The sequence below is a fragment of the Lentibacter sp. genome, from assembly GCF_965658795.1.
Classification (GTDB): Bacteria; Pseudomonadota; Alphaproteobacteria; order Rhodobacterales; family Rhodobacteraceae; genus Lentibacter.
Genome location: NZ_CBFHTG010000001.1, coordinates 55,206 through 143,982 on the forward strand (window position 1 = coordinate 55,206; position 88,777 = coordinate 143,982).

Annotated in this window: 90 protein-coding genes, 1 tRNA gene, 1 pseudogene and 1 riboswitch (1 of these 93 running past the window's edge); of the genes and pseudogenes, 35 read left to right on the forward strand and 57 right to left on the reverse strand. The window is 60.4% G+C overall.

Going from position 1 to position 88,777, the window contains the following annotated elements:
• Positions 1 to 1,687: the 3' portion of an RNA polymerase sigma factor RpoD gene (gene rpoD / locus ACTG3X_RS00295; protein ID WP_439109221.1), read on the forward strand. It extends 302 nt beyond the left edge of the window; the window shows 1,687 of its 1,989 coding nt (coding positions 303-1,989); the start codon falls outside the window, past its left edge; the stop codon is at positions 1,685 to 1,687.
• A gap of 42 nt (positions 1,688 to 1,729) precedes the next feature.
• Entirely contained in the window at positions 1,730 to 2,167 is a 438-nt protein-coding gene (locus ACTG3X_RS00300; RefSeq protein ID WP_439109222.1) for a hypothetical protein, read from the forward strand.
• Here ACTG3X_RS00300 and ribD read toward each other — a convergent pair.
• From ribD to ACTG3X_RS00335, 7 genes are all read right to left on the reverse strand, one after another.
• Positions 2,157 to 3,257, reverse strand: coding sequence for a bifunctional diaminohydroxyphosphoribosylaminopyrimidine deaminase/5-amino-6-(5-phosphoribosylamino)uracil reductase RibD (ribD, locus tag ACTG3X_RS00305; RefSeq protein WP_439109223.1), 1,101 nt, complete (start codon positions 3,255 to 3,257; stop codon positions 2,157 to 2,159). The two genes, ACTG3X_RS00300 and ribD, sit on opposite strands and share 11 nt — an antisense overlap.
• Positions 3,254 to 3,724, reverse strand: a complete 471-nt coding sequence (gene nrdR, locus ACTG3X_RS00310; RefSeq protein WP_439109224.1) for a transcriptional regulator NrdR — start codon at positions 3,722 to 3,724, stop codon at positions 3,254 to 3,256. The genes ribD and nrdR overlap by 4 nt, the downstream gene beginning before the upstream one ends.
• 161 nt (positions 3,725 to 3,885) lie before the next feature.
• The gene (locus ACTG3X_RS00315) at positions 3,886 to 4,308 is read right to left on the reverse strand and encodes a secondary thiamine-phosphate synthase enzyme YjbQ (protein WP_439109225.1); all 423 of its coding nucleotides are present in this window, start codon (positions 4,306 to 4,308) and stop codon (positions 3,886 to 3,888) included.
• A gap of 3 nt (positions 4,309 to 4,311) precedes the next feature.
• A complete protein-coding gene (locus tag ACTG3X_RS00320) occupies positions 4,312 to 4,731 on the reverse strand; it encodes a hypothetical protein (RefSeq protein WP_439109226.1) in 420 nt (139 codons plus the stop codon).
• A gap of 49 nt (positions 4,732 to 4,780) precedes the next feature.
• Positions 4,781 to 6,808 carry a capsular polysaccharide biosynthesis protein gene (locus tag ACTG3X_RS00325; protein WP_439109227.1) on the reverse strand — a complete coding sequence of 676 codons (2,028 nt, stop codon included), beginning with the start codon at positions 6,806 to 6,808 and terminating at the stop codon, positions 4,781 to 4,783.
• 6 nt (positions 6,809 to 6,814) lie between these two features.
• Positions 6,815 to 7,960 carry a polysaccharide biosynthesis/export family protein gene (locus ACTG3X_RS00330; protein WP_439109228.1) on the reverse strand — a complete coding sequence of 382 codons (1,146 nt, stop codon included), beginning with the start codon at positions 7,958 to 7,960 and terminating at the stop codon, positions 6,815 to 6,817.
• Positions 7,961 to 8,076: 116 nt separating this feature from the next.
• Entirely contained in the window at positions 8,077 to 9,369 is a 1,293-nt protein-coding gene (locus ACTG3X_RS00335; RefSeq protein ID WP_439109229.1) for a capsule biosynthesis protein, read from the reverse strand.
• Between the two features lie 148 nt (positions 9,370 to 9,517).
• On the opposite strand from ACTG3X_RS00335, the gene ACTG3X_RS00340 reads away from it, so the two are divergent.
• Positions 9,518 to 10,105: a riboflavin synthase gene (locus ACTG3X_RS00340; RefSeq protein ID WP_439109230.1), complete on the forward strand. Its 588-nt coding sequence runs from the start codon at positions 9,518 to 9,520 to the stop codon at positions 10,103 to 10,105.
• A 72-nt stretch (positions 10,106 to 10,177) separates the two neighbouring features.
• Positions 10,178 to 11,155, forward strand: coding sequence for an MBL fold metallo-hydrolase (locus ACTG3X_RS00345; protein ID WP_439109231.1), 978 nt, complete (start codon positions 10,178 to 10,180; stop codon positions 11,153 to 11,155).
• 5 nt (positions 11,156 to 11,160) lie between these two features.
• Here ACTG3X_RS00345 and ACTG3X_RS00350 read toward each other — a convergent pair whose 3' ends face one another.
• Complete coding sequence (locus tag ACTG3X_RS00350) at positions 11,161 to 12,573, reverse strand: diguanylate cyclase domain-containing protein (RefSeq protein ID WP_439109232.1); 1,413 nt, start codon at positions 12,571 to 12,573, stop codon at positions 11,161 to 11,163.
• A gap of 180 nt (positions 12,574 to 12,753) precedes the next feature.
• Here ACTG3X_RS00350 and ribB point away from each other — a divergent pair, with 180 nt between their 5' ends.
• The 3 genes from ribB to nusB are packed head-to-tail and all read left to right on the forward strand — an operon-like array spanning position 12,754 to position 14,901.
• Positions 12,754 to 13,881, forward strand: a complete 1,128-nt coding sequence (gene ribB / locus ACTG3X_RS00355) for a 3,4-dihydroxy-2-butanone-4-phosphate synthase (RefSeq protein ID WP_439109233.1) — start codon at positions 12,754 to 12,756, stop codon at positions 13,879 to 13,881.
• A gap of 4 nt (positions 13,882 to 13,885) precedes the next feature.
• The gene (locus ACTG3X_RS00360) at positions 13,886 to 14,437 is read left to right on the forward strand and encodes a 6,7-dimethyl-8-ribityllumazine synthase (protein WP_439109234.1); all 552 of its coding nucleotides are present in this window, start codon (positions 13,886 to 13,888) and stop codon (positions 14,435 to 14,437) included.
• The gene (nusB, locus tag ACTG3X_RS00365) at positions 14,434 to 14,901 is read left to right on the forward strand and encodes a transcription antitermination factor NusB (protein ID WP_439109235.1); all 468 of its coding nucleotides are present in this window, start codon (positions 14,434 to 14,436) and stop codon (positions 14,899 to 14,901) included. Before ACTG3X_RS00360 ends, nusB begins: the two co-directional genes overlap by 4 nt.
• 234 nt (positions 14,902 to 15,135) lie before the next feature.
• Here the strand turns inward: nusB and ACTG3X_RS00370 are convergent, their stop codons facing one another.
• Positions 15,136 to 16,074, reverse strand: a complete 939-nt coding sequence (locus ACTG3X_RS00370; RefSeq protein WP_439109441.1) for a polyprenyl synthetase family protein — start codon at positions 16,072 to 16,074, stop codon at positions 15,136 to 15,138.
• 116 nt (positions 16,075 to 16,190) lie between these two features.
• Here ACTG3X_RS00370 and ACTG3X_RS00375 point away from each other — a divergent pair, with 116 nt between their 5' ends.
• The 3 genes from ACTG3X_RS00375 to ACTG3X_RS00385 all read left to right on the forward strand — a co-directional run bounded on the left by ACTG3X_RS00375 (position 16,191) and on the right by ACTG3X_RS00385 (position 17,431).
• Positions 16,191 to 16,412 (forward strand): putative signal transducing protein, encoded by a 222-nt coding sequence (locus ACTG3X_RS00375; RefSeq protein WP_439109236.1) that lies wholly within the window; start codon positions 16,191 to 16,193, stop codon positions 16,410 to 16,412.
• A complete protein-coding gene (locus ACTG3X_RS00380; protein ID WP_439109237.1) occupies positions 16,399 to 17,157 on the forward strand; it encodes a tRNA1(Val) (adenine(37)-N6)-methyltransferase in 759 nt (252 codons plus the stop codon). Before ACTG3X_RS00375 ends, ACTG3X_RS00380 begins: the two co-directional genes overlap by 14 nt.
• A gap of 94 nt (positions 17,158 to 17,251) precedes the next feature.
• Positions 17,252 to 17,431 carry a YdcH family protein gene (locus ACTG3X_RS00385; RefSeq protein WP_439109238.1) on the forward strand — a complete coding sequence of 60 codons (180 nt, stop codon included), beginning with the start codon at positions 17,252 to 17,254 and terminating at the stop codon, positions 17,429 to 17,431.
• Between the two features lie 144 nt (positions 17,432 to 17,575).
• Here the strand turns inward: ACTG3X_RS00385 and phbB are convergent, their stop codons facing one another.
• The 3 genes from phbB to ACTG3X_RS00400 form a co-directional block, all read right to left on the reverse strand.
• Entirely contained in the window at positions 17,576 to 18,298 is a 723-nt protein-coding gene (gene phbB, locus ACTG3X_RS00390) for an acetoacetyl-CoA reductase (RefSeq protein ID WP_439109239.1), read from the reverse strand.
• 147 nt (positions 18,299 to 18,445) lie between these two features.
• A complete protein-coding gene (locus ACTG3X_RS00395; RefSeq protein ID WP_439109240.1) occupies positions 18,446 to 19,621 on the reverse strand; it encodes an acetyl-CoA C-acetyltransferase in 1,176 nt (391 codons plus the stop codon).
• A 117-nt stretch (positions 19,622 to 19,738) separates the two neighbouring features.
• Entirely contained in the window at positions 19,739 to 20,578 is an 840-nt protein-coding gene (locus tag ACTG3X_RS00400; protein WP_439109241.1) for an EAL domain-containing protein, read from the reverse strand.
• Between the two features lie 67 nt (positions 20,579 to 20,645).
• Here ACTG3X_RS00400 and ACTG3X_RS00405 point away from each other — a divergent pair, with 67 nt between their 5' ends.
• Positions 20,646 to 21,260, forward strand: a complete 615-nt coding sequence (locus tag ACTG3X_RS00405) for a DNA-3-methyladenine glycosylase I (protein ID WP_439109242.1) — start codon at positions 20,646 to 20,648, stop codon at positions 21,258 to 21,260.
• 251 nt (positions 21,261 to 21,511) lie between these two features.
• Here the strand turns inward: ACTG3X_RS00405 and ACTG3X_RS00410 are convergent, their stop codons facing one another.
• From ACTG3X_RS00410 to ACTG3X_RS00450, 9 genes are all read right to left on the reverse strand, one after another.
• A complete protein-coding gene (locus ACTG3X_RS00410; protein ID WP_439109243.1) occupies positions 21,512 to 22,558 on the reverse strand; it encodes a threonine aldolase family protein in 1,047 nt (348 codons plus the stop codon).
• Complete coding sequence (locus tag ACTG3X_RS00415; RefSeq protein ID WP_439109244.1) at positions 22,558 to 23,037, reverse strand: YcgN family cysteine cluster protein; 480 nt, start codon at positions 23,035 to 23,037, stop codon at positions 22,558 to 22,560. The genes ACTG3X_RS00410 and ACTG3X_RS00415 overlap by 1 nt, the downstream gene beginning before the upstream one ends.
• The gene (locus ACTG3X_RS00420) at positions 23,034 to 23,972 is read right to left on the reverse strand and encodes a bifunctional riboflavin kinase/FAD synthetase (protein WP_439109245.1); all 939 of its coding nucleotides are present in this window, start codon (positions 23,970 to 23,972) and stop codon (positions 23,034 to 23,036) included. Before ACTG3X_RS00420 ends, ACTG3X_RS00415 begins: the two co-directional genes overlap by 4 nt.
• 52 nt (positions 23,973 to 24,024) lie before the next feature.
• Entirely contained in the window at positions 24,025 to 25,701 is a 1,677-nt protein-coding gene (locus tag ACTG3X_RS00425; RefSeq protein ID WP_439109246.1) for a sulfotransferase, read from the reverse strand.
• An 81-nt stretch (positions 25,702 to 25,782) separates the two neighbouring features.
• The gene (locus tag ACTG3X_RS00430; protein ID WP_439109247.1) at positions 25,783 to 26,226 is read right to left on the reverse strand and encodes a MaoC family dehydratase; all 444 of its coding nucleotides are present in this window, start codon (positions 26,224 to 26,226) and stop codon (positions 25,783 to 25,785) included.
• A gap of 177 nt (positions 26,227 to 26,403) precedes the next feature.
• A complete protein-coding gene (locus ACTG3X_RS00435) occupies positions 26,404 to 27,279 on the reverse strand; it encodes an HAD family hydrolase (RefSeq protein WP_439109248.1) in 876 nt (291 codons plus the stop codon).
• Positions 27,280 to 27,478: 199 nt separating this feature from the next.
• Positions 27,479 to 28,180, reverse strand: a complete 702-nt coding sequence (locus ACTG3X_RS00440) for an SGNH/GDSL hydrolase family protein (protein ID WP_439109249.1) — start codon at positions 28,178 to 28,180, stop codon at positions 27,479 to 27,481.
• Positions 28,181 to 28,185: 5 nt separating this feature from the next.
• On the reverse strand, positions 28,186 to 28,473 hold the full coding sequence (locus ACTG3X_RS00445; protein ID WP_439109442.1) for a DUF1294 domain-containing protein: 288 nt from the start codon (positions 28,471 to 28,473) through the stop codon (positions 28,186 to 28,188).
• A gap of 42 nt (positions 28,474 to 28,515) precedes the next feature.
• Positions 28,516 to 29,436, reverse strand: a complete 921-nt coding sequence (locus ACTG3X_RS00450; RefSeq protein ID WP_439109250.1) for a manganese-dependent inorganic pyrophosphatase — start codon at positions 29,434 to 29,436, stop codon at positions 28,516 to 28,518.
• A 94-nt stretch (positions 29,437 to 29,530) separates the two neighbouring features.
• On the opposite strand from ACTG3X_RS00450, the gene ACTG3X_RS00455 reads away from it, so the two are divergent.
• Positions 29,531 to 30,193 carry a DUF2161 domain-containing phosphodiesterase gene (locus ACTG3X_RS00455; protein ID WP_439109251.1) on the forward strand — a complete coding sequence of 221 codons (663 nt, stop codon included), beginning with the start codon at positions 29,531 to 29,533 and terminating at the stop codon, positions 30,191 to 30,193.
• Positions 30,194 to 30,258: 65 nt separating this feature from the next.
• Entirely contained in the window at positions 30,259 to 30,444 is a 186-nt protein-coding gene (locus ACTG3X_RS00460) for a hypothetical protein (protein WP_439109252.1), read from the forward strand.
• 14 nt (positions 30,445 to 30,458) lie between these two features.
• Here ACTG3X_RS00460 and ACTG3X_RS00465 read toward each other — a convergent pair whose 3' ends face one another.
• Both ACTG3X_RS00465 and ACTG3X_RS00470 read right to left on the reverse strand, forming a co-directional pair.
• Positions 30,459 to 31,346 (reverse strand): alpha/beta fold hydrolase, encoded by an 888-nt coding sequence (locus ACTG3X_RS00465; protein WP_439109253.1) that lies wholly within the window; start codon positions 31,344 to 31,346, stop codon positions 30,459 to 30,461.
• A 9-nt stretch (positions 31,347 to 31,355) separates the two neighbouring features.
• Positions 31,356 to 32,417 (reverse strand): TraB/GumN family protein, encoded by a 1,062-nt coding sequence (locus ACTG3X_RS00470; protein ID WP_439109254.1) that lies wholly within the window; start codon positions 32,415 to 32,417, stop codon positions 31,356 to 31,358.
• A gap of 126 nt (positions 32,418 to 32,543) precedes the next feature.
• Between ACTG3X_RS00470 and ACTG3X_RS00475 the strand changes: the two genes are divergently transcribed.
• The 4 genes from ACTG3X_RS00475 (at position 32,544) to ACTG3X_RS00490 (ending at position 36,000) form a co-directional block, all read left to right on the forward strand.
• Positions 32,544 to 32,831, forward strand: a complete 288-nt coding sequence (locus ACTG3X_RS00475; protein WP_089889399.1) for a co-chaperone GroES — start codon at positions 32,544 to 32,546, stop codon at positions 32,829 to 32,831.
• Positions 32,832 to 32,868: 37 nt separating this feature from the next.
• A complete protein-coding gene (gene groL / locus ACTG3X_RS00480; RefSeq protein WP_439109255.1) occupies positions 32,869 to 34,512 on the forward strand; it encodes a chaperonin GroEL in 1,644 nt (547 codons plus the stop codon).
• A gap of 145 nt (positions 34,513 to 34,657) precedes the next feature.
• Positions 34,658 to 35,158 (forward strand): GNAT family N-acetyltransferase, encoded by a 501-nt coding sequence (locus tag ACTG3X_RS00485; RefSeq protein ID WP_439109256.1) that lies wholly within the window; start codon positions 34,658 to 34,660, stop codon positions 35,156 to 35,158.
• Positions 35,159 to 35,160: 2 nt separating this feature from the next.
• Positions 35,161 to 36,000 carry a DMT family transporter gene (locus ACTG3X_RS00490; RefSeq protein WP_439109257.1) on the forward strand — a complete coding sequence of 280 codons (840 nt, stop codon included), beginning with the start codon at positions 35,161 to 35,163 and terminating at the stop codon, positions 35,998 to 36,000.
• On the opposite strand, the gene ACTG3X_RS00495 is transcribed toward ACTG3X_RS00490, so the two are convergent.
• Complete coding sequence (locus ACTG3X_RS00495; RefSeq protein WP_439109258.1) at positions 35,970 to 36,416, reverse strand: NUDIX domain-containing protein; 447 nt, start codon at positions 36,414 to 36,416, stop codon at positions 35,970 to 35,972. The genes ACTG3X_RS00490 and ACTG3X_RS00495 overlap by 31 nt on opposite strands.
• A gap of 53 nt (positions 36,417 to 36,469) precedes the next feature.
• Here ACTG3X_RS00495 and ACTG3X_RS00500 point away from each other — a divergent pair, with 53 nt between their 5' ends.
• A complete protein-coding gene (locus ACTG3X_RS00500; protein WP_439109259.1) occupies positions 36,470 to 37,204 on the forward strand; it encodes an esterase/lipase family protein in 735 nt (244 codons plus the stop codon).
• Complete coding sequence (locus ACTG3X_RS00505) at positions 37,197 to 38,351, forward strand: alpha-D-ribose 1-methylphosphonate 5-triphosphate diphosphatase (protein WP_439109260.1); 1,155 nt, start codon at positions 37,197 to 37,199, stop codon at positions 38,349 to 38,351. Before ACTG3X_RS00500 ends, ACTG3X_RS00505 begins: the two co-directional genes overlap by 8 nt.
• 224 nt (positions 38,352 to 38,575) lie before the next feature.
• On the opposite strand, the gene metG is transcribed toward ACTG3X_RS00505, so the two are convergent.
• The 3 genes from metG to ACTG3X_RS00520 form a co-directional block, all read right to left on the reverse strand.
• Complete coding sequence (metG, locus tag ACTG3X_RS00510; RefSeq protein ID WP_439109261.1) at positions 38,576 to 40,288, reverse strand: methionine--tRNA ligase; 1,713 nt, start codon at positions 40,286 to 40,288, stop codon at positions 38,576 to 38,578.
• 182 nt (positions 40,289 to 40,470) lie between these two features.
• Positions 40,471 to 41,694 (reverse strand): MFS transporter, encoded by a 1,224-nt coding sequence (locus ACTG3X_RS00515; RefSeq protein ID WP_439109262.1) that lies wholly within the window; start codon positions 41,692 to 41,694, stop codon positions 40,471 to 40,473.
• Between the two features lie 86 nt (positions 41,695 to 41,780).
• The gene (locus ACTG3X_RS00520; protein ID WP_439109263.1) at positions 41,781 to 42,386 is read right to left on the reverse strand and encodes a flavin reductase family protein; all 606 of its coding nucleotides are present in this window, start codon (positions 42,384 to 42,386) and stop codon (positions 41,781 to 41,783) included.
• Positions 42,387 to 42,465: 79 nt separating this feature from the next.
• Between ACTG3X_RS00520 and ACTG3X_RS00525 the strand changes: the two genes are divergently transcribed.
• Positions 42,466 to 42,951: a GNAT family N-acetyltransferase gene (locus tag ACTG3X_RS00525; protein WP_439109264.1), complete on the forward strand. Its 486-nt coding sequence runs from the start codon at positions 42,466 to 42,468 to the stop codon at positions 42,949 to 42,951.
• A 31-nt stretch (positions 42,952 to 42,982) separates the two neighbouring features.
• On the forward strand, positions 42,983 to 43,768 hold the full coding sequence (locus tag ACTG3X_RS00530; protein ID WP_439109265.1) for an EcsC family protein: 786 nt from the start codon (positions 42,983 to 42,985) through the stop codon (positions 43,766 to 43,768).
• Positions 43,769 to 43,932: 164 nt separating this feature from the next.
• On the opposite strand, the gene ptsP is transcribed toward ACTG3X_RS00530, so the two are convergent.
• The 12 genes from ptsP to ACTG3X_RS00590 all read right to left on the reverse strand — a co-directional run bounded on the left by ptsP (position 43,933) and on the right by ACTG3X_RS00590 (position 54,946).
• Positions 43,933 to 46,191, reverse strand: a complete 2,259-nt coding sequence (ptsP, locus tag ACTG3X_RS00535) for a phosphoenolpyruvate--protein phosphotransferase (protein WP_439109266.1) — start codon at positions 46,189 to 46,191, stop codon at positions 43,933 to 43,935.
• A gap of 40 nt (positions 46,192 to 46,231) precedes the next feature.
• Positions 46,232 to 47,470, reverse strand: a complete 1,239-nt coding sequence (locus ACTG3X_RS00540) for an aspartate kinase (RefSeq protein WP_439109267.1) — start codon at positions 47,468 to 47,470, stop codon at positions 46,232 to 46,234.
• Between the two features lie 80 nt (positions 47,471 to 47,550).
• The gene (locus ACTG3X_RS00545; protein ID WP_439109268.1) at positions 47,551 to 48,198 is read right to left on the reverse strand and encodes an SDR family NAD(P)-dependent oxidoreductase; all 648 of its coding nucleotides are present in this window, start codon (positions 48,196 to 48,198) and stop codon (positions 47,551 to 47,553) included.
• A complete protein-coding gene (locus tag ACTG3X_RS00550) occupies positions 48,195 to 48,629 on the reverse strand; it encodes a DUF1178 family protein (protein WP_439109269.1) in 435 nt (144 codons plus the stop codon). Before ACTG3X_RS00550 ends, ACTG3X_RS00545 begins: the two co-directional genes overlap by 4 nt.
• A 57-nt stretch (positions 48,630 to 48,686) precedes the next feature.
• Complete coding sequence (locus ACTG3X_RS00555; RefSeq protein ID WP_439109270.1) at positions 48,687 to 49,184, reverse strand: NUDIX hydrolase; 498 nt, start codon at positions 49,182 to 49,184, stop codon at positions 48,687 to 48,689.
• A 109-nt stretch (positions 49,185 to 49,293) separates the two neighbouring features.
• Complete coding sequence (locus ACTG3X_RS00560) at positions 49,294 to 50,091, reverse strand: phytanoyl-CoA dioxygenase family protein (protein WP_439109271.1); 798 nt, start codon at positions 50,089 to 50,091, stop codon at positions 49,294 to 49,296.
• 136 nt (positions 50,092 to 50,227) lie between these two features.
• Positions 50,228 to 50,737, reverse strand: coding sequence for a peptide-methionine (S)-S-oxide reductase MsrA (gene msrA, locus ACTG3X_RS00565; RefSeq protein ID WP_439109272.1), 510 nt, complete (start codon positions 50,735 to 50,737; stop codon positions 50,228 to 50,230).
• The gene (gene msrB, locus ACTG3X_RS00570) at positions 50,734 to 51,180 is read right to left on the reverse strand and encodes a peptide-methionine (R)-S-oxide reductase MsrB (protein ID WP_439109273.1); all 447 of its coding nucleotides are present in this window, start codon (positions 51,178 to 51,180) and stop codon (positions 50,734 to 50,736) included. Before msrB ends, msrA begins: the two co-directional genes overlap by 4 nt.
• Before the next feature lie 108 nt (positions 51,181 to 51,288).
• Positions 51,289 to 51,363: transfer RNA gene (locus tag ACTG3X_RS00575), tRNA-Glu, on the reverse strand.
• A 101-nt stretch (positions 51,364 to 51,464) separates the two neighbouring features.
• Positions 51,465 to 53,207 (reverse strand): single-stranded-DNA-specific exonuclease RecJ, encoded by a 1,743-nt coding sequence (recJ, locus tag ACTG3X_RS00580; RefSeq protein WP_439109274.1) that lies wholly within the window; start codon positions 53,205 to 53,207, stop codon positions 51,465 to 51,467.
• 58 nt (positions 53,208 to 53,265) lie between these two features.
• Positions 53,266 to 54,552, reverse strand: a complete 1,287-nt coding sequence (locus tag ACTG3X_RS00585) for a homoserine dehydrogenase (protein ID WP_439109275.1) — start codon at positions 54,550 to 54,552, stop codon at positions 53,266 to 53,268.
• 94 nt (positions 54,553 to 54,646) lie between these two features.
• Positions 54,647 to 54,946, reverse strand: a complete 300-nt coding sequence (locus ACTG3X_RS00590) for a hypothetical protein (protein WP_439109276.1) — start codon at positions 54,944 to 54,946, stop codon at positions 54,647 to 54,649.
• Between the two features lie 101 nt (positions 54,947 to 55,047).
• Here ACTG3X_RS00590 and ACTG3X_RS00595 point away from each other — a divergent pair, with 101 nt between their 5' ends.
• Positions 55,048 to 55,638, forward strand: a complete 591-nt coding sequence (locus ACTG3X_RS00595) for a TetR/AcrR family transcriptional regulator (protein ID WP_439109277.1) — start codon at positions 55,048 to 55,050, stop codon at positions 55,636 to 55,638.
• A 3-nt stretch (positions 55,639 to 55,641) separates the two neighbouring features.
• Here ACTG3X_RS00595 and ACTG3X_RS00600 read toward each other — a convergent pair whose 3' ends face one another.
• Genes ACTG3X_RS00600 through ACTG3X_RS00625 form a run of 6 tightly spaced genes read right to left on the reverse strand, consistent with a single transcriptional unit; the run spans position 55,642 to position 62,186 of the window.
• Positions 55,642 to 56,574 (reverse strand): 2-hydroxyacid dehydrogenase, encoded by a 933-nt coding sequence (locus ACTG3X_RS00600; RefSeq protein ID WP_439109278.1) that lies wholly within the window; start codon positions 56,572 to 56,574, stop codon positions 55,642 to 55,644.
• Between the two features lie 18 nt (positions 56,575 to 56,592).
• The gene (rodA, locus tag ACTG3X_RS00605) at positions 56,593 to 57,732 is read right to left on the reverse strand and encodes a rod shape-determining protein RodA (protein ID WP_439109279.1); all 1,140 of its coding nucleotides are present in this window, start codon (positions 57,730 to 57,732) and stop codon (positions 56,593 to 56,595) included.
• Positions 57,729 to 59,648: a penicillin-binding protein 2 gene (mrdA, locus tag ACTG3X_RS00610; protein ID WP_439109280.1), complete on the reverse strand. Its 1,920-nt coding sequence runs from the start codon at positions 59,646 to 59,648 to the stop codon at positions 57,729 to 57,731. Before mrdA ends, rodA begins: the two co-directional genes overlap by 4 nt.
• A 9-nt stretch (positions 59,649 to 59,657) precedes the next feature.
• On the reverse strand, positions 59,658 to 60,197 hold the full coding sequence (locus tag ACTG3X_RS00615; RefSeq protein ID WP_439109281.1) for a rod shape-determining protein MreD: 540 nt from the start codon (positions 60,195 to 60,197) through the stop codon (positions 59,658 to 59,660).
• Positions 60,190 to 61,095 carry a rod shape-determining protein MreC gene (mreC, locus tag ACTG3X_RS00620; RefSeq protein WP_439109282.1) on the reverse strand — a complete coding sequence of 302 codons (906 nt, stop codon included), beginning with the start codon at positions 61,093 to 61,095 and terminating at the stop codon, positions 60,190 to 60,192. Before mreC ends, ACTG3X_RS00615 begins: the two co-directional genes overlap by 8 nt.
• Positions 61,096 to 61,139: 44 nt before the next feature.
• Complete coding sequence (locus ACTG3X_RS00625) at positions 61,140 to 62,186, reverse strand: rod shape-determining protein (protein ID WP_439109283.1); 1,047 nt, start codon at positions 62,184 to 62,186, stop codon at positions 61,140 to 61,142.
• Positions 62,187 to 62,474: 288 nt separating this feature from the next.
• On the opposite strand from ACTG3X_RS00625, the gene ACTG3X_RS00630 reads away from it, so the two are divergent.
• Positions 62,475 to 62,744, forward strand: a complete 270-nt coding sequence (locus ACTG3X_RS00630; protein ID WP_439109284.1) for a hypothetical protein — start codon at positions 62,475 to 62,477, stop codon at positions 62,742 to 62,744.
• Between the two features lie 38 nt (positions 62,745 to 62,782).
• On the opposite strand, the gene ACTG3X_RS00635 is transcribed toward ACTG3X_RS00630, so the two are convergent.
• A complete protein-coding gene (locus ACTG3X_RS00635) occupies positions 62,783 to 63,451 on the reverse strand; it encodes a L,D-transpeptidase (RefSeq protein ID WP_439109285.1) in 669 nt (222 codons plus the stop codon).
• Positions 63,452 to 63,607: 156 nt separating this feature from the next.
• Positions 63,608 to 65,176 (reverse strand): 2-isopropylmalate synthase, encoded by a 1,569-nt coding sequence (locus ACTG3X_RS00640; protein WP_439109286.1) that lies wholly within the window; start codon positions 65,174 to 65,176, stop codon positions 63,608 to 63,610.
• A 315-nt stretch (positions 65,177 to 65,491) separates the two neighbouring features.
• On the opposite strand from ACTG3X_RS00640, the gene ACTG3X_RS00645 reads away from it, so the two are divergent.
• Positions 65,492 to 67,888, forward strand: a complete 2,397-nt coding sequence (locus ACTG3X_RS00645) for a heavy metal translocating P-type ATPase (protein ID WP_439109287.1) — start codon at positions 65,492 to 65,494, stop codon at positions 67,886 to 67,888.
• A 15-nt stretch (positions 67,889 to 67,903) separates the two neighbouring features.
• On the opposite strand, the gene ACTG3X_RS00650 is transcribed toward ACTG3X_RS00645, so the two are convergent.
• On the reverse strand, positions 67,904 to 69,373 hold the full coding sequence (locus ACTG3X_RS00650) for an MORN repeat-containing protein (RefSeq protein WP_439109288.1): 1,470 nt from the start codon (positions 69,371 to 69,373) through the stop codon (positions 67,904 to 67,906).
• Positions 69,374 to 69,515: 142 nt separating this feature from the next.
• Between ACTG3X_RS00650 and ACTG3X_RS00655 the strand changes: the two genes are divergently transcribed.
• Complete coding sequence (locus ACTG3X_RS00655; protein ID WP_439109289.1) at positions 69,516 to 71,174, forward strand: NAD+ synthase; 1,659 nt, start codon at positions 69,516 to 69,518, stop codon at positions 71,172 to 71,174.
• A gap of 3 nt (positions 71,175 to 71,177) precedes the next feature.
• On the opposite strand, the gene ACTG3X_RS00660 is transcribed toward ACTG3X_RS00655, so the two are convergent.
• Positions 71,178 to 71,567, reverse strand: coding sequence for a thiol-disulfide oxidoreductase DCC family protein (locus ACTG3X_RS00660; RefSeq protein ID WP_439109290.1), 390 nt, complete (start codon positions 71,565 to 71,567; stop codon positions 71,178 to 71,180).
• Between the two features lie 71 nt (positions 71,568 to 71,638).
• A complete protein-coding gene (locus tag ACTG3X_RS00665; RefSeq protein WP_439109291.1) occupies positions 71,639 to 72,568 on the reverse strand; it encodes an MBL fold metallo-hydrolase in 930 nt (309 codons plus the stop codon).
• 159 nt (positions 72,569 to 72,727) lie between these two features.
• On the opposite strand from ACTG3X_RS00665, the gene gltX reads away from it, so the two are divergent.
• Entirely contained in the window at positions 72,728 to 74,050 is a 1,323-nt protein-coding gene (gene gltX / locus ACTG3X_RS00670; RefSeq protein ID WP_439109292.1) for a glutamate--tRNA ligase, read from the forward strand.
• Here gltX and ACTG3X_RS00675 read toward each other — a convergent pair.
• Positions 74,034 to 74,609 carry a gamma-glutamylcyclotransferase family protein gene (locus ACTG3X_RS00675; RefSeq protein WP_439109293.1) on the reverse strand — a complete coding sequence of 192 codons (576 nt, stop codon included), beginning with the start codon at positions 74,607 to 74,609 and terminating at the stop codon, positions 74,034 to 74,036. The genes gltX and ACTG3X_RS00675 overlap by 17 nt on opposite strands.
• Positions 74,610 to 74,702: 93 nt before the next feature.
• Between ACTG3X_RS00675 and ACTG3X_RS00680 the strand changes: the two genes are divergently transcribed.
• The 4 genes from ACTG3X_RS00680 (at position 74,703) to gcvP (ending at position 79,861) form a co-directional block, all read left to right on the forward strand.
• Positions 74,703 to 75,155 (forward strand): RrF2 family transcriptional regulator, encoded by a 453-nt coding sequence (locus ACTG3X_RS00680; protein WP_439109294.1) that lies wholly within the window; start codon positions 74,703 to 74,705, stop codon positions 75,153 to 75,155.
• A gap of 43 nt (positions 75,156 to 75,198) precedes the next feature.
• Positions 75,199 to 75,285: riboswitch (glycine riboswitch) on the forward strand.
• A 148-nt stretch (positions 75,286 to 75,433) separates the two neighbouring features.
• Positions 75,434 to 76,549 carry a glycine cleavage system aminomethyltransferase GcvT gene (gcvT, locus tag ACTG3X_RS00685; RefSeq protein WP_439109295.1) on the forward strand — a complete coding sequence of 372 codons (1,116 nt, stop codon included), beginning with the start codon at positions 75,434 to 75,436 and terminating at the stop codon, positions 76,547 to 76,549.
• Positions 76,550 to 76,569: 20 nt separating this feature from the next.
• A complete protein-coding gene (gcvH, locus tag ACTG3X_RS00690; protein ID WP_439109296.1) occupies positions 76,570 to 76,929 on the forward strand; it encodes a glycine cleavage system protein GcvH in 360 nt (119 codons plus the stop codon).
• A gap of 82 nt (positions 76,930 to 77,011) precedes the next feature.
• On the forward strand, positions 77,012 to 79,861 hold the full coding sequence (gcvP, locus tag ACTG3X_RS00695) for an aminomethyl-transferring glycine dehydrogenase (RefSeq protein WP_439109297.1): 2,850 nt from the start codon (positions 77,012 to 77,014) through the stop codon (positions 79,859 to 79,861).
• A 54-nt stretch (positions 79,862 to 79,915) separates the two neighbouring features.
• Here the strand turns inward: gcvP and ACTG3X_RS00700 are convergent, their stop codons facing one another.
• Complete coding sequence (locus ACTG3X_RS00700) at positions 79,916 to 82,429, reverse strand: ABC transporter permease (RefSeq protein ID WP_439109298.1); 2,514 nt, start codon at positions 82,427 to 82,429, stop codon at positions 79,916 to 79,918.
• Positions 82,426 to 83,112 carry an ABC transporter ATP-binding protein gene (locus ACTG3X_RS00705; RefSeq protein ID WP_439109299.1) on the reverse strand — a complete coding sequence of 229 codons (687 nt, stop codon included), beginning with the start codon at positions 83,110 to 83,112 and terminating at the stop codon, positions 82,426 to 82,428. The genes ACTG3X_RS00700 and ACTG3X_RS00705 overlap by 4 nt, the downstream gene beginning before the upstream one ends.
• Between ACTG3X_RS00705 and ACTG3X_RS00710 the strand changes: the two genes are divergently transcribed.
• Positions 83,111 to 83,818, forward strand: a complete 708-nt coding sequence (locus ACTG3X_RS00710; RefSeq protein WP_439109300.1) for an arylesterase — start codon at positions 83,111 to 83,113, stop codon at positions 83,816 to 83,818. The two genes, ACTG3X_RS00705 and ACTG3X_RS00710, sit on opposite strands and share 2 nt — an antisense overlap.
• A 12-nt stretch (positions 83,819 to 83,830) precedes the next feature.
• Here the strand turns inward: ACTG3X_RS00710 and ACTG3X_RS00715 are convergent, their stop codons facing one another.
• Positions 83,831 to 84,034, reverse strand: a complete 204-nt coding sequence (locus ACTG3X_RS00715) for a hypothetical protein (RefSeq protein WP_439109301.1) — start codon at positions 84,032 to 84,034, stop codon at positions 83,831 to 83,833.
• 161 nt (positions 84,035 to 84,195) lie between these two features.
• Between ACTG3X_RS00715 and ACTG3X_RS00720 the strand changes: the two genes are divergently transcribed.
• Entirely contained in the window at positions 84,196 to 84,606 is a 411-nt protein-coding gene (locus ACTG3X_RS00720) for an acyl-CoA thioesterase (RefSeq protein ID WP_439109302.1), read from the forward strand.
• A 5-nt stretch (positions 84,607 to 84,611) separates the two neighbouring features.
• On the opposite strand, the gene ACTG3X_RS00725 is transcribed toward ACTG3X_RS00720, so the two are convergent.
• Positions 84,612 to 84,959, reverse strand: a complete 348-nt coding sequence (locus ACTG3X_RS00725; protein WP_439109303.1) for a RidA family protein — start codon at positions 84,957 to 84,959, stop codon at positions 84,612 to 84,614.
• A 137-nt stretch (positions 84,960 to 85,096) separates the two neighbouring features.
• Here ACTG3X_RS00725 and ACTG3X_RS00730 point away from each other — a divergent pair, with 137 nt between their 5' ends.
• Positions 85,097 to 85,369 (forward strand): hypothetical protein, encoded by a 273-nt coding sequence (locus ACTG3X_RS00730; RefSeq protein WP_439109304.1) that lies wholly within the window; start codon positions 85,097 to 85,099, stop codon positions 85,367 to 85,369.
• 58 nt (positions 85,370 to 85,427) lie between these two features.
• Here ACTG3X_RS00730 and ACTG3X_RS00735 read toward each other — a convergent pair whose 3' ends face one another.
• Entirely contained in the window at positions 85,428 to 85,634 is a 207-nt protein-coding gene (locus ACTG3X_RS00735; RefSeq protein ID WP_439109305.1) for a cold-shock protein, read from the reverse strand.
• 354 nt (positions 85,635 to 85,988) lie between these two features.
• Here ACTG3X_RS00735 and ACTG3X_RS00740 point away from each other — a divergent pair, with 354 nt between their 5' ends.
• Positions 85,989 to 86,408: a thioredoxin family protein gene (locus ACTG3X_RS00740; protein WP_439109306.1), complete on the forward strand. Its 420-nt coding sequence runs from the start codon at positions 85,989 to 85,991 to the stop codon at positions 86,406 to 86,408.
• Between the two features lie 354 nt (positions 86,409 to 86,762).
• On the opposite strand, the gene ettA is transcribed toward ACTG3X_RS00740, so the two are convergent.
• Entirely contained in the window at positions 86,763 to 88,418 is a 1,656-nt protein-coding gene (gene ettA, locus ACTG3X_RS00745; RefSeq protein WP_439109307.1) for an energy-dependent translational throttle protein EttA, read from the reverse strand.
• 167 nt (positions 88,419 to 88,585) lie between these two features.
• On the opposite strand from ettA, the pseudogene ACTG3X_RS00750 reads away from it, so the two are divergent.
• A pseudogene (locus tag ACTG3X_RS00750) lies at positions 88,586 to 88,777 on the forward strand (nicotinic acid mononucleotide adenylyltransferase); the annotation flags it as partial.

Genomic DNA, 88,777 nt, shown 5'->3' on the forward strand with positions numbered 1-88,777 from the left:
TGGCAACGCTGAAAAGCTCGACCGCACAGATGACCCCGTGCGCATGTATCTGCGCGAAATGGGCTCTGTCGAGCTTCTGTCGCGCGAAGGCGAAATCGCCATTGCAAAGCGTATCGAGGCTGGCCGCAACACGATGATCCTCGGGCTGTGCGAAAGCCCGCTGACCTTCCAGGCGATCACGATCTGGCGCGACGAACTTCTGTCAGAAGACATTCTGCTGCGCGATGTTATCGACCTTGAGACAACCTTCGGGGACCAGCTTGGCGAAGAAGGCGAAGTCGGCGCTGTGCCCGGCGTGCCGACAGCCAATGCACCCACCGCGCCCTCAAAAGACGAGGCCCAGCCCGAGCTTGATGCCGATGGCAACCCGATCCGCTCGGATGACGACGATGACGACGATGACGACGAGCAGGCCAATATGTCGCTCGCCGCGATGGAGGCCGCGCTCAAGCCACGCGTTCTTGAAACGCTCGACCAGATCGCCGACGCCTATATCAAGCTCTCGGAGATGCAAGACAGCCGCATCTCGGCAACGCTCAACGAAGACAACAGCTTCTCTGACAAAGCCGAGAAGAAGTACCAGAAACTGCGCTCCGAGATCGTGCTGCTGGTGAACGAGCTTCACCTGCACAACAACCGTATCGAAGCGCTGATTGACCAGCTCTACGGCATCAACCGCCGCATCATGGCCATCGACAGCTCCATGGTGAAGCTGGCCGACCAGGCCCGCATCAACCGCAAAGAGTTTGTGGATGCCTACCGTGGCCGCGAGCTTGACCCGACGTGGATGGAAGAAATGGCCGATAAGGCTGGCCGTGGCTGGCAGATGTTTATCGAGCGCTCTGCTGACAAGGTCGAGGAGCTGCGCTCTGACATGGCTCAGGTCGGTCAATATGTCGGTCTTGATATCTCCGAGTTCCGCCGCATTGTCGGTCAGGTTCAAAAAGGTGAAAAAGAGGCCCGTCAGGCCAAGAAAGAAATGGTCGAGGCCAACCTGCGTCTCGTTATTTCGATCGCCAAGAAATACACAAACCGTGGCCTCCAGTTCCTTGATCTTATTCAGGAAGGTAACATCGGCCTCATGAAGGCGGTCGATAAGTTCGAATACCGCCGTGGCTACAAGTTCTCGACCTATGCGACATGGTGGATCCGTCAGGCCATCACCCGCAGCATCGCTGACCAGGCCCGCACCATCCGTATTCCTGTGCACATGATCGAAACGATCAACAAACTCGTGCGCACAGGCCGTCAGATGCTTCACGAGATTGGCCGCGAGCCAACGCCTGAAGAACTGGCCGAAAAGCTGCAAATGCCGCTTGAGAAGGTGCGCAAGGTGATGAAAATCGCCAAGGAGCCGATCAGCCTTGAAACGCCGATTGGCGACGAGGAAGATTCACAGCTTGGTGACTTCATCGAAGACAAGAACGCGGTTCTGCCTCTGGATTCTGCCATTCAGGAGAACCTCAAAGAGACAACAACCCGTGTTCTCGCCTCGCTCACCCCGCGCGAAGAGCGCGTGTTGCGCATGCGCTTCGGCATCGGGATGAACACCGACCACACGCTCGAAGAAGTGGGCCAACAGTTCAGCGTTACACGCGAACGTATCCGCCAGATCGAAGCCAAGGCGCTGCGTAAACTGAAGCACCCAAGCCGCAGCCGCAAACTGCGCAGCTTCCTCGACCAGTAAATTCAAAAGAGCCCTTCGGGGCTCTTTTTTGTGGAGATGACCATGATTAAAACAACTGCTTTTGTACTGGCGCTCATGGTGCCAGGGTTTGCGAGTGCCGGCTGTGCCGTCGGTGAGACAGAGTTTGTGTCATGTACCCTGAAAGACGGGAAAAAGAAGCTTGAGACGTGCCGTGGCGAGGCCCGTGCCTCCTATTGGTTCGGGAGCGCGGCTGGCAAAGCCGATCTGGCGCTGACAGTGCAAGACACCCAATTTGAGTACACTCCGTGGTCGGGCATGGGCGCGACAATCTGGGAAGAGCTCGCCTTTCGAAACAGTGACGTGACCTACACTGTCTTCGGTGCAATTGACCGTTTTTACCCTGAAGAAGAGGGCGGTGAAGTTGAAGTCTTTGTCTCGGCAGGCATTGTTGTCAGCCAAGCGGGCAAAGAGCTGGCGCGCCTTGAGTGCGACCCTGGCTCTGTGAGCTTTAACTGGTAGCGCGCACCCAGCGGTGCATCACATCAGCGCCTACGGGCCGTGTCTCAGCCAGCGCAAATCGGGGCGCTTGCGTGAGCCGTTCCAGCCCCAGAGCGCCAACGCTTGGCAGCCCTTCTGCACCAATGGCCATGCCTGCAGTATAGCCGACAAGCTCGTCCACAAGGTCGGCCCCGAGAAGTGAAGCCGCCAAAGCGCCGCCGCCCTCGCAGAACACGCGGGTCAGCCCGGCTTCGCCCAATGCGTCGAGCACCGAGACAATATCAAGCTCGCGGCCCCGCAGAGCGCAGGGCAAAAGCTTTGCCCCGATCCCGCTCCAGGCCTCAACCAAATAGCTGTCCGCATCTGGCCCGTGGCAGAGCCAAAGCGGCACGTCTTTTGCACTCAGCGCAAGCTTGCCCATCATCGGCAGGTCAAGGCGGCGCGAGACCACAATGCGTACGGGCTGGCGTATCTCGCCAAAGCCGCGCACGGTCAGCATGGGGTCATCGGCACGGGCTGTGCCTGCACCAACCATCACCGCGTCGTGGCGGGCGCGCAAGCGGTGCACATCGGCGCGCGCTTCAGGCCCCGTAATCCACTGGCTTTCGCCTGTCGCGGTGGCGATGCGCCCGTCAAAGCTGCTGGCCAGTTTGAGTGTCACAAAAGGGCGGCCAACGGTCTGGAGCTTGAGAAACCCTGCGTGGTCTTGCGCGGCCTCGGCTGCGCAAACGCCAAGTGTCACCTCGATGCCCGCGTCGCGCAACATCTCGAACCCGCGGCCCGAGACGCGGGCGTCTGTGTCCTCAAGCGGGGCCACAACACGCGCAATCCCGGCGGCGATCAAGGCGCTGGCGCAGGGAGGTGTCTGGCCTTGGTGTGAGCAGGGCTCAAGAGTGACATAGGCTGTCGCGCCCTTGGCGCGCGCGCCAGCCTGCGCCAGAGCTTCTGTTTCGGCGTGGGGGCGTCCCCCCGCCTGTGTGTGGCCGCGGCCCACAATGCGGCCCGCGTTCACAATGATGCAGCCAACGGCAGGGTTGGGCCATGTCTGGCCCATCCCGCGCCGCCCCAAGCCCAGGGCGGTGCGCATATAGCTTTCGTCAGAGCGGTTCACGTCTCTTCGGGTTTTACGTCTGGGCGCAACTCGCTGACAAATTTGTCAAAGTCGTCTGCCGCCTGGAAGTTTTTGTAAACACTGGCAAAGCGCACATAGGCCACCGTGTCGATCCGCGCGAGCGTCTCCATGACGATCTCGCCAATCACACGCGAGGCGATGTCTGTTTCGCCCATGCTTTCAAGGCGGCGCACAATGCCCGAGATCATCTGATCAATGCGTTCCGGCTCAACAGGGCGCTTTTGCATAGACATGCGAATAGAGCGTTCGAGCTTGTCGCGGTCAAAGTCTTCGCGCTTGCCGTTGGTTTTGATAACCACAAGGTCGCGCAACTGTACGCGCTCATATGTGGTAAACCGCCCGCCACAGGCCGGGCAAAAGCGCCGACGCCTGATAGACACATGGTCTTCGGCTGGGCGCGAGTCTTTTACTTGGGTGTCGATATTTCCGCAAAACGGGCAGCGCATTGGCCGTCCCCCTTCTTTTCTTGTTCCGCCTCAAAGATGTGGGGTTGGCCCCCACTTATCCACAGGCACTATAGGGCAGCCTCTAGGGTTTGGGTAGAGGTCAAATGCATGCCCAACATGAAGTGTAAGGGGAATGTTGCAGTTTGGTTTCCATCGCCGCCTCAGCGGGTGTCAGTCGCAAAATGAGCCGCTACAGTTCGGCTGTGTGGCGCGTCGCGATGCTCGAAAAGATAGATCCCCTGCCATGTCCCAAGTCGCATCTGCCCCGCCAGAACAGGGATGCTCAGGCTCACAGGCAACATGGCGGCTTTGATATGTGCAGGCATATCGTCGGGGCCTTCGTAGGTATGGGTGAGGTAGCGCATCGTCGGGTCATCTGAAGGCGGCACAAGGCGGGCGAAAAACGCGCGCATATCGCTTTGCACCTCCGGGTCTGCATTCTCCTGAATGAGCAGGGAGCAAGAGGTGTGGCGCACCATCAGTGTCAGCAAACCATCGCCACGGCCTCCGAGCCAGCCCGCCACATCGCGGGTAAATTCATAGAGCCCTTGGCCTCTTGTGCTGATCTCAAAGTCGCTCTGCATGGTTCAGTCAAATATGTCGTCAATGATGCGCTCACAAAAGCCCTCGGCATGGGCAAGGCGCAGGTTATAGCCAAGCTTGCTCAGCGAGACCGAGTAGTTGCCCCCATCTCCGGGTTTGGGGCCGCTTTTCAGCGCCTCATTCGGCGCAATGGTAAAGCTGGCCGAGCGCGCGCGCGGGGTGCGCGGAGAGGCGGCCATCGCGCGGCTGAGGTAAATACGGGTGTTCGCCGCAGCCCCCAGCTCAAAGCGGGCAAATTGCGCCGCGGCACACCAGATTTGGCGGGGGCCGGAGCCGGGCTCTGACACAACCTCAAACTGCCCTTGGCCACCTTCGGAAAAGGCGCTGACCCCGTTCACCGCCGTAAACGCCGCCGCAGGGCTGGCCAACAGCGCAAGGCATAGTCCAAATATCCATCGGGTCATACTCATACTCCTTCCCCTTCAAGATAGGGGCGCAAGCGCGCTTGCGCAATCACCGCCAGAGGTGGGCATAGCTCGCAAAGACCCCTTGCAGCTTTGAAAGAGCACGGTTTGCAGGCCCGCGCCCATAGCCGCCTGCGGCCAAGCGCTTCAGCGCAAGTTCGGGCGCACAAGGACGCCCGCTGACAGGGTCAAAATAGCGGGGGTAGTCAATCAGCGCGGCATGGGCCAGCGCCTCAAGGCTCACATGCTGGCTGCGCCGCGCAGGCACGCGGCCCATGTCCCGCGTCAGCCCCCAGCCCGCATAGAAAGGCGCGCCAGTTGTGGTCACTTTCAGCCCGCGCAACAGCGCTTCAAACCCTAAAAGCGAGGTCATGGTGAAAACCTCATCAACCTGCGCCAGAACCGTATGCGCATTGGCGCGCTCAACCAGCACATCTGCAAGCCCCACAAGCGCCTCGGCAGGCACAGCCCCGGGGCGCAAACCGGCCTCCACATCGGGGTGGGGCTTGAACACAATCACAGCATGGGGGTGCGCCGCGCGTGCCGCTTCCAAAAGCGCAAGGTTGGTGCAGATATCGCCTGCGCCAAGACGGATCGAGGCGTCATTTTCGACCTGCCCCGGCACCAGCACACGCGCGCCCTCTGGCAAACCTTCGGGCAGGGCGGCATCATTGCCAGCAAGGTTATACTTCGTCACCCCGTCTGCGCAGATCGCCTCGATCAAGGCCTGCGCACGGGTGCGCTGGTCGTCGCGCAACTGCGCCCGCGCCTTGATCAGCCGTTCCAGGCGGCTCTCGCGCGTCGGGTCATAATATATCCCGAGATCATCCAGCACGAGGCTCAGGGGCGGGGTCAGGTCCGCGCCAAGCCCGCGCGAGCGCAGGAAGCCGTCTTCCAGCCGCACCCGCGTATCTCCCTCAGTGGCAAAGCCCGCCCAAACCATCGCGCGCCGCGCGCCCTTGGGCGCGCCGCCAAAGCGCATCCGCCTGTGGCCGCCAAAAAACTTCTGCAAAGGCGCACGCTTCCAGAGCCGCATTTCGGCTCCCTGCCAGCCCATATGGTCCTCGCGCCAGCTGCGCACATGGGCCTCAAAGCTGCCCAAGGCCTGCTCAAACCCGCAGAGCGCATCTTCGCAAGGGTCATACCACGTGCTGGCCTTGATCATCGCGCCCGCAAAAAGCTGTGCTGCGGTCAGCTTGCGCCCACGGCGGGGCAGCGGGTGGGGGTTGCGGTCATCCGTCAGGCCCCAGCCCGCATAAAACGGCTGCCCGAAGACAACAGGTCTGTGCCCCGCCAGGATCGCCTCAAAGCCCATCTGGCTGGAAACGGTGTAAACCGCCAAGGCGCCCTCCATCAGCGCCCAAGGGCTGACTGCGCCGTCAAACAGCGTGATCTTGCGGCTGGCATCCTCTGGGCCAAAATAGCCCTGGCGAAAGCCCTCGCGTGTCTCGGGGTGGGTTTTGATGACAATGCGCGCGTTGGGGTGGGCCTCTTGCGCGTAGTAGAGCATCTCTTTGAAGGTGTTCGCATCGGCCCGCCCGTGGCGCACGGAGGCATCTCCGCGTGTCTGGTCCACCACCAGCACATAGCCCGCTTCGGGGCAGGGCGTGTCAGGCGCAAAGCCTGCATATTTGCTCAGGTGGCCGTCTTTCATCCGTGCGATACCTGCGCGCGCAAGCTTGAGCTCGGCGGCGTCATCCAGCGGGTCATTGGCCAGAATATGCTCAAGCCGCGAAGGCTGGCTGGCGTCAAAATGCACGCCCAGATCATCAATCATCAGCCCGATTGGCGGCTCGCCTGCGCGCCCGGGCCTGAGCGAGCGCAAGAAGCTGTCCTCAATGCGCAGCAGCCCCGCGCCTGTGCGCGCCGCCATGGCCTCGCCGCGCGTGGCATAGGGCGAGCGGCCCCAGACCGCGACAAGATCGTCTGATGCGGGCTTGCCAAGTTGCAGCTCATATCCCGCCAGCGTGAGGATGCGGCGCAAGCGGCGCTGGCGCAAAAAACCGGCGTTATAATAGAAAAGCCGCCGACGCAGTGCTGCATCGGCGGCTTCTTTGGTGTCAGGCGTTCCCGCCAAGGGGGCTTAGCCTCCGCTGCCGAAGGTGGCCAGCGTGTCGGCTGTCGCCAGTGACCCTGTGAGCGCTGAAATCGTCTTATCCCACTGGGTAAACGGCGCTTCGGTCACATAGAGCGTGTCATCGTCGCGTACAGAGAAGTCGCGGGCCAGAAACATGCCGTTGGGCTGGGTCAGATCAAGCACATAGACCACACGCTGTGCGCCCTGAAGGTCTTGGCGGCCCATCACCATATTGGCGATCTCGGCAGGCTCGTTGCGGAAGACAAACACACCTGTCGGATCCGCCGAGGCCGTGGAGAGACCACCGACTTGCGCAATCGCCTCAATGGCGCTCAGCGTTTGGCTTTCAAAGGCAACACGTGCCTGTGTGCCGGTTGCGCCAAGGGCGGTGAAGCTGCGGGTGTCTTCTTCCACCAAGATACGGTCGCCGTCGCGCAGGGCGATGTCGAGTTCGGGGTGCTTGTAGAGGTCCTGAAACCAGACTTTGCTGCGCATACCGCCGCGCAACACGGTGATCTGGGCAATTTCGGGTTCAATGGTGATGCCGCCAGCATTGGCCAGCATGGTTGAAAGCGTGCGTGTCGGGCGCTCGATGGGGAAGACCCCTTGGCCACCGACAGAGCCGACAAGGCTAACGCTTGCACCATCGCCTGCAAGGCGGCGCACCTGCACCTGCGGGTCTGGCGTCTGCTCGCCCAATTTACGGGTGATCACCTTGCGGATTGCTTCGGGGGTGTTGCCCGAGGCGCGAATGCGGCCTGCGTAGGGGATAAAGATAAACCCTGCGGCATCGACTTGCACTTCTTCAAGAATGGCTGCGCCAGATCCTGTCGGCCCTGAAGAGCCGAGAAGGGGGTCATCCACGTTTTCCCAAATGGTCAGGCCGAGTGTGTCGCCCGGGCGGATGGTGTCCGAGCCGATCAGCCCGGCGTTTTTAAACGCATCGCTAAAGCCAAGCGCCGGGACAACCGCCGTGGCGCGTGTCACCCGATCGTTTACCGAAACGATAAACGCATCGCCGCTGCGCTGCACAGAGCCTTCAAAAATTTCACGTTTGTTGGGGCCAACACGCGGCAGGCCACAAGATGACACGACCGCGAGAGCGGCTACTAGCGCGACAAATCGCGCCCAGCTAGGAGTTACGGGTTTCACTGCTCGGTCTCCTCGACCTATTATTATTCTGCCTCAGATTCAGCACTTTGCGCGCCGTTATTGATCCGAGACTAACCCAGTTTAAAATAAAAATAAAGCGTTAGACTTAGTGTCTGTCACTGCACCAACCGCAACTGTTGCCTCGGAGCCGCGGTTCCGCTCTCCAGCGCATCGTAGGGGTCGTCATCACTGAGCATCATATCGACAACCATGCGCATCAGCTGGCGGCGCCCGCGTGCGGAGTAAAATCCGCCCGGAACCTGGCTGGTTTCCAGCAAGTAGCGGCGATAGTCCTGATAGGCCTTATGGTCGGGGCGCTTTGCTGCGCTGAAAAACACAGGCAGCGCTTGGGTCGAGACAAACTCTGGCTTGTCATACACCGCGCGGCCAAACACTTTGAGCGGGATCCCCCGCCACAGCACTTGTTGTGCGGCGGTCGAGTTTACGGTCACGGCGCTGCGCACATCGGCCAGAAGGGCGGCCAGCTTGCCGCCGCGCACATAATGCACACGGCCCTTCAAACCCAGCTCGCCCGCCAGACGCCTGATCTCGCGGCGCAAAGGCACGCGGCCGTCTTCCAGCGGGTGGGCCTTGAAGACAAGGTGGTGGTGTTTGGGTGCACCCTCGGCAAAGCCGCGCATCACCACATCCAGAAAGTCGGTCATGCTCTCGAACGGCGAGTGCATCTGAAAGCTGCTGTCATGCTCCAGCTGCAACAGCGCCAGATGGTAGGGAAAGCCGCCGTTGCGAATACGCCATGTGGCCAGCCCGCGCTCCAGCGCTTGCAGTGGCATAAGCATCAGGCGTTTGAGGTAGAGCTGGAATTCTTTGGTCACGCTCAGCGCGCGGTGGGGCTTGAAGTTGCGGTAGTCGCCATTTCGAAACATCACAAACCAATGGTAGAGCGCGCCATAAAACACGTGTTGGCGCGTGTCGCCCCAGCGGGCAGGGGGCAGAGGCGTGTCCATATCCGAATGCGCCAAGCCAGCCTGCATCTGCGCGATGCTCATGTCCATCAGTTTTGAATGCCCGTTTGCGCCGCCGCGCTCATAGGTGACCCAATAGGGGCGCATGTAGCCCTCTTCAAACACATGCACTTGAAGGCCCAAAGCGCGCGCCTGCGCCACCGCCTGCGCATGGATGGGCCGTGTGTCGCCATAAAGCACAATGTCGGTGATGCCCTTGTCAGCCACAATGCTGGCAAAGGTCTCGTCCCACTCGGCCAGAGTGCCACGGTAGGGGATGTAACTTTTGGAGCTGAACCAGAAGGCACGGTCACCCGCGTTAAAGCCCACGCGCCACACCTGTGCGCCCGCACGGCCCAGCATTTTGCCCAAAAGGTCAAAAAACGGACCATGTGGCCCCTGCAAAAACAGGAAAACACGGTTATCACCAGTGATATTGCCCATATGTCTCGCGCTTGTTGGTATTGCTCTGACCCTTTAATAAACGCTGACTGTGGTGAAAATATGGTGAATCCCGCCTCAAAAGCCAGCCCTTTCTTGCAGCCCCTGCACGCGCGCGCTATTCAAAGCCAACAGCGCGAGAGGGCACAGCATGTTCACAGGCATCATCACAGATATCGGCACCATCCTTGAGCTTGAGCAGCGCGGCGATCTGCGCGCGCGCATCGGCACGTCTTATGACACCCGGACAGTTGATATCGGTGCCTCTATCGCGTGTAGCGGCGTCTGCCTGACGGCCATCGCGCTGGGCGAGGGCTGGTTTGATGTCGAGATCTCCGCTGAAAGCGTCGCCAAAACCAACATCGGCGCATGGGTCAAAGGGGGCCGCGTCAATCTGGAGCGCGCGCTCAAGGTCGGCGACGAGCTCGGGGGGCATATCGTTTCGGGCCACGTTGATGGCGTTGCCGTCATCACCGCCATGAAGGATGAGGGCGACAGCACCCGCGTCACCCTTGAGGCGCCCAAAGAGCTCGCCCGCTTCATCGCGCCCAAAGGCTCTGTGGCGCTTGATGGCACCTCGCTCACCGTCAATGAGGTCGAAGGCACAAGCTTTGGCATCAATTTCATCCCCCATACCAAAGACGCGACCACATGGGGCGCGGCCAAAGTCGGTGACCGCATCAACCTCGAGATCGATACGCTCGCGCGCTACGTGGCGCGGCTGGCCGAAACCCTCTAACACATTCACGAAAAGCATTGCGTTTGGCCGTCTAGCGCTTAGACTCTCCCAAAATCAAAAGGGGAGCCCGCCATGAGCCTGATCAAACCAACCCGCCGTGATATTCTGAAAATAGCCGCTGCCATGCCAGCTTTTGCGCTGCCTGCCACGCTGGCGCAGGCCTCTGCTGCGCCGCTCGGCGCGCCTGCTGCTGGCAACGGTGGTGTGTTCCGCTTCTCCATGGGCGATGTGCAGCTCAGCGTGCTCTCTGACGGCTTCTTTTCCGTGCCCACCACGGGCCTTGGCATCAACGCCCCGCGCGAAGAGGTGCAGGCGTTCCTCAGCGCGCACTACCTCTCGCCTGAAGAGGGGTACAGCCACACCAACCACCTCCTGATCGAGACAGGCGAGGCCAAGGTGCTGGTGGATGTCGGCTCTGGCAACCGCTGGTTTGACACAACAGGCCGCCTTGTGAGCAACCTTGAGGCCGCAGGCCTCACGCCAAGTGACATCACACATGTTGTCATCACCCATGCCCACCCCGATCATATCTGGGGCATCCGCGACGACTTTGATGAGCCGCTCTTCCCTGAGGCCGAATACATCATCGGCGAGGCCGAGCACGCCTACTGGAGCCAGGACGGCTTGGCCGACCGTGTCTCCCCCGAAATGCTGCAGTTTGTGGCTGGCGCGGTCAACAGCTTCGCCACCGAGGGTGTCGAGTGGACGCTCGCCGGCGAGGGCTACGAAGTTGTCTCCGGTGTCACGCTCATCAACACACCGGGCCATACGCCGGGCCACATGTCTGTGCGCCTTGATAGCGGCGATCAGTCCCTGATCGCGCTGGGCGACGCCATGAGCCACGCCTGGACAAACTTTGCACAGCCCCAGTGGTTCAACGGTTTTGACAGCGACGGGGAGCAGACCGTTGCCACCCGCAAAGCGCTGCTGGATATGGCCGCAAACGACCGTGTCGCGCTGCTTGGCTATCACTTCCCGTTCCCGGGGGTTGGCCATGTCATGCGTGATGGCGAGGCATACCGCTTTGTGCCCACGCTCTGGCAGTTCTGAGCGCGCTAGCCTTGTGCTGCACGCGCCAGCTTGGCTTCGGCTGTGCGTGCGGCGGCGCGGATAAACCCGTCGCAATCAATGCAGTTTCGCCCACGGTGCTTGGCTCGGTAGAGCGCTATATCCGCGCGCTCTAGTGCGGTTTCAAACTGGCGTGACCTGTCCCACAGGCTCACGCCGAACGAGGCTGTAACTGTTTCTGGGAGAGAGGTTTCAAGGCCGTCTGTAACACTGGAAATATCGCACGAGAGGTTGGCAACCGCCGCGCGCATCTTCTCGACAAGAGCAGGCAGGCTCTCGATGGCTTTCACTTCCACATAAATCATGAATTCATCTCCCCCCCAGCGGGTGATGATGTCTGATTTGTCCAAAACAGGCGCAATCGCTGGCTGAATGGATTTCAACACCAAATCGCCTACAGCGTGACCATGGCTGTCGTTGATGGCTTTGAAGTGGTCAATATCGACAAAAACAACGGCCGACTCGCGCTTTCTGTTGGGGGCTGCAAGCCGCCTTTGGCGCAGCAGGCGCTTTGCGCCCTCGCGGTTGTATAGCCCTGTGAGCGGGTCGGTGAGCGCCAGAACCTCAAGCGCGCTTGTGGCCGTGCGCCGCTGCGCATCGGTGCGCTCCAGAAAGTTGCCAGAGCGGATGGCCATGACAATACCTGTGGCAATGATCGCCGTTACCATCACCGCTTCCATAGGATAGGCGCGTGGCTGCACGCCAACAATGTGGTGCAAGACCATGCCGCAAACCCACGGTGCCACAACACTCACCAAAGCTGTCACGCGCGTGCTCTGGCCGATGTCTGTGTTGAGGAAAACAACACGCGTTGGGCCGAAGTCCAGAAAAAGGGTCAATGTCGCAAGGGTCAAAAGCATCAGGGCCGTCATGCTGCCAAAGGCCATCTGGCCCGAGAGATATGACAGGCCAAAGCTATAGCCGAGCATGGAATTGAACAGGATCACAAAGGCGGTAAGTGCCATGGCTGCACCCGTCTTGTAAAACGGGCGTGCGAGCAGATTGGCAAGGGTCAGAAGTGTGATGACAAAATATGTGTCAAGCCCCATTTTGCCGTGAAACTCGAACTGCTGCGCAAAGCTGGCCCACCGCTCTGGAAAAACATTGGCTGTAAAGGCGATAACGAGGCCCAAGCCGAGCAGGGCGGTGCGCCGTCTATGTGCCCTCTTGCAGATGATCGCAAATGCCAGACACACCACCGACAGCCCCGTCGCAGGCGAAGTGGCGGCACCGCCCTGATAGGGGGTGAGCAAGAGTGTCAGGCTCAAGTGATCAAGGTAAACAGTGTATACAATAATAAAAAGGGCCGTGACCGCCAACCAGGGGCTGAGCTTTTTCATGCGCTCGATATAGCGCTCTGGTGGGCGGTCCATCGGCAGTGAAACCTCATTGAGAGTCATTTTGCGCCGCCTGTATAATTTGGTTGGAAATGGTTAAAAGAGAATGGTTAACGCTTCCTTAACGCATTCCAGGAAACAGCCTTGACGCTTGGGCACTGTAACGCAGCGGCAAGCAGACTTGCCCTCTGGCAAATCCCACGTCCGCCTGCTAATCACCCAATCGCAAGCAAAGAGGCCGCCATGACAGATGCATTCACCAAGCCAGGACCGCTCGAAGCGAGCCTGAAAGACGCGATCGCTCCGATTGAAGAGATCATCGAGGCTGCGCGCGCAGGCAAGATGTTTGTTCTGGTCGACCATGAAGACCGCGAAAACGAGGGTGACCTTGTCATCGCCGCCGAATTTGCCGATGCGGCCGCTGTCAACTTTATGGCCACCCATGGCCGCGGCCTTATCTGCCTGCCCATGACATCCGAGCGGATCGACCGCTTGGGCCTCCCCATGATGGCTGTGAACAATTCCTCGCGCCACGAGACGGCCTTCACCGTCTCGATCGAGGCCCGCGAAGGCGTGAGCACAGGCATCTCTGCCTCCGACCGCGCACTCACCATCGCCACGGCAATCAACGCGCAAAACACCTCCGCTGCCATCGCGACACCGGGTCATGTCTTTCCTCTGCGCGCGCGCAACGGCGGCGTGCTTGTGCGCGCTGGCCACACAGAAGCCGCCGTCGATATCGCCCGTCTCGCAGGCTGCAAGCCCGCAGGCGTGATCTGTGAAATCATGAAAGACGACGGCTCCATGGCGCGCCTGCCGGATCTTGTGGAGTTTGCCGCCCGGCATGGCCTTCTCATCGGCACAATCTCCGACCTCATCGCCTACCGCCACAAACACGACAACCTTGTCACCGAAACACGCGCCCAATCCGTCACCTCCGAGTTCGGCGGCACATGGGATATGCGCGTCTTCAGCGACCAGATCAGCGGCACAGAGCACATCGCCCTTATCAAAGGCGACGTCACCACCAATGGCCCCGTGCTCGTGCGCACCCATGCGCTCAACGAGCTGGAAGATGTGCTTGGCCTTGGCCCGACACCGTCGGACGAGCTGCACAAAGCCATGCGCATTGTGGCCGCCGAGGGCCGTGGCGCGGTTATCCTCTTTCGCGAGCCAACCCCGCGCCTGACACTGGCCGAAGACGAAGACGGCCCCCGCATCGTGAAGCATACAGGCATAGGCAGCCAGATCATCGCGAGCCTCGGCATTACAGAAATGACTTTGCTCACCAACTCCCCTAAAACGGTCTATGTCGGCATCGACGCCTACGGCCTGTCGATCACGGGCACACGCCCGATTATGGAGGATTGAGACCATGGCCAGCTCCGTCACACATTACATCCTGCCGCGCCCCTCGTTTGACGCGCCTGTAAAGCTGCTCATCGTGGTCGCACCATACTATCGCGACATCACCAACGACCTGATCACAGGCGCCCGCGCCGAGATCGCTGCAGCAGGGGCAACCTGCGATCTGATCGAAGTGCCCGGCGCCCTCGAAGTGCCCACAGCGGTGGCCATGGCCGAGCGCCTGTCAAACTATGATGGCTATGTCGCTCTTGGCTGCGTCATTCGCGGCGCGACAACCCACTATGAAACCGTCTGCAACGACAGCTCCCGCGCCCTCACGCTTCTGGGGCTGCAAGGCCTCAGCATCGGCAACGGAATCCTCACCGTCGAAAATATGGCCCAAGCCGAAGAGCGCGCAAACCCGGCCGATATGAACAAAGGTGGCGGTGCCGCCGCTGCGGCCTTGCATCTTATCGCTCTCGCCCGTAAGTGGGGCGGTCAGCGCAGCACTCCGGGCTTCAAACCCGAGAGCGAAGAATACCAGCTGGCCCAGAAATCCAAAGGCAACCCTACCGCATGACGCTCTCAGGCAACCAGAAACGCAAAATGAAATCTGCCGCACGGCTCTACACTGTGCAGGCGCTCTTTCAGATGGAACACTCCCACCAGACGGTCGAGGCCGTGATGGTGGAGTTCGAAGATCACCGCTTTGGCGCCTCCTATGACGAGGGCGAGATGCTTGAGGGAGATTCTGCGCTGTTTGCCACGCTCATGAAAAACGCGGTCAACTATCAGGCCGCGATTGACCAAATGACAGACCGCGCTCTTGTGGCCAAATGGCCGCTGGGCCGTATCGACCCGACGCTGCGCGCCCTCTTTCGCGCCGCAGGGGCCGAGATCACCCAGACAGACACGCCGCCCAAGGTTGTGATCACCGAGTTTGTCGAGATCGCCCGCGCCTTCCACCCCGAAGGCAAAGAGCCAAGCTTCGTCAACGCCGTGCTTGACCACATGGCCCGCGAGGCGCGCCCCGAGGCGTTCTAGGCCCCACTCTTTCTTTTTGCTTCAAATATCCTCGCCGAAGGCTCCCGCGCTCACACGGGGGCGCGCGCTGCGTTAAGGGACGCTTTGGCCCGAAACCTGCGTACGCTGCGGTTACTTAATGTCTGTTAACACTTTCCTGTTTGGGCGGTGCACGCATGGTGCACACGCGGTGCACAGGTTTCACCCCCCGAGAATCACGCCACATTTGCGGCGTTAACCTTCTTGGCAGCAGGGTTAATTGATGCGCGACACCACAAATTCGGCCAGCGCGTCCAGCATGTCGCGCAGCGGGTGCGCCGGCAGCACCGTCAGCGCCTCGCGCGCCGCAGCCGCGTAGCCCAAGGCATCCGCGCGCGCGTCGCTCAGCGCGCCATGCTTGTGCAAAAGCGCAATCGCCTGCTCAAGGTCGCCCTCGCGCTGATCGCCTTTTTCAATGGTGCGGCTCCAGAAGGCACGCTCTTCCGCATCGGCCTTGGCCACCGCTTTGATCAGTGGCAAGGTCAGCTTGCGCTCGCGGAAGTCGTCGCCAATGTTCTTGCCAGTCGCGCCGCTAACCCCCTGATAATCCAGTAGATCATCCACAATCTGAAAGGCAATCCCAAGCGCGTCGCCATAGGCAAACAGCGCTTTCACTTGCGCCTCGGGCGCGCCTGCAATCACACCGCCCACCTCGGTGGCCGCCGAAAACAGCGCCGCTGTTTTGCCGCGCACCACTTGCAGATAAACGCTCTCGTCGGTCGCAAGATCCTGCGCCGCCGTGAGCTGCAAAACTTCGCCCTCTGCGATTGTCGCTGAGGCATTGGCCAGAATATCAAGCACCCGCAGATTGCCTGTCTCCACCATCAGCTGGAAGGACCGCGAGAACAGATAATCTCCCACAAGCACAGAAGATTTGTTGTCCCACAAGAGGTTAGCCGTCGGGCGGCCCCGTCGCTTCTCGCTTTCATCGACCACATCATCATGCAGCAATGTGGCCGTATGGATAAACTCGACCGTGGCTGCGAGGTGTATGTGATAGGGGCCGTCATAGCCGCAAAGCTCGGCAGCGGCGAGGGTGAGCATGGGTCGCAAACGCTTGCCGCCCGCCTCCACAAGATGCTGCGTCACTTCAGGGATGCGCGGGGCATGTTCCGAGGCCATGCGGGCGCGGATCAGGCCGTTGACAGCCTCCATCCCTCCCGCCAAATGTGCGGCCAGTCTCTCGTGCGGTTTGTTTGCCAGTTCGCTCACGCTTTTCACGCTCCTGTCAGACGCCTCGACATTCTTGGCCGAATGGTCATATTCACATTATGAAACAGCTTCTTAGCACCAACAATATCGCCGATCTTGCTTTCGCCCAAGCGCTGCTTCAGGGCGAGGGTATAGCCGTGTTTGAAATGGACGTAAATATGAGCGTGCTCGAAGGTGGCATCGGGATTTTTCCGCGCCGTCTGATGGTGGCCGAGGAAGACTACACCGCAGCCGCGCGCACGCTGCGCGACAACGGGCTTGAGCCATATGAGCACCCCTGAGCTGACACATGATGCCTTTCTGGGCGGGCGCTTAAACCTCTGGCAACCAAAGCAAGGGTATCGTGCTGGGGTTGATCCTGTTTTGCTGGCGGCCTGTATCCCTGCCAAAGCGGGCGAAAGCGTGCTGGATCTGGGCTGCGGCGCAGGCGCTGCCGCGCTCTGCCTTGGCACCCGTGTGGAGGGGCTAGAGCTGCACGGCCTCGAGCTGCAACCCTTCTACGCCGACCTGGCGGTGCAAAACGCGGCTGAAAACGGTGTCGCGTTAACGGTTCATAAAGGAAATGTGGCTGATATGCCGGCGGCGTTGAAAGAACGGCGCTTTAACCATGTGATAACCAATCCGCCCTATTTCGACCGTGAGACAGGCTCCAAAGCCAATGATGCGGGCCGTGAAGTGGCCATGGGCGGCGCGTCTTTGTCTCTCTGGCTCGAGGCGGCCGCGCGCCGCCTTGCCCCCAAAGGCTACCTCACGCTCATCTGCCGGGCCGAGCGTGTGCCCGAGCTTTTGGCTGGCTTGCCTGCTTATCTTGGCTCGACAGAGCTCTGGCCCATTGTGCCGCGTGTGGGGCAGCCGTCCCAGCTGGTGCTTTTGCGCGCCCGCCACTCGGGCCGCGCCGCGTTTCGGCTTCATGCGGGGCTGCTCATGCACGAGGGAGCCGCGCACGGGGCCGATGGCGAGAGCTACACCGTGGCTGTGAACGCGGTGCTGCGCCATGCCGCTGCGCTGCCCTTTGCGAAGATTTGACAGCATTTTCCTGCTGATCCTCTCGCAACTGCGGCGTGACATATTATGTTGAGTGTGCTCGACTGAGAGCGCAACATTTTCAGAGGAGATTGCAATGAGCTTGAACGCACATGTCGAAGAACTGAAGAGAAAGCACCAAACCCTCTCGGAACGTGTCGAACACCTTCAACGTGCACCCAGTACGCCAGACTCCGAAATTGCAGAACTCAAAAAGCAAAAACTCAAGATCAAAGAGCAGATTTCCAAAATGGAATCTGACATGGTCGCTGGCTAAAGCCTTGTAAAAAATAGTAAAATGCGCTCCAGAGAAGGTTTTTAGGGGCGTGTTTTACCCGCCAGTCTGAACAAACAACCAGTCTGAAAAAACAGAAAGGGCCACGCAGATCTGCGCGGCCCTGATTTTTTCCGGCTGTTGGCGTTAGACGAAGAATTGACCGCCATTGGCCGAGATTGTTGATCCGTTGATAAAGCCCGCGTCATCAGAGGCCAGAAACGCCACGCAACGCGCGATTTCTTCGGGTTCACCAAGGCGGCCTGTCGGGATCTGCCCGATAATAGACTCGCGCACCTTTTCTGGCACGGCCATAACCATCTCGGTCGCGATGTAGCCGGGGCAAATTGCATTGGCCGTAATCCCCGCCCGCGCGCCTTCTTGCGCCAAAGACTTCACGATCCCAAGGTCGCCGGCCTTCGTCGCGGCGTAGTTGACCTGAGCAAACTGCCCCTTTTGACCATTGATCGAGCTGATGACAATCACGCGGCCAAATTTGCGTTCGCGCATCCCGTTCCAGAGGGGGTGCACCGTGTTGAAAACACCGGTCAAATTGGTGTCGATAACCTCGTGCCACTGTTGGGGTGTCATCTTGTGGAAGGGGGCATCACGGGTGATCCCCGCGTTGGCAACAACCACATCAACCGGGCCAAGCTCTGCTTCGACCTGAGCGATACCTGCAGCGGATTCGTCATAATCGGCGACGTTCCATTTGTAGGTTTTAATCCCTGTCTCAGCGGTAAAAGCCGCCGCGGCCTCATCATTGCCAGCATAGGTCGCCGCAACGTTGTAGCCCTCTGCCTGCAGCTTCTTTGAAATAGCCGCGCCAATCCCCCGTGAGCCGCCTGTGACCAGTGCCGTTCTTGCCATGATGTTCTCCTCCCAAAAAATACTATCGCAATCCTGTTACCAATTAATGCCTGTTTAAGCAATAATATTACTCAGTGAAATGCCATATTCGAATAAAAAAGTCGGGCGCCTGATAAGGCACCCGACTTATGCGTAAGTTGTCTAGGATCAGGGGCGTTCAACACACAGGGCAACGCCCATGCCACCACCGATACAAAGTGTTGCGAGGCCCTTTTTTGCGCCGCGGCGCTGCATCTCGAACAACAAAGTGTTGAGCACACGGCAGCCTGATGCGCCGATAGGGTGACCAATCGCAATAGCGCCGCCATTTACGTTGACGATCTCAGGATCCCAACCCATCTCTTTGTTGACGGCGCAAGCCTGAGCGGCAAAGGCCTCGTTGGCCTCAACCAGATCAAGGTCTGAAACACTCCAGCCTGCTTTGTCGAGAGCCTTGCGGCTCGCGTAAACAGGGCCAACACCCATGATCTTTGGGTCGAGCCCAACAGTTGCATAGGAGGCAATCCGCGCCAGCGGCTGGATGCCGCGTTTTTCGGCATTGTCTGAACTCATCAAAAGCACGCCCGCCGCGCCATCATTGAGGCCTGAGGCATTGGCGGCTGTTACTGATCCGTCTTTGGCAAACGCGGGGCGCAGTTTTTGCATGGCGTCCATTGTTGCGCCGTGGCGGATGTATTCGTCTTGGTCGACGACAATGTCACCCTTGCGTGTCTTGATCGTAAAGGGCGTGATCTCATCGGCAAACTTGCCTGCTTTTTGCGCGGCTTCTGCCTTGTTTTGGGAGGCGACAGCAAACTCGTCTTGCTGGTCACGGCTGATTTGCCATTGTTCTGCAACGTTTTCTGCAGTTTGCCCCATGTGGTACCCGTTGAACGCATCCCAGAGGCCATCGCGGATCATGCTGTCGATATAGCTGACATCGCCCATCTTTGTGCCTGCGCGCAGGTGTGCGACGTGGGGGCTGAGTGACATATTTTCCTGGCCACCTGCGGCAACAATATCAGCATCGCCAAGCTGGATGTGTTGAGCGGCAAGCGCAACAGCGCGCAAGCCCGAACCACAGACCTGATTGATGCTCCAAGCCGCGCTTTCGATGGGAAGGCCTGCATTGATGTGCGCTTGGCGTGCAGGGTTCTGGCCTTGGCCTGCTGTCAGCACTTGGCCCAAAATGGTCTCGCTGACCTCGCCTTTCTCGATACCTGCGCGCTCGACAATGGCTTCGAGCACAGCTGTGCCAAGGTCATGCGCGGGGGTGTTGGCGAATGAGCCGGTGAAAGAGCCAACTGCGGTGCGAGCCGCGGAGGCGATTACGACATTGGTCATGAAGGTTCCTCTCCCAGAAAAAAGCTCAGTCTCATATGTAAGGTGAGCTGTTGTTCTAGGCATACCTTATTTGCTGCAGTGCGACAATATACTGACAGGGCACGGAATGCGTCTGTGTCAGGCGCTGCGCTCGCTTGTCTCCGGGCGGTCCCATACGGGGCGGATTGTTGGGGCTGCGAAATAATAGCCTTGTAGGCAGTTTATTCCAATTTTTATAAGAAAATCAGCATCTTCTGGGGTCTCAACGAACTCTGCGACAGTCAACATATCAAACTGCTCGGATATAGCCTGGAGCGCAGATGTAAGGACCTGATTGTCGTGGTTTTGGCTGATCCCCCGGATGAACTGGCCATCAATTTTGACGATATCGAAGTAGAAATCGCGTAGGTAGCGGAAGGAGGTGTAGCCTGCGCCAAAGTCATCCAGTGCGAAGCTAACCCCTTTTGATTGCAACTCATTCATGAAGCTGATGACCAGTTCCGGGACGGTCATGGCAGAGGTCTCGGTGATCTCGAGAATCAGTCGCTCGCCGACGGTGGCGTTGCGCTGTAGGCCCTGGCGCAGAGTGCGCATCCATCTTGGGTAGCCGATAGAGCGGGCGGACATGTTGATGGACAGGCGCAGGTCGGGCTGGCGGGCAAGTGTGCGCAGGCCCTTTTCGAGCGCGATGCAATCCATGATCCGGCCAAGCTCTGTTGTCTCGATCTCGTTGATGAAGTCTTTTGCGGGAATGATACGGCCTGTTTCATCCGTCAGGCGTAGCAGCGCTTCATAAAAGGCGACCTTCGTGGGAGCTTGCGCCTGAACAATGGGCTGGTAGGCCAGCAAAACCTGCTTGTTGCGCAGTGCCGTCTCAACCATCTGCAAGACTGATTTGTCGCGCGCGGCGACGGCATAGCCCAGAGGGTTTGAAATATCGTTGTTGCCTGTCATCTGCGCTCTGTGTCTTTTAGTCATCGTATCACTCCCAAGTGATGCCAAGAGAGTGCTAAGCTTTGAGGGCTATTTGCTAACAAGCGTTTAAATGGCAGGATTGTCTAAAATTGCGCAAACCATTGAAATAGGGGGAAATATTTTGGACAGATGTGGCTGGCATGGGGATGATCCGTTCTACATTCGCTATCATGACGAAGAGTGGGGCGTGCCGGAATGGGACGGCCGCGCGCTCTGGGAGAAGCTTGTGCTGGATGGCTTTCAGGCCGGGCTGAGCTGGATTACGATTTTACGCAAGAGAGATAACTTTCGTGAAGCTTTTCAAGGGTTTGACCCTGAAGTCATCGCGACTTGGGGGGAGCAGGATGTGATGCGTTTGTTGGCCAATGAGGGGATCATTCGCCACCGTGGCAAGGTTGAAGCTACCATCACAAATGCCCGTGCCTATCTTGAGATTGAGGCCAGGGAGGGCTTCTCCGAGTACTGCTGGAGCTTTGTTGGCGGGGCGCCACTGGTCAACCGGTTTGACAGTTTGGGGGCCGTTCCGCCGCAGACCGAAATCTCGCAACAATTTTCCAAAGATTTGAAGGCACGTGGGTTCAAGTTTTGTGGGCCGACGATTGTTTATGCCTGGATGGAGGCCTGTGGGCTTGTGAATGATCACCTGACAACCTGCTTTCGCCACGAAGAGGTGAAGGGGCTTTGAGCCCTTATTTTATGGGGTTTCGGGTATTATAGCCCGAATTCCATAGGGCTGCCTAAACGCATCGGGCGCGGCGGTTCTGCGGCTTTGGGCGCAAAATCTGCTGTGTGGCAGGCTATGTGGCATCCTGTGTGGCAGCCTGTATGGACAGCGCTATGCACAACGAAGGGTTCACCATGTCCTATGCTTGCGCGCGGTGCAGCCGCGCGCGAGTCGGATTTTGCGTCGCAAAGCTTGAAGCCCGCGTGTGCCGCCTAGCCTTTGGCGGCCGCTATAAACTGGTCAATCAGCTCTGGTGTGATCGACCAGTCGCAGACGAGGCGGCAGGGCAAAAGCGCGTCTGCATCCCCGGTCTCCACATCGCCTGCGAGCACATAGTAGCGTGCGCCAGCGGCCGCGAGGCGCTGGTGTGCTGCGCGTGGCAGTTCCGCAAAGATCATATTGGCATCGGTGCGGCTTGTGATCACTGCGCCTGCAACGGTGTTCAAGCCGTCAACAAGCCGTGCGCAGTTGGCGTTGGCTTGCCTGGCCGCACGCAGCCAGAGATCATCGGCCAGATAGGCCTGCATCTGGGCTGAGAGGTAGCGGTGCTTGGAGAAGAGATGCGCACCGCGTTTGCGGCGCAGCTCAAATTCCCAAGCTTTTGCAGGGTCAAAAAAGATGACCGCTTCCACACCCATGCAGCCGTTTTTTGTGCCACCGAAAGACACGGCATCGACGCCTGCTTTCCATGTCATTTCAGCCGCAGTACAGCCAAGAGCAGCCTGTGCATTGGCAAAGCGCGCACCATCCAGATGCACGCCAAGCCCGAAGGATTTGGCGACATCGGCCAAAGCCTTGATCTCTGCAACCGTATAGACCGCGCCGCGCTCTGTGACCTGGGTGATGGAAACCGGGCCGCGCTGCGGGCCGTGGACGCCGCGTGTTTCTTCGCCTTCAATGGCGGTGCGCAGCGCTTCGGGTGTCATCTGGTCTTGGGTGCCGACAAGGGTGAGCTTGGCACCCGCCGAGTAGAACTCGGGCGCGTTGCACTCATCTTCGTGGATATGCGCCGTGGGAGAGCAAAAAACCGTTTCGTAGGGCGCGCACATCGTTGCGAGGGCCAGCGCGTTGGCGGCTGTGCCTGTGGCAACAAGATAGACAGCAGCCTCTGGCGCTTCAAATATCTCGCGGATGCGGGTGCGGACTTCGTCCATGATGTCGTCAGCCCCGTAGGGCATGGCGTAGCCTTGGTTGGCCGCGGCGATGGCTGCCAGAACTTCGGGGTGCGCGGGGCCTGCATTGTCGGAGGCGAAATACATCAGGTTGGCTCCTCTATGATGTGCTCTTCCCAGTCGTCTTCGGATATTTCAAACTCTGGCACAGTGCGGTGCTGCATGGAAACCCCTGCGGCATGAACGCTCTCGGCTGTGCCGCTGATAAGCGGGTGCCAGTCAAACAGCGGCTTGCCCTCCCAGAGCAGTTTGTAGGCGCAGGTTTCCGGCATCCAGTAGAGGTGCTCATCCAGCGTATCGGGTTTGAGGCTGATACACTCGGGCACAAACTGGTGGCGCGTTTCATACTGGGCGCAGCGGCAGGTTGTGTCATCAAACAGGCGGCAGGCCACGCGGGTGAGCGCGACGTCGCCAGTGTCTTCGTCTTCAAGCTTGTTCAGGCAGCATTTGCCGCAGCCATCACAGAGCGCTTCCCACTCTTTTGCGCTGAGGTCTTTCAGCTTCTTATGCTCCCAAAAGCGGGGGGCAAGGCCTGTGCGCTCGATCGGGTCTTTTGGCTCGTTCATAGCGCGCTCAGGATTGAGCGGGCGCGGTCACAGTCTGCATGCATCTGGGCTATAAAACTCTCAAGGCTGTCAAAGGTGTCTTCGCTGCGCAGGTACTCCACCAGCGCCACAGAGAGTGTCTCTCCGTAGAGATCGCCTTTGAAGTCAAAAATATAGGTCTCAAGGTTGGGTGTGTTTTCCCCAAACATGGGGCGCGTGCCAAGAGACGCGGCGCCTGTGTAGCGGCCTGCGTGCGGGCCTGTGAGCACATCAACCTCTACGGCGTAGACGCCGAATTTGGGCAGATGCAGACCTGTGAGGTGCATATTGGCTGTGGGGAAGCCGAGCTCGCGGCCACGTTTTTCGCCGTGCTCAACGGGGCCTTCAAGGCGGTGCCAATGGCCCAGCATTGTGGCGGCGTCGCGCGGGCGACCGTCCGACAGGGCGGTGCGGATGGCGGTTGACGAGATCTGCGCGTCTTGGGCGGTGACAAGTTTGGCCACAGTCACGCCAAAGCCAAGCTCTTTGCCGTAGGTGACAAGGTCGGGTGCTGTGCCTGCGCGCGCCTTGCCAAAGCAGAAGTCTTCGCCGATGACGACGTGAGACAGGCCAAGCCCCGCGCTGATCACATCATGGGCAAAGGCCTCTGGTGTCAGGGCTGCCAACGCCTCGTTGAAGGGGAGCTCGTAAAGGTGGCTGACGCCGAGCTTGGCGAGCCTGCTTTGGCGGGCTTGTGGGCTCATCAGGCGAAAGGCGGCAGTGTGTGGTGCAAAATAGGCGCGCGGATGAGGCTCGAATGTGAGCACCCCAAGCGGTGCGCCTGTGGTGGCGCCTGCCTTGCGGGCAAGGTCGATGACGGACTGGTGGCCAAGGTGCACACCGTCAAAGTTGCCAATGGCAACGGCAGCGCCGCGGTCATCGGGCGCGACATCATGATATGAGCGGATCACTCGCATGGCGCTTGGGTAGCGCTCTCATGCGCCGCGTGCAAGAGTGCGTGCGCGTCTTTCAATCGGGTTTGCAGATGTTGGGGAGTAGATCCTGATATTTCTGCCAGCGCCCGATGGAGGCTGTGTTAACGGGTTGGCGGGCTTGGGCGAAGCTGGCTGTGCGGATCGCCCCCTTGTCTTTGGACAGGTCTGCCACCCCGATCGGCGCGAGGCCACAATACTCGGTTATTTGAGCGAGTGTATCTTCGGGCGCACGGACAAGGGCATCATAATCGATGCGCAGCATGGGAACCGAGCGCGCCTCCCAGGCCGCAAGCTGGGCTTCAAAGGCTGCCATTTTCTGCATGAGCCAATCTTCGCGGAAGGTGAAATTCATCGGCGCGGCGTTGAAGTAGGCGCGATAGGCCGAGGCAGCAACATCGCGTGGGTCGCGATCCATGACGATGAGCTTTGCATTGGGGAAGGCCCGCAGGATCCAGCCGAGATAGGCTCCATTTTCAGGCATTTTGTCGAGGGTGAAAGGGGCGGGCGGGACCAAAGCTTGCAATGCGCTATAGGCCGTGCGCAGGCTGGCAAGCGTTTGGGCATCAAAACCTGCGCGGAAATGACGGCCGACGGCGGCCACTTCGCCCATACTGCTCACCTCTGGTGAGGCCGAGAGAAGACGGTCAAGCAAGGTCGTGCCAGAGCGGATCATACCTGTGATGAAAATGGGTGTGGGCGTGTGGACCGCAATGTCTTCAACCGCGCTGTCGTCATAGGCTGACAGGATATCCTTGTAGGCCTGTGTATCGGCTCTAACGTCATAGCGGCGGTCTTTGGCGTAGAGCCTGTTCGCCTCTGCAAGATATTGAAGGTGCTTGGCGTGATCGCCCGATTTTTCGGCAAGCTCGGCACGGGCCATGGCAAGATGCCCCTGTTCGGCTGTCGTCTGGGCTTTGGCCGCCAGTGTATTTGCCTTGGCCTCAAGAGCCTCGATATCGGCTTCTGTTGCGAGCTCTGCTAATGTGCGCAGCGCCTCAAATTGCTGCTCTGGCGCATCAAGCAATGCGCGAAAACCGGCGGCGGCCTCTTTGAAGTCACCCATTTCCATTTTGCGCCAAGCGAGGTTGAAGCGATGCGTAGGCTCAAGGGGCGCCAGAGTGACCGCTGCCTTGGCTGCGGTCAGTGCTTTGTCTTCCTGATTGGTAAAAGCATAGCTCTGGCTTAAAGCGGTTTGCGCCAGCGCGTTTGAGGGGGCGAGTGCATAGTAGTGTAGAGCCGCGGGCAGATCGCCTTTGGCCTCGGCAAGGCGGCCCGCGAGAAAGAAGTGGTCTTCATCAGGGGCCTTGGCGAGCAGGCTTGCAATACGGATTTCGGCCTCCTGTAGCGCGCCGCGCTGGAGGCAGAGTTTGATTGCACTGGTGCCGAGCTGTGTGTCTTCTGGAAAGCGCTTCTGGCCAAGATCAAGCAGCTCAAGCGCACGGGGCAGCTGGCCAAGCTCGGCTTCACAAAGGCCAGCATTGAGGTAGGCTGCTGCCGGAGCATGGCCTGTGTTGATGGCGCGGATAAAATGATTGCGAGCGTCTTTTTGTTTCTTCAGCTGGAGCGCAACAAGCCCGGCCGCCATCAGAAGTGCAGGGCTTTTGGGCTGTGACTTCAGGGCCGCCTTGGCCTCTTTTTCGGCGCTGCGAGGAGACCGGGCTGCTTTTTGCAAGATCGCTCGGCTGAGGGGGAAGGCTGGATCGGTTTGCAAAACGTCTCGCTGATATCAGATTGGGACCAGTGCCTTGTGTGACGCCGTTTCGTCTGGTTGTCTACTGCGGTTGAGGCTGTCTCAATCAAACTTGCCTGACGGGGCGAGCACGGTTGCTTCTCCGATCAGAACTTTTTTACCATCAACAAGGCAGCGGGTTTCAAGCTGGACGCGGCGTTTGGCGATGTCGATGCCAATCACTTCGACTTCGGCAACAACTGTATCGCCAGGGCGGACAGGCGCGAGAAACTTGAGGCTTTGGCCCATGTAAACGGTGCCGTGGCCGGGGAGCTGCTCGCCGATGACCGCGGAGATCAGGCCTGCTGTCAGCATTCCGTGGGCGATGCGCCCTTCAAAGATGGTATCCTGCGCATAAGCCTCATCAAGGTGAACCGGGTTGCGGTCGGTTGAGACCTGGGCGAACATCTCGATATCTTCATCTGTGATGGTTTTGCGCACATGGCGTGTCATGCCCATCTCGATTTCTTCGATGGTGATCGTTCCGCGGGGCAGGTTATCCAACATTTCGCCCTTCCTCTCGTGCTACAGATTCGGCCTTGCTTGGTAATATTTGGGCCGTATGAGGCCCAATGTTGAAACTTTATTACTTTGCGAGTGCAGAAAAATCAAGAAAAAACTCGCGTCTCCCACGCCTCGCAACAGGGCGCAGGTGGCTTGTTTTCGCCTGCTGTTGCCTGTGGCTTAGCGCAAGCGCCCGATGGCGAATGTGGGGGTGACCCTCTCTTTGGCGACAAAAGCGTCCAGAGCTTCTGGGTCGGGCTCTTGGGTTGTCTTGGTTTCGGCTGCGGCCAAGCCACCCGTGATGAAGAGCGAATCTATGTCTTCGCCTTGCGCGCCCTGGATATCGGTGTGGATGCCATCTCCTATCGCGAGAATGCGCCCTGTCTCGACCTTGCTGCCAAGGGCCACGAGGCGGCGGCGGGCGAGATCGTAGATGGGGGGGTGTGGCTTGCCAAAGTAGAGGCTTTCACCGCCCATTTCCGTGTAGAGCTGCGCCAGCGCGCCCGCGCACCATTCGCGCACCTCGCCACGGTCAACCACGATGTCGGGATTGGCGCAGAGCAGCTTCATGCCTTGGGTCTTGGCGTAGAGAAAATCAGCGCGGTTCACGCTGGGGTCGGCCATCGGATCAAACGGGCCGCAGCAGACGATGCCTTCGGCCTCTTGCAGCGGCACGCGGGTGATCGGGGCCGGTGTTTCGATAAGTTCGAGCGGCTCAAAGAAGCCTGCATCGCGCGCCCATTCGCCCATGAAGTAGACTTTCTCGCCGACCATCCCGCGAAAGAGGGCCGCGCGGGCGGAATCACCTGAGGAGGCAATGTCGTCATAGGCATCTTCGGGCACGCCGAATTCGCCGAGCTGGGCCGCAACGCCTTCGCGGGGCTTGGGGGAGTTGGTCACAAGAATAACGACCCCGCCTGTGGCGCGGTAGGCCTGCAGCGCGGCGACGGCCTCGGGGAAGGCTGTCACGCCGTCGTGCACACAGCCCCAAAGATCAACGAAGAGGGCTTCGTACTGGCTGGAGATTTCGCTGAGGGCGGGAATGATACGGGTCATGGGGGGCTCCTGTGTTGGCGCGGTTATGGCAGGGCCGTGCTGGCATTGGAAGAGGGGTTGCGCCGCAGCTTTGCTGCGCCGCGGTGGGGCGGATTTGGCAAATCCGCCCAAAGGGGTGTGAGGCTGCGCGTTTGGGTGGCACCCGCCTGTTGAGGCCGTGGGAGCCTCCGGCGGGGATATTTTGAGCAAAAAGAAAGAGCTAGAGATGCTCTAGAATGAGAGGGGCGAGGAGGTCGGCCCATTTGGCATAGGCTTCTTCTGAGGGGTGAAAGCCATCGCGCGCGATGTACTGGGGCGCGAAGGGAAGGTTGAGCGGGCTGTGGTGGAGCCTTGAGCTTGTCTGGCAAATCTTTGCGAGGGTCGCATCAAGCGCTGCGGCATCGGCGCCGAGAATAAACCGCAACGGCTGGGGCAGCAGTGGAAACTGACCCATTGGCGGCAGGCCCGAGCGGAAAATATGGTTCACAGCAAATTTTTGCTGGAGCAACACGTGCAGGGCGTCTTGCTGGGCTTGCCAGCGCGACGGGGCGGTGAGGCGTGTCACATCATTGACGCCGAGTATGACAAGCGCGCCATCAAAGCTCTGTGGGGGACGTTTGTTCAGGTAGGAGAGTGTTGAGGCTGTGGTTGCGCCTGTCTTCGCTTCAAGGTGCCACTTGAGACGGCACGCTGAACCGAGGCGCTTGGCCAGTTGGCCCGAGAGTGCCTGTGCCTGATGGTCTGCCCCGACGCCAGCTGCGGAACTGTCACCGAGTATCAGGAGGCGATAGTCTTTGCCTTGGCCCGTTTCTCCCTGTCGCGCGCCTTGCGCTTCGGGCAGCAGCAGGGCGCTTTGGCGCACTCTCAGCGCCTGAAGGGCGAGAAGCGGTGAGAGCGCAAGTTTGAGCAAGCTATTGGGCATGTCGGTCAACCGATTGAAAAAGGCGCGTGGGCTATCGCCCCGTAAAGCGCCAGCCAGCCGAGGATGTTAAGGGCTGCCATTGTGTTGAGCTGCCAGCCAAAGGGCTGTTTGCGGGTTTTGTGGTGAAAGAGCTTCTGGCCGAGTTTCAGCGCAGGCCAACCGCCCAGAAGCGCCAGCTGCAACAGGGCTTTTTCCGGAATGCGTCTGCGCTCTTGGGTGGCGCAGAGTTTGTCCCAGCCAAAGACCACAAGGGACAGAAGGTTGAGGGCGGCAAGTGCGAGGATATAGACCATCGTCACGACAAGGGCGCCGCGATGGGCGCCCTTGCTGCTGTATCAAACTGTGAGGTTCGGGATAATCTGCTTTTTGCGGCTCATGATACCCGGCAGAACGACTGTGTCGCCTGTCACTGTGGCGCCGAAGCTTTTCTCGGCGACGGTTTTCACAAGGTCATTGGGAACCAGAAGCGTGGCTTCTTCGTTGAGAATATCCACAACGAAGAGCAGCACCTGATCAACGCCGTCTTCGGCGGCGACGGTTGTCATGCTGTCCATCAGGCTGGCTTTGCGTGACAGAACGGTGTCAGGCGCGGTTGTTTCCAGAACAGAGACACGGAAGCTCTTGCCGCCTGCATCGTATTCCTTGCTGTCCATGCGCAGAAGCTCTGCATCGGAGAAGGCCGACACATCGGACTTGGCCGCGAACATTTCGGCTGCATATTCGGCGATGTTGATGCCGAGGTCGCGCGCGAGCTGCTCGGCCACGGCTTGGTCATGTGGTGTTGTGGTGGGGGAGCGGAACGCGAGCGTGTCTGACAGAATGCAGGCAAGAGCTGCGCCTTTGGCCCAGTCCGGCATTTGGGCCGCGTCGTCCCCCATAAGGTCGATCATCAGCGTGGCTGTGCAAGCCAGCGGGCGGATGGTGATTTCGATCGGGCCTTTTGTCTCAAGGCCGCCGACGAGCTTGTGGTGGTCGATGATGGCTTGGATATCGGCGGTGTTGACGCCAGCGGGCAGCTCGGCGGGGTTGTTTGTATCAACGATCACGCAGGGCTGGCCCTCGTCCAGATCGGCGATGATGCGAGGCTTGGGGAGATCCCATTTCTCAAGCATGAAGGCGGCTTCTGTGTTGGGCTCGCCAAGAAGAACGGCCTCTGCGGGCACGCCTTTGACCTCGTTGAGGTACCAAGCCCAGAGGATGGGTGAGCCTGTGCTGTCGGTGTCGGGGGATTTGTGGCCCAAAACGAGGGTTTTCATAAACGCTGCTCCTACAAGATTAAGCTGATTTGCGCGCCTTATAGGCTTATGCAGCGGGCTTGTCACGGGGGAGGATGCAGGGCAAATTGCCCCCATGACAAAGCTGAAAGAAACCGAGCTCTATGCGCCTGTGAAAGCCTTCCTTGAAGGCTTGGGCTATGAGGTGAAGGGCGAGGTGGGCGCGGCTGATGTGGTGGCGCGCCGTGCGGGGCAGGAGCCTGTGATTGTCGAGCTGAAAACCGGGTTTTCGCTGCAGCTGTTGCACCAGGCGGTGGCGCGGCAGCGGCTCACCGACAGTGTTTATGTTGCTGTGCCGCGGTGGAAGGGGCGTGCCGGCTGGAAGGCGTTTAAGGCTAATGTGGGCTTGTGCAAGCAGCTGGGGCTCGGGGTTCTTTCGGTGAATCTGGCTGAGGGCACAGCGCAGGCGCATAGTGACCCCGCAGCATTTCAGCCGCGCAAGACCAAAGCCAAGAAGGCCGCCTTGATGCGCGAGTTTGACGGGCGCGAGGGCGACCCGAACCTTGGGGGCATGAGCCGACAGACCATTGTGACAGCCTATCGGCAGGGCGCGGAGAAATGCGCGCGCCATTTGGCGGCGCATGGGCCGTGCCGTGGCCGTGATGTGAAAGATGCAACAGGCGTTGCGCGCGCGACCATGATGATGCGGGCCAATCACTACGGATGGTTCGAGGCTGTTGAGAAAGGGGTCTACACACTCAGCCCGGCGGGGCGGGCGGCTTTGGAGGCGGCAGTCTGATCTTGCGCTTGTGATTTTTGGGAAGATTGGTAAAGCTAGCTGTGTAATGTTTTGGAGCTGCCCCAATGACCAGTAAATCTTTTTTTCTTTCTGCTATCGCCTTTTCAATGATTGCAAGCCTGTCTGCCTGTGGTTCGCGCAACGCCGGTGAAACGCTTGTTCAAGTTCAGATGAGCGAAGCCTCCTACCAGAACCTTTATGGCGCTTATGCCAACACTTGTGACTCGGTGGCGGGCGACGCCTGCAACTGAGCGGCGCGCTGGCCCTAGGCCTTCTGCCTGACAAATTCTGACACTATGCGCACGATTTCGGGCGCGAGCATGGGCGTGATGATATGGCCCATGCCCTTTATGGCGTGGTGGCTGCTGCCTTTGATGTGTGCGGCGATCTCGGCGCCCAGATCTGGCGGTATGAGCGTGTCATCAAGCCCGTGGATGACACAGCAGGGCAGGTCGAGCGCTTTGAGCGCCGGGCGTCTGTCTGGTGCGCTCATCGTCGCCAGAAGCTGGCGGTTGATGCCGGCGGCTTTTGGCCCGCCGCGCAGGTAGGCGGCTTGGGCTTGGGCGCGGATGTAGGCCTCGCTTGCGGGGTAGCCAGGGCTGCCCCATATCCCGTATTCCGCCACCAGCGCGTCTTGCGCGGCCTCAAGCGAGGCATCCTCACGCGCAACCAGCTTGGGCAGTAGCTCGGCCACGGCGCCACGCTCCACGAGGGGGCGGCAGGTTGTCATCACGAGTGTGTCGGTGAGGATGCGTTCTGGGTGCTGGATGGCCAAGAGCTGCGCGATGGCCCCGCCCATGGAGATGCCGAAGATATGTGCGCGCCCGATATCCAGTGTGTCCATGAGGCCGATCACATCGCAGGCCATGTCCGACAGGCTGTAGGCGGCGCGAATCTCTTCGCCTGCGAGCGCCTTTGCGATGATGTCATCAGCCTCTGCGGGGGCTGTGGCGGTGTCAAAGCGGGTGGATAGCCCAACATCGCGGTTGTCAAAGATGATGGTGCGAAAGCCCGCGGCGACAAACCCTGTGATCAGGTTTTCAGGCCAGTGGACCAGCTGTGTGCCAAGGCCGCGAATGAGGATGAGTGCAGGATTGGCTGTGTCGCCGTGATCCTGAACTTCAAGAGTGATGCCATTGGCTTTGACTTGCATGGGGGTTCCTCAGTTGAGCGGCAAACGCGTGATGGTGTAGCCCTCGGCGGCGAGCCGGTTGAGCAGGCCAGCCTCACCCGAAAGATGGGCGGCACCGACGACGACAAGCATGGTGTTTTCTGGGGCTGCGGCCAGCTCTGCCAGCCATGCTGCGTTGCGGTCGGTGAGCAGGAGCTTTTCAAAAAGGGCGAAATCATCAGCCGCGCTTGGCCCGCCCGTTTGCAGCGAGAGCGCCTTGGTGTACGCCCAGATGAGCGCGATCTCTTCGGCGATGTAGCTTTGATAGAGCGTTTCCATCATGTCGTCAGGGTTGACGAGCTCAAGCAGGGAGAGGCGCAAAAGCTCGATCTGTTTTTCCGGGCTGAAGGCATCAAAGAGTTTGGCGGCTGTGCGGTAGTCTTCGATTGAACGCGTCGGCAGGCCCTCTGCGGCCAGTGCTTGGGCCAAGGCACGGTCGATGCCAAGTTCGCCACTTTGCATCAAGCGCAATTTGCAGGGGCTCATGCCGAGCATCATCGAGACAAAGAAAGGCTTCATCTTGGCCGTGAGAAAGCCGGGAAAGCCGCGCGCCTGCATCTTGCTTTGCACCGAGGCCCATTCTGCGGGTGTGAGCAGCTCGGGCAAGGTCGGCCCTTGGCTGGCAAACATCATGTCTGGCTCTTGCTGAACGGCCCGTTCAAAGCGCTGGGTGTCTGCGGCGTCCATCTCGAAATATGTCACATCGGCAGCTTCGGCGAGAGGTAGGAGCCGCTCAAGGTGGGCCTCGGTTAGGGCGTGGGGCAGGTGGTAGCTGCCAAAAAAGGTGAGGGTGCGCGCGCCTTTGGTGGCCCGCCAGTGCAGCCCTTCGGGAAAAGGATGCGCCGCCGCCGCATCGCGCAGGCTGTCCAGCTCGGCTGTGGCCATGGTGTGGAAGAGATTCTGCCCGCCGCATGCGTCGGCTCGGGCAAGGGTGGGCAAGCAAAAACAAACAGAAAATAGGACCGCGCGCAGCATCTTGGCCTCCTTGGTGGCTGGCCAAAGGCTAAGCTGGGCTGCGGGGCTGCGCAAGCGGTGCAAATTTTCTTCACGCATTCCTTGACTCACAATCGCAGGCTCCTTACTTGTTCGCTGCTGGCACTCGCATCTGGTGAGTGCTAACGCCCCGGATGGGTTTCCAGACGGGTTAAACAGAAACTCAAGCGTAAGGAGCCTCGAGAGATGGCATTTACACCGCTTCACGACCGCGTTGTCGTTCGCCGCGTAGAAGGCGAAGAAAAAACAGCTGGCGGCCTGATCATTCCCGAAAGCGCAAAAGAAAAGCCTGCTGAGGGCGAAGTTGTTTCCGTTGGTGCAGGCGCACGCGACGAAGGCGGCAACCGCGTTGCTATGGACGTTAAAGCGGGCGACCGCGTGATGTTTGGCAAATGGTCCGGCACAGAAGTCACGATCAATGGCGAAGAGCTCTTGATCATGAAAGAATCCGACATCATGGGCATCATTGCCTAACTGTCTCCCCCGAAATTCAAGAAATTAGGAGCAAACTATGTCAGCTAAAGACGTAAAGTTTGGAACCGATGCCCGCAACCGGATGCTCAAAGGTGTGAACACACTGGCCGATGCGGTTAAGGTTACACTGGGTCCAAAAGGCCGTAACGTTGTTCTGGACAAATCGTTCGGCGCACCCCGCATCACAAAAGACGGTGTATCTGTTGCCAAAGAGATCGAGCTTGAAGACAAGTTCGAGAACATGGGCGCACAGATGGTCAAAGAAGTGGCCTCACGCACCAATGACGAAGCCGGCGACGGCACAACAACTGCGACAGTTCTGGCGCAAGCCATTGTCAAAGGCGGCATGAAATCAGTTGCAGCGGGCATGAACCCGATGGACCTGAAGCGCGGTATCGACCTTGCGACAAGCAAAGTTGTTGCAGCGATCAAAGCCGCAGCCCGTGACGTGACTGGCACAGATGAAGTTGCCCAAGTTGGCACGATCTCAGCCAACGGCGAGCGCGAAATCGGCCAGCAGATCGCAGATGCGATGCAAAAAGTTGGCAACGAAGGCGTTATCACTGTTGAAGAGAACAAAGGTCTGGAAACAGAAACCGTTGTTGTTGAAGGCATGCAGTTTGACCGCGGTTACCTGTCACCCTACTTCGTGACAAACCCGGACAAAATGGTTGCCGAGCTGGAAGACTGCTTGATCCTTCTCCACGAGAAGAAGCTTTCTTCACTGCAAGCCATGGTTCCGCTCCTTGAGCAAGTGATCCAGTCACAAAAGCCACTTCTCATCATCGCAGAAGATGTTGAAGGCGAAGCGCTGGCGACACTTGTTGTCAACAAGCTCCGTGGCGGCCTGAAAATTGCGGCTGTTAAAGCACCCGGCTTCGGCGACCGCCGCAAAGCCATGTTGCAAGACATCGCGATCCTCACAGGTGGTCAGGTTATCTCTGAAGACCTCGGCATGAAGCTTGAGTCTGTCACAATGGACATGCTCGGCACAGCCAAGAAGATCTCCATCACCAAAGACGAAACAACAATCGTTGATGGCGCTGGTAACAAAGCCGAAATCGAAGCGCGCGTGGCACAGATCCGCACGCAAATCGAAGAGACAACATCTGACTACGACCGTGAAAAACTCCAAGAGCGTGTTGCGAAACTCGCGGGTGGTGTTGCTGTTATCCGCGTTGGCGGCATGACAGAAGTGGAAGTAAAAGAGCGCAAAGACCGTGTTGATGACGCTCTGAACGCCACACGCGCTGCCGTACAAGAAGGTATCGTTGTGGGCGGTGGTGTTGCACTCGTGCAAGCAGCCAAGTCACTTGACGGCCTCAAAGGCGACAACAGCGACCAAGACGTCGGTATCTCGATCGTGCGTAAAGCCATCGAAGCGCCCCTGCGTCAGATTGCTGAAAACGCTGGTGTTGACGGTGCGGTTGTTGCGGGCAAGATCCGTGAAAGCGACGACCTCAAGTTCGGCTTTAACGCGCAAACAGAAGAATATGGCGACATGTTCAAGTTTGGCGTTATCGACCCTGCGAAAGTTGTTCGTACAGCTCTGCAAGACGCAGCCTCAGTTGCCGGTCTCTTGATCACAACAGAAGCTATGGTTGCTGACATCCCGTCGAAAGACGGCGGTGGCGCAGGCGGCGGCATGCCCGACATGGGCGGCATGGGCGGCATGATGTAAGACGAATTCGCTTAGCGAATTCTGTCTTCCTGAACAGCACTTTGCACAGCAAAGTGACTGAGCAGGTCAAGCCGAACACAGATAGAAGGGGCGCTCCGTTCGGGGCGCCCCTTTTCTTATTGGCCCAATGCTCTAAGAGAGAGCCATGAGTAAAAGCACAGCTATGTTCCCGTCGTTTGCCCGCCCGATGCAGGCGCATGAAGCCGATCAAGTCGATGCGCTGTTGCGCGCGGCATTTGATGGGGCCGAGGAGGCGGCGCTTGTCGCGCGTCTGCGCAAGCAGGGCGCGATTGCGGGTGAGGTTGTCTTGCCTTTGGGGGATGAGGTCATCGGTTACTATGCGCTCGCGCAGATGGTTGCGCCCAAAGGCTGGCTCTGCCTTGCACCAGTGGCCATTCGGCCTGACTGGCAGCGCAAGAAGCATGGCAAGCGCATGATCGGCCAGCTCGTGGCTTGGGCCGAGGCTGCGGGGCAGACACTTGTGGTGTTGGGCCAACCTGCCTTTTACGAGGCGGCCGGCTTTTCCAGCGCGGCGGCGCAAAACCTGAAGACGCCCTACGACGCTGCGTTTACGCTTCTGGCGGCGTCAGCCGAGGGCGCGCCGCAGGAGACCTTGGTCTATCCCCCCGCTTTTGGAGGGATCTAAAGGTGCGGCTCTTTCTGCTCGTCGCGCTCACAATGCTGGCCTTTGCTGCCAACTCTGTTCTCAACCGTCTTGCGCTGGTGGATGGTGCGGCAGGCGCGGCAAGCTTTGCGGCGCTTCGGCTGCTATCGGGCGCTGTGGTGCTGGCGCTGCTTTTGGTCTGGCGTGGGCAAGTTTCATGGCGGCCTGACACAGCGGTAGGGCCACTGGCGCTTCTGGCCTATGTCTTGGGCTTTTCTTTTGCCTATGTGAGCCTTGATGCGGGGTTTGGGGCGCTTATCCTTTTTGGCGGCGTACAAGTGACGATGTTTGCAGGCGCTCTCTGGCGTGCTGAGGCGGTTCCTCCGCTGCGGTGGGCCGGGGCGCTGCTGGCGTTTGCGGGCCTTGTCTTTCTGATGTGGCCAAGCGGCGCGCTGTCCGTGCCTTTGGCGGGGGCAGGGCTGATGCTTGTGGCCGCTGTGGGCTGGGGGGTCTATTCGCTCCTTGGCGCGGGCGCGCGCGACCCGCTGGCTGCGACGGCGCGCAATTTTGTGTGGGCAACGCCTCTTGCCCTGCTGATGGCGGCTGTTTTTTGGGATGGTATGAGCACGATAGGCGCTGTGCTGGCGGTGGTTTCGGGGGCTGTCACCTCTGGTCTGGGCTATGCGCTCTGGTACAAGGTGCTGCCCTCAATCCCTGCGAGCGTCGCGGCTGTTGCACAGCTCACCGTGCCGATTCTGGCGCTGGCGGGCGGGCTGGCCTTTTTGGGCGAGGACGTAAGCTGGCGCTTTGCCGTTGCCGCGAGCATGGTTTTGGGGGGTGTTGCGCTGTCGCTTTACCGCAGCAAAGGCTCCAAAGCGTCATAACCCATACCGTCGCCCCAAGCGATCTCGGGCAGGCTGTCGGGCTTGTAGCGGATGTTGGCCAGCTCTTCGCGGCTGAAGAACTGCCGCTTTGTCACAATCTGCTCGGTGTCTTCCCAGCTGTCGCTGAGGGTGCCTGAGGTGATTGTGCAGCGGAAATAGAGATCAACCTGATGAAAGCCACGCTCTGGCGCGTGAAACTCGTTGATGAGACAGGGCGCGCCCACCGCGATGCGCAGGCCCGTCTCTTCATAGACTTCGCGCGCAAGGTTTTCTGGCAAAGACTGGTGCGGATCGGCGCCGCCGCCCGGGGCGCACCAGAGGTCCGAGACACCTTCGGGAAAGGCGTTGACCATGAGCAGCTTGCCCTCCTGCAAGATGATTGCGCGGGTTGCGAGGCGGATGGGGCGGTGAGACATGGCTGTGCTCCTTTGCTCTTTCATAGGCCAGCCAATAGGACTATCTCAAGCGCATGCGTTATACCCTGGCCTTTTTCCTATGTTTTTTGCCTGCAGTTTTGCGGGCTGATTGTGTTGTGCTTTTGCACGGGCTGGCGCGCAGTGATGCTTCTCTATATCTGCTGGAAGAAGTGTTGCAGGAGCAGGGCTATACAGTTGTGCGCCCCAATTACCCCTCAACCAAAGAAACGGTTGCCTCACTTGCGGCGGCAGTTTTGCCCGAGGCCACCAAGGCCTGTGGCAACGAGACTGTGCACTACGTGACCCACTCCATGGGGGGGATATTGGTGCGCTACTGGTTTGCGGGTCTGAAGCCAGAGAACCTTGGCCGCGTTGTGATGCTTGCCCCGCCCAACCAAGGCTCTGAGGTCGTGGATGAGTTTGGCGACTGGGAGGCCTTTGGCTGGTTCAACGGGCCAGCCGGGCGGCAGCTGGGCACGGGGCCAGAGGGGGTCGCGGCGCATTTGCCAGATGTGGATTTCGAGCTGGGTGTGATCGCGGGAAACCGTTCGCTCAGCCCTGCGTTCTCGTTGCTGTTGCAAGGGGATGATGATGGCAAGGTCTCAGTGGCCTCCACCAGAGTGGCGGGTATGGCAGATCATATTACCTTGCCAGTGACGCATACATTTTTGATGAACAACCCGCTGGTTGTGGCGCAGGTTCTGGAATTTTTGCGCCATGGCCAGTTTAACCACGAGCTGACACTGCTCAATATGTTTTCGGATAAGGGGCCTTTGCGCGATGAGTGAGCTGGCGTTGCGGTTGGTGGGGGCTGATGTGCTTGGGCCTGAGGGCCTTGTGCGTGCGCCTGTGTCGTTTGCCGATGGGCTGATTTCTGAGGCAGGGGGGCGCGAGGTCAACCTCTCTGGCTACCTTGTGCTGCCCGGGCTTGTAGACATTCATGGCGACGGGTTTGAGCGCCATGTGGCGGTGCGCCGTGGCGCGATGAAAGACATGGGCGCAGGCTTGCGTGCGGCTGAGGCCGAGCTGGCCGCGAACGGGATCACCACCGCCGTTATGGCACAGTTTTTCAGCTGGGAAGGTGGCTTGCGCGGGCCTGAGTTTGCGGCGCAGTTCCTTGAGGCTTTGGGGCGCGTACAGCAGGCTACGGTAACAGATTTGCGCGCTCAACTGCGGTTTGAAACCCATATGCTGGACGACTACGCCGCCTTTGAAACACTCGCGGCGGAACATGGTGTGGACTATGTGGTCTTTAACGACCACGTGCCCCACGAGCGGCTTGCCAAGGGGCTGGTGCCGCGCCGTTTGAACGGGATGGCGCTCAAGAGCCGCCGTAGCCCCGAGACGCTGCACAAGCTGGTGCAGAAGATGCACGATGAGCGCGAGCAAGTGCCCGAGGCGGTAGGTGGGCTTGCGGCGCGGCTTTTGGCGCGGGGTGTCAAGCTTGGCAGCCATGATGACCGCAGCCGTGAGGACTGCAGCTTTTGGCAGGGGGCAGGCGTGACGCTGTCGGAATTTCCCGAAACGCTGGAGGCCGGTGAGGCCGCAGCGGAGCTGGGCACCGGCGTTATTCTGGGGGCGCCCAATGTGGTGCGCGGGGGCAGCCACAACGGCAATGTGAGCGCGGTCGATCTGATCGCGATGGGGCATTGTGATGCGCTGGCGTCGGACTATCATTACCCCTCGCTCAGGCGCGCGGCTTTCTTTGTGGAAGCGGCAGGTTTGCTTGACCTTGCAGGCGCTTGGGCCCTTGTTTCGAGCGGGCCTGCGCGCCTTTTGGGGCTTGAGGACCGTGGCACGCTGGAGGTTGGCAAGCGGGCCGATATCATGATTGTGGAGGCCGAGAGCCGCCGCATCGCGGCGACGATCGCGGGGGGGCGGGTGAGCCATATGTCGGGCGATATTGCCAAGCGCTTCATTCAAAGCGGCAGCTGATCAACCGCCGTTTGCCAGCCCTTAGCCTAGCTATCGGTGCCTGATGGGCGGGCCAGCGCGCGCTCTGGTTAACGGGGCCTCATGGGCTGCGGGGCAAGGGGGTGAAAAGCGTGCACCATGCGTGCACCACGCGTGCACCGACAAACCCGCGCATTTGTTAACACAAAATTAGCTAACGCTGCGCGCGGTGGGGGCGCGCAAGGTGGGTTTCACCCACCCTACGATCAGGTACGGATGCCCGAGAAGCGCGCGGCCCAGTCTTCGCGTTCTTCATCTGTGATTTTGGCGAAGAGGTTGTCGGGCACGGTGAAGGTGTGGCCTGCCTCAAGGCTGCCCAAGCTGGCGGCCACATCCTCGGGCCAGCGCGTGTCGAGCGTGTTCATCGCGACAAAGAGCTTGGCCGCGCTTGTCGGGATGAAGGGGGCCGAAAGCACCGCGTAGAGGCGGATGAGGTTCAGCGCGAGGCGGATCTGGGCTGCGGCGCGGTCGGGGTCTTCCTTGAAGACCGACCACGGCGCGGCCTCTTGCAGGTATTCGTTGCCTGCGGCCCAGATGGCGCGCAGCTCGGCGGCGGACTTGCGCACATCCATCGCCTCCATGTGGCCTTCATAGGCGCGGATTCGGGTGGTGAGGTCGGCGATGAGCGCCTCTTCTGCAGGGCCATACGCCCCCGCCGATGGCACGACCTCGCCAAATTTGGAGCGGCAGAACTTGGTGACGCGGGAGACGAAGTTGCCCAAGACATCGGAGAGGTCTTTGTTGACGGCGGCCTGAAAATTCTCCCACGTGAATTCGGCATCCGAGCTTTCGGGCGCGTGGCTGAGCAGCCACCAGCGCCAGACATCGGCTGGCAGGATTTCAAGCGCCTGATCCATGAAGACGCCACGGCCTCGTGAGGTGGAGAACTGGCCACCCTCATAATTGAGGTAGTTGAAGCTTTTGATGTAGTCGACAAGCTTCCACGGCTCGCCCGAGCCCAGAATGGTCGCGGGGAAAGAGAGCGTGTGGAAGGGCACGTTGTCCTTGCCCATGAACTGGGTGTAGCGCACATCATCTGCGCCTTTGTCGGTGCGCCACCAGCGCTCCCAGTCGCGGCCTGCGGCGGCATCGGCCCATTCCTGAGAGCAGGCGATATATTCGATGGGCGCATCAAACCAGACATAGAAGACCTTGCCTTCCATGCCGGGCCAGTCTTCGGTTCCGCGCTTGACGGGGATCCCCCAGTCCAGATCGCGGGTGATGCCACGGTCTTGCAGCCCGTCGCCATCGTTGAGCCATTTGTTGGCGATGGAGGTGGTGAGCAGGGGCCAGTCTGTTTTGGTGTTGATCCAGTTTTGCAGCTCTTCGCGCATATTGGACTGCTTGAGGTAGAGGTGCTTTGTCTCGCGCTCTTCCAGATCGGTGGAGCCTGAGACGGAGGAGCGCGGGTTGATCAGATCGGTTGGATCAAGCTGCTTGGTGCAGTTGTCACATTGGTCACCGCGCGCGTCTTCAAAGCCGCAGTTGGGGCAGGTGCCCTCGATGTAGCGGTCGGGCAGAAAGCGGCCATCGGCCTTGGAGTAGATCTGGGTTTCGGTGACCTCTTCGATGAGGCCCTGCGCCTCAAGCTGGCCTGCAAAATGCTGCGTGAGCGCGTGGTTTTGCGGGCTGGAAGAGCGGCCGAAATGGTCAAACGACAGCCCGAAGCCCTCGGCGATACGGGCCTGAACCTCGTGCATCTCGGCGCAATACTCGGCCACGGGCTTGCCGGCTTTGGCGGCGGCCAACTCGGCGGGGGTGCCGTGTTCGTCGGTGGCGCAGAGAAACAGAACCTCATGACCGCGCGCGCGCTGGAAGCGGGCGAAGAGATCTGCGGGAAGCTGGGAGCCAACAAGGTTGCCGAGGTGTTTGATCCCGTTGATGTAGGGGATTGCCGAGGTGATGAGGTGACGTGCCATCGGGGGAACCTTTTCTTTGCGCTTTGGCGGGTGTTTAGCCCAATGGCGCGTGGGGTGCTACAGGCATTCGAATTTTCAGGCATTCGAATTTTCGCTGCGCGAAAATCCGACGGTGGCGAGAGGGGCTTTGCCCCCCTCGCGCTCCCCCCAGGATATTTGGGGCAAAAAGAAAGACATGGGGGTCAGTCTTTTTCGCGGCTGCGCCCCAAGAGCCGCCCGATGGTGAAAGAGGTGCGTGGTGCATAGATATAGGGCGTACGCTTGGCGGGGCTGGCGCGGCTGCGCATACGGGCAAGGCCAAAGGCGGCCAGCCCTGCGTGGCCCACGGCGATCATGATGAAGAGCGCAGGCGGGCCGAAGCCTTCCATGAGGTAGGAGGCGACGAGCGGCGCGGCAATGGCGCCTGTGGCAAACCAGAACATAAGTGCCGCGGAAAGCTCGACCCGCTCTTCGGACCTGGCAAAGTCATGGGCGTGGGCCGCGGCGACCGAGTAGATGGGGAAGGTGGTGAGGCCGAAGAAGGCCGCGTTGAGCAGGATGCCTGCTGTGCTGAGGCCCTGAAGCAGGGCCGTTGAGGCGCAGCTGACAATGGCGGCAAGCGAGAGCCAGATCAGCACCCAGCGGCGGTCGTATTTGTCGGCGAGCCAGCCGATGGGGTATTGCGCCAGTGCGCCGCCAAGCACGAAGGCGGCGAGAAATGTCGCAATCTGGGTGACTTGCAGGCCGACCTCCTGGCCGTAGACCGGCCCGACCATCCGGAAGCTCGCCGAGCTGAGCGCCGCCACGACCACGCCAAGCGCGGCAAGGGGCGAGCGGGTGACGGCCAGCATGGGGCGCAAGCGCGGCGCGCTCGGGGTTTCGGGCTGGGTGGCGGCTGTGAGGGTGAGCGGCAGGATGGCGGCGCAGCAGAGCATGGCCAGAATAGAGTAGGACATATAGTAGGCGGGCGTGAGAAAGCCGATGAGCAGCTGGCTGACAAGAGAGCCGCTCATATCGACAAGGCGGTAGACGCCCATGGTGCGCCCGCGTGTTTCGTTGGTGACTTTGGCTTGCAGCCACGCCTCGATAATTGTGTAGCAGCCCGCCACGCAGAGCCCCGAGGCCACGCGCATCAGCGCCCAGGCGTAGGGGCCGATGACAATGTAATGGGCCAGCAGGGCGATGGCACCCATCGCGGTGAAGGCAGCAAAAGCGCGGCTGTGCCCCACCGTGCCCATAAGGCGGGGCGCCCACCAGCAGCCAATGAAGAAGCCAAGGTAGTGCGCCGAGCCGAGGAGGCCGATTTCGGCGCGCGAGAAGCCGAGGGCGATGCCTGAGAGCGCATCAAGCGGGCCCACACCGCCTGTTGAGAGCTGCAAAAGCGCCACTGACATAAACAGGGCGGCGAAGGAAATGAGAAGGCGCATATCCCGCCCACCATCGCAGCCGAAATTTTGGGCGCAAGCAGCTTTTCGACTTTTGCGTGTCGTATTTGCCCGGAGGGGCTGGCGCGTTAGTCGTCAGGGCGGGCGAGCTCAAACACCGAGCGCACGACGGTATAGTCGCGATAGCCCATGCGCGCGAGCGGGTTGAAGCGGGTGGGGTCAAACTTGCCGTCCACGATGCAGTCTTCTCGCAGGTGAACGCCCGTGACCTCGCCGATCACCACATAGTTGGCCGCGCCACGGCTCTTGTGGATGTCTACGAGCTTGCACTCCATGGCGGCAGGGGCCCCCGCAAGGCGCGCGCAAGCGATGGTTTCACATGCCGCGCGGGTCAGCCCTGCGTGATCAAACTCGGAAACGCCTGATGGCAGGGTCTGGGAGGTGGCGTTCATCGCGTCTTTGGCAGCCTCTTCCACGATGTTGACACAGAACACGCCGCTTTCGCGGATGTTGGCCAGCGTGTCTTTGGTGCCGTCGCGGTCTTCCTTTGTGCCTGTGGAGGCAAACATCACCTGCGGTGGCACATAAGCTGCACCCGAAAAGAAGGAATAGGGCGCAAGATTGTCTACACCGTCGCTGCCGCGGGTCGAGATCCAGGCGATAGGGCGTGGCACGATGAGCGCGTTAAACGGGTTGTGCGGCAGGTCGTGGCCATCTTCGGGGCGGAAAAACATCGGCAAGGCTCCTTGAGGTATTTGCCCCGTGCATAGCGCCGTGCTAGGGGCGTTTCCAGCGCAAAGGAGATTTTGGAGCGTGATCAAGCTAGGCCCTGAGCGCCCCGAAGAGGGCTGGGAGGTGGAAACACTCTATGACCTGTGCTTTGCGCCCGGGCGTGAGGGCTTGTCCTCTTACCGTTTGCGCGATGGCGTGGCGCCGGCGGCGGGCCTGAGCCATGTGGCGCGCGACGAGTTTGGCGAGCTGGCCGGTGCGATCCGCTATTGGCCTGTGCGCATAGGCGCGGCGCGTGCGCTGCTCCTTGGCCCCGTCGCTGTCCACCCGACGCGCCAGGGCGAGGGCGTGGGGGGCGTGCTCATCCGCGAGAGCCTTGCCGTGGCCGCAAGAGCAGGCTGGGCACGGGTTATGCTTGTGGGCGATGCGCCTTATTATGCGCGCTTCGGCTTTACGCCCCTTTCGGGCGTGGAAATGCCTCCGCCCACCAACCCTGCGCGCGTGCTGGGCCGCGCGCTCACAGAGGGCGCCTGGCAGGGGATCCGCGGCAAAGTGACGAAAGACGCTTGAAAAACGGCACGCCGCGCCCGATCTTTACCCCATGACACGTGATCTGGAAATTCTTGACGCCCCCATCGACGCGACAGAGGTTGAGGCCGAACTCACCGCTCTGGCCCGCCGCTACAGCCGCGCGGGGGGGCTGGTGATTGATCTGCTCAACCAGATCGGTGGACAGGCCGACAGCTTGCTTGAGCGCTTGCCAGCGCCTGTGCGCACAGGGCTTGGCGCCCAAACCGAGCGCGCGCTTGGCTTTGCGTTTGATGCGGCCAGCCGCTCGCGTGGCCATGTGGCAGGGGAGCCGAGCTGGATGACCCGCGCACTCACAACCGCCATGGGGGCAGCGGGTGGCTTTGGCGGGCTGCCTTCGGCGCTGGCCGAACTGCCGGTGACAACGACCGTGCTCTTGCGCGCGATCCAGACCATTGCAGAAGAGCACGGCTTTGACACAGGCGAAGAGGCGGTCAGGTTTGACTGTATCACAGTCTTTGCCGTGGCTGGCCCGCTGGCAGAAGATGACGGTGCCGACCTCGCTTTTCTCTCCACGCGGCTTATGGTCAACGGGGCAGCACTCAGCACAGTTATTGCGCGGATTGCGCCGCGTCTTTCGGTTGTGCTTGGCCAGAAGCTTGCGGCCCAGACCGTGCCAGTGCTTGGCGCTGCGGCAGGGGCGGCCACAAATTATGCCTATACGAGCTACTATCAGGACATGGCCCATGTGCATTTCGGGCTGCGCCGCCTCGCCATCCGCGCGGGTCTGGATCATGGGGTGCTGCTGGCGCGCTTCAAAGCCAAAGTCATCAAGCCCAAGCTGCACAAGGCTGGCTAGGCGCGGCTCTTTCTTTTTGCTCTAAATATCCTCGCCGAAGGCATAAAAGTCGGGGCCGAGCGTAGCGAGGCCCCCCCGCGACGCCGAAGGCGGCGCAAACTCTTGCCTGAGACGCCGAAGGCGGCGCAGACCCTTGCCTGAGACGCCGATGGCGGCGCAGATCCTCAGCTCAAAGAGCGCATATACTCTACAATTGCAGGGCGCACCGATTGCTCTCCGCGCTCGGCGGCGGCTTCGATCAGCTCTTTGATCTTGCCCAGATCAACACGGCGCAACAGGCTCTTTACAGGGCCGATTGACGCGGGGCGCATGGAGAGCGTGCGCAGGCCGATGGCGGCGAGGCAGGCGGCCTCCAGCGGGCGGCCCGCATCTTCGCCACAAAAGCTGAGCGCTGTGCCCGAGGCGTCGCAGCGTTTGACGATGCCTTCCAGAAACGTGAGAAAGCTCACGTTGAGCGTATCATAGCGGCGGCGGACACGTTCGTTCTCGCGATCAGCCGCAAAGAAGAATTGCTTGAGATCATTGCCCCCGATGGAGAGGAAATCGACCTCGTCAAAGAATTTGTCAGGCGCAAAGGCCAGTGAGGGTGTTTCCAGCATCGCGCCGACTTCGATGTGTTCGGGGAGCGCGTGGCCCAGAACTTTCTCGCGTGCGAGCGCTTTGTCCATCTCGGCGCGTGCGGCGCGATACTCCTCAAACTGCGCCACGAAGGGGAACATCACAGTCAGCGGGCGGCCGTTGGCGGCGCGCAAAAGCGCTTGCAGCTGCATCCGCATGATGCCCGGTTTGTCCAGCCCCACGCGGATGGCGCGCCAGCCGAGCGCCGGGTTTGGCTCGTCGTTCGGCTTCATATAGGGCAGGACTTTGTCCGAGCCGATGTCGAGCGTGCGAAAGACCACGCGTTTGCCTTGGGCGGCATCCAGCACACGGCTGTAGAGCGCAGACAGCTCCGAGCGGCGCGGCATCTGGTTGCGCACGAGGAATTGCAGCTCGGTGCGGAACAGGCCCACACCTTCGGCGCCCGAGCCTTCAAGCGAGGGCAGATCGGCCATGAGGCCTGCGTTCATGTGCAAGCCAACGGTCTGGCCATCGCGTGTTTCTGCGGTTTTGTCCCGGATCGAGGCATAGCGTTCCTGGGCTTGAGCCTGCATCGCGATTTTGTCGCGAAAGGCCGTGACGACAGTGTCATCAGGGCGCAGGTGCACCACGCCTTGGTCCCCATCGACCATGATATGGTCGCCGTTGAGCGCCTCGGTTGTGACACGGCTGGCGTGCACCACCAGCGGGATCGCCAGAGCGCGCGCCACGATGGCCGCGTGGCTGCCAACCGAGCCTTCTTCGAGCACGATCGCCTTGAGCGAGCGGCCATAATCCAGCAGCTCGGCAGGGCCGATATTGCGCGCGATGAGCACAGGGTCGGCGGGCATTTCTGCCCCGGTATCAAGGCCTTGGCCTGTGAGGATGCGCAGGAGGCGGTTGCTCAGATCGTCCAGATCATGCAGCCGCTCGCGCAGATACGGATCGGTGACCTGCTGCATCCGCGCGCGGGCGGTGGACTGTTCTTTTTCGACAGCGGCTTCGGCCGAGAGGCCGCGTCCGATGTCTTGTTCCATGCGGCTCATCCAGCCTTTGGAGTTGGCAAACATGCGGTAGGCTTCAAGCACATCAAGCTGTTCTTTGCCGCCACCGCGCGCGCCTGCGAGCATTTTGTCAACGCCCACGCGCAGCTCTTCAACGGCTTCGTTGAGGCGCTCGAATTCGCGGTGCGGGTCTTCGGCGATGGGGTTTGTCACCACAACGCGGGGCTCGTGCAGCCAGACGTGGCCTTGGGCTGCGCCTTCCTGGCCTGTGGTGCCGCGCAGAAGCACGGGTTGGGTGTGGCGGGCCGACAGCGCCGCGCCTTCGCCGATAAAGGCGCCCAGCTCGGTCATTTCGGCCAGCACCATGGCCACAACTTCGAGCGCATCGACTTCTTCATCGGCAAATTCGCGGGCGTCTTTGGTCTGGACGACAAGCACCCCGAGCTTTTCTCCCAGCCGCTGGATGGGCACGCCGAGGAAGCTGGAGTAAATTTCTTCGCCTGTTTCCGGCATAAAGCGGAAGCCGCGCTCGGAGGGGGCATCGGGCGTGTTGATACGCTGGCCCTTGCGCGCCACGAGGCCAACGAGGCCTTCGCCCATTTTGAGGCGGGTCTGGTGGACAGAATCGGCTTTCAGGCCTTCGGTGGCGCAAAGCTCCAGCGTGTCTTCATCGCGAAAGAGGTAGATCGAGCAGACCTGCGAATACATCTCTTCGGCGATCAGCTTGGTGATGGTATCCAGCCGCGCCTGACCTTGGCCTGCGGTGTTTTCGGCCATGATCTCGCGCAGACGGGCCAGCATTTGCCGGCTGTCTGTTTTGATCTCTGTGGGCTGCTCAGTCATATCAGCGCGGGCCTTGTTTTATGCGGCCCAAGGCAGAATCTCAGGCTGGTTTCTCGAGTTCGAACGCATCATGCAGCGCTTGGACGGCGAGTTCCATGTATTTCCTGTCGATGAGCACGGAAATCTTGATTTCCGATGTCGCAATAACCTTAATGTTTATGCCTTCATCAGAGAGTGTCTTGAACATGGTTGCGGCCACACCCGACTGGGAGCGCATGCCGATGCCCACAGCCGAGACTTTGGCCACATCGGTGTCGGCGACGAGGTTGTGATAGTTGATATCCCCCTTGTCTTTGGCCTCTTGCATGGCTTGCTCGGCGCGTTTCACCTGCTCGACAGGGCAGGAGAAGGTCATATCGGTGCGCCCGTCTTCGGCGATGTTCTGAATGATCATATCGACGTTGATGCCAGCCTCTGAGAGCGGGCCGAAGATGGCTGCCGCGATGCCGGGGCGGTCGGCCACGGAGAGCAGGGTCATCTTGGCTTCATCGCGGGAATAGGCGATGCCTGATACGGGGCGGTTTTCCATAACTTCCTCCTCATCGCAAACGAGCGTTCCTGCTGCGTCGGATTGTTCTTCAAATGAGCTGAGCACTCTGAGTTTGACTTTGTAGCGCATGGCAAGTTCGACAGAGCGTGTCTGAAGCACTTTGGCACCAAGGCTGGCCAGTTCGAGCATTTCTTCAAAGGCGATCTTGTCGAGCTTGCGGGCTTTGGACGAGATCCGCGGGTCGGTTGTGTAGACGCCGTCAACATCGGTGTAGATGTCGCAGCGCTCGGCACCGAAGGCGGCGGCAAAGGCCACAGCCGTTGTGTCAGAGCCGCCACGGCCCAGTGTTGTGATGCGCCCCTCAGGGCTGACGCCCTGAAAGCCCGCCACAACGGCCACGCGCATTCCTTCGGCAAATTTTGCCTCGATATTGGCGGGGGGGATGTCCTGGATGCGCGCAGAGGCGTGGGCCGAGGTGGTTTGCACGGGCACTTGCCAGCCCTGCCAAGAGCGGGCGGGGATGTCCATTTCCTGCAAGGTCAGCGCCATGAGGCCTGCTGTGACGTTCTCGCCCGAGCTGACAACGGCGTCATATTCGCGCGCGTCATAGAGCGGGGAGGTCTCGTTGACCCAGCCCACCAACTCGTTGGTTTTGCCAGACATGGCCGAGACAATCACGATCACATCATAGCCTTTGGCCACTTCGACGCCCACGCGCTTGGCAGCGCGGCGGATGCGGTCAAGGTTGGCAACAGACGTGCCGCCGAATTTCATCACCAGAACGGGCATGAGGAGCCTCTTTCGTTGCGTTCGGCGCGGTTTAGTCTGTCGCACGCGCTCGCGCAAGGGTGCGCGTGTCGCAGGCAGGCTTAATAGGGGTGGTCGCGTCCGTCCCATGTGCGAAAGCAGCCTGTGGTGGCAAGGCTGAGGGCGTCAAACTCTTTGATCAGCCCTTCGGCAGACTGGGCCACATCAATATCGCCGCTGTCGCCGCCCATATCGGTGCGCACCCAGCCGGGGTGATAGGCGCCGACGGCCACGCCTTCGCCCTTGAGGTCTGTGGCGAGGTTGCGCGCGAGGTTGAGGGCCGCAGCCTTGGAGCTGCGGTAGATGTAGCTGCCACCCGGTGCCTTGGTGTCGCTGCCCATCTGGGAGGAAATGATGGCGATTTTGGGCGCGTCAGAGCGCATGAGATGCGGCAGGAAGGCCTGCACGGTGAGAAACACGCCTGTGACATTGGTGGCGAAGGTATCGGCCCACATATCGCTTGGGTAGCCGTCTTCAAGGCTCTGGCCTTTGTCGTGGTAGATGCCGGCGTTGCAGATGAGCAGATCAACCGTCTCTCCGCTCATGGCTGTGGCCAGCGCTTTGACGCTGGCAGGGCTTGTGACATCCAGCGCGGCAAAGCCGTCGCCGCTGCGCGCGGTGGCTGTGACCGTGTCGCCTGTGACTGTGTAAAGCTCTGCAAGGCGTGCGCCGATGCCTCTGTTGGCACCCGTGATAAGGATATGGCTCAATTTGATCTCCTGTTGGGCTTGAAGGGCAGGGGCATGACAGGCACGCCATCTTCAATCAGTTTTTTGGCGTCTTCGACCTTGGCTTCGCCATAGATCGCGCGCTCGGGCGCATCGCCAAGGTGCATCTTGCGCGCCTCTGCGGCAAACTTGGGGCCGACATATTCGGAGTTTTTCTCGACCTCCTGGCGCATTTTGGCCAGCGCCTGCTCGGCGGGGGAGGCGGGACTTGTGAGCGCGCCTTTCATGTTTTTCTCAGCGGCGGCGTCACTGGTGCGCACGCGTGGGGCCATGAGCGATTTCTCGACCGATTTGGAGCCGCACACAGCGCATTCAAGCTGGCCAGCCCCTTGCAGCGCATCAAAGGCAGACGACGACTGGAACCAGCTGTCAAAGCTGTGTCCGTCTGCACATTTGAGCGTGAAACTGATCATGGTGACCCTCTGGTTGCTGCCTTAAATAGATAAGCTTTGTGGCGGCGTGCGCAAGCCTCAGCTGTCAAGCAGGCGCGGATCAAAGGTCTTGAGGATTTTCTTGAGCTCGGGTTCGGCCACCTTGCCTGCGGCTTTTTTCGGGCTGAACCATTTGCGGCGGCGCTCGCCTTTTTCGGGGAAGTTTTTTTCCAGAGAGGTGACGAGCACAGGGTAGACCAGCGCCACACAGGGCAGGCTCTCGGTTTTGCTGATGTCTTTTGTGTAGGAAAACAGGCCCAAGCAGCGGTCAAAGGCGCGGCCCTTGACGCCGGCTTCTTCCCAAGCTTCCTGCAGTGCGGCTTTGGCGGGGGTTTTCTCGGCCATGGGCCAGCCCTTGGGGATGATCCAGCGCTGGGAGCCACGCGAGGTGATGAGCAGCACCTCGGGCTCGCCCTTGCGGATGCGATAGCACAAAGCGGCAAACTGGCTGCGCACATCGGTTTTGCGCGCGCCTTTGAGCAGGATCGGGAGCTGTTTGGGGCCTTCTATGGCCATGGGGTCGGACTTCTCTGTCATGTGTTTTGGCTCATCTTAAGCCGAAACATTGAATCAAATCTGAAGCCTTGGCCAGTCTTTCCTTGGGGGGCGCGGGGTTTTGCCCCCCAAGATGTGGTATTTCTACGGGTTAGCGGCGGTAGATCACTGGAAACCAGTCTTCGCGCAGCCGCTCGCCTGCGCTCATGCCGTGGTCGGGGAAGGGCGGTGAGGTGCGCCCGGGGCGCTCGACATAGCGCGCATCGTCTCCGACGAGGCGCAGAGAGAAGGCGCGGCGGCGGGTCTGGCTTGTGTTGCCACGCGCGCCGTGCAGGATGGCGTAGTTGAAGGCCACCGCATCACCCGGCTGCATCTCCCATTCGCGGATGTCCATGCCCTCGGCCTCCGGGTCGGGCACGGGCATATAATCTTCCTTGTTGGGAAAATAGCTTTCGTCAGACACCCACCGCATCGGCATGACGGGCTTTTCCCATGCATGGCTGCCTGCGACACAGCGCAGGGCGGCGTCTTTGACGGGGTCAAGCGGCGACCAGAAGCTGACGGTTTGCTGGCCTTGCACAAAATAATAGGGGCCATCGGTGTGCCACGGGGTGGCCATGGAGGTGCCGGGCTCTTTGACCAGAACATGGTCATGAAAGACCTGCGTTGTCTGGCTGTTCATAAGATCGGCGGCCACCTCGGCTGCGGCGGAGGTTTCGATCACCTCGGCAAATTCGGGGATGCGCTGCCAGTTGCAATAATCGTCAAAGAAGCGGCCAGATTCGCCTTCTTTTTTGTTTTCGGAGGCGTAGGGGCCCGGCTCGGTCATGTTGCGCTCGACCCCTTTGCGCAGGGTTTCGACATGGTCGGCAAAGAGCCCGCGAATGACAATGACGCCGTCGCGCTGGTAGGTGTCGATGTCGTCTTGGGTGATGAGCGGATGCGGCATTGGGGGCTCCTGAGCGCGTGTGATTTGCGCCAGAGCGTCCTTTGGGCGGGGGCAGATGTCAAGCGCTGCCCCCAAGAGAAAACCCCCGCCAAGCGGCGTGCGCGGGCGGGGGCTGGGCTGTGATGTGTTGGGCGGCCTATTCGGCGGCTGCGCGCTTGGGCAAGACCCAGTCGGGGCGCGCAAAGTGGCAGGTGTAGCCGTTGGGCAAGCGCTCAAGATAGTCTTGGTGCTCTGGCTCTGCTTCCCAGAAATCACCTGCCGGTTCCACCTCGGTGACAACGCGGCCCGGCCAGAGACCAGAGGCGTTGACATCGGCGATGGTGTCTTCGGCCACGGCTTTTTGGGCCTCGCTCATGTAGTAGATCGCGGAGCGGTAAGACATGCCGCGGTCATTGCCCTGGCGGTTTTCTGTGGTGGGGTCGTGGATCTGGAAGAAGAACTCCAAGAGGTGGCGGTAGCTCGTCTTGGCGGGGTCAAACACCACTTCGATGCCCTCGGCGTGGGTGCCGTGGTCACGGTAGGTGGCATTGGGCACATCGCCCCCTGTGTAGCCCACGCGGGTGCTGATAACGCCGTTCATCTTGCGGATCAGGTCTTGCATGCCCCAAAAGCAGCCGCCTGCGAGAATTGCGGTTTCTGTTGTCATGATGCGTCCTCCACTTGGTCAAGATATGCGCCGTAGCCTTCGGCGTCCATTTCGTCTTTTGGCACAAAGCGCAGAGATGCGGAATTGATGCAATAGCGCAAACCGCCCATCTCTTGTGGCCCGTCGGGAAAGACGTGGCCCAAGTGGCTGTCGCCATAGGTCGAGCGCACTTCTGTGCGGATCATGCCGTGTGTTGTGTCGCGCAGCTCGTTGATATGGGCCGGCTCAATGGGCTTGGAAAAGCTCGGCCAGCCGCAGCCTGATTCAAACTTGGCAGATGAGGCAAAGAGCGGCTCGCCTGAAACGATATCAACATAGAGACCCGCCTCGAAGTGGCTGTTGTATTTGCCTGTAAAGGGGCGCTCTGTGCCGCTGTCTTGCGTGACGAAGCGCTCTTCGTCTGTGAGGGCGGCAAGGGCGTCTGGTGATTTGTGATAGCTCATGTGGTGCTCCCCGAATGCGACTGTGTCAGGGAGCGAATGTGGGGGTGCAAAGGCGGTTTGCCAAGGGGCATTCGCATTTGTGATCTTTAGAGAGAGGGGAAATACAGCTGGTACCCCGTAGGGGAGTCGAACCCCTCTTTTCAGGTTGAAAACCTGACGTCCTAACCGATAGACGAACGGGGCAAAGCCCAGCTGTGAGCCGCTGTCTAAGGAAAGCGTGCGGAGTGCGCAAGCAGAAATATACGCCCTTTTTAATTTTTTTCTCTGCGGCCTGATTTTGCGGGTTAATGCGCGGGTGCAGCATCGTCCAGACGGAGCTGAACGCTTGTGCGGCCCTGCCATGTGTTGAGTTCCAACCGCCCTGCGAGGTGGAATCGGGCGCCGCCGTGATTCTCGAGTGCGGGGCCGAGCGCGGTATCAAAGGCGCCAAAACAGATCGCTTCGATGCGCGGGCCTGTGCCGTCAGAAAAGGTGATCTTCAAATGACCGGTGCCGATGCGCTTGGCAAAGTGGATCGCACAATCAGGAAACGCAAAGCGCGGCCCGGCGGCAGAGGCTCCGTAGGGGCCAGCGGCATCGAGTTGGTCGACAAGCTCCTGACTGGCCGCACCCGGCATGAGCGCGCCATCAAGTTTGAGGTCACTGGGGCCAAGCGCGCCTGCGCCTTGCTTGTCCAGAAGCTCCGAGAGCCGCGCCATGGCAGGCTCAAGCTGGGCGCGCGAGAGCGAGAGGCCAGCGGCCATTTTATGGCCTCCGCCTTTCTCGATAAGGCCGTCCATGGCGAGGCGCTGGATGGCTGCGCCTAGGTCGATGCCTGTGACCGAACGGCCCGAGCCTTTGCCTGCGTCGCCATCAAAGCCGATGACCACGCTGGGGCGGCCAGCGCTTTCTTTCAGTCGGGAGGCGACAATGCCCACAACGCCTGCGTGCCAGCCATCGCCTGCGGCCCAGACGAGCGGGGCATCAAGCCCGCGCTCTTCCGCTTGGGTGAGGGCGGCGGCGCGCACCTCTTCTTCAATGGCGCGGCGCTCTGTGTTGAGCATGTCGAGCTTTTCGGCCAGTGATCTGGCTTCGTTCGGGTCGCGGCACGACAAGAGCCGCGCGCCAAGGTCGGCTTGGCCGATGCGCCCGCCTGCGTTGATACGCGGGCCAAGGACAAAGCCAAGGTGGTAGGGCTTGGGCGCGGTATCAAGGCGGCCCACATCCGACAGCGCGACAAGGCCAAGACGCGCGCGGCGTGCCATGATCTTGAGGCCTTGCACCACAAAGGCGCGGTTGACCCCGATGAGCGGGGCCACATCGGCCACGGTGGCCAGCGCGACAAGGTCGAGCATGGAAATAAGGTCTGGCCCTTTGCGGCCCGCTTCGCGCAAGAGGCGGCCCACATCAACCAGCGTGAGAAAGACCACAGCTGCGGCGCAAAGATGCGCGAGATCGCCTGTTTCGTCTTGGCGGTTCGGGTTGACCACGGCCAGCGCGGGCGGAAGCGTTTCGCCGCCCAGGTGGTGGTCGAGCACTATGATATCGGTGCCTGTGGCCGCTGCCAGCGCCTCGTGGCTGAGCGTGCCGCAATCCACACAGATGATGAGCGAATGATCGGCGGCCAGCATCTGCATGGCGGGGGCATTGGGGCCGTAGCCTTCATCAATGCGGTCAGGGACATAGAGCGTTGCGTCATGGCCCATTGCGCGGAACCAGTCGATGAGCAGGGCCGCAGAGGTGCCGCCGTCAACGTCATAGTCGGCAAAGACGGCCACGCGCTCGCGCGCATCAAGGGCTTTGAGGATCCGCGCGGAGGCGGTCTCCATATCTTTGAGGCTGCGCGGGTCTGGCATGAGATCGCGCAGTTGGGGCGCGAGGAAGCTTTCGGCCTCTTGTGCGCTCACACCACGGCGCGCCAGCACTTGTGCGAGCGCGCGGGGCAGGTCTGTTTCTTGTGCGATCAGCTCTGCGGCGCGCTCAAGCTCGACTGTCGGGCCAAGCCAGCGGCGGCCCGTGAGAGAAGAATCGACGCCGAGAAATGCCATGATATGCCTGCCTTTTGCCTTTGGGTGCCAATGTGGCGCAAAGGGTGCGCGCGTGCAATCAGACGTCTTCGATCCGAAGGGCGACAGGCTTGCCGACAACCACATCCAGCGCTTCAATAGCGGTGGTGGCAGCCAGAAGCTCTTGGCGGGCGCACTTGTGCGTGACGATCAGCACAGGGGCGGATGTGTCGGCATGGCCGTATTGGCGCATACGGTCGATCGATACGCCTGCGTTGCCCAGAGCGGTGGCGACTTTGGCCAAGGCCCCCGGCTTATCGAGCAGCGAAAAGCGCAAATAGTAGGGCGCAGGCGCAGACGAGCTGGCAGGGGTGGCTGCGACAAGCTCGCTTGCAGGGCGGCCGAAGATGGCGGGGCGGATGCCGCGCGCAATATCCATGACATCGCCCATGACGGCGCTGGCTGTGGGGCCTTCGCCAGCCCCGGGGCCGCGCAACACGACTTGCTCGACCTGATCGCCCTCAAGCACCACCATATTGGTGCCGCCTTCAAGCTGGCCGAGTGGCGAGGTGTCGGGCACAAGGCAGGGGCTCATGCGCTGCTCAAGGCCACGGCCTGTCATCTGGGCCACGCCAAGAAGCTTGATGCGGTAGCCCATATCGGCGGCTTGGGTGATGTCTTCCAGAGTGATCTCGCCAATGCCTTGCAGCTCGACGCCCGCGAAGTTGACTTGCGTGCCAAAGGCAATGGAGGCCAGCAGGGCCAGCTTGTGGCCTGCATCAATGCCGCCCACGTCGAGGTTGGGATCTGCCTCGAGGTAGCCGAGCTTGTCGGCCTCTTCAAAGAGGGCGTTGTAGCCTTGGCCCGTGGCCTGCATCCGTGTGAGGATGTAGTTACAAGTGCCGTTCATCACGCCCATGACGCGGGTCATCTCGTTGCCTGCGAGGCCTTCAAGCAGTGTCTTGATAACGGGAATGCCACCTGCGACTGCGGCTTCAAAGCGGATGAGCGCGCCTTTGTCCTCGGCCGCGAGCGCGAGGGCTTGCCCGTGGTGGGCGAGCAGGGCTTTGTTGGCGGTGACCACGTCTTTGCCAAGGGCGAGCGCGGCTTCGGTTGCGTCTTTGGCGGCGCCTTCGGAGCCGCCCATCAGTTCGACGAAGACATCAACATCGGGGCGTTTTGCGAGGGCGACGGGGTCGTCTTCCCATGCGTAGTCAGACAGGTTGACGCCGCGGTCTTTGTCGCGTGAGCGCGCCGAGACCGCTGTGATCTGGATCGGGCGGCCTGCGCGTGCAGAGAGCAGCTCTGATTTCTGGCGGATGATTTTGACGACGCCTGCGCCGACTGTTCCGAGGCCTGCGATGCCCAAACGGAGGGGGACTGTCATGAGAGGTTCGCCTTTTGCCTGATGCCTGATGTGTTGTTAAGCGATTTAGCGGCTTCGGCGCTGGCTTGCAATGTGGGTTGTCGGTTGTTTTGTCTCAGCCGTTGTCAGCGGGCAGGCTGACACCCGCTTGCAGGCGCGCTTTGTCGGCGCGGCTGACAATGCTGCCTTGGAGACGTGCGGCGCGGCTGCGCAACGCGGTGACGCGGCTGGCGAGGCTTGCGGCGCTTGTGCTGGACAGGCGCGGGGCGTCTTGGCTGGCGGATAACTCTGCCGTGGGCGCAAGGCTCGGGTAGGGGGCTGCGCGCATCTCGGCGCTCAGGGTTGCGTCAAGCTCGGGGAACTCGGCGCAGGCCGCAAGGCTGAGGGCGAGAAGCAAGGCAAGAGGCGCACGCATTTTGGGCTCCGACGGTGAAGTTCTCATCTCTGATGCCTCAGGGGGGCGATAAGCGCAAGCAAAGGGTTTGATTTGAACGGGTGTTCAGATAAACCTTGCCTATGGCACGTACACAAGGCTCACACTCCGATATCACCGGCCCCCGCATTCGCGCGGTGGCGCGCGCCTTGTTTGCGCGCCATGGCTACGCAGCTGTTTCCATGCGCCAGATTGCGGGCGAAGTGGGGGTGCAAGCGGGGGCTTTGTACAACTACACGCCTGACAAGCAGAGCCTTTTGGCCGAGCTGATGCGCGAGCATATGGACGACCTTCTGGCCGCGCGCGCCGAGGTCAACTCACAGCACCAAGAGCCTGTGGAGGCCTTGGCGGGCTTTGTACACTTTCACATCGGCTTTCACGTGGCGCGCCCTGATGAAGTGTTTATCGCCTATATGGAGCTGCGCTCGCTGGAGCCTGAGAACTTTGCCGCCATCGAGGCGCTGCGACGCGCCTATGAAGACGAGCTGGAAGGCATTTTGCGCCGCGGGGCCGCGGCGGGCGTATTCGAGCTTGAAGATGCCAAGATCACCACGCTGGCGGTGATTGCGATGCTGACGGGGGTCAACACATGGTACCGCCGCGGCGGGCGTTTGAGCCTTGAAGAGGTCGAAGAGATCTACTGGGGCATGGTGAAACGCGCTGTCGGTGCGTAGGCGTCAGTAGCCTGCGGCGCGGTCAACAAGGTGCAAAAGCGGCTCGCCGGCTTCATTGCGGCGGATGTTCTCGGCCACAACCTCTGCACAGGTCTCGGCGCGGGTTTCGGCGGCGATATGGGGTGTCACGGTCACTTGTGGGTGCGCCCAGAAAGGGTGTGCCACAGGCAAGGGCTCCACACGAAACACATCCAGTGTTGCATGGGCGATCTGGCCTGTGTCGAGCGCGGCCAAGAGCGCGTCATCGTCAATCAGTGGGCCACGACCCGGGTTGATGATAAAGCTGCCCTTGGGCATGAGCGCGAGGGTTTCGGCGTTGAGCAGGTTTTCGGTTTCCGGGGTCGAGGGCAAAAGCAGGATGCAGATTTGCCCATGGGCGAGCGCGTCTGAGAGGCCGGATGTGCCCGAGAAACAGGTGATCTTGTCGTGGGTCTTGGGCGTGCGCGACCAGCCTGCCACATCAAAGCCAAGACCAGAAAGCGCTTCGGCGCAGGCCATGCCCAGCTCGCCGATGCCCAGCACTGTCACACGGCGGTCGCGGCTGAGTGGCGGGGTGGCGGGCTGCCATGCATGTGTCGGGTTTATGATATGGGCGTCCATGCCCAGATGATGGCGCAGGGTGTGGCCTGTGACCCACTCGACCATGCCTTGCTGCAAGCCAAAGTCGACCATGCGGGTGAGCGGAGCTTTGAGCGTGGTGTTGCCGGTGATTTTTTCGACACCTGCCCAGAGATTGAGCACCGCTTTGAGGCGGGTGAACGGCGTGAAATCCTGTAACTCCGAGTTGGGCGCGTAGATGATGTAGTCGACCTCTTCAGGGGCGATATCAAGCGCAAGATGCACCTCGACCCCAGCTGCTTTGAAGGCCTTGGGGAGCACATCTTTGTAGTGATCCCAGCGGTCGAGGCGGGCGGCGAAGAGGGCGTTGAGGGTCATAAGGAGCCTTGCTTGAAACTAGCGGGGTTTGTGGACATGGGCGCTTTGAACAAGGCCGAAAGCCACCATGAGCACGAGCATAGCCGAGCCGCCGTAAGAGACAAGCGGCAGTGGGACGCCGACCACGGGGATCAGCCCCATGACCATGGCCATATTGACCGAGAAAAAGAGGAAAAACGCCACCGCGACCCCCAGAGTAAGCAATGCGCCGAAGCGGTTTGCGTTGTTTATGGCAGAGACCACACAGAAGAGAATGATCAGCACATAGAGGGTGAGCAGCGCGGCGGCGCCGATAAAGCCGAACTCTTCCGAGAGGGTCGTAAAGATAAAGTCGGTGTGTTTTTCGGGCAAAAAGTTGAGCCGGCTCTGGGTGCCTTGCATAAAGCCGCGCCCCGTCCAGCCGCCCGAGCCGAGGGCGATTTTGGATTGGGTGATGTGATAGCCCGCATTGAGCGGGTCGGCGGCCGGGTCCAGAAATGTGTCGATGCGGCGGTACTGATAGTCTTTCAGGAGCTGCCACGCGGTGCCGCGTGACTGGAAGACAGCGGCCACAAGCGAAATGCCCGTGGCGATAACAGCGGCAAAATAGGCCCAGTGAACCCCCGCGATAAACATGATCGCGCCGCCGCCTGTGAGCAGCAGGATCGAGGTGCCAAGGTCGGGCTGGGAGAGCACGAGCGCTGTGGGCAACAAGATCAATGCGATGGGGATGGCCACCCAGAGGGGGTGCGATATTTTCTTGAGCGGCAGCCAGTCATAGTAAGCGGCCAAAAGCATCACCAGTGTGATTTTCATCAGCTCGGAGGGCTGTAGGCGCATGAAGCCAAGGTTGATCCAGCGTTGCGCGCCCATGCCCACTTCGCCCACCAGCTCAACGGCGAGCAGCAGGATCAGCGAGATGCCGTAGGCTACAGCCGAAACATTGCGCCAGAACCAGATCGGCACCATGGCCACAATGATCATCGCGGCAAAGCCGAGGGCAAAGCGCTTCATCTGTGGTTCGGCCCAACGCTCGATGTTGCCCCCTGCCACCGAGTAGAGCATGAGAAAGCCGATGGAGGCCACGGCGACCAACAGGAGCGCCAGAGGCCAGTTGAGGTAGAGAAACTTGCGCGGCCCTGTGGGCACGTATTTGGCGTTATACTCGAGATAACTCATGCGCGCTCAGGCTCCTCGCCACGGGCGGGGGGGCGCATGTCGCGGAGTTTGCGCTGCTGTGCACCGATGCGGCCACGGTCGCGGCTTGGGTATTCCGACAGGGGCGGGTCTTCGCCATAGAGCGCTTGCAGCGTGATGTCGCGCGCGATGGGGGCGGCGGTGCTTGAGCCACCACAGCCATGCTCGACCACCACAGAGACCGCGATGCGCGGGTTGTCGTAGGGGGCGTAGTTGACAAAGAGCGCGTGGTCACGCTGGCGCCATGGCACCTCGTCACATGTGACGCGGCGACTGATCACCTGACTGGTGCCTGTCTTGCCTGCCATCTGGTGGTCTTTTGACAGGATGCGGCTGCCCCGGGCTGTGCCGCGGCTGTCGTTGACCACCTCATACATCCCGCGCCTGATCTGGCGCAGGTGGTTTTCGTTCAGCCCCAAGGGCGCGCCTGCGCCGCTGGGTTGTTCGACGCCGTCGATTGTCTTGATCAGGCGTGGTGTGACGGCGCGCCCCGTGGCGAGGCGGGCTGTCATCACAGCGAGTTGCAGCGGGGACGCCAGCACAAAGCCCTGACCGATGGAGGCGTTGACCGAATCCCCGATCACCCAGTCTTCGCCCTTGACGCTACGCTTCCACTCTTTGGTGGGCGCGAGGCCTTGGGCCACGGCTGACATGGGAATGTCGTGGCGCTCGCCAATGCCGAGGCGGCGGGCCATTTCGGAGATCCGCTCGATCCCTGTTTCCAGCGCCAGCTCGTAAAAATAGACATCGCAGCTTTCGCTGAGCGCGCGCACGAGGTTGACGTTGCCGTGGCCCGAGCGCTTCCAGCAGCCGAACTTCTGGCTGTAGACCTCAAGGTGGCCTTTGCAGCGGAAGCTGTCTTCGGCTGTCACAATGCCAGCTTCCATGGCTGCGAGGGCTGTGACCATTTTGAAGGTCGACCCGGGCGGGTAGGTGCCTTGCACGGATTTGGAGACAAGCGGGCGGTGGTCATCTTCAATCAGGCCGTTGTAGTCGGCAACCGAGATTCCGTTGACAAAGAGGTTGGGGTCAAAGGCGGGGGAAGAAGCGATGGCCAAGAGATCACCGCTCTCTGTGTCGATCACCACGGCAGCGGCGCTTTCGTCGCCCAAGCGGGCCTGACAGTAGTTTTGCAGCATGTGGTCAATGGTGAGCTGGATGTCAGCACCCGGCTTGCCCTCAACGCGGCCCAGCTCGCGCACTTCGCGCCCTGTTGCGTTGACTTCAAGGCGCATCGTGCCGGCTTTGCCGCGCAGCTCTGCTTCCTGACGGGCCTCAAGCCCTGTTTTGCCGATCTGGAACCGCGGCAGGTTGAGCAGTGGATCGGGGTTTTCGATGCGGCTTAGGTCATAGTCCGACACCGGGCCGACATAGCCGATAACATGGGTGAAATCGGCCCCGAGCGGGTAGTTGCGCGAGAGCGCCACCTGCGGCTCGATGCCGGGCAGAGCAGGCGCGTTGGTGGCCACGCGTGTGAGCTCTTCCCATGTGATTTTCTCGGCAATGGTGACTTGCGTATCGCCACGCCGCTTTTTCATTTCGGCCCGCGCCTCGTTGACCAGATCCGGGTCAAGGCGGATCAGCTGGCCGAGGCGGGCGATGGTTTCTTCAATGTCACCCGCATCTTCCCGCGTGATGGTGACGCGGTAGCTGGGCACATTTTCGGCGACCCTGCGCCCCACACGGTCATAGACCTCGCCACGGGCTGGCGGAATGAGGCTGATCTTGATGCGGTTTTCTTCAGCCAGAAAGCGAAACTGGTCAGACTGCTGCACTTGCAGATAATGCATGCGCGCGCCCAGAATGCCGACCAGACCCGCCTGTAGCCCGCCCACAAGCAAGGTGCGGCGGCTGACAATGGCCTGACTGGTGAGCTTTTCATTGTTGCTTTTGCGCATGCTATTCCCTCAGAGCCGCTGGCCAAGGGCGTTGACCTCGCCCAATGTCGGCTTTTTCAATCCGAAGAATAGCCAAGAAAACCCGATCACAACAGGGTAGCACAAAATTGTGAGCAAGATTTGGACCAAGGTTGTCTTCAGCGCGAAGGCTTCGACAAAAAAGACAAGCAATACAATGCGGTGGCCGAGGATCACGCCAACAATGGCGACGGAGGCTGTGAACCACTCGACCGAAAACGGCATGTCACGCAGGCGGCTCGCACGGGATTTGAGCATTTCAACGGCGATGAGGGCGATGGCTGCGAATAGGCCAGGGGGGCGACTCAGCAACAGATCGGCGAGCAGCATGATGAGCGCCACAAGAAAGGCCGGCACAAACTCGGGCCTGCGCAGCGCCCAGCAAAACGCCAGCGACAGGATGATATCGGGGGCCGGGAAATAGCCCGGGCGCGTTTCAAGCGGCAGAAGGTGCAAAAACATGACCCCCGCGCAGAGCAGGGCGAAGGCTGAGCGCATGAACCAAAGCCGGCTGACTGTGTTCTCAGTCATTGCTTGCAGCCTCGCCTGCGGCTTCGGAGTTCGGGCTGACCTCGGGCAAAACGAGCTTGCCGGGGTCGGAGATGCGCTCGTTGCCGTAGTTGCGCAAAACGCGCAGGAACTCGAGGCGCTCATAGTCTGCGGAGAGGCGCACGCGCATCCGCCCGCCCGTATCGACGGCGATATTGCCGATCAGCACGCCTGCGGGGAACACATCGCCATCGCCTGAGGTCACCACGCGGTCTCCCGGGCGCACAAGGTCGCGGTTTTCGACAAAGTCGATGGGCGGAGCGAGGCTGTTGTCACCGACAATGAGGCCTGTCTGGCCTGATGGCTGGATTGTGACAGGGACGCGTGAGGCGGCATCTGTCACCAGAAGCACACGCGAAGAGCGCTCGCCCACACCCGAAATGCGCCCGACAAGGCCGATGCCGTCCATCGCGGCCCAGCCATCAAGGATACCATCGCGCGCGCCCACGTTGATGAGCACTGATTGGCGGAAAGGCGAGCCGCTGTCTGCCAGCACAACGCCTGTGATGTAGGTGAGGCGCGGATCAAGACGGACATTGTTCAGATCAAGCAGGCGGGCGTTTTCCTGCTCCAGTTGCAAGGCCGCCTCTTTCCAGCTGTTCATTTGCTGCAACTCGCGGCGCAGCTCCTGATTCTGGTTGTAGATTTTCTGGTAGCTCTGGAAGTCTTTCACCAGATTGGCCAGCCCCGTGACGGGCGCGAAGGCCCAGTCAAAATTGGGCACCACACGGTCGATCACTGCGATGCGGAAGCGCTCAACGCGCGGGCTGTCGATCCGCCACAGCACAAAGACACCTATGAGCAGCAGCACCAGCACAACCGTCAAAAGCCGCTTGAGCGGGCCGGTGAAATCGTCTGATTTGAGCGGGTCGTGTGCCAATAGGAGCCCTTCTGCGCGTGATTATTGCGCTCTGGGGGAGCGCATCAGCTGTCGTAGTCGATAGCGTGGGCGAGTTGCTTTTCAAACTCAAGCGCTTTGCCTGTGCCGAGGGCCACACAGTTGAGGCTTTCGTCGGCAATCGAGACGCTGAGGCCCGTCTGTTCGCGCAGCGCCAGATCAAGATCACCCAAGAGCGCGCCGCCACCTGTCAGCATGACACCACGGTCGACGATATCGGCCGAGAGGTCGGGCGGGGTGGTTTCAAGCGCGGTCATGACCGCTTCGCAGATCTGTTGTACGGGCTCTGAAAGGGCCTCTGCGATCTGGGCTTGAGAGATCTCGGTTTCTTTTGGCACGCCTGTGAGCAGGTCACGGCCACGCACCTGAATGGAGGTGCCGCGGCCATCGTCGGGCATACGGGCTGTGCCGATGGTTGTTTTGATGCGCTCGGCGGTGCTTTCGCCTACGAGCAGGTTTTGCTGGCGGCGTAGATAGCTGATGATGGCTTCATCCATACGGTCCCCCCCCACACGCACGGAGCGGGCATAGACGATATCGCCGAGCGAGAGCACGGCGACTTCGGTTGTCCCGCCGCCGATGTCGACAACCATGTTGCCTGTCGGGTCGGTGATGGGCATGCCCGCGCCAATGGCGGCGGCGATCGGCTCGGCAATCAGCCCGCAGCGGCGCGCGCCAGCACCAAGGACAGACTGGCGGATCGCGCGTTTTTCAACGGGTGTCGCGCCGTGGGGCACACAGACGATGACTTTGGGCTTGGAAAACGTCGAGCGCTTGAGAACTTTGCGGATGAAATGTTTGATCATTTCTTCGGCCACGTCAAAGTCGGCAATGACGCCTTCACGCATCGGGCGGATCGCCTCGATGGTGCCGGGGGTGCGGCCGAGCATCAGCTTGGCATCTTCGCCCACGGCAAGCACGCGCTTGACGCCATCTTTCACATGATAGGCCACAACGGAGGGTTCATTCAGAATGATTCCGCGCCCTTTGACGTAGACAAGGGTGTTTGCAGTTCCCAGATCGATTGCCATGTCAGAAGCAAAAAGACCGGGCAATTTATCAAAGAACAGCATGGGCGGGTGAACCTTAGGTAAACGTGTGAAGGTGCGACGAGTCGCAGGCGCTGGCTGTATATAGGCCTGCCGCGCCCCTGACGAAAGGGGGAAACGGGCTCTTACGCGCTCAAAGAGGCCCGCTTGAGCGCGAATTAACTCAAATGGCTTTTATCTGTGGGTCTCAAGCTCAAATTTGCCTGATTGGCGCTTATCGCGTTCCTTTCACGATCTTTTGCGCGCAATTGCGCTGGTATATGGGCGCGAAATCGCCCAAGTTTGGCGGGTATTTTTCTGGAGAACGCTTTCATGAGACATTCTGTTTGGGTATGTGGTTTGGCCGCTTTGTCGCTTTCGGGCTGCATGGATGCAACGGGGCACAACGCCGAGGGGCTTTTGGTGACTGTTCCTGAAGAGGTATTGAGCATCGCGGCGCCGAACCAGAACCTCGGCGCCCTGCGGATAAACCCCGTGGACGGCTGCTTTGAGTACCAACACATCGGCCCTGTGGAAACGACCTTCCTGCCCTTGAGAACGAAGACGGGCAACCCGATTTGCACCACCCCGCCAGCGGCCTAAGCCGCAAGCACCACTGGCGCTGAACGCCTCTCGCGCGGTTAGCTGCTGGCTGTGATCTTGTCTTCTGTGGGGTGAAGATGGGCTGTGGAGCCGACCACCACCTCTTCATAAAGCCCGTTGATATGGGCCATCACCATGCGCACGCAGCCCGAGCTGGCCCGCCCGCCGATGGAGCGGGGGCTGGGAGAGCCGTGGATGCGCAAGTAGGTGTCGCGGTTGCCGTCAAACAGATAGAGCGCGCGTGAGCCGAGCGGGTTTTGCGGGCCTGCGTTCATACCGTCTTCGTATTGGGCATATTTGTGTGGCTCGCGTTTGATCATCGCGGGTGTCGGTGTCCAGGTGGGCCACTTTTTCTTGACCTTGATCGTGTAGGTGCCTGCCTCGTAGAGGTTGCCCTTGGCGATGGCGACGCCGTAGCGCATGGCCAGACCACCCTCGCGGATGTGGTAGAGGTAGCGCGCGACGGCATCAACATGGATATCGCCGACTGTCAGCCCGTCGTTGGCCTTGACCATCTGGGGCAGAAAACGCGGATGGAAGCCCCAAGGATTGGACGTTTCTGGCACGTAGTTGGCAGGTGTGATCTGTGCATCCCATGCGGCCCAACGAGAGGGCGGAGATACAGGGGCAGCCTGCGCAAAGCTGCTGGTCAGGGGCGCTGAAAAAAGCGCGGCGCTGGAGGCGATAAAATGACGACGGGTAAGCATGAGGCAACTGTCTCCGAATGCGGCTGAGCGATGCGAGTATGATAGGGTCATGCGGGAGAAAAAAGCAATTGGCCAATCAAATGCCTGTGAGACAGAGGCTGCGCGTTTCCCCCCCGAGCGCGCAAAATCTGGCGCGCTCGGGGGGCGTTTTCAGGCTTAGCCGTGGTCTTTGTAGCTGATCTCTTTGGTGTCTTCGCCTGTCTTGCTGCGGCGCACCAAGAGGCGGTTGAGCGCATGGATATAGGCCTTGGCCGAGGCGACAACAGTGTCGGTGTCAGCTGACTGGCCTGTGGCGATGTTGCCATCTTCTTCCAGACGCACCGAGACAGTGGCCTGCGCATCGGTGCCTTCGGTGACAGCGTTCACCTGATAAAGCTCAAGGTGGGCCGTGTTGGGGTGCAACTTGCGGATCGCCTTGAAGGCAGCGTCCACGGGGCCGTCGCCTTTCTCGATTGCGGTGCTCTCGGCTCCGTCGATGTCCATCACCAAGGTGGCCTCGGCCGGGCCACCTGTGCCGCAAACCACCCGCAGGGTGATGAGCTTGAGGCGGTCGCTTTCGGCTGTGTCGCCCACGCGCATCAGCGCGATGATGTCATCATCAAAGACTTCTTTCTTGCGGTCTGCGAGGTCTTTGAAGCGCACGAAGACATCTTTGAGCTGGTTGTCACCGACTTCAAAGCCCAAGTGCTCGAGCTTGTCGCGCAGGGCCGCGCGGCCAGAGTGTTTGCCCAAAGGCAGCGATGTGCCTGCAAGGCCCACATCTTCGGGGCGCATGATCTCGAAGTTTTCGCGGTTTTTAAGCATGCCGTCCTGGTGGATGCCTGACTCATGCGCGAAGGCGTTCTTGCCCACAATCGCCTTGTTGAACTGAACAGCAAAGCCTGAAACAGCAGCGACGCGGCGCGAGATGTTCATGATCTTGCGGGTGTCGATGTTTGTTGTCCACGGCATGATGTCGTGGCGGGTCTTCAGCGCCATGACAACTTCCTCAAGGGCGGTGTTGCCCGCGCGCTCGCCGAGGCCATTGATGGTACATTCGATCTGGCGCGCGCCGCCTGCAACGGCTGCGAGGCTGTTGGCTGTCGCCATGCCAAGGTCGTTGTGACAGTGGGTGGCAAAGATCACATCGTCAGCGCCGGGGACGGTCGCGATGATCCGTTTGATCAGATCAGCCGATTCCATCGGTGCTGTGTAGCCAACCGTATCCGGGATGTTGATCGTGCTGGCACCTGCCTTGATGGCGATTTCGATAACGCGGCAGAGATAATCCCACTCCGTCCGCGTGGCATCCATGGGCGACCACTGGACATTGTCGGTGAGGTTGCGGGCGTGGGTCACGGTTTCGTGGATGCGCTCGGCCATCTCGTCCATCGTGAGGTTGGGAATGGCGCGGTGCAGCTCTGATGTTCCGATGAAGGTGTGAATGCGCGGCTGGGCGGCGTGTTTCACGGCCTCAAAGCAGCGGTCGATGTCTTTGGCGTTGGCGCGCGCCAAGCCACAGATGACCGAATTTTTGCTGCGCTTGGCGATCTCTGAAACGGCGTTGAAGTCGCCTTCGGAGGCAATCGGGAAGCCCGCTTCAATGATATCCACGCCCATATCGTCGAGCAGCTCGGCGATTTCGAGTTTTTCTTCATGGGTCATTGTGGCGCCGGGCGATTGTTCGCCGTCGCGCAATGTGGTGTCAAAAATGTAGACGCGGTCTGATGCAGGTGCAGATGTCATATCGGTTCTCTATGTTTGATGAATGTCTAAGCTGTTTGGCGCTGGCTGTCATACCCTCTGAGCACGTGCGCCATGAGGCACGCTCAGAGGCAGCTTAGAAGCAGGAGAGCAGACGCAGCGCGCGCGGCGCGAAAAGCGCGGGGCGGCATGGGTGCGATATGTGTCTGCAATGTCATGAGCAAAGTTATAGGAGCGGGATTTGCCGAGATAAACCCCCAATTTGCGCCAAATGCATTTGTGGCCTTGACCCTCCAGTGACTGGAAGGCCTATCTGGGCCTTAAAGAGGTGTCATATGAGCAAGAAAGAGGTGTCATATGAGCAAGATAGAACTGTCGATTGAAGGCTTGAGCTGTGCAGGCTGTGTGCGCCGTGCAGAGGCGGCTATTGTTGGCGTTGAGGGCACCGGGGCGGTCACTGTGAACCTTGCCACCAAGCGGGCAAGCCTTGAGCTGGGCAGGGCGGGGCTGGCCGATGTGGCGGCTGCGCTGGCCACGGCGGGCTACCCTGCGCGCGAGGAGGCGGCTGTGTTCACCATTGAGGGGATGAGCTGCGCCTCTTGTGTGGGGCGCGTTGAGGCGGCTGTGCGGGCGCTTGCTGGTGTCAGTGATGCGCGCGTGAGCTTTGCAGCGGGGGAGCTGCGTGTGCGCTACCTTGACCGCGTTGTTACTCTGTCTGATATCATCGCGGCTGTGAAAGGTGCGGGGTATGTTGCGCAGCCCAAGGGCACCGGGCCAAGTGCCGCCGAACGCCGTGAGGCCGAGGTGGGCGAGCTGAAGCGCACCGTGACCATGGCTCTGCTGCTGGCCTTGCCCGTGTTCCTGCTGGAAATGGGCGGGCATCTTTACCCACCGTTTCACCACTGGGTCATGGCCACGGTCGGGCAGCAGGCCTCTTGGCTGTTCCAGTTTGTGCTGACCAGCGCTGTGCTCCTTGGGCCGGGGCGCAAGTTTTACACCGTTGGCTTGCCGATGCTCGCCAAAGGCGCGCCAGATATGAACTCGCTTGTCGCGGTCGGCACGCTGGCGGCCTATGCCTATTCGGTTGTCGCAACATTTTTGCCGGGCCTTTTGCCCAGTGATGCGCGGGCGGTCTATTTTGAGGCGGCGGCGGTCATTGTCGCGCTGATCTTGCTGGGGCGCTACCTTGAGGCGCGCGCAAAGGGGCAGGCAGGGGCGGCCATCGCCAAGCTTGTGGAGCTGGCCCCCACGGAGGTGGAGATCCGCCGCGAGGGCGGGTTTGTCACAGCAGAGGCCAGCGAAGTTGTGGTGGGGGATGTGCTCCGTTTGCGCCCCGGGGCGCGTGTGCCTGTGGACGGTGTGGTTGCGGCAGGGCAGAGCCATGTGGACGAATCCATGCTGACGGGGGAGCCGATGCCTGTGATGAAAAGCGCAGGAGATGCGCTTATTGCCGGCACGGTGAATGGCGCAGGCGCGCTGGAAATGGTGGCTGAGAAAATTGGCGCTGATACTGTCTTGGCAGGGATCGTGCGCACCGTGGAAGAGGCGCAGGCGGCCAAGCTGCCCATTCAGGCGCTGGTTGACCGAGTCACCATGTGGTTTGTGCCCGTGGTCATGGGCCTGTCTGCGCTGACGTTGCTCACGTGGCTGGCCTTTGGCGCAGGGCTGGCCGGCGCGCTTGTGGCGGCGGTTTCTGTTCTTATCATTGCCTGCCCCTGTGCGATGGGGCTGGCGACGCCCATGTCGATCATGGTGGGCACAGGGCGCGGGGCTGAGCTGGGTGTGTTCTTTCGCAAGGGCGATGCGCTGCAGCGGCTGTCTGATGTAAAGATCGTGGCGTTTGACAAGACAGGCACACTCACCGAAGGCAAGCCGCAGCTCACTGACTTTGAGGCCTTGGGCGGGTTTGAAACGGCAGAGGTGTTGCGCCTTGTGGCGGCGGCAGAGCAGGGCTCCGAGCACCCTGTCGCGCGGGCGATTGTGGCCGCATATGAGGGCGCTTTGCCTCGTGCCGAAGGCTTTGAGGCTATCGCAGGGCAAGGCCTGCGCGCAGAGGTTGACGGACGCTCTGTTCTGATCGGGACTGCCCGGCTTATGGGCGAAGAAGGTCTTCAGCTTGAGGGCGATGCTGAGCCGCTTGAGGCGGCTGGAAAATCGGTTTCCTATGCTGCGATTGACGGGCGGATGGCGGCTGTCTTTGCTGTGTCGGACGCTTTGAAGGCGGATGCCAAAGACACGATTGCCGCGCTGCATGCGATGGGGCTGAAAACCGTGATGATCACGGGCGACAGTGCTTCAGCTGCGCAGTTTATCGCCCAGCAGGCGGGAATTGACGAGGTGATTGCCGAAGTCATGCCTGAGGGCAAGCTTGAGGCGATCCGCAAGCTGCAAGCCCAAGGCGCTGTGGCTTTTGTGGGAGACGGTATCAACGATGCTCCTGCGCTTTCGGCGGCGGATGTGGGCATTGCGATTGGCACAGGTACGGATGTGGCGATTGAGAGTGCAGAGGTGGTTCTGATGACGGGCGCGCCTTCAAAGGCGCTGGCTGCTGTGACGCTGGCCCGTAACGTGATGCGCAATATCAGGCAAAACCTGTTCTGGGCTTTCGCTTACAACGCGGCGTTGCTGCCTGTTGCGGCGGGTGTTTTTTACCCGCTCACAGGCTGGCTTCTTTCGCCGATGCTTGCCGCTGGCGCGATGGCGCTGAGCTCTGTCTTTGTTGTGAGCAACGCACTGCGCCTGCGGCGGGCCTAACGAGGCCTGGAAGTGTTATTGGTCGGCAGGCTCGCCCGGTGTGGTGGCATCAGGTGTGGCTGGGGCGGCTGCGCTTTCGGTTGCGGTGCTGCCTTCGAATATGCCGTTGTTCCACGTGCCTGTTTCGACCTCGCCCGAGGCGTAGGTCATGGTGCCTGTGCCTTGGCGTTTGCCTTTCTGGAACTGGCCTTCATAGACATCGCCATTGGCATAGGTGGCGCGGCCCAGCCCTGAGATCTCACCATCGCTCCAAGCCCCGTCATAGATGAAGCCGTCGGGCATGGTTATTTTGCCTTGGCCATTGCGCTGCCCACCTGTGAAGTTACCCTCGTAGAGCGTTCCGTCAGGGTAGGTGGCTTTGCCTGTGCCCTCGCGTTGGCCTGCGGCCCAGTTGCCCTCGTAGCGGTAGCCGTCGGCGTAGGTCATGATGCCAAAGCCATGGTTTTGTGCGTTTTTGAAGCCGCCTTCATAGATCACGCCATTGGCATAGGTCGCTGTGCCGTTGCCCTCAATCACGCCTGCGGCCCAGTCGCCATCGTAGGAGGCGCCATCGGCGTAGAGGATTGTGCCTGTCCCGTCGGGCTGGTCGGCGCGGAACTGGCCAACATAGACCGCACCGTCAGGGTAGGTGACCTTGCCTTGACCCTCGATGCGCCCGTCAAGCCACGCGCCTTCATAGGTGTAGCCATCGGCCCCTTTAAAAATACCCTGGCCCTCGCGCTTGTCGCCTGCAAAATCGCCTTCATAGGTGTCGCCGTTGGCATAAGTCACTTTGCCTTTGCCCTCGCGGCGGCCCTGCACGAGCTCACCTTCATAGACATCGCCATTGGCTTGGGTGAGTGTGCCTGTGCCGCCGATCTGGCCTTCAGTCCAGAGGCCTTTGTAAACGAGCCCGTCCGGCATGGTCAGTGTGCCTTCGCCTGCGCGCTCGCCGCCTGCCACGGTGCCGACATAGACCGACCCGTCAGGGTAGGTGATATGCGCGCTGCCCTCTTTGACGCCATCCAGCCATGTGCCATCGTAGATATAGCCGCTCGGGGAGGTCATCACGCCGTTGCCGTGGTGTTTGGCGTTGAGAAATGCGCCTTCATAGCGGGTGCCGTTGGCGTATTGGGCAACGCCTTGGCCGACGATCTTGCCTTCAAGCCAGCCGCCCTCAAAGGTGCCGCCATCGGCAAAGACAATCTTGCCCACGCCCTGCGGCTTGCCCTTTTCAAACTCGCCTTCATAAACCGAGCCGTTGGGAAAGCGCGCTGTGCCGCGGCCTTTGATCTCGCCGTCTGCCCAGTCGCCTGAGTATTCATAGCCGTTGGGCAGGCGGTAGGTGCCTGTGCCATGTTGGAGCCCGTCTTTGAACGTGCCTTCATAGACGCCACCGTCATCATATTGTTTGGTGATGATCTGGCCGTCTTGGGCCAGCACAGGGGCGGCCAGCGAAAAGGCGAGAGCGGTTGTTATCGTCAGAGCGGTTGTGCGAAATTTCATCATCGATCCATCCTGTTCTCCAGCAATTATGCCAAAGTTTGGTTGAAAGTTATGCGAGCAAAGCCTCGGGGGCAACGGGTTCTTCTTTCCCTTGGCTGTGTTTGTGCTAAATCAGCGGGCAAGTTTGGGCTAGGAGGGCAGCATGGCCAGAAATTTCCGCTTGATGGTGGCGCAGTTGAACCCTGTCGTTGGTGACATCGACGGCAACATTGCCAAGGCCCGTGCCGCTTGGGCAAAAGCGCGTGAGGCGGGTGTGGATATGCTGGCGCTGCCAGAGATGTTTGTCACCGGTTACAACGCGCAAGACCTTGTTTCAAAGCCGGTTTTTCATGACGCGGCGATTGATGCCGTGAAGGCACTTGCCCTTGAGTGCGCCGACGGCCCGGCCTTGGGCATTGGTGGGCCAGCTGTTGAGGGCGATGGGTTTTACAACGCCTATTATGTGCTGCAGCGTGGCGAGGTGAGTGCGCGGGTGCTCAAGCACCATCTGCCCAATGAGACTGTTTTTGATGAGGTGCGAATTTTTGACAGTGGCCCGATGAGCGGGCCTTATACCGTCAAAGGCCTGCGCATCGGCAGCCCGATTTGTGAGGATGCATGGCACGCAGACGTGACCGAAACCTTGCAAGAGAGCGGTGCCGAGATCCTGCTCGTGCCAAACGGCAGCCCTTACTACCGTGGCAAACACGAAACGCGGCTCAACCATATGGTCGGGCGCGTGGTCGAGACAGAGTTGCCACTGATCTATCTCAATATGGTCGGGGGGCAGGACGACCAAGTGTTTGATGGCGGCTCTTTTGCGCTCAACCCGCATGGGGCACTGGCCCACCAGCTTGGCGTTTTTGACGAAGAGCTGCGGATCATCGAGCTTGAGGACAAGGGGGAAGGCTGGAAGATCCTGAAAGGGGATATGGCCAAGCTGCCTGATGAATGGGAGCAGGACTACCGTGTGATGGTAGAGGGCTTGCGCGACTATCTTGGCAAGACAGGCTTTAAGAAAGTCCTGCTTGGCCTCTCGGGCGGGATTGATTCAGCCATTGTCGCGACGCTTGCTGTGGATGCGCTGGGGGCTGAGAATGTGCGCTGCGTGATGCTGCCTTCGGAGTACACGTCACAAGCCTCGCTGGATGATGCCAAAGACATCGCCCGACGTCTTGGCTGCCACTACGATATTGTCCCGATCAAAGCGGGGCGTGATGCCGTGACAGAGACGCTTGCGCCTTTGTTTGAGGGCCGTGAGGCCGATGTCACAGAAGAGAATATCCAGTCGCGCCTGCGCGGGCTTCTGTTGATGGCTATGTCCAACAAGTTTGGCGAAATGCTGCTGACCACGGGCAACAAATCTGAGGTCGCGGTGGGCTATGCCACGATTTATGGTGATATGGCGGGGGGCTATAACCCGATCAAAGACCTCTACAAGACCCGCGTGTTTGAGCAGTGCCGCTGGCGCAACGCCAACCACCGCGCGTGGATGCAGGGGCCGTCTGGACAGGTGATCCCTGTATCGATCATAGACAAACCGCCCTCAGCAGAGCTGCGCCCTGACCAGAAGGACGAAGACAGCCTGCCGCCCTATGATGTGCTTGATGATATTCTGGAGCGCTTGGTTGATAAGGACCAGTCGGTGGCGGACTGTGTGGACGCAGGGCATGACCGCGACACCGTGAAGCGGATTGAACATCTGATTTATATCAGTGAATACAAGCGCTTCCAGTCAGCGCCCGGCCCGCGCCTCACGCCCAGTGCTTTCTGGCTTGATCGCCGTTATCCGATTGTGAACCGCTGGCGCGACCCGAGCTGAGGCTCACTTGCCCGCGCGCCTCGCGGCGATGCGGGCGAGCCACGGGCGCAAGGGCAGAAAGCCACGGTAGGCCAGCTCTAGCAAAGGTGTGACAAGCGGCAGCTTGGCGAGCCGTGCGGCCCAGCGCCAACGGGGCAGCTTGGCCCAGATGGCGGCAAAGCCGCGTGCGCCCGAGATCAGCTGGCCGTTTGCGTCGCGCACATGAAAGCGGCTCAGTGCGGCGTCGCGGGTGAGGTCTTGGCCCAAATCCGAGCTGCCAGACGCGTCTACAAAACAGAGCGCGTCTGCCCCTGACTGGCGCTTGTAATGGTCTATCTCAAGCGTGCAAAGCGGGCAGGCCCCGTCATAGTAGACAGTGAGCTCTGGCGCGGGGGTCTTTTCTGTATCCATCATAAAAAGGATACGCTGCGCGCAGGTGCTTGGTTCATTAAACCCGCGCGCAGCCGTGGTGTTTGGTGGCTTACTCAGTCCATCATCAGTTGGTAGCTGGCGGGCACATAGTGAAAGCCGTCACCGCGTGTTTCGACATAGCCCACCGCCGGGAAGGGCATATGATAGCCGATGAATGGGATTTTATCAGCCGCCATCATGCCCAGCATTTTGCGGCGGGTTTGGGCTGCCATGGCTTTGTCGCGGTCAAACTTCACTTCCCAGTCAGGGTAGGCCAGTGACCAAACGTAATGGTTGGCAAAATCAGCGCCAAGCACGAGCTGCGCGCCCTCACTTTCCAGCATATAGGCCATGTGGCCCGGCGTGTGGCCGAAGGCGGCCATCGCTGTAATGCCTGACGCAACCGCGCCACCATCCTCAAGCATGGTCATCTTCTCGGCCATCGGGCGCACGTTGTTTTCAAAGCCGTCGTTGCCTGCCATATCCCATGCATTGAACTCGGTGGAGCCTGTCACGTAGTCGGCGTTGGCAAAGGTGGGCGTGCCATCGTTCATCATGCCGCCGATGTGGTCACCGTGCATGTGGGTGAGCACCACTGTGTCGATCTGCTCAGGGGCATAGCCTGCGGCTTTGAGCGCGCCTGTGATGCCGCCTGCGTTGAGGCCTGTGTCAAACAGAACAAGCTTTTCGCCTGTGTTGACGACCGTGGGGGTAAAGAAAAACTGGGCCTTGTCTGTCGGGATGTTGGCAGCCGCCGACGCCGTGGCAAAGTCTTCTGGTGTGGCGTTCATGCCAAAAATGCTTTGCGGCTCGGGCACTGTGCGCGTGCCTGCAAGCAGGGAGGTCACTTCAAATCCACCGATCTTGATACGGTTGAACTTGGCGGTGGCTGCGCCCATCATTTCGGCGGCGGCAAAGGCGGGGCTTGTGCTGGCAGCGGCGAGTGGCAGAGCCGCTGCGCCAAGAAGGGCAGTGCGGCGCGAGATTTGGGGCTGGGTGGTCATTGGATGGCTCCTGTTGATACTCATACATTTTGTTATACGCACCAAATGCGCGAATGGATGCCTTTCACGCAAATTTGAAAAGGGCTTTACCACGCTGGCGCATCTGGACATTGGCGCGCCGGTGTGTGACACCGCGCCAGCCCATTTCGGAGAGCTAAAATGACTGTGACACGTTTCGCCCCATCGCCCACGGGATATATCCACGTTGGCAACCTGCGCACCGCGCTGATGAACTTTCTCATCGCGCGCAAGGCGGGAGGCGAATTTATCCTCAGGATCGATGACACGGACCCCGAGCGCTCCAAAGAAGAGTATGTCGACGCGATCAAGGAAGATCTGGAGTGGCTCGGCCTGACGTGGGACCGTGTCGAGCGCCAGTCCCTGCGCCTTGAGCGCTATGAAGCTGCTGCCGAAGAGCTTCGCAAGATGGGCCGCTTTTATGAGGTGTTTGAAACGCCGACAGAGCTTGACCTGAAGCGCAAGAAACAGCTCAACATGGGCAACCCGCCTGTCTATGATCGTGCGGGCCTCAAGCTGAGCGATGCCGAAAAAGACGCGTTGCGCGCCGAGCGGGGCGGCTACTGGCGCTTTCTGCTTGATCAGGAGCGCATTGAATGGGCCGACGGAATTATCGGCGATATGTCGATTGACGCGGCCTCTGTGTCTGACCCGGTTTTGATCCGTGCGGACGGGCAGGTGCTCTATACACTTGCGAGTGTGGTTGATGACACCGAGATGGGCGTGACCCATGTTGTGCGCGGCGCTGACCATGTGACCAATACGGCGACGCAGATCCAGATCATCCAGGCTTTGGGTGGGACTGTGCCGAGCTTTGCGCACCATTCGTTGCTCACAGGCCCGCAAGGCGAGGCGCTGTCCAAGCGGCTCGGCACGCTGAGCTTGCGCGACTTGCGGGCGCAGGGCGTTGAGCCGATGGCGCTGTTGAGCCTTATGGCGCGCCTTGGCTCTTCAGAGCCGATGGAACTTCAGACCGAGATGGCGACGCTCATTGAGGGCTTTGACATCGGACAGTTTGGCACTGCGCCGACCAAGTTTGATGTGGCCGATCTGTTTCCGCTGACAGCAAAGTATCTGCACGCGCAGCCCTTGGACGCTGTGGCGGATGAAATCGCCGCGCTTGGTGTTCCTGCCGAGCAGGCGGACGCGTTCTGGAATGTGGTGCGTGAAAATATCGAAACGCGCGCAGACCTTGCGGGCTGGTGGACGCTTCTCAGCGAAGGGGCCGAGCCTGTGATTGACGCGGAAGACACTGCGTTTGTTGCCGAGGCTATGGCGCTGCTGCCCGAGGGCGAGCTGACCAGCGACAGCTGGGGCGCTTGGACGGCGGCTGTGAAAGAGGCGACAGGGCGCAAGGGGCGCGGTCTTTTCATGCCGCTGCGCAAGGCGCTGACAGGTATGAGCCACGGCCCGGACATGAGCGCGCTGCTGCCCCTCTTGCAGGTGATTAAAGCTCGCGGGTGAACGGCGTGACTGCGAGCCGCGCCAGCGCATCATCGACAAATGTCAGCTCGTCTGCTGTGAGGGTCTTGTGCCTTGGATACAGCGGCTTGGCGCGGTCGTTGAGCAGGGGCGCCTCCCAGCCTGACGTGGTTTCAAAAAAGCGCATGGCGCCGGCCTCGCCAAACTCTTTGAGATAACCCTGTATCACCACATCAAGGTAGCTCAGCAAGATCGGGTGATCGAGGCTGGGGTCAAAATGGTGGCCGCTCTCTATGGCGTAGATCGCGATAGAGGATGCGCTGTTGCCCAAACCGTGCGTGACCTGATGCGCAGCATCGACGCGCGCGTAGGCGTGCTCTCGTTCATCAAGGGCCGCCCAGTCATCATTGGGGACATGGGCGATCAGACCGTCAATTTCGCAGGAAGAATCGGGCACCGCCGTCAGGAATGAGACGGGCCGCAACCGCGTGCTGCGCCATGCGCGCCGCCAGCCTGTGGCCGAGGCGGTCTGGGCTTGTGAAAAATCATGTGTGCTGCGGTTTACGAGAGAGCCGTAGCCAAAGAAAAATGCTTGTTTCATGGGGAAGCGATGCTTGGCCTGTTGATTTATGTCAAATGGTTTTGGTGTTTGATGCTGTATATCAGATGCAGCTTAACCTTTGGAGGAGCCTTTATGCGCGTTACAAAACGGACCAATATTGCGATCCGAATCCTTATGTTTTGCGCTGTAAACCCTGGCCGGCTTGTCACGAAGGCTGAAATAGCCGGGCCGTGTAACTCGTCGGAAAACCATTTGGCCCAAGTGATCAACCGCCTTGGCCAGCATGGTTTTTTGCACACGCAACGCGGGCGCAATGGCGGCTTGCGGCTGGCGCGCGCGGCGAGTGACATCAACATCGGTGACGTTTTTCGCGAGTTCGAGAGCGAAGTGCCTTTGGCCGAGTGCTTTGCCGACACGAATAATTCGTGTCCCTTGAAAGACGCGTGCCGCCTGCGCATTGCCATTCAGGATGCGGCCGAAGCGTTTTATGCCCACCTTGACGGGGTGACGCTTGATGCGCTGGTTTGCGACAACGCCCCGCTTGAGGCGATCCTTGGAACCTTCCGCTGCGAGCACGTCGCCTAGATTTCCCGCTTGCGGGAACCGGGGCCGTATTCTATCGTATGCAAGCAACCCCACGGGAGAACTGGCGTGTGCCAGTGCCGAAGGAGCAACCGCCCCGGAAACTCTCAGGCCACAGGACCGCGGGATTGTTTTAAAATCTGGAGAGTGGCGCGAGAGCGCCCGCCGAAGGGATAGCGATCTCAGGCAAAAGGACAGAGGGGCATCAAATACACGCAGACCTTGCGTGTGGAATGATGCCCGCGAGCTGCAAAGTATCGATGGGTTTGAGGGGAGAACCTATGACCGATCTGCAGCGCACGCCGCTTTACGATATGCACCAAGACCTTGGCGCCAAGATGGTGCCATTTGCAGGGTATGAGATGCCTGTGCAGTACCCGCTTGGCGTGATGAAAGAGCATTTGCACTGCCGCGCTGAGGCAGGCCTGTTTGACGTGAGCCACATGGGGCAGGTCATTTTGCGGGGGGCGGGCGCGGCCAAAGGGCTTGAGGCGCTGATACCGCAGGATGTGATTGGCCTTGCCGAAGGGCGGCAGCGCTACGGGTTTTTCACCAACGACGCGGGCGGGATCGAAGACGACCTGATGTTTGCCAACCGTGGTGACCACCTTTTTCTCGTGGTCAATGCAGGCTGCAAAGAGGCTGATGTCGCGCGGCTGCGTGCGGCTTTGGAGCCTGATGTGACGGTGGAGTACATCGAGGAGCGCGCTTTGCTGGCTCTGCAGGGGCCAGCCGCCGAGGCCGCTCTTGCCGCTCTTGCACCAGAGGTGGCGGATATGAAATTTATGGATGTGGCCACTGTTTCGCTCAACGGGGCGGAGTGCTGGGTTTCGCGCTCGGGCTACACTGGCGAGGATGGCTACGAGATATCAGTGCCTGCGGCGTCTGCTGTGGCGCTGGCGCAAGCTTTGCTGGCAGATGAACGGGTTGAGCCCATTGGCCTTGGTGCGCGCGACAGCCTGCGCCTTGAGGCGGGGCTGTGCCTGTATGGCCATGACATCGACGCGACAACCAGCCCTGTGGACGCCTCGCTGACGTGGGGGATCCAGAAGCTGCGCCGCGCGGGCGGCGCGCGCGAAGGGGGCTTCCCCGGCGCATCCGTTATTCTGGGCCAGCTGGCCGCAGGGGCGCGCAAAAAACGCGTAGGCCTTCTGCCCGAGGGCCGTGCGCCCATGCGGGAGGGTACGGTTATTTTTGCCAGCGCCGAGGGCGGTGAGCCGATTGGTCATGTGACCTCGGGCGCCTTTGGCCCCAGCCTGCAAAGCCCTATGGCCATGGGCTATGTGCCCAGCGACATGAGCGCTGTGGGCACCCAGCTCTTTGGCGAGGTGCGCGGCAAGAGACTGCCCGTGCAAGTCGCCAAGCTTCCCTTTATGCCTGCTAATTTCAAACGCTAAGACCCTCAAGGAGACGAAATATGAAATTTACTGAAGAACACGAATGGCTGCGCGAAGAAGACGGGCTGATTGTTGTGGGCATCACCGAGCATGCCAGTGAGCAATTGGGCGACGTTGTTTTTGTGGATCTGCCCGAAGAGGGCACAGAAGTGACCAAAGACGAAGAAATCTGTGTGATTGAAAGCGTCAAGGCGGCCTCTGACATTCTGGCGCCGCTTGATGGCGAGATTGTCGAAGTGAACTCTATGCTTGTTGATGAGCCAAGCAAGGTGAATGACGATCCGCTTGGAGACGCCTGGTTCTTCAAGATGAAACCATCAGACCTGAGCCCGATGGACGACTACATGGATGAAGCCGCTTACAAGAAATTTGTTGGCTAAGCCTGATCGCGCCGCGGCCTGTCTGCGGCGCAAACACCTGTCTCAATAAGCACGGCGCAGTGCCCGCGCCAAGGAGGATGTTATGCCATTCACACCGACTGAGTATCTGCCGTATGATTTTGCCAACCGTCGCCATATCGGCCCAAGCCCCGCGGAAATGCAGGAGATGTTTCAGGTGTTGGATGTTGCCAACCTTGAGGAGCTGATCGACCAGACCATTCCCAAGAGCATCCGCCAAGCTGCCCCGCTCGACTTTGGCAAGCCGCTGTCCGAGCGTGAGCTTTTGCACCAGATGCGCCTGACCGCAGGCAAGAACAAAGTGCTCCAGTCGTTGATTGGCATGGGCTATCACGACACGGTCACGCCTCCTGCGATCCAGCGTAATATTCTGGAAAACCCTGCTTGGTACACGGCCTATACGCCCTATCAACCAGAGATCAGCCAAGGCCGCCTTGAGGCGCTCTTGAACTTCCAGACCATGATCACAGACCTGACAGGTCTGGATGTGGCCAATGCCTCGCTTCTGGATGAGGCCACGGCCTGCGCCGAGGCCATGACGGTGGCGCTGCGCGTGAGCAAGTCAAAGGCCAAAGCCTTCTTTGTTGACCGCGACTGCCACCCCCAGAACATTGCTGTGGTCAAGACACGCGCCGAGCCGCTGGGCATCGAAGTGATCGTTGGCAACCCTGACAAGATGGATGCAAGTGCTGTCTTTGGAGCGCTGTTCCAGTACCCTGGAACATACGGCCACGTACGGGACTTTACCGACCACATCACCGAGCTTCATGCCCATAAGGCGATTGGAATTGTGGCCGCTGACCCACTGTCATTGACGCTGTTGAAAGAGCCAGGCGCGATGGGGGCTGACATCGCTGTTGGCAACACGCAGCGCTTTGGGGTGCCGCTGGGCTATGGCGGGCCGCACGCGGCCTATATGGCGTGTAAAGATGCTTACAAACGTTCGCTGCCCGGACGTATTGTGGGGGTGTCTGTCGACAGCCACGGCAACCGCGCCTACCGCCTCAGCTTGCAAACGCGTGAGCAGCACATCCGCCGCGAGAAGGCGACCTCCAATGTCTGTACGGCACAGGCTTTGCTGGCCGTGATGGCCTCGATGTATGCGGTCTTCCATGGCCCGGAGGGGCTGAAAGCGATTGCGCAGCGCATTCACCGCAAGACAGTGCGTTTGGCCAAAGGGCTTGAAGCCGCTGGCTTCAAGGTTGATCCACAGAGTTTCTTTGACACGATCACCGTTGATGTCGGCCCGCTTCAGGCAGCTGTGATGAAATCAGCGCTTGATGAGGGTGTGAACCTGCGCGCCGTAGGCGAAACTCGCGTTGGCATTGCGCTGGATGAGGCCACGCGCCCTGAGACTGTCGAAGCTGTCTGGCGCGCCTTTGGCATTGAGCGCCGTGATGACGACTTCGCGCCCGAGTACCGTGTGCCAGAAAACCTGCACCGCGAGAGCACTTATTTGCAGCACCCGATCTTTCACATGAACCGCGCCGAGACCGAAATGATGCGCTACATGCGCCGTCTCTCTGATCGTGATCTTGCGCTTGATCGTGCCATGATCCCGCTTGGGTCGTGCACGATGAAGCTAAATTCGGCGGCAGAAATGATGCCGGTGAGCTGGCGTGAGTTCTCCTCGATCCATCCGTTCGTGCCGCAAGATCAGGCGCTTGGGTACAAAGAGATGATTGATGATCTCACCGCCAAGCTTTGTGACATCACGGGCTATGACGGCATGTCGATGCAGCCCAACTCTGGCGCGCAAGGCGAATATGCGGGGCTTCTGACGATCAAGCAGTACCACGAGGCCGAGGGCCAAGGGCACCGCGATGTCTGCCTCATTCCGATGTCAGCCCATGGCACCAACCCTGCCAGCGCGCAGATGGTGGGCTGGAAAGTTGTTGTGATCAAATCGGCTGAAAATGGCGATATTGATCTGGATGATTTCCGCGCCAAGGCCGCCGAGCACAAAGACAATCTTGCAGGCTGCATGATCACCTATCCGTCTACGCATGGTGTGTTTGAAGAGACGGTCAAGGAAGTCTGCGACATCACACATGCCCATGGCGGGCAGGTCTATATTGACGGGGCCAACCTCAACGCAATGGTCGGGCTGTCCAAGCCCGGTGACTTAGGTGGGGATGTGAGCCACCTGAACCTGCACAAGACCTTCTGCATCCCGCATGGGGGCGGTGGCCCCGGTATGGGGCCGATCGGGGTGAAGGCGCATCTGGTCCAGCATCTGCCGGGGCATTTGCAAACAGGCGGCACGGCTGGCCCTGTGAGTGGCGCGCCTTATGGCTCGCCCTCGATCCTGCCGATCTCTTGGGCCTATGTGCTCATGATGGGCGGGGAAGGCCTGACGCAGGCAACACGGGTTGCGATCCTCAATGCCAACTACATTGCCAAGCGGCTCGAAGGCGCGTTTGACGTGCTCTACAAAGGCCGTGGCGGACGTGTGGCGCATGAGTGTATCATTGATACGCGCCCCTATGCCGAGAGCGCGGGTGTGACTGTTGACGACATTGCCAAGCGGCTGATCGACAACGGCTTTCACGCGCCCACCATGTCCTGGCCTGTTGCGGGGACACTGATGATCGAGCCAACAGAGTCCGAGAATAAGGCCGAGCTTGACCGCTTCTGTGATGCGATGTTGTCCATCCGCGAAGAGATCCGCGAGATCGAGGAGGGCAAGATCGATGCGGCCAACAACCCGCTGAAGAACGCGCCGCACACCATGGAAGACCTCGTGCGCGACTGGGACCGCCCGTATAGCCGCGAGCAGGCTTGCTTCCCGAAAGGGGCGTTCCGTGTCGATAAATACTGGCCACCGGTGAACCGCGTGGACAACGCCTACGGCGACCGCCATCTGGTGTGCACATGCCCGCCTCTGGAAGACTACGCAGAAGCTGCCGAGTAAGCCTGACGGCAAGAACAGGACACGCCCCCGTCGCAGGACGGGGGCGTTTTGCGTTTAGCCTGCGCTGCGCAGGATTTGCGCAGGCTTGGCTTGCAGTGCGCGCAAGGAGAAGCCGATGTTGGCGATCAGGTTTGCCAGCACACCGCAGGCAAGGATCAGCAGGGCCGAGGGCCAGATCACGACGAAGTCGGATTCAAACACAAAGTGGTTGACCGCCCACGCCGCAGTGAGACCCGCGACCAAGGCAACAAGCGCCGCAGCTGCGCCCAAAAGGCCCGCGCGCAACAGGAACGAGCGCAGGATCTGACCGCGTGTTGCGCCCAGTGTTTTCAGGATTGCGGCTTCGCGTTGGCGGGCCGGTGCGCCTGTGCCCGCCGCCCCGATGAGCACAACAAAGCCCGAGAGGATCGCGGCAGCGGCCCCCCATCGGGTCGCGCCTGCCAAAGTGCCCAGCACTTCGGAGACCCGCGCAATCGCGTCGCCGACAGCGACGGCCGTCACATTGGGATAGGCCTTTGACATATCGCGCAAAATAGCGCCCTCAGACTGAGGGTCTGCATAGACAGTGGCGATAAAACTGTGTGGCGCACCCGCAACCGCACCCGGATTGACCGCCATAACAAAGCCGATGCCTGCGGTAGAGAAATCAACTTCGCGCAGGCTGGTGATGGGGGCCTCAATGGGGCGGCCCAGAATGTTGAGCGTGAGCACATCGCCAAGCTTGAGGCCGATCTCTTCTGCCTCCTCAGCTGCAAAGCTGATCTGGGGTGGCCCGTTTGCCCCGAGCGGCCAATGCTCGCCCTCAACAATGCTCCAGTTCTCTGGCAGCGCGTCATAATAGGTGATGCCACGATCCCCTTCGATCACCCAGTGGCCAGGAGCGACTTCGCTGGCGGGGCGTCCGTTGATCTTTGAGAGAATGCCGCGCAGCATGGGCGCTGTTTCAATGCGGCTCACGCTGGGGTTTTCCTCAAGGGTGGCCTCGAAGGGGCCGATCTGATCTTTCTGGATGTCGATAAAGAAATAGGATGGCGCGATTGTGGGCAGGTCGGCTGTGATGGCGCGGCGCAAGTTGCCATCAACCTGACCAACGGTCGACAGAACGGCAAGGCCGAGGCCGAGCGAGAGCACAGTGGTCAGCGCATCAGAGCGCCCGCCGCCAATGGACGCCAAGGCGAGGCGGCGCATGGGGTGGGTGGCGCGCGCCCGCAGCCGGCGGGCCAATGCGCGCAAGCCCTGGGCTGCAAGGGCCAGAACAGCCAGTGCAAGCGCCAAAGCAAGGCTTGTGTAAAGCGTGAGCGTGGCGCTGCCAGAGAACCAGACGGCAGCTCCGATAAGTGCGGCACTGAGTGCTGCAATAAGCGCCAGATAGGGCCAGCGTGGCAAGCCGCCTGAGCCTGTTTCACTGTCGCGAAACAGGGTTGCTGCGCGCACAGTCTCGCTGCGGGCGAGGGGCCAGATTGTGAAGATCGCGGCGGTCAGGAGGCCGTAGATAGCGGCCTCAAAGAGTGGCGCGGGGTAGAGCGCAAATGAGGCCGGGACAGGCAGCAGGCTGCCCAGCCACGGGCCAAGCAAAAGTGGGCCACCGCCCCCTATAATGAGGCCCAGTGCAATCCCAACAAACGCCATGACAGCAATCTGGACGCCGTAGCTTGTGAGGATGGTGGCGCGGGAGGCGCCGATGCTGCGCAAGGTGGCTATGACGCGGGTTTTGCGCGACAGATAGGCCCCCACAGCGATAGAGACACCGATGCCGCCCATGGCGAGGCCCGAGAAGCCGACAAGCACCAGAAAGGCCCCGAGGCGGGCAATGAATTCAGAGGCTTGCGGTGCGGCGTTGCGCGCATCTGTCCAGCGGATGCCGCTGTCAGGCAAGGCTGTGCGCAAGGAGGTTTCCAGCGCGTCAAGGTCTGTGCCCTGGGCCAGATCAAGCCTGTAGGAGCTATCAAACAAGGTGCCCGAAGAGAGCAGGCCCGAGCCTGCCAGCGCACTCCGGTAAAGCAAGGTGCGCGGTCCGAGCGAGAAGCCACTGGCGACACTGTCAGGCTCGCGCACAAGGGCGGCACGCAGGGTGAGGCTGGCTTCACCCAAAGCGAATGTTTGGCCGACGTCAAGCCCGAGGCGCGCCATGAGGGCCGGGTCCATCACAGCGCCATAGCTGCCGTTTTGTTCCTTCAGGGCCTCGGCCAGGGGCATATCAGGCTCAAGGACAACTGCGCCTGTGAGCGGATAAGCGGTATCAACCGCCTTGACCTGCGTCAGCACACGGGCGTCGCCAACTGCGGCCAGCGAGCGGAAGTCGGCAATCTCTGAAACCGCCAGTGCGTTGGTTTCAAACACCGTGCGCTCTTCGGGCGTGGCGAAGCGGTAGGTGAGAGACACCTGTGCGTCGCCCCCCAAAAGCACGGCGCCATTGTCAGACAGGCCGCGCTCAAGCGCTGTACGGATCGTGCCGATGGCGGCGATGGCGGCAACACCAAGCGCAAGGCAAATGAGAAAAACATAGAAGCCGCGCGCGCCGCCGCGCAGCTCGGCGGAGGCGAGGCGAAGAGAGGTGCGCAGGCTCATGTGGCGGTTGCCTCGTTGAGAAGTTGCCCACCTGTAAGGCGGATGACACGGCCACAGCGCTGCGCGAGCGCATCATCGTGGGTGACGAGCACAAGGGTCGTGCCAGAGGCGCGGCACAGATCAAAGATCAGGTCTGACACAGATGCGCCTGTCGCGCTGTCAAGGTTGCCTGTCGGTTCGTCGGCCAGCAGGAGCTTGGGCTTGGGGGCGAGCGCGCGGGCGAGGGCGACGCGCTGCTGCTCGCCGCCCGAGAGCTGCGCGGGGAAGTGCCCCGCGCGCGCAGCGAGGCCCACGGCAGCAAGGCCCGCCTCGGCTTGGGCGCGGGCCTCTGTGATGCCAGCAAGCTCAAGTGGCAGCGCCACATTTTCAAGCGCGGTCAATGTCGGAATAAGGTGGAAAGACTGAAAGACAATACCCATATGCTCTAGACGGAACTTTGCGAGCGCGTCTTCGCTCAAGGTGCCCAGATCTTGGCCAAGGGCTTCAACCTGACCGCTCGTGGCGCGCTCAAGCCCGCCCATGAGCATGAGGAGCGAGGACTTGCCCGAGCCTGACGGACCCGTGAGCGCAAGCGTTTCTGCGGGGTTTACGGCGAGGCTGATGCCTTGCAAGATGGTCACGAAACCTGCGTTGCCTGAGAGTGAGAGGCCAGCGTTTGAAAGCTTGAGAATGGGAGACGTCATGAAAATTAGCCTGTTGGGATTGCTGCATAGTTCATATGGGGCCGTTGGGGCTATGCGCAAGGCGGCAGCGTCCTTTGTGGTGGCGCTTGCGCTGATATGTCTTGGCTTTGGCACAGCCGCCACAGCCGAGCCGCTGCGCATCCTGGCGTTCGGGGACAGCCTCACGCAGGGCTACGGCCTGATGGAGCAAGACGGGCTTGTGCCGCAGTTGCAGGGCTGGATGAACGCGCGGGGCGAAGAGGTCGTTATCGTGAATGCGGGCGTGTCGGGTGACACAACTGCGGGCGGGGCCGCGCGGATCGGCTGGAGCTTGAGCCCTGATATCAAAGCTGTGATGGTGGCTCTGGGGGGCAACGATATGTTGCGCGGGCTTGCGCCAGAGGAGGCTAAGGCCAATTTGGCAAAGGTGATTGAGGCAGCCCAAGGTGCGGGTGTGCCTGTGCTGTTGGTGGGGATGCAAGCACCGGGCAACTACGGTGCGGCGTACCAGCAGGCTTTTGAAGGGCTATACGGCGAGCTGGCTGAGGCTTACGGAACGCTGTATGAGCCGCGCTTTTTGGGCGCTTTGGGCGAGAGCCTGACAGAGGCGCTGCCATGGATGCAGAGCGATGGTGTGCATCCCAATGAAGCGGGCGTTGCCAAGATTGTTGAGGTTCTTGCGCCACGTCTTGTGGAGCTGGCAGAGCTTGCCCGCAAGGACGGCTGATGGCGAGAGCGCTTAACGCGCAGCCAGCTCTTCGCGTGTGGCTGCATTAAAGGCCAGTTTGCCCGCTGTCAGCGCGACTGTGATCAGCGCGGGCAGGATAGAGACAAGAACGTAGAGCCCGAAGGCTGCAAGCAGGCCAAGGCCAAGCGCAAAATATGATACCAGCGCGGCACCCATGCCGAGAAAACTTCCCAATATCATTGTCATGATCAACATCGTCTGAACCTTGTTATGTCTCTGATACACGTATTGCGCTGCAAAGAGGCGAGAATGTGGCGCGACTTTGGAATTGGAAAGGCGCGACAGGAGTGACGCTATTTTACAAAGCTTACCAAACCATTAAAGATACGCCCAAACCCAATCGAAAGGCCTGAGGAATGACTAAAATTGAGCCTAAAGGCGAGATGACACTGCGCACGCTTGCGCTGCCTGCGGATGTGAATGTGAACGGGGATATCTTTGGGGGCTGGGTGCTGGCTCAGATGGATATTGCCAGTGGCATTGTGGCCGCCGAGCGCGCAGATGGGCGTGTGACGACCGTGGCTGTGGATGCGATGAAGTTTATCCGCCCTGTGCAGGTGGGAGACGTGCTCTGTGTCTATGCCTGGGTAGAGCGCGTTGGCACCACGTCAATGGCGATCGGGCTGGAAGCCTGGGCGCGCCGCCGCCATACAGGCGAGCGCGAGAAAGTGACCGAGGGGCTCTTTACCTACGTTGCGATTGACGACGCAGGTCGCCCCCGGCCCGTGCCTGAAAAGAGCAGGGCCAAGGGCAGTGATGTGGGCTAAGCGCCTTATTTTACTGCGGTGATCAGGAATTCGACCTTATAGTCGGGCGTGGCCAGCTTGGCCTCGCCGCAGGCGCGTGCGGGCGTGTGGCCTTGCGGAACCCATGCATCCCAGACGGCGTTCATCGCCGCGAAATCTGCCATGTCGGCGAGCCAGATCGTGCATTGCAACATCTTGGTTTTGTCCGAGCCGACTTCAGCCAGAAGCGCATCAATTTTATCAAGGCAATCTTGGGTTTGCTGGGCCACATCGGCCTCGGGGCTGCCGACTTGGCCTGCCAGGTAGATCATGTCGCCATAGGTGACGATCTGGCTCATGCGGGCGTTGGTGTGGTGACGGGTGATCTCGGCCATGGGGCGCTCCTTTGTGTGTTATTGCGCGACACTAGGTGAGCCACTTGAGGATGGGAAGAGGGGATGGGCTTTCCCCTCTACATTGCGATTTTAAGGCTTTAGGCTGGAGGCGTAATTGTATCAGTACTGGGGATAACATGTTTGCATTTTTGAAGAATATCGCAAGTAAAGCAGGGGCAAAGCCTGAAACTCAGCGCCAGACGGTTGAGCGCGCTTTGGCTGAGATCAACGCGATTGTGGGCACGCTTGAGGCAAAGCCCAAGCTTGTGTTTGATGCGGAAGCGGGGGTTTTGGAGCTGGAGCTGCCGGCGCAGATGCCTGACGAGACATTGGCCTTGCCTGCGCCTGAGGACGTTGCGGAGCCCGAAGCAGACACCGCGCCTGAGGCGGAGACGGCCGAAAAACCCTAGGCCCAACGAAAAAGGCGCACCCCGAGGGATGCGCCTTTTCTTGTTCTAAAAGAACGGCTTACGCCAGTTCGATGTTCGACGCTGCTTCGCGGCCGTCACGGCCTGCTTCGATGTCGAATGTAACTTTTTGGTTGTCGGCGAGACCTGTGAGGCCTGCGCGCTCAACGGCTGAGATGTGTACGAACACGTCTTTTGAGCCGCCATCAGGAGCGATAAAGCCGAAGCCTTTTGTTGAGTTGAACCATTTTACTGTGCCAGTAGCCATCAGTGTTTTCCTTAAGTAATGTTGCCCGCGAAAGTGCAGCAACCCGGCTTATTCACGTCGTCGTCGTCTAGAACTGTGAGCCGGTGGTCGGAAAACAGGGGTCGAGTAGAAGATCGTAGCAAGACCCATATGGCAGTGATCGCGTTTCATTACAAGGGGAGTCGCGCACGGTGGGGTTAACAGGCAAAAGACTGCTCAAAACAGGGGGGTGATACCTGTGCACCACCCGTGCACCGGGCGTGCACCGCCTATTTGTTAATTTTTGTTAAGGAAATCGGGTTAAGGCAGCGCGCGGTGCTCTTGTCTGTGCGGGTGGCTGACGTATATTGAACTTGGAATGTGATGGAGGCCGAAATGGCAGCAAAGAAACTGACGTGCCTTGAGTGTGCTCAAGTCAACCGTGTGCCCGAAGAGAAGCTTGCAGCGGCCAAATGCGGCACCTGCGGCGCGAAGCTCGTCTCGACCAAGGCGATTGAGGTGGACTTTGCCACGCTGCAAAAAGCGGCGCGCAACGACGAGCTGCCGCTTGTGGTGGACTTCTGGGCGCCGTGGTGCGGGCCCTGCAAGATGATGGGGCCAGAGTTTGCCAGAGCTGCTGGCACGCTCTCGGGCAAAGCGCGGCTTGTGAAGCTGAACACCGAAGAGCACCAGAAGGCGGGGCAGGTCTATGGCATCCGCGGCATCCCGACGATGGTGCGCTTTGAGGGCGGCAAGGAAAAGAAGCGGCAAAGCGGCGCGATGCGGGCGGCGGATATTGTGAGCTGGGTTGGGTGAGGCGTAGGGGGATGGTGGGTTAGCACCCACCCTACGGGTTGGTAAGGGCGCGTGCGCAGCACGGGCCGCGCCCGACCCTCCCCACGGGAGGGCGCTTTGGCGGTGTTGTTCAGTCACAGTGCCGCGTGGAGGCTTTACGGTGTTATGCTTTGAATGAGCGTAGAAAGCGCCCGCCCAGGGTCGATCGCGGCCCTTTGGCAGAGCTGTGTGCGAGGTTGAAAGGGTTTGCGGATTTGGCAGGGATAAAGTGCGAGCCGACAGAGGTTGGAGCGCTGCGCCGCGGCCCAGCGATGTGTGGGCCGCGTTTTTTATCCTCAGAGGGTGCGAGGCAAAGCAGCTGGGCTGCTTTGCACGTTAGCGTGAGAACTTCTTATGCTTCAAGCGCTTAGGCTCCATCGCATCGGCACCAAGGCGGCGCTTTTTGTCTTCTTCGTAGTCCTCGAAGTTGCCTTCGAACCATTCCACATGGGCTTCGCCCTCAAAGGCGAGCATGTGGGTACAGATACGGTCAAGGAAGAAGCGGTCGTGGGAGATGACCACGGCGCAGCCTGCAAATTCGGTGAGGGCGTCTTCGAGCGCGCGGAGCGTTTCGACGTCAAGGTCGTTGGTCGGCTCATCGAGCAGCAGCACGTTGCCGCCTTCTTTGAGAAGCCGTGCCATGTGGACGCGGTTGCGCTCACCGCCTGACAGCAGGCTGAGTTTCTTCTGCTGGTCGCCGCCTTTGAAGTTGAACGCCGAGCAATAGGCGCGGGAGTTCACTTCGGCATCGCCCAGCTGGATGATGTCGTTGCCGCCAGAGATGGCCTGCCAGACGGTGTCATCTGCGTTGAGGTCATCGCGCGACTGATCCACGTAGCTGAGCTGCACCGTGTCGCCATATTCGACGGTGCCTTCGTCTGGCTTTTCCTGCCCTGTGAGCATTTTGAAGAGCGTGGATTTACCTGCGCCGTTGGGGCCGATGACCCCGACAATGCCGCCGGGGGGCAGGGCAAAGGAGAGGTCTTCGACCAAGAGCTTGTCGCCCATCGCCTTTTTGAGGCCTTCCACTTCGATGACCTTGTCGCCGAGGCGCGGGCCATTGGGGATGATGATCTGGGCGCGGCCGAGCTTCTCGCGCTCGGACTGGTTGGCCAGCTCGTTGTAGGAGTTGATCCGCGCTTTTTGCTTGGCCTGGCGGGCTTTCTGGCCCTGACGCATCCACTCGAGTTCGCGCTCAAGTGTCTTTTGCTTGGATTTGTCTTCCTTGGCTTCCTGCGCAAGGCGCTTTGCCTTTTGCTCGAGCCAAGCGGAGTAGTTGCCCTCGTAGGGGATGCCTTTGCCACGGTCGAGCTCGAGAATCCAGCTTGTGATGTCATCTAGGAAATAGCGGTCGTGGGTGACGCAGAGGATGGTGCCTGCGTAGTCGATCAGGTGCTGTTGCAGCCACGCGATGGTTTCGGCGTCAAGGTGGTTGGTCGGTTCATCGAGCAGGAGCATATCGGGCGCTTCAAGCAGGAGCTTGCAGAGCGCCACGCGGCGCGCTTCACCGCCCGAGAGCGAGGCCACATCGGCGTCATCGGGCGGGCAGCGCAGGGCTTCCATGGCCACGTCGATCTGGCTGTCCAGATCCCAGAGGTTCTCGGCATCGATCTGGTCTTGCAGCGCGGCCATCTCGTCGGCGGTCTCGTCGGAGTAGTTCATCGCCAGTTCGTTGTAGCGCTCAAGCTTGGCTTGCTTTGCTGCCACGCCGAGCATCACGTTGCCGCGCACATCAAGGCTTGCGTCAAGCTTGGGCTCCTGTGGCAGGTAGCCCACACGCGCGCCCTCGGCTTGCCAGGCTTCGCCTGTGAAGTCGGTATCAAGGCCCGCCATGATCTTCATCAGGGTTGATTTACCCGAGCCGTTGACGCCGACCACACCGATTTTGACACCCGGCAGGAAGCTCAGGTGGATGTTTTCAAAGCATTTCTTGCCGCCGGGGTAGGCTTTGGAGACACCTTGCATGTGATAGACATATTGATACGCGGCCATGGGAAACCTCATGTGGTCTGTGTGAATGTGTTGGCAGGGGTGATAGCCTTTGGCGGGCGTGGGGGCAATGCGGTATCTGCTGCGTTTTTTGCGCCTGTGGGATGGATATTTAAGGCAAAAAGAAAGGGTGCGTTGACTTATGTCTGGGCGCTGGCGAGAACGGGCGCATGAGACAGGGTTTGCCATATGTGCCCGAGGGCCGCGTGATCGGATTGCTTGGCGGGTCGTTTGACCCGGCGCATGAGGGGCATGTGCACATCACGCGCGAGGCGCTCAAGCGCTTCGGGCTTGATGAGGTCTGGTGGCTGGTCAGCCCGGGCAACCCGCTCAAGGCGCAGGGGCCGCAGCCTTTGGCGGCG

Bases quoted from the DNA above. Each gene is read 5' to 3' on its own strand.
- ACTG3X_RS00300 (WP_439109222.1), top strand. From the start codon at position 1,730: ATGATTAAAACAACTGCTTTTGTACTGGCGCTCATGGTGCCAGGGTTT.
- nrdR (WP_439109224.1), bottom strand. From the start codon at position 3,724: ATGCGCTGCCCGTTTTGCGGAAATATCGACACCCAAGTAAAAGACTCG.
- ACTG3X_RS00315 (WP_439109225.1), bottom strand. From the start codon at position 4,308: ATGCAGAGCGACTTTGAGATCAGCACAAGAGGCCAAGGGCTCTATGAA.
- ACTG3X_RS00320 (WP_439109226.1), bottom strand. From the start codon at position 4,731: ATGACCCGATGGATATTTGGACTATGCCTTGCGCTGTTGGCCAGCCCT.
- ACTG3X_RS00335 (WP_439109229.1), bottom strand. From the start codon at position 9,369: ATGGGCAATATCACTGGTGATAACCGTGTTTTCCTGTTTTTGCAGGGG.
- ACTG3X_RS00340 (WP_439109230.1), top strand. From the start codon at position 9,518: ATGTTCACAGGCATCATCACAGATATCGGCACCATCCTTGAGCTTGAG.
- ACTG3X_RS00345 (WP_439109231.1), top strand. From the start codon at position 10,178: ATGAGCCTGATCAAACCAACCCGCCGTGATATTCTGAAAATAGCCGCT.
- ACTG3X_RS00350 (WP_439109232.1), bottom strand. From the start codon at position 12,573: ATGACTCTCAATGAGGTTTCACTGCCGATGGACCGCCCACCAGAGCGC.
- ribB (WP_439109233.1), top strand. From the start codon at position 12,754: ATGACAGATGCATTCACCAAGCCAGGACCGCTCGAAGCGAGCCTGAAA.
- ACTG3X_RS00360 (WP_439109234.1), top strand. From the start codon at position 13,886: ATGGCCAGCTCCGTCACACATTACATCCTGCCGCGCCCCTCGTTTGAC.
- nusB (WP_439109235.1), top strand. From the start codon at position 14,434: ATGACGCTCTCAGGCAACCAGAAACGCAAAATGAAATCTGCCGCACGG.
- ACTG3X_RS00370 (WP_439109441.1), bottom strand. From the start codon at position 16,074: ATGGAGGCTGTCAACGGCCTGATCCGCGCCCGCATGGCCTCGGAACAT.
- ACTG3X_RS00375 (WP_439109236.1), top strand. From the start codon at position 16,191: ATGAAACAGCTTCTTAGCACCAACAATATCGCCGATCTTGCTTTCGCC.
- ACTG3X_RS00380 (WP_439109237.1), top strand. From the start codon at position 16,399: ATGAGCACCCCTGAGCTGACACATGATGCCTTTCTGGGCGGGCGCTTA.
- ACTG3X_RS00385 (WP_439109238.1), top strand. From the start codon at position 17,252: ATGAGCTTGAACGCACATGTCGAAGAACTGAAGAGAAAGCACCAAACC.
- phbB (WP_439109239.1), bottom strand. From the start codon at position 18,298: ATGGCAAGAACGGCACTGGTCACAGGCGGCTCACGGGGGATTGGCGCG.
- ACTG3X_RS00395 (WP_439109240.1), bottom strand. From the start codon at position 19,621: ATGACCAATGTCGTAATCGCCTCCGCGGCTCGCACCGCAGTTGGCTCT.
- ACTG3X_RS00400 (WP_439109241.1), bottom strand. From the start codon at position 20,578: ATGACTAAAAGACACAGAGCGCAGATGACAGGCAACAACGATATTTCA.
- ACTG3X_RS00405 (WP_439109242.1), top strand. From the start codon at position 20,646: ATGGCAGGATTGTCTAAAATTGCGCAAACCATTGAAATAGGGGGAAAT.
- ACTG3X_RS00410 (WP_439109243.1), bottom strand. From the start codon at position 22,558: ATGTATTTCGCCTCCGACAATGCAGGCCCCGCGCACCCCGAAGTTCTG.
- ACTG3X_RS00415 (WP_439109244.1), bottom strand. From the start codon at position 23,037: ATGAACGAGCCAAAAGACCCGATCGAGCGCACAGGCCTTGCCCCCCGC.
- ACTG3X_RS00420 (WP_439109245.1), bottom strand. From the start codon at position 23,972: ATGCGAGTGATCCGCTCATATCATGATGTCGCGCCCGATGACCGCGGC.
- ACTG3X_RS00430 (WP_439109247.1), bottom strand. From the start codon at position 26,226: ATGTTGGATAACCTGCCCCGCGGAACGATCACCATCGAAGAAATCGAG.
- ACTG3X_RS00435 (WP_439109248.1), bottom strand. From the start codon at position 27,279: ATGACCCGTATCATTCCCGCCCTCAGCGAAATCTCCAGCCAGTACGAA.
- ACTG3X_RS00440 (WP_439109249.1), bottom strand. From the start codon at position 28,180: ATGCCCAATAGCTTGCTCAAACTTGCGCTCTCACCGCTTCTCGCCCTT.
- ACTG3X_RS00445 (WP_439109442.1), bottom strand. From the start codon at position 28,473: ATGGTCTATATCCTCGCACTTGCCGCCCTCAACCTTCTGTCCCTTGTG.
- ACTG3X_RS00450 (WP_439109250.1), bottom strand. From the start codon at position 29,436: ATGAAAACCCTCGTTTTGGGCCACAAATCCCCCGACACCGACAGCACA.
- ACTG3X_RS00455 (WP_439109251.1), top strand. From the start codon at position 29,531: ATGACAAAGCTGAAAGAAACCGAGCTCTATGCGCCTGTGAAAGCCTTC.
- ACTG3X_RS00460 (WP_439109252.1), top strand. From the start codon at position 30,259: ATGACCAGTAAATCTTTTTTTCTTTCTGCTATCGCCTTTTCAATGATT.
- ACTG3X_RS00465 (WP_439109253.1), bottom strand. From the start codon at position 31,346: ATGCAAGTCAAAGCCAATGGCATCACTCTTGAAGTTCAGGATCACGGC.
- ACTG3X_RS00470 (WP_439109254.1), bottom strand. From the start codon at position 32,417: ATGCGTGAAGAAAATTTGCACCGCTTGCGCAGCCCCGCAGCCCAGCTT.
- ACTG3X_RS00475 (WP_089889399.1), top strand. From the start codon at position 32,544: ATGGCATTTACACCGCTTCACGACCGCGTTGTCGTTCGCCGCGTAGAA.
- groL (WP_439109255.1), top strand. From the start codon at position 32,869: ATGTCAGCTAAAGACGTAAAGTTTGGAACCGATGCCCGCAACCGGATG.
- ACTG3X_RS00485 (WP_439109256.1), top strand. From the start codon at position 34,658: ATGAGTAAAAGCACAGCTATGTTCCCGTCGTTTGCCCGCCCGATGCAG.
- ACTG3X_RS00495 (WP_439109258.1), bottom strand. From the start codon at position 36,416: ATGTCTCACCGCCCCATCCGCCTCGCAACCCGCGCAATCATCTTGCAG.
- ACTG3X_RS00500 (WP_439109259.1), top strand. From the start codon at position 36,470: ATGCGTTATACCCTGGCCTTTTTCCTATGTTTTTTGCCTGCAGTTTTG.
- ACTG3X_RS00505 (WP_439109260.1), top strand. From the start codon at position 37,197: ATGAGTGAGCTGGCGTTGCGGTTGGTGGGGGCTGATGTGCTTGGGCCT.
- metG (WP_439109261.1), bottom strand. From the start codon at position 40,288: ATGGCACGTCACCTCATCACCTCGGCAATCCCCTACATCAACGGGATC.
- ACTG3X_RS00515 (WP_439109262.1), bottom strand. From the start codon at position 41,694: ATGCGCCTTCTCATTTCCTTCGCCGCCCTGTTTATGTCAGTGGCGCTT.
- ACTG3X_RS00520 (WP_439109263.1), bottom strand. From the start codon at position 42,386: ATGTTTTTCCGCCCCGAAGATGGCCACGACCTGCCGCACAACCCGTTT.
- ACTG3X_RS00530 (WP_439109265.1), top strand. From the start codon at position 42,983: ATGACACGTGATCTGGAAATTCTTGACGCCCCCATCGACGCGACAGAG.
- ptsP (WP_439109266.1), bottom strand. From the start codon at position 46,191: ATGACTGAGCAGCCCACAGAGATCAAAACAGACAGCCGGCAAATGCTG.
- ACTG3X_RS00540 (WP_439109267.1), bottom strand. From the start codon at position 47,470: ATGCCCGTTCTGGTGATGAAATTCGGCGGCACGTCTGTTGCCAACCTT.
- ACTG3X_RS00550 (WP_439109269.1), bottom strand. From the start codon at position 48,629: ATGATCAGTTTCACGCTCAAATGTGCAGACGGACACAGCTTTGACAGC.
- ACTG3X_RS00555 (WP_439109270.1), bottom strand. From the start codon at position 49,184: ATGACAGAGAAGTCCGACCCCATGGCCATAGAAGGCCCCAAACAGCTC.
- ACTG3X_RS00560 (WP_439109271.1), bottom strand. From the start codon at position 50,091: ATGCCGCATCCGCTCATCACCCAAGACGACATCGACACCTACCAGCGC.
- msrA (WP_439109272.1), bottom strand. From the start codon at position 50,737: ATGACAACAGAAACCGCAATTCTCGCAGGCGGCTGCTTTTGGGGCATG.
- msrB (WP_439109273.1), bottom strand. From the start codon at position 51,180: ATGAGCTATCACAAATCACCAGACGCCCTTGCCGCCCTCACAGACGAA.
- recJ (WP_439109274.1), bottom strand. From the start codon at position 53,207: ATGGCATTTCTCGGCGTCGATTCTTCTCTCACGGGCCGCCGCTGGCTT.
- ACTG3X_RS00585 (WP_439109275.1), bottom strand. From the start codon at position 54,552: ATGACAGTCCCCCTCCGTTTGGGCATCGCAGGCCTCGGAACAGTCGGC.
- ACTG3X_RS00590 (WP_439109276.1), bottom strand. From the start codon at position 54,946: ATGCGTGCGCCTCTTGCCTTGCTTCTCGCCCTCAGCCTTGCGGCCTGC.
- ACTG3X_RS00595 (WP_439109277.1), top strand. From the start codon at position 55,048: ATGGCACGTACACAAGGCTCACACTCCGATATCACCGGCCCCCGCATT.
- ACTG3X_RS00600 (WP_439109278.1), bottom strand. From the start codon at position 56,574: ATGACCCTCAACGCCCTCTTCGCCGCCCGCCTCGACCGCTGGGATCAC.
- rodA (WP_439109279.1), bottom strand. From the start codon at position 57,732: ATGAGTTATCTCGAGTATAACGCCAAATACGTGCCCACAGGGCCGCGC.
- mrdA (WP_439109280.1), bottom strand. From the start codon at position 59,648: ATGCGCAAAAGCAACAATGAAAAGCTCACCAGTCAGGCCATTGTCAGC.
- ACTG3X_RS00615 (WP_439109281.1), bottom strand. From the start codon at position 60,197: ATGACTGAGAACACAGTCAGCCGGCTTTGGTTCATGCGCTCAGCCTTC.
- ACTG3X_RS00625 (WP_439109283.1), bottom strand. From the start codon at position 62,186: ATGCTGTTCTTTGATAAATTGCCCGGTCTTTTTGCTTCTGACATGGCA.
- ACTG3X_RS00630 (WP_439109284.1), top strand. From the start codon at position 62,475: ATGAGACATTCTGTTTGGGTATGTGGTTTGGCCGCTTTGTCGCTTTCG.
- ACTG3X_RS00635 (WP_439109285.1), bottom strand. From the start codon at position 63,451: ATGCTTACCCGTCGTCATTTTATCGCCTCCAGCGCCGCGCTTTTTTCA.
- ACTG3X_RS00640 (WP_439109286.1), bottom strand. From the start codon at position 65,176: ATGACATCTGCACCTGCATCAGACCGCGTCTACATTTTTGACACCACA.
- ACTG3X_RS00645 (WP_439109287.1), top strand. From the start codon at position 65,492: ATGAGCAAGATAGAACTGTCGATTGAAGGCTTGAGCTGTGCAGGCTGT.
- ACTG3X_RS00650 (WP_439109288.1), bottom strand. From the start codon at position 69,373: ATGAAATTTCGCACAACCGCTCTGACGATAACAACCGCTCTCGCCTTT.
- ACTG3X_RS00655 (WP_439109289.1), top strand. From the start codon at position 69,516: ATGGCCAGAAATTTCCGCTTGATGGTGGCGCAGTTGAACCCTGTCGTT.
- ACTG3X_RS00660 (WP_439109290.1), bottom strand. From the start codon at position 71,567: ATGATGGATACAGAAAAGACCCCCGCGCCAGAGCTCACTGTCTACTAT.
- ACTG3X_RS00665 (WP_439109291.1), bottom strand. From the start codon at position 72,568: ATGACCACCCAGCCCCAAATCTCGCGCCGCACTGCCCTTCTTGGCGCA.
- gltX (WP_439109292.1), top strand. From the start codon at position 72,728: ATGACTGTGACACGTTTCGCCCCATCGCCCACGGGATATATCCACGTT.
- ACTG3X_RS00675 (WP_439109293.1), bottom strand. From the start codon at position 74,609: ATGAAACAAGCATTTTTCTTTGGCTACGGCTCTCTCGTAAACCGCAGC.
- ACTG3X_RS00680 (WP_439109294.1), top strand. From the start codon at position 74,703: ATGCGCGTTACAAAACGGACCAATATTGCGATCCGAATCCTTATGTTT.
- gcvT (WP_439109295.1), top strand. From the start codon at position 75,434: ATGACCGATCTGCAGCGCACGCCGCTTTACGATATGCACCAAGACCTT.
- gcvH (WP_439109296.1), top strand. From the start codon at position 76,570: ATGAAATTTACTGAAGAACACGAATGGCTGCGCGAAGAAGACGGGCTG.
- gcvP (WP_439109297.1), top strand. From the start codon at position 77,012: ATGCCATTCACACCGACTGAGTATCTGCCGTATGATTTTGCCAACCGT.
- ACTG3X_RS00700 (WP_439109298.1), bottom strand. From the start codon at position 82,429: ATGAGCCTGCGCACCTCTCTTCGCCTCGCCTCCGCCGAGCTGCGCGGC.
- ACTG3X_RS00710 (WP_439109300.1), top strand. From the start codon at position 83,111: ATGAAAATTAGCCTGTTGGGATTGCTGCATAGTTCATATGGGGCCGTT.
- ACTG3X_RS00705 (WP_439109299.1), bottom strand. From the start codon at position 83,112: ATGACGTCTCCCATTCTCAAGCTTTCAAACGCTGGCCTCTCACTCTCA.
- ACTG3X_RS00715 (WP_439109301.1), bottom strand. From the start codon at position 84,034: ATGTTGATCATGACAATGATATTGGGAAGTTTTCTCGGCATGGGTGCC.
- ACTG3X_RS00720 (WP_439109302.1), top strand. From the start codon at position 84,196: ATGACTAAAATTGAGCCTAAAGGCGAGATGACACTGCGCACGCTTGCG.
- ACTG3X_RS00725 (WP_439109303.1), bottom strand. From the start codon at position 84,959: ATGGCCGAGATCACCCGTCACCACACCAACGCCCGCATGAGCCAGATC.
- ACTG3X_RS00730 (WP_439109304.1), top strand. From the start codon at position 85,097: ATGTTTGCATTTTTGAAGAATATCGCAAGTAAAGCAGGGGCAAAGCCT.
- ACTG3X_RS00735 (WP_439109305.1), bottom strand. From the start codon at position 85,634: ATGGCTACTGGCACAGTAAAATGGTTCAACTCAACAAAAGGCTTCGGC.
- ACTG3X_RS00740 (WP_439109306.1), top strand. From the start codon at position 85,989: ATGGCAGCAAAGAAACTGACGTGCCTTGAGTGTGCTCAAGTCAACCGT.
- ettA (WP_439109307.1), bottom strand. From the start codon at position 88,418: ATGGCCGCGTATCAATATGTCTATCACATGCAAGGTGTCTCCAAAGCC.